Genomic DNA, 88,378 nt, shown 5'->3' with positions numbered 1-88,378 from the left:
GCGATTACTAGCGATTCCGGCTTCATGCAGGCGAGTTGCAGCCTGCAATCCGAACTGAGAATGGATTTATGGGATTGGCTCGACCTCGCGGCTTCGCGACCCTTTGTTCCATCCATTGTAGCACGTGTGTAGCCCAGGTCATAAGGGGCATGATGATTTGACGTCATCCCCACCTTCCTCCGGTTTGTCACCGGCAGTCACCTTAGAGTGCCCAACTGAATGCTGGCAACTAAGATCAAGGGTTGCGCTCGTTGCGGGACTTAACCCAACATCTCACGACACGAGCTGACGACAACCATGCACCACCTGTCACTCTGTCCCCCGAAGGGGAACGCCCTATCTCTAGGGTTGTCAGAGGATGTCAAGACCTGGTAAGGTTCTTCGCGTTGCTTCGAATTAAACCACATGCTCCACCGCTTGTGCGGGCCCCCGTCAATTCCTTTGAGTTTCAGCCTTGCGGCCGTACTCCCCAGGCGGAGTGCTTAATGCGTTTGCTGCAGCACTAAAGGGCGGAAACCCTCTAACACTTAGCACTCATCGTTTACGGCGTGGACTACCAGGGTATCTAATCCTGTTCGCTCCCCACGCTTTCGCGCCTCAGCGTCAGTTACAGACCAGAGAGCCGCCTTCGCCACTGGTGTTCCTCCACATCTCTACGCATTTCACCGCTACACGTGGAATTCCGCTCTCCTCTTCTGCACTCAAGTTCCCCAGTTTCCAATGACCCTCCCCGGTTGAGCCGGGGGCTTTCACATCAGACTTAAGGAACCGCCTGCGCGCGCTTTACGCCCAATAATTCCGGACAACGCTTGCCACCTACGTATTACCGCGGCTGCTGGCACGTAGTTAGCCGTGGCTTTCTGGTCAGGTACCGTCAAGGTACCGGCAGTTACTCCGGTACTTGTTCTTCCCTGACAACAGAACTTTACGACCCGAAGGCCTTCATCGTTCACGCGGCGTTGCTCCGTCAGACTTTCGTCCATTGCGGAAGATTCCCTACTGCTGCCTCCCGTAGGAGTCTGGGCCGTGTCTCAGTCCCAGTGTGGCCGATCACCCTCTCAGGTCGGCTACGCATCGTCGCCTTGGTGAGCCGTTACCTCACCAACTAGCTAATGCGCCGCGGGCCCATCTGTAAGTGACAGCCGAAACCGTCTTTCAGCTTTCCCTCATGTGAGGGAAAGGATTATCCGGTATTAGCTCCGGTTTCCCGAAGTTATCCCAGTCTTACAGGCAGGTTGCCCACGTGTTACTCACCCGTCCGCCGCTGATCTTCAAAAGCAAGCTAATGAAGATCCGCTCGACTTGCATGTATTAGGCACGCCGCCAGCGTTCGTCCTGAGCCAGGATCAAACTCTCCAAGAAAGAGTTATGAGTTAGCTCATAAAGTTAAAACGTTGGCTCATGATCTTCTATAATAGAAGCCATGAAAATATTGTTTGTTGACGCTTGTTTGTTTAGTTTTCAAAGAGCAAGTTAGTTAGCATGTCGCCCAGAAGCGACTTTACTAATATAACATCCGGTGTTTTTCTTGTCAATAACTTTTTTTAAAAAATGTTATCGGCAGTAAAACACTTTTAAGTTTTCAACCGTCTGCCGCGAAAGTGTTTTTGCTGTGTTCCGCAGCGACGGTTATTAATATACCAAGTATTTTTCAAATGGTCAATAGAGTTTCTTTATTTTTTTAAGATAATTTTTCAGCTGCTCTATAATAACGATGGAAAATCCCCTGTCCTTTAGTTTCAACCTTGACTACATCAAGGATTTTCTTTTCTATTAAATACTCCACTAGTATACCCAGGTCTACAGAGTATGGAGCCAACTCTGGATGAGCCATCAATTCATTGAAAGACCAGTGTTCTTTACTCTCCATAACCTCAAGCAAATGCTGGCTTCCAACCTTCGTTCTTTTATGGATCAAGAACTCACTGGCCAGGAATAAAAGCTCCAGACGCTTTTCAATGGACTCTTCACTGCAAATCAGCTCTTCATATAACTTATAGATTTCCGGTTCAATCTGTTTGACCTGATGCCATACTGTTACCTCTGGATGGAACCCGTTTTCGATGACCGCTAATCTTGCCAAATGATGAAGTGAATGGACAACATGATTATAGGCATCCAGATAATTAAAATTGTCAAAGAGTACTCTCCCGTCAGAATACCTCCTGATCAATTTAGCGAACTCGATTCCCATTTTGATTTTCCGGCCAAAGAAAGGGAACTCCCTGAGTTCATGCTTTAGGTTGGCAATCCGTTCATTCCTGTCGAAAACGATCTTGCCATTGTACAGCCAATCAAAGATTTTTTTGTTATTGCCGATCAGAAGCCAATCATTGATTTGCTTCTCCGTTACAATATGCATCGCTGCTTTTTTATCATCATAGGAATAATGTTTTACAAAGACGGGATCTTCGTTTTCTTTTACTATAATAAGCAGGATGACATCAAAAGTATCGGTGGCGGCGATGGCCTTTTGCCTCTTCTCGACCACCACTACTCCTACAGTATTAGGATGGCTTGCGCGTTCTTGATAAATCGAACGAAGGATATCCTCCATTATAAACTCCTCCATTTGTTTGTTAGCATATATGTTCGACAATTATATAAAATCTCCTGCATTTTCTCTAGACAATTTTCGACATTCGTTTAGACTTTTTATGATTATCTTGCCTCAGATGATATGATATAGTTAGATTTTAGGGAGGGAAATTCCAATGGCAAAGTATTCGAATAAAATAAATAAAATCCGCACATTTGCGTTGAGCCTGATTTTCATCGGATTCATCGTTATGTATGCAGGTATTTTCTTTCGCAGCTCCCCATTGGTCATGACAATCTTCATGATCCTTGGATTGCTATTCATCATCGCCAGCACAGTTGTTTACTTTTGGATTGGTATGTTATCGACTAAAACAGTCCAGGTCGTCTGCCCTAGTTGCGGCAAACAGACCAAAATGCTCGGCCGTGTGGATATTTGCATGTATTGCAATGAACCGTTAACTCTGGATCCATCACTTGAGGGCAAAGAGTTTGACGAACAATACAACCGAAAACAAAAAAAATAGAACTCGGCGGAAAGCCGAGTTCTTTTTATTTGGCTCATTTCCTATTTACTCAATCAAAAGAAAAAAGGTATTAATGCATACCTAATTAGCCTGCCAAGAATTCAATAAAAGAAACTGATAGCTAATGCCATCAGCAGCTGGTTTAATGAACTTCCTTTGCAGAACAATCCGGACAAGTACCGTAAATCTCCATCCTATGGTTGCCGACTTTAAAACCCGTTACATGGGAAGCCAGGTGTTCAACTTCATCAAGGCCTGGGTAATGGAAGTCAACGATCTTCCCGCATTTGTCACAAATAACGTGATAATGGTGGGAAGTCACAAAGTCAAAACGACTTGAAGCATCTCCATATGTCAGTTCCTTTACCAATCCAACTTCACGGAATACTCTCAAATTGTTATAAACTGTCGCTACGCTCATATTAGGGAACTTCCCTTCAAGCGCTTTATATATCTCATCAGCTGTTGGGTGCGACATTGAGTTTATTAAAAATTCGAGTATCGCATGACGTTGCGGAGTAATACGGACTCCTGTATCCTTCAAAGTATCCAGGGCTTCTTTTAACTGACTCTGTACCACCGCCATGCACCTCACTTTACTTTAGAGTATAATTCTTATTTTATAATATTTATAAATAGTGTACTAATTTCATTCCACTTTTGTCAATATTGCCACATCACGAACATGTACAAATACGGCATTTCGATTAATCCTGATGCAATGTCTGTTCCTTCGATCCTAAATGCATATTCACATACCTCGCTGCAACAAACAGGAAGTCTGACAGCCGGTTCAAGTATGAAAGGACAAGGGGGTTGACTTCGTCGCCCAGTTCAACTGCCAGGCGTTCAGCCCTTCTTGCAACTGTCCTTGCTACATGCAGAGTGGCTCCTGCCTGATGTCCACCCGGGAGAATGAAGTTGGTCAATTGCGGCAATGCCGCATCCCAGGCATCGATCTTTCCCTCTAATTCTTCAATATCCTTTTCTTCAAGGGTCCACTTCACGTTTTTTCCAGAGGGGGTAGCGAGTTCTGCACCGACATGGAATAATGCCGTCTGGACTTTATGGAACATTTCCTGCATGTCTTCTTTGCCACTGAAGTACTCTCCATTCAAATAACTCAGGGCCAGCCCTATCATTGAATTCGTTTCATCACATGTTCCATAAGCTTCTACTCGTTTGTCATTCTTGGCTACTCTTGCTCCATAAATAAGCGACGTTGTCCCTTTATCACCAGTCTTCGTATAGATCTTCATATCCTAGTACCCCCTATCCATGTCAATAACATTGAGATAATCCGAACCTTTTTTTATATATGTATGCAGATTATGTTTGAAAATTTCAAAAGATCTTGGCAGATAGTTTTTCGTAAGGCTTGATATATGCGGAGTTACTGTTACATTCTCCATCAGCCAGAATGGGTGGCTCTCATTCAATGGTTCGGTATAAAACACATCCAAATAGGCATGGGCTATCTTTTTTTCCTGAAGTGCGGCCAGTAAAACCTCATCCTTTACCAAATCTCCACGGCCGATATTGATAAATACCGCAGTATCCTTCATCAAGTCAAAATCACTGCTACCGAGGAAATGCTTTGTTTCATCTGTGCTAGGCAATACTGAAACAACGAAATCCGCCTTTGGCAGGGCATCTTGATAGTTTTCCATCGTAAATATTTCATCAGCCCATTCAGAGTCACGGCCACTACGATTCACGCCGATTGTTTTCATATTAAAGGCTTTCGCCAGTCTTGCCAATTCTCCTCCAATTGCTCCTATACCTAGAATGAGCAATGTCTTGCCGTATAATTCTCCCATCGGCAATTTACGTTCCCATGCCTTAGTCTGCTCATTAGCCCAAAGGGACCTCATTTGCTTAACATGCTGCAGCATCATGCCGATTGTAAATTCAGCCATTGGTATTTTATGAATTCCCCTGACATTGGTAACGAGAATCCCCCGCTTCTTACAGGCCTCGAATGGCATTCTATCCAGTCCGGCTGACATGACCATGATCCACTTTAATTTATCAGATTTATATATAAGTTCTTCAGTTAAATCCTCACCGTAAGTAAGAAAAACTTCCGCATCCAAAAATAACTCTTCCTTGATTCCTTTATGGAATTCAAAGCTTATTTGCGGAAATACCTTTTTAGCATCTTCCTGCAAAGTCTCCGGAGGCAAAATAGAGGAGTAAATTTTCATTCAAACCAAACCCTTCGTTCTATAGTCATATTAATAATTGTATTAATTTTCACTCTTTTAAACAACTTACATGCCTTTATAACATAAAAAAAGGCGGGCTGTTGTAGCCCGCTAAATCGTTTGAGGAGGTATGCCCTAATACAATGATATTCAGTAACAGCTAAAATGAATGGACAGAAGCCTGTATTGATAAAAATAGGCGGCTCATCATTCTTTTACATGATAAAACTTTGCGATTGCCTCTCTGTAGGCATCAAGCGATGGTTCGCCCTTGAAGTTTGATAACATACCCTGGATTACCGCAATTCGCGGTGATTCCCTTTCTGTCTCACTCTCCAGCACATCCAGCGAAACGATCAAGTCCTCGTTATTATCCAGACTGAAAATTTCATGTTTCATCTTTTTGATGATTGATTTTATATCCTGTCCATTCGCCATGAAAAACGCTTTTGATTTTTTGATCAATTCATTAACTTTCTCTTCGGAAGCAACAGGGTTTTCTCCCTTCAGACCATCTACCAGCGAATCGACTCTTCTCAGAATATATCCCACTAGTTCATCGATCTTGAAGCCATCCGGATTGAACAGCAGAAGTTTCATATATGAATTAAAGAATCCCTCAAGCATGAGAGCCAAATCCCAGAGATGCGGTTCAGCTTTTTTTCCATAAATGGCACGCAGACTGTTTTGATAATACACTTGCGCTTCATAATACTTGCGGATCATCAATTCCTTTACCTCTTCATTAAGAGGTATTGCCTGTTCCCTTGATTGCATGATAATGAATTCCTTATGTTCAAGCATCGTCGTGAATAATGCAGTCAGCTGTAATGTGAACTTTTCTCTAGGAGGCAGCTGTTCTTGCTCATACGCTTCAAGCTTCTTTTCGATATAATCAAAGTAATATTCAAGGATCGCGATCAATAAAGCATCCTTGGATTTAAAGTATAAATAGAATGCTCCCTTGGAGATTCCGCTTTCAGAAACGATTTCCTGGATTGAGGTGGATGCAAATCCTTTCGTTGCATATAACTTGATCGCAGCTTCAATGATTGCTTTTTCTTTTTCCTTCACCCTTAAAGCCTCCCCAACTGTTTAAAATAAGTATGACTGACTGGTCATAGTATTAATATCATATCCTATTATAACTTATTGATATATCCGAATCAGCAAAAAGACAGCCATTCTCGGCTGTCCTGTTCCTTAAAGATTTTCTTTTATATACTCCAGGGCCTCTTCAACATGCCCTTTCACTTTCACTTTACGCCATTCTTTTGCAAGATTGCCATCCTTGTCAATGATAAAGGTTGATCGTTCAATCCCCATGTATTCCTTTCCGAAGTTCTTTTTTAGCTTCCAAACTCCGTAATCCTCTGCAGTTTTATGGTCTTCATCAGCCAGTAGCAGGAACGGCAGACCGTGCTTTTCAATGAATTTTTCATGGCGGTTGATTGGGTCAGGACTCACCCCAAGGACCACTGCATTCAATCCTTCAAAACTCTCATGATGATCTCTGAAGTCACAAGCTTCTGTTGAGCAGCCAGGAGTCATGTCCTTTGGGTAAAAATAAAGGACCACATTCTTGCCTGCAAAATCAGAAAGCTTAACAGCTTCTCCATTGCTCGCCGGCAGTTCAAATGCCGGTGCTTTTTCACCTATTGCCAGTGTCATTATGTATCCCTCCAAAATCAGATCTCTTTTCTTTAGCCTATCTAATTTTGGGTTAGAATACAAACCAAAGGAATTTGTCATGATCGTTTCTGGTCGAACATCGCCCTTGTCACAAATGCAGCAGGGATCGTGTAGCCAATAAGTGCTTCCAGGACCGCGATTGCCCTCCCAATTCCGACCGGTGCGATATCCCCATACCCGACAGAAAATAGCGTAATGGCACTGAAGTACAAACTCGTGGACATCCTTTCGTAAGAGGAAACGCTGGGACGCATACTTACGTCTGACAACACCCAGATCCCTTTCAGATCCAGCAAATAATACAATAACCCAAAGCCCGCCATCACCGTGGCATATATCAGTGCAAGCGTAACGAAGTTTTCAAAAGATACCTGTTTGCCTTTTATCTTATGCGGAATGAATAAGGTCCTCAAACTTAATAATATCGCTAAAATAATTAATATGATCGAAATGTAAAATTGCATATTCAAGCCTCATTTCCTGCGTCTCTCCCTTCACTATACGCTGGTGAAATCAGGAGTATGCAAGCAAGTCCATGCAGCGGGTAATGAGTTGGAAAAGTTAATACCCATCCGAAGTTGCCCGTTCTTCTGACAGCTTTTCTCCTTCCACGCCTGAACCTGTCCGAAGTTGCACCTTCTTCTGACAGCTTTTCTCCTTACACAGCCAAACCTGTCCGAAGTTGTCCCTTCTTCGGACAGCTTTTCCTCTATCACAGCCAAACCTGTCCGATGTTGCCCGTTCTTCGGACAGCTTTTCCACTTTCACACTCAAACCTGTCTGAAGTTGCCCCTTCTTCTGACAGCTTTTCCACTTCTACACCCAAACCTGTCTGAAGTAGCCGGTTCTTCTGACAGCTTTTCGACTTTCACACCCAAACCTGTCTGAAGTTGCCCGTTTTTCTGACAGCTTTTCTCCTTCCACGCCCGAACCTGTCTGAAGTTACCCCTTCTTCTGACAGCTTTTCCACTTCTACACCCAAACCTGTCTGAAGTTGCCCGTTCTTCTGACAGCTTTTCTCCTTCCACGCCCGAACCTGTCTGAAGTTACCCCTTCTTCCCCGACAGTTTTTCTCCTTCCATGCCCAAACCTGTCTGAACCTGAACCTACACAAAAAGACCACAGCAAGTTTATGGCTGCAGTCTTTTTGGTTATATATTCAGTTCCCGGCCCCACGGTACCTTTTCACTCCTTCATTCCAAATGAACACGGACAGACTGAAAAAGACTAGCCCGATTACTGGTGTTAAAAAAGAGTAACCATACCACTCGTCACGTCCAAGGAAGTAAGCTGCCGGATAGACTCCGACAAAGGCGAATGGCAAGATCCAAGTGAGTACAAACCGGATCGCCTTATTATAAATATCTACTGGATAGCGTCCGTAGTTTCCGATATTGTACATCATCGGCATGATCGAGGTCCGGGCATCGGCCCAGAAGCTGATGCAGGCAATCATCACGAATATGCCGGCGTACACAAGGACACCACCCAAAACGAATAAAACAAACAAGAAAGGATCTGACCAGCTCACCTCGAGTCCAAGCCGGCTTCCTGCATAAAACATGACGGCCAGCCCAGTTACCGCACCGAACAACGACTCCAGCTCCATCCGTTCGAGAATGATCTGGAACAGGCTATGAATCGGCCTTGTCAGGATCCTGTCAAGCTCTCCTTTTACAATATACCTTTCATTGAAATCCCAGATATTGAAGAATGACGAAAAGAGTGCATACGGCACGAGGAAAAAACCGTAAATAAAGATGATTTCATCACGGCTCCAGCCGTTCAGGAATTCGGTATGGTCAAAGACGACCAGGATAAAAATCAGATTGACAGCCTGGAACAATAAATCAGAAAAAATTTCAACAATCAAATCCGCCCGGTATTCGAGCCTTGTCTTCATATACTGGGCGACATATTGAAAAAACATGCTGATGTAAAACATTCGTCACCCTCCCTGTATAATCAGTTGTTTTTTAGCGATGACCCAAAGAATCTGGATTGGGACCACCAGGATCAACACCCATACAGCCTGGAGCAGAAGCCCTTCAACTACCTGGCTCCCCGTGAATCCATTCGTAAAAATCATGCTTGGGATATAGCTGATTCCCTGGAAGGGAAGAAATCGCATGATTTCCTGCGCCCAGCCTGGAAAAAAGCTGATCGGCAGCAGCAATCCTGAAAACAAATCAATCAGGACGCGCTTGGCCCGGATGAGGCCTGTATTATTATATAGAAAGAAAGTGGTAATTCCCGTCAGCAGGTTCAATTGTGTATTGATGAAAAAGCTGAGCACAATTGAGATCGCGAACAGCCCCCAGGTTGCAGCATCCGCTGAAAACTCCATAGGGAAAATCAAGGCGACGATGACCATGCCTGGCACCGAGAAGAAGAACAGCCTGAATATCCCTTCGCCCAAACCCTGCATCGTTTTCATACCGAGATAGCTGTACGGCCTGATCAATTCCACGGCTACCTTGCCTTCCTTGATTTCCGTCGCCATTTCCCGGTCGATATTGTTAAAATAAAACGCCCTTGCCATCCAGGCAACTGCCACATATGTCGTCATTTGGACGGCACTCAAGCCTTCTATTTCACTTTTGCCGCCGTATATCGCATTCCAGAGAAAGTAGTAGGCCCCGATATTGATACTGTAAATCAGGATCCCCGTATAATAATTAGTCCTGTAAGCAAGCATCATTAAAAAACGAATACGGATCATTTCGATATATTTATCCATGCTGTGTCATCCCTTTATCATAGATATTGCGGATGATTTCTTCTGTGGACGGCTCATTGATTTTCACGTCCCTGACCTTATAAGCAGCAACCGTACGGGCAATCACCTGGGATACCGTTTCCTCATCATCCCCTGTCAATGCAGTATAAATCTGTTTCCTTTCATCCAGCTCCCATTTGATATCAAGATCACCTGTCAACATCTCTAGCCGGCTGAGGTCTGCTCTTTCAAGGAATTCGAAGCTGATTTCCTTTCCTTCTCCCCATTTTTCCTTCAAGCTTTTCAGCGCGCCATCATAGATGATATTTCCTTCATCCAGCATGATGACCCTCTCGCATAATGCTTCGATATCGGTCAGGTCATGGGTCGTAAGCAGGATTGTCGTATTGTACTTTTCATTTATTTCTTTTAAAAACTCCCTGATTTTCAATTTGACAAGCACATCCAGCCCGATAGTAGGCTCATCAAGGAAAAGCAGCGGCGGATTATGGATGAGCGCGGCCGCAAGCTCGCAACGCATTCGCTGACCGAGCGAGAGTTTCCTTACGGGTTTATCGAGCAATGGCTCTAGATCAAGCGTTCTGATGACATGGTCCATATGTTCGTTATACTGTGCGTCTGAAACTTTATAGACCTTTTTCAACAGACGGAACGATTCCTGGACAGCAATATCCCACCAGAGCTGTGAACGCTGGCCAAATACGACCCCGATTGTCTGGACGAATCTTTCCCTTTCCTTATGAGGATTCATGCCATTGACGATGACACTCCCTGAAGTCGGGGTAAGGATTCCGGTCAGCATTTTAATGGTTGTCGATTTACCAGCTCCATTTTCTCCGATGTAACCGACCATCTCTCCCTGTTTGACAGTAAAATTAATATCGTTCACTGCAGGAACGATTTTATAATTACGTGTAAAAAGATCACGGAAGGCTCCCGATAATCCGGAACGGCTAGAATAAGCCTTAAATTCCTTTCGCAATCCGTTCACTTCAATTGCGTTCATGTATATTTCCTCCTTTGGTCACTCAAACAGTTTAGCCAATCATCCTGGCTAAAACAAATGCTATGCCTGATTCCTTTTTACAAGATTGAGGATAGTTTAACCACAAAATGCAGGATTGTTGAATAACCAAGGAATTGAACCAAAACTAAGCTTCTTTTTTACTGAAAATGAACGAAAAGTGAAACAATCTGTAAAAATAAGAAATAATGTTAAAATAGAAAAGCAGTTACATATAGGAGGTTTTACGATGCAGAGAACGAATTCTGAGCGGATACATAGCGAAGCTCTTGAACATATCGTAGGCGGTGTCAATAGCCCATCCCGTTCTTACAAGGCGGTCGGCGGCGGTGCCCCTATCGTGATGGAGCGTGCCCAGGGCGCCTACTTCTGGGATGTGGATGGCAATCAATATATCGATTATTTAGCGGCATATGGCCCAATCATCACTGGCCATGCTCACCCGCATATAACAGAAGCGATCAAAAAGGCCGCTGAGACTGGTGTCCTATACGGAACACCTACACCACACGAGGTCAAATTCGCAAAAATGCTCAAGGAAGCCATGCCGGCGCTTGATAAGGTGCGCTTTGTCAACTCCGGGACAGAGGCAGTGATGACCACGATCCGTGTGGCTCGAGCTTATACAGGACGGGATAAAATCATCAAGTTTGCAGGCTGTTACCATGGCCACTCTGACCTGGTGCTGGTTGCTGCAGGGTCGGGGCCATCTACTCTTGGGACTCCTGACTCTGCTGGTGTACCTAAGAGCATTGCCCAGGAAGTCATCACAGTACCATTCAATGATATTGAACCTTTCAAGGAAGCTCTTGAAAAATGGGGAGATCAGATTGCAGCGGTACTCGTGGAGCCGATTGTCGGCAACTTCGGAATTGTCGAGCCGAAACCCGGCTTTTTAGAAGAAGTGAAGGAGCTGACCCATCAGGCTGGTTCTCTGATTATTTTCGATGAGGTCATCACGGCATTCCGTTTCATGTATGGTGGTGCACAGGACTTGCTGGGGATTACGCCAGACTTGACGGCAATGGGCAAGATCATCGGCGGCGGACTGCCAATTGGTGCTTATGGTGGACGTGCAGAGATCATGGAAAAGGTTGCACCGCTTGGTCCTGCATATCAGGCTGGCACGATGGCAGGAAATCCAGCTTCCATCCTTTCAGGCATCGCTTGCCTTGAGGTGCTGAAGCAGGATGGCGTCTATGAGTATCTCGACCAGCTTGGCGCGATGTTAGAGGAAGGAATCACTTCTTCCGCAAGCAAGCATGGCATCCCAATTACGATTAATCGATTGAAGGGTGCATTGACCATCTATTTTACAGATGAAAAAATCGAGAATTATGAGCAGGCAGAGAATACGGATGGTGAAATGTTCGCACGCTTCTTCAATCTGATGCTTGAGCAGGGAATCAACCTTGCGCCTTCCAAATATGAAGCATGGTTCGTGACCATCGCCCACTCCCAGGATGATATCGAGGCAACCCTCCATGCTGTTGATCAAGCATTTTATTCAATGGCTACTGAATAAATATACAAGTTTTTATACATAACAGGCGCCTTGATGGCGCCTGTTATTTTTATCACCTGAAATGAAACCGTTTACATTTCAAGGTGTATTTTATTGGCATCTTCATTTCCAGAATTATTCTCCATCCAAATTAATGCATAATTAATTGATTTCTGAAAATTCTTATGATATGATTGCTATTAATATTTTAAAATTGCCATTCAAGTGGCCGCTTAAAATCCCTGCTCTAAATTCCCGTCTAATGTTTTACCCTCATGTACCAAGCTATCAAACGACAAATCATAGATTATTTTTTCAGGAGGTGAACCGGCTTAAAGGAACCCTTTATAAGCCGATTTTTATGACAACACAATGGAACCCTTCCCAATTCAAGGACTTTTCAAGATTCGAACACGATGCCTGCGGAATCGTAGCCAGCATCGAGAAGAAGAAAATCCCGACACGCGAGAATATTTTCCACTGTATCAACGGTCTGGTCACGATGAACCATCGCGCTGGTTTTATCAATGGCGAGGGTGATGGCGTTGGTGTGCATATTGACATACCACGTGCACTCTGGAAGGAAAAGCTTACTGCTGCTGGCGACGATGTCAATGCAGTCGATCAAGAGAACTTTGTGGTCGGACATGTTTTTATTTCGAGGACTGAACAGGCGGAAACAATTCAGGGTGAGCTTGAGGCAAAGCTTGCAGAACAGAATATGAAACTCGTATTTTCATCAGTCGATGTGACTGATTCTGGGGCACTCGGACCAATAGCCATTCAGGAAAACCCTGTATTCTGGCAGTTCGCATGTCTTGCAGACGAAACAGGACAGGAACTTTCCAGCAAATTATTTAATATGATCGTAGATTTCGAGAAAAATGAACAGGTGCATGTAGCATCCCTTAGCCAATACCATGCTGTTTATAAGGTTATGGGCGCTGGTGACATTCTTCCTAAGTATTATCATGACCTGGCAAGCCCGCTCGTTGCATCGACAATGACACTTGGACATAACCGCTATTCAACTAATACCCTATCAAGCTTTTTCCGTGTCCAGCCGTTCAGCGTCCTTGGCCATAATGGTGAAATCAATACAATTGCAAGACTTCGAGATGAGGCTCGCATGGTCAATGTTCCGCTCGTTAAAGACGGCAGTGACTCACAGGACCTTAGCCGCACACTTGAAACATTTATTTGTCGTGACGGTTATTCATTGTTTGAGGCAATGGACATGATGTTCCCGCCAATCATCAATGAAATCAAAGCTTATCCCGAACATTTGCAAGATTTATATACTTATATACGCGAAGCATGGGGCCATTTTGCCCAGGGGCCAGCAGGCATCATTTCACGATTTGGAGATGAAGCCGTATTCAGTGTAGACGCACTTGGCCTGCGCCCGCTTTGGATGGTAGACACAGAAAGCTCTTACCTGTTTTCATCAGAACCGGGAATTATCCCGTCAACTGACTACAAAGGTGATCCGAAACCCCTCGCACCAGGCGAAAAGGTCGGCCTGAAGTGGAACTGCAACACAATTGAAGTGTTTGAAATGGAGCAATTCCAGGGTGAAGTCTACAAGCGTTTCTCCGAACGTCTTGCTTTCCAGGAAGCACGCCATCGCCTTGAGGGTCCGAAGCTTAGCAAAACGATCACAATGACATATCCGGAAAAAATCCATAACGGACAATATAAAGCATTCGGCTGGGAGCGGGACCATGTCCAGCTAGTGGAGCAAATGGCTGAAAAAGGAGCCGAACCAATCCGCTCACTGGGGCATGATGCTCCGCTTGCAGCAATGAATCCTGAACGTAAAAATATCGCTGATTTTATCAAAGAAAGCGTTGCTGTCGTTACGAATCCGGCAATTGACCGTGATCGTGAAGCCGAACATTTCTCAACCAGAACTGTACTCGGAAAACGCCCTTCCCTTTTTGGTAAAACAGTAACAGGGAAAGTAGTAGAATTGCTAACACCTTTGCTTGTTGAAGGAAAGGCCGGCTACGAAGTCTCCCAACAAACTGGGCAGCCAAGCATGGACCAGGTCATCCAATGCTATCAGGATGATAAACTCGCAGCCTATCTGGAAACGGTTTTCCGCAATGATGAAGGCGTGAAAGAAGCACTTGAAAGACTTGCTGCTGAGGCAATTGATGCTGTTAAGGATGGTAAGGCATTGCTTGTCCTTGATGACGCAATCTCCCACCAGGAAAATGCACTTTGGCTTGACCCGCATCTTGTTGTTTCGGCAATCGACCAGGCACTTGTTAAAGAAGGCTTGCGACGTGACTGCTCACTGCTGTTGCGCTCGGCATCTTTAAGATCGCTGCATGACATCATCGTCGCACTTGGCCTTGGTGCCGATGCAGTCAGCCCATACTATATGTTCATGACAGTATTAGATGAGTCCGTCAAGCCGCTCGTTAATCTATACAGCGCTTTGACGAAAGGCCTTGAAAAAGTCATTTCTACTATCGGTATCCATGAATTGCGCGGATACGGACGTCTATTCTCGTCAATCGGCTTGAATGATGAAGTAGCAGACTATTTAGTCATCGTGAACTTCTTTGGTTCCAATGAACTTGCCTATAATTTTGAAGCTATGAAAGAAGATGCAAAGAAAAGAGCAGAAGATTTCCAGAATGAAAAAGAGCGGATCGGCAAAACGTTCCACCTCTTCCCGCGTATCTGGAAGGCGATTGGCGAGGTTGCTTCTACAGGAGATTACAGCGTCTATCGTGAGAAAATTACCGAGCAGGAAGCTAGTAACCCGACAACGATCCGCCATTTGACTGGGTTGAAAAAGGCTGAGACTGGAGTTTTACCAGAAGAAGTTGAAATTGGAGTAGGCGATCACAGTCTGCCGTTTGTCATCGCCTCGATGTCTTTCGGATCACAGAACGAGATTGCGTTCCGCGCTTATGCAGAAGGTGCCGACCGCCTGAACATGATCAGCATGAACGGCGAGGGCGGCGAAATCAAGGATATGCTTGGCAAGTATCCGCGTACGCGCGGCCAGCAGGTTGCATCCGGCCGTTTCGGCGTGAATGCTGAGTTGCTGAACTCCTCCAATCTTCTGGAAATCAAGATTGGCCAGGGCGCGAAGCCTGGTGAAGGCGGACACCTCCCTGGTTCGAAGGTTACCGCAAAAATCGCGGAAGCAAGGAATGCGACGATTGGTTCGGATTTGATTTCACCATCAAACAACCATGATATCTATTCGATCGAAGACCTTGCACAAATGATCCATGAGCTCAAGACAGCCAATGACCAGGCTCGTGTTGCGGTAAAAGTCCCTGTCGTTCCGAATATCGGTACGATTGCAGTCGGTATCGCCAAAGCAGGTGCGGATATCATCACCTTGAGCGGTTTCGACGGCGGTACGGGTGCTGCCCGTATTCATGCTCTTCAATATGTTGGACTCCCGGCAGAAATCGGCATCAAGGCCGCACACAACGCCTTGCTTGAAGCTGGATTGCGCGACAATGTCGAGCTCTGGGCTGACGGCGGTGTGAAGAGTGCTCAGGACGTCATTAAATACATGCTTCTTGGTGCGAACCGAGTTGGATTCGGGACACTGTCGATGCTTGCCATCGGATGTACAACTTGCCGCGGCTGTCACCTCGACACATGCCATGTCGGTATCGCGACACAGATCGATTCTGAAGCTCAGGCAAAGGAACACGGATTGCGCCGTTTCGTACCACGCCAATTCGACCTTGCCGTCCAGGGCATCATGAATCTGTTCACCGCTTTTGGCAATGAGCTTAAGTCACTTGCCGCATCTGCAGGCATCAAGAATCTGCAGGAAGCAGTCGGCCGTTCCGACTTGCTGGAACAGATCAAAGGAAAAGATATGCTCGACCTGACCTATCTGTTGAAGCCGCTTGAAATCGGTCAGATCTCACATCAGAAAGAAGCTGCTGCTGCAATGGCCTCTGCCCAGCTCCAGGTCGCTGCAGGCGCTGAATACCTTGATGCTGTTGATGAAGAACTACATCAGTCACGAGAATTCAATGCGGTTACTGCCGAGCAGCGCGTGCTTGCCAGCAGGGTTTCCTGCCACCGTGTCCGCGGACGTCTGGATGGTTCCTACCGTAAACTGCAGCCAGTCTCACTCCGTTACAAGGGCTCGATCCTCGGAAACGGACTTGGTGCTTACAACACAGACGGCATCAATATTGAAATTGATGGCGGCGGCCAGGACGGAGTCGGCAAGACTTCATTTGGCGGCGCAATCTTGATCGCCAAATCACCTGGCAAGGACGGGGGATTCTACAATGGTTCTGTCGGCAAAGGATTTGGCTACGGAGCACAGAAAGGTCTGCTCGTAGCACAGGGCGATGCCGACGCCCGTGCGGGAATCCGTCTATCTGGAGCCGATATGATCATTGGCGGCCAGGTGAAAAAGCCTATTCCTGAAAAAGAATTTGGCAATATCGGAACAAACGCAAATATCAAAGGGTTTGCCTTTGAATATATGACCAATGGCCGCGGACTTGTCCTCGGTGATCCTGGACCTTGGATTTGCGCAGGCATGACAGGCGGTGTCGTTTACCTGAGACACCAGCCAGAGATGGGACTGACAAAAGAGGCCATCGCCCGCCGAATCGCCAAAGGTGCCAAGGTATCCATCGAGACGCTTTCTGAAAAAGGCATCAACGATGTAAAAGAATTACTGGCCAACTACATTGAGATGGTAAAAAATCATGGGCAGGACAACGAAGCCGCTGACCTCGCCCTTCTGCTGGAACATCCTGAAGACCACTTCATCCAGATCGTTCCTGTCAAAGAGCAGGCAGATCCAGCAGTATCAACTGAATGATATAAGAAAATGATAATGGCCCCGTTACTAAACGGGGCCATTTATATTGGTCAGAAATCGAGTATTATTCTGATTCAGGAATAAACGATGGATTTTCAGGAATACATTTTGATTTTAAGGAATATAATCCGTATTTAAGGAATATATCCGCTTGTTCAGGAGGATCTCTCACTATTTAAGGAACATCTCCAATAATTTTAGAAAAGTTTGTTCTAAGGAAATCCTCTCCAATAGATATGTAACCACTTACATTTAAAACGGGCTTATTTTTCGTTAAATTGTTGCTTGAACTTCTTGGTAATCCGTTGTATAGTACATAATTGTTTAGTTTTGAACAAAATGGTTTAAAGTATAAATTAATGAATGAGATTTTCTGTCTCTGTATGAAAGGAATTCACTTCCCATGAAACTTGGTGCCCGCATACTGAAAACGGGAATTGCCATCACACTTGCCTTATTTTTATCGCATATTTTCGATCTTCCATCACCGGTGTTTGCCGGGATTGCTGCGATATTTGCCCTGCAGCCGACTGTATACCGCTCTTATCAATCGATTATTGAACATATCCAGGGCAATCTGATCGGTGCCGCCACCGCTGTGTTATTCGTTATGGCGTTCGGTAACAGCATTTTCATTATCGGCCTTGCTGCGGTACTCGTTATTACTTTGAACCTTAAGCTGAAACTAGAAAACACCATTTCGCTTTCTCTTGTCACATTGATTGCGATCATGGAGACACCCGGTGATGATTTCATCCAGTTTGCTCTGATCCGCTTCTCGACCATCATGCTTGGGGTTGTATCGGCATTCATTGTAAACCTGGTGTTCCTGCCGCCCAAATATGAAAATAAGCTTTATTACAAGAGTTCTATTTTATCAGAGGAAATTACGAAGTGGATCAGGCTGAGCACACGTCATGCGTCTGAGCATCAGCTCCTGAAGGCTGATATCGAGAAACTGCGCGAGGGTATCATCAAGCTGGATCAGCTGTATATGATGTATAAGGAAGAACGTGATTATTTTAAAAATAATCCACTTGCGAAGTCGCGCAAACTTGTCATTTACAGGCAGATGATCACGACGGTAAAAAAATCGCTTGAGACGCTCAAAAGGCTTCACCGCTATGAAAATGAATTCAACCAGCTTCCTGTTGAATTCCAGGAAGTCATCCAGCATCAGCTGGATTGCCTGATCAACCACCATGAACAGGTGATGCTAAAGTACGTCGGCAAAGTCAGGCCTGAGGCATCCTATATTGAAGGTGACGTTTGCCTGAACAAGGAGCAGCTTTTTGAATTATTCTTAGCGCAGAGAAGTGAGCTGGCTCAAAACAACAGCCAGATGCTTTATCACGTCATGCAGCTCGTGTCGATCATCATGGAATACGGCGAGCAGGTGGAGCACCTGGATACGCTCGTAACCAGCTTCCAGTCCTACCATAAAGACGATAGCAATGTGACCATGGATCAAAATACAGAAATTTAAAAGCAGCTGGTTTATCAGCTGCTTTTTTTCTTATCCATATAATTCCCTAACTCTTCATTCTAGGATCCAATGCATCCCTTAAGCCATCACCCATCAGGTTGAAGCCGAGTACTGTCAGCATGATTGCAAGTCCTGGGAAAATCATGGTCCATGGTGCCTGGATCATATAGTCTTTCGCGTCTGCGAGCATCTTTCCCCATTCAGGATTTGGCGCGTCTGCCCCTAATCCGAGGAATCCCAGTGCAGCAGCTTCAATGATTGCCGTCGCAATCGCAAGCGTGCCCTGGACGATGATTGGCGCCATACTGTTTGGAAGGATGTGCTGGAACAAAATCCTGCTGTCCCTCATCCCTACAGCCTTGGCAGCCATGATGTATTCCTCTTCTTTTACGCTGAGTACCCTAGATCGAATCAGTCTCCCGAAATTCGGGATATTGATGATTGCAATGGCAATGAGGGCATTTCTAAGTGAAGGTCCCAGAACCGCAACAATGGCAATCGCCAACAGGATGCTAGGAAATGCCAGCATGATATCAAATGCCCTTGAGATGATCGTATCCACCCATCTCCCATAATAGCCGGCAAGGATTCCGAGCAGGCATCCTACGATGATAGAACCCATTACCGCAAAGGTTCCTACCCATAAAGAAATACGTGCACCGTAGATAACTCTTGAAAGAATATCGCGTCCAAAGTCATCGGTCCCGAACCAGTGATCAGCAGAAGGTGCCTGGAGACGGACCTCCATTTTCTGCTCATTGATTCCTTCCGGTGCAATTAACGGCGCAAAGATTGCCAGTAAAATAAAGAATAAAACGATGCCTGCTCCTACCAGAGCTAATTTGTTTTTCTTGAAACTATACCATGCTTCTGCCCAGGGAGACGCCACTTTTTCCTCTACCTGCACGGTTGGCGGCTGCATTTGCTTTTGAGTTAAAATCTCCACCTGCTCTCTCCCCTTCCATCAACGGTATTTGATCCGCGGATCAATTGCTGCGTACAGTAAGTCAACTACTAGGTTGATCATTACAAAAATTAAGGCAATGACCAGGATACCGGATTGTATTACCGGATAATCACGGTAGTTGATCGCCTCGTAAATATAACGTCCAATTCCCGGCCAGCTGAAGATTGTTTCTGTCAGGATCGCTCCTCCAAGCAGAAGCCCTGTCTGCAAACCAATGATTGTCAAAACAGGAATGACCGCATTTTTAAGGGAGTGCTTGTACACAACCCAGAACATGCTTAAACCCTTTGCCCTTGCAGTCCTGATAAAATCAGACCTCATGACCTCAAGCATGGTAGAACGAGTGATCCTGGCGATGATGGCCATCGGAATTGTTGCCAATGCCATCGCAGGCAGCACAAGGTGCTTCAAGACATCGACAAACTGGTCAGTCCGCCCCTGGATCAATGTATCAATAAGATAAAAATTCGTGATTGTATCAACCGGGTTCCGCACTTCTTCCCGCCCGGAGGTCGGCAGTATATCCAGATTGATGGCGAACAGCCACTGTTCCATTAAACCGAGCCAGAAAATCGGCATGGATACACCGATCAGCGCCAGGATCATCGCGCCGTAATCAAACCATGAATTCTGGAACCAAGCACTGATGATTCCTGCATTCACCCCGATGATAATGGCAATCATCATCGCAACAAATGATAGTTCCATTGTCGCTGCAAGATATGGCCAGATTTCACTGCTGATCTCCGACTTTGTTCTTAGTGATTGTCCCAAATCCCCGGTAAGCAGTCCGCCAAGATAATTAAAATATTGTACGTACCACGGCTGGTCTAGACCCAGTTCTCTCGTCAAATCCGCAATCGCTTCTTTAGTCGCCAGCTGCCCGAGAATGACTTGGGCGGGATCTCCAGGGATTGCTCGGATCATGAAAAATACAATAAGTGATAGTCCCAACAGGACAGGGATTAGTGAAAATATTCTTCTGACAGAATAGGCAAACACCTTCCCACCTCTTTTCTTGATGAAAAGCGCAAGCGCCTTGGTCAGTCCCGACATCGAAAAGCGGAGGCGACTGCCCAACTCCGACAAGCGCTGGAGGGCCTGACTGTGAAGTCATTCTTTGACTTCATGGCAGGACCGAAACCGAAATGTATAGCCGACTGTCCAGAAACGCAGAAACTGGAGACTCCGACAAAGAAGCGCTTTTTGCTTCTGCCGGCGGAGTTGAAGTTTCGGAGTTTCTAGGAGGCGAACTAGACAAGCGTCTCGAGGAGTTAGGAGCCGCAGCTAGACAAGCTATTCGAGCTGCAAAAAAGCTGACGCTTCCCGCAGGATACTCGAAGATGCACTGTCGAGGAAATACCGGCAAGGCACCGGAGCTAGACATTACTTAAATGGATTAATTTCATTTGTTCAAAAGAAAAGGGAGAATGCATATGCTCTCCCTTTTCCAGATGCATTATTTTTTGAATTCAACATTTGCCAGGTTATCAGACCCTGTTGGATGTGCTTTGAAGCCAGTAACGTCTGCTCTTCCTGCAAGGGCAGGTTCAGAGTGGACAAGTGGAATCCAAGGAGCATCTTCTTTAATTAGCAATTGAGCTTCTTTATATAGTTTTTCACGTTCGGCCTGGTCATTTGTAGACTGAGCCTTGATGAACAGGTCATGTACTTCCTGGCTAGCGTAGCGTGCATAGTTGTTGCTATCGATATTATCCTGATCCAGGAGCACATACAGGAAGTTATCAGCATCACCATTGTCACCTGTCCAGCCAAGCAAGAATGTATCCGCTTCACCTGTACGTGCTTTTTCAAGATATGTTGCCCACTCATAGGAAACAATCTTTGCTTTTACGCCTACTTCAGCGAAGTCCTTCTGGATCGCTTCAGCAACTTTCTTTCCATCTGGCATATAAGGTCTTGGAACCGGCATTGCCCAAAGTTCAATTTCAAAGCCATCTTCATATCCAGCTTCCTTCAAAAGCTCCTTTGCTTTCTCAGGATTGTAATCATATGGTTCCACATCATCGTTATAACCAGCTACTGATTTCGGCATCGGGTTCTTTGCAGGCTCCGCTGCTCCAGCGAAGAAAGCGTCGATCAATGCTTGCTTATTAACCGCGTGGTTCAATGCCTGTCGTACCTTCTTATCCTTAAGCGGTCCGCGTTCGTTGTTCAATCCCAGGTAAGCAACGTTCAATGAAGGACGATAGAAAACCTGAAGATCTGCATTGTTTTCAATAGATTCAACATCACTGAAGTTTACGCCGTCAATAATGTCAACTTCGCCTGTATTAAGGGCATTCAGACGAGCTGAATTTTCAGGGATGGCACGGAAGATGACTTCATCAAGCTTTGGAAGTCCTTCCTTCCAGTAATCTTCGTTTTTCACCAATGTTACTCTGTCATTGCGTTTCCATTCTTTGAATTTGAATGGTCCAGTACCTACTGGATTTTCAATGAACTTGTCACCATGCTTCTCGATTGCAGCAGGACTCGCGATTCCGAACGGAGACATGGCAAGGTTTTTGTAGAATGGAGCAAGAATACGGTTCAATGTGAATTCAACTGTATGCTCATCCACTGCTTTAACTTCCTTGATTACGTCACCAAATTGTGAGTTATAGTAGTAGAATTGTTCTTTATTGCCTGCCTTCCAGCGCTCGAAGTTGAAGACTACAGCTTCAGCGTTGAAATCAGTGCCGTCATGGAATTTAACACCTTTACGCAGTTTCAATGTGTGTTTCAGGCCATCAGGAGACTCTTCCCAGCTTTCCGCGAGGCCTGGTTGAATTTCTGTATCCTGCTCACCGAACTCGATAAGAGTTTCGTAGATGTTCTTAGTTACTTTGAAAGCTTCTCCTTCAGTTGTGACTGCAGGGTCAAGCGATGTTGAATCGCCACCGCGGCCAAATACTAGAGTTCCACCAGATGACGATCCACCATCTGAACCAGACTCACCGCCAGTTTTCTTCCCGCCGGATTCGTTGTTACATCCAGCCAGGCCTAAGCTTAGGATGAGGATAAAAGCAAAAAACATTAATCCAAAACGCCTTTTCATATTCTTCCCCCTTGTTTTTTCGGACCGGTTTATCTATCCAGTCCATAATATCTATCATCTATGCTGTTGTTCCTGCATACATTCCTTCCTGGAATAAAAATCTGTTATTCCAGGTTAATAAAGGTGGCAGGCAGCAAAATGACCAGGCTCAATTTCCTTCAATACAGGTCTGTCAGTCTTGCAGATTTCCATGCATTCTTTACATCTGGTATGGAATGCACATCCCTGCGGCGGATTCGCCGGGCTTGGGAGATCCCCTGTCAACAGCTCCTGTTCCCTTTTCACATCAGGATCCGGGATCGGTACCGCTGAAAGCAGTGCTTTCGTATACGGATGGAGCGGTTTATCGTACAGCTTATCGGCTTCCGTGATTTCTACGAGCCTGCCTAAGTACATGACTCCCACCCTGTCACTGATATGCCTTACAACTCCAAGATCATGGGCTATGAAAATATAAGTCAACTGGAATTCCTCTTGCAGGTCCTCCAGTAGATTAAGCACCTGTGATTGAATCGAAACATCGAGTGCGGATACAGGTTCATCAGCTATGATCAGCTTTGGCCTTGTCATCAACGCCCGGGCAATTCCGATTCGCTGGCGCTGTCCGCCGCTGAACTGGTGTGGATACCTCTTGGCATGGTAGCTGCTGAGACCGACAACTTCGAGCATTTCCTTTACCATCTGCTTGCGTTCCTTCTTCGTCCCGATTCCATGGACAATCAAAGGTTCCTCTAGTATTTTCTCGACTGTATGCCTTGGATTCAGTGAAGCAAATGGATCCTGGAAGACCATCTGCATATCCTTACGGGTCTTGCGCATATCGTTATCGGATAGTGTCACCAGATCCTTCCCTTCGAAAACGACTTGCCCTTCTGTCGGGTCGATCAGGCGCATCAGCATTCTTCCAGTAGTGGATTTCCCGCAGCCAGACTCGCCAACAAGACCCAGTGTTTCACCTTTATTCACCCAAAAGCTGATATCATCAACCGCTTTTACACTTCCAGTCTGCTTGCCAAGGATCCCTCCGGTAATAGGAAAATATTTTTTTAATCCATCAACTTTTAACAGTACTTCGGTCATTGGCTACTCCCTCCTTCTCATGCAGCAGGCAGCGAACAGTATGGCCGGGCTTGCCAGTTTCATAGAGTTCAGGATCTTCGCTCAAGCATCTGTCCATCACAAATTCGCATCTTGCCGCAAACCTGCAGCCCACCTTGATGGACCCTGGCTTTGGCACGTTACCAGGAATGGAGTATAACCTCTCCTGCTTATCCCTGATATCCGGAATCGATTTGAGCAGGCCGAGAGTATAAGGATGCTTTGGATTTTTAAAAATATCCTCCACAAGCCCTTCCTCCACGATTTTACCTGCATACATGACAACAACACGCTGACAAACCTCGGCAACAACACCAAGGTCATGAGTGATCATGATGATGGCTGTATCAAGCTTTTCATTTAAATCCTTCATTAGAGCCAGAATCTGCGCCTGGATGGTTACATCAAGTGCAGTTGTCGGTTCATCAGCGATCAGAACCCGCGGATGGCAGCTCAGTGCCATTGCAATCATGACCCTCTGCCTCATTCCTCCTGAAAGCTGATGGGGATATTCCTTAATGATTTGGTCTGCCCTTGGCAGTCCAACAAGTTTAAGCATCTCCACTGCTTGTTGATAGGCGGCCTTTTTGCCAAGTTTCTTATGTATCTTCAACGCCTCAACGAGCTGTTCGCCAATTGTGAATAAGGGATTTAAAGAAGTCATCGGTTCCTGGAAAATCATCGCGACCTCATTACCGCGGATTTCACGCATCCGCCTTTCGGAAGCGTGTACCAGGTCTTCTCCATTGAGAAGGATTGCTCCTCCAGCAATTTTTCCCGGAGGCTGGGGAATCAGCTTCATTATAGATAAGGAAGTTACGCTCTTCCCGCTGCCTGATTCTCCGACTATCCCAAGGATTTCTCCTTTGTTAACCGAAAAGCTGACATCATCTACTGCAGGAATCTCACCATCTTTGCTGACAAATGATGTCCTTAAGTTTTTTACATCTAAAACCGGAGCATGTACCACTTTTCTACTCCTTTCTATTACCGAAATATTATTGTTGAATAAAAAATCTTATGTCTGTGTTAAACATTTTATATTAAATGCACCAAGATAGTCCACTGATTTTTCTAAATTATTTAAATATAATAATAATTTAGAATTATTTTAGGCAATTGGTACTAATTGTATGCCAAAAGTTGATAAAATATGACACTAATGGAATGCGGAAGAAGTAACTTATCTAGTTCTCTCTCTCTACTAATAAAAAACCCGAACATTGTCCGCGAATAGATATTTTGCGATAAGCAAAAGAAAAACCGAAGCGAAAACGCTCCGGTTTTTAATAAAGTATAGTTAACTCTCCAACTGCTGGACCTGGAATAGCCTATGATAGCCGCCCTGCTTTGCCATCAGTTGTTCATGGCTGCCGTCTTCGACGATCTCTCCGTGTTCAATCAGGACAATCCTGTCGGCGTGGGTAATCGTGGATAAACGATGGGCTACAATGAATGTTGTCCTGTCTTTTGCCAGCTTTTCAATCGCTTCCTGAATAAGGTGTTCACTTTCAAGGTCAAGTGCTGATGTTGCTTCGTCCAGAATCAAGATCGGCGGATTCTTCAGGAACACGCGCGCAATGGCGACACGCTGCTTTTGGCCACCGGAAAGCTTGACTCCCCTTTCACCGACTTTCGTATCATAGCCTTCGGGCAGACTCATAATAAAGTCATGGGCATTTGCAGCCTTGGCAGCCTGGATCACTTCCTCGTCACTGGCTCCCGGCCTGCCTAAAAGGATATTGGATTTAACAGATTCGCTGAACAAAATATTATCTTGCGCAACCATACCGATTTTATCGCGCAGGGATCGAACCTTGAACGAACGGATATCCTTCCCGTCCAGGAGAATCTCTCCTTCGGTAACATCAAAAAATCTGGGAATCAGGCTGACAAACGAAGATTTTCCGCCTCCGCTCATCCCGACCAGGGCAATTGTTTCTCCCTTTTTGACCTCTATATTCAAATTCTTGAGTACCGACTCCCCGGCTTCCTCATAAGAGAAACTTACATTTCTAAAAGAAATATCTCCATGTACCTTTTTTAATTCGACCGCATCTGCAGAATCCTTGATATCATACTTTTCATCCATGAACTCGAAAACTCGGTCCATTGACGCAATCGCCTGTGTCAATGTAGTCGATGAATTCACGAGCCTTCGCAGAGGATTATAAAGGCGGTCGATATATGCGATGAAAGCGGCCATTTCCCCGATGGTCAGACTGCCTTGAAGTACCTGATAACCGGAAAAGCCAATGACGAGCAGCGGCGCGATATCAGTAATCGTATTGACTACTGCAAATGCTTTTGCGTTCCACCTTGTATGATCTAGTGCTTTCGTCAAAAAGTTTTTATTCTGCTGATCAAACTGTGTTTGCTCATAATCCTCGATTGCGAAACTTTTGATAACGGAGATCCCAGCTACCCTCTCATGCAAATAGCTTTGCACTCCCGCAAGTGCCTGGGACCGTTCCCTCGTAAGCTTCCGAAGATTCCCGAAGAAGTATTTTACCGAGAAAGCGTAAAAAGGGAAGAGAATCAGCGAAACAAACGTCAGCTGGACATCCATCGTGAACATGATAGCAGCCGCTATCATAATCGTAGCAACGTCTAGCCACAGATTCATCAGTCCAGTAACTACGAAGGTTTTTGTTTGCTCGACATCATTGATCATCCTTGAGATGACCTCTCCCGCTCTCGTATTGGAGTAATATTTGTAGCTTAGCCGCTGCATGTGAGTAAACAGTCTGTCCCTTATGTCATAAAGGATTTTGCTTGCAGTCCACTGGGCAAAATATTGTCGGTAATACTCAATAGGCGGTCTGAGCACGACAAAAACAACGATCATGATGCCCATTACCCAGAGGAGTTTATCTATTTTTTCATCCTTGGTCAGTGTTTCACTGCCGATGACATCATCAAGGACAAATTTAATTAAAAGTGGAATCAACAGTGGTATTGCAAATTTGAGAATACCGATGAAGATTGTTCCGATGATTTGCAGCCTATATGGTTTGACGAATTTTAAGTATCTGCGGATGCTGCCCAATTTATAGTTCCCCCTTATGGAGCCTTGCCTTGCTGTCCACGAAACAAAAACCTGTTGAATCAAATCAACAGGCTGATGCTTGTCTACCCTGTACAGTTAACGACGATATGTTAAATACCGTTCGTAGTAAATGTCGATAAAATCCGGCGCGAATGGACCCTTCCTCTGCCTGATCCAGCGTTTGAGCTTTTCAACATTGTATTTCAATATCTTATCGATCACATCAGGGTACTGCATTTCTTTACGATGTCGTTCATATTCATCTTCATCGAGCAGATTAAACGTCATATCTGGAAATACTTTAATATCGAGATCATAATCAATATATTTCAGTGCTTCTCCATCAAAGATGAATGGCGAACTAATATTGCAGTAATAATACACGCCATCCTCCCGAATCATTCCAATAACGTTGAACCATAACTGAGAGTGGAAGTAACAGATTGCAGGCTCTCTCGTAATCCAAGTTCTCCCGTCTGACTCAGTAACAACTGTCCGATCATTTCCGCCTATCACAAGATTTTGCGTTCCTTTCAAGACGGTAGTTTCTTCCCAGACTCGATGGATGTGCCCATTATGCTTATAACTATGGATTTGGATCGGTTCACCTTCTGTGGGTACGCCCATGTTCTTCTCCCCTACTTTCCTTTCCCGGAAACTTTGCGACCTATTACTGTATATGTATCTATTTCCTTTAAACGACAAAAGGCAACAAAGAACGATTCCTTTTTTTTATTATTATAACGGTTAACGTGAGAATTTAAAACAAAAGAGCCATCGATTTCCTCGATCGCCCAATAAATTTGCTTGAATTTTTATAAAAATTCACTTTTTATACCAATCAAATGAACAGAGAGGTCTTAACGAAAGGTAACGGCAAGCTCTTGATACGTATGGATGACTTCCTCCGTCTGCTTTTCAAACATCCGGTGGATTTCCTGCAGATCCTGTTTTTTTAGATCAATCTCCATGCGAAGTTCCTCTAACTCCGCACTTTGCTTTAGGGCATCGAGCTGTTTTTCAATCTCCTGGCATCTTTCCAATTCAGACTGCAGATAAAGAAGCTTTTCCATCGTTTGCATTTGTGTGAATACCAATTCGTTAAATTTATCCATGCTTTTCCACCGCCTGTAAAATTTATCTTCTAATTGTATTCTTGGGTTACGATGGAATTCCTTTGACTAGTTATGTAGAGGATTCGGAACCTTTGTCGAATGGTGGATATAAATTATTTACGAACTTTTGGCGGTTACTCCAGTCTTCTCCGATTTAGGTTCCAGTAAACATGGAAAAGGCACTCTACGAATTAGAGTGCCTTTCTTAAAGGTGATATTAGCGCTGTTGGCCAGAGTTACGGCCTTTGCGAGCTTCAGCTTGCTGGTTTTGCTGGCGTACTTCTTGAGCGTTAGTTTCGCTCGCGAATTCAGTACCGAATTGGCCCTGGCGACCAGCAGATTGAGCGTTTTGCTGTCTCACTTCTTGAATGTTAGTTCCAGCTTGAGATTGGTTAGGTTGTTTTGCCATCGTTTATCACCTCCACGAAATATAGATTAACCATCCGCAAGGTGTAATATCCGACTAATTTTTACCAAATCATCTTTTCTTAAACTAACAACGATATACCACCATCAACAATAATCGTCTGTCCGCGAATCATGCTGGATTCATCCTTCAGCAGGAACATGATGGCATTGATCATGTCGTCAATTTCAACCATTCTTCCTGCAGGTGTTTTTTCTCTGGCCTCAGCAAGGAGTTCCTCTCTATTCGGGAAGTGCGTCAGTGCTTCGGTATCGACAGCTCCGCCTGAAACGGCGTTGACAACGATATTTTTACGGGCCAGTTCCACAGCCAGATAGCGTGTCAATGCTTCCAGGGCAGCCTTTGAAACCCCTACAGTTGTATAGTTTTCCAAATATCTGATTGAACCCAGCGAACTAATGCTGACGATTTTACCTCCGCCATTCCTCTCCATCAGTTTCGCCGCTTCCTGGGCACAGAATAACAATGCTTTGCTATTGATGTTCATCGTCCAGTCCCAGTGTGATTCTTCAAGTTCCATCGCTGGTCGAAGCACCCCTGAAGCTGCATTATTCACGAACACATCGAGCCTGCCGAATTCTGCATCGATTTGTTCGAACATAGCTTTGATCTTGCTCACATCCCCAACATTCGCCTTAACGACAAGGACTTTCCTGCCAAGAGCTTCAATTTGCTCTGCTGTTTCCTGCGCTGCCTTTTTGCTGCGGGCATAGTTTACGACGATGTCGTATCCCTCTTTTGCGAGCGTGATGGCCGCCGCCTTACCGATTCCCCGGCTGCTTCCTGTAATAAGTGCAACTTTTTGTGTCATCTAAAAAACCCTTTCTATAGTTCTTGCTTAAAAAGCGGAACCTTAATTTTGTTTCATTTTAGCTTTTTCAGGTATATATGACAACAAGGATCTAATTTTAATGCTGTGATAAAAAACCCCTTTACTGAAAACACTATTCTGTAGACCAACACTTTTATGAAAGGATGATCCCGATGTATGTAGGCCGTGATATGACTGAATTATCGATGATGCCCAAGACAGATTGGAAGGATAGCGAGCTGGCCTTTTTCCATCATTCTCTCCAGCAGATGGTGCCTTACCTGAATGCGGAGGGCCAGTCGATTCACAGGGAGATCGTTGAAGAAATCGAAAGCCGAGGCGGTTTGAACCGCGGAGAAGCCGATTACACACATGGAACGAAAGTGAGCTACGATTGATCTAGAAAAGGCTGATAATTCAAAGTGATTATTCAGCCTTTTTTGATTCAAGATATTTTTTCAGCATTTTTTGGTATGGAACCGGGAAGGCGAATTCCTGAATTTCTTTTTCGGTCACCAGCCTCAACTGTGGAGTCTCGAGGATTTCACCCGTAAATTGGCCACTGAATACCTGTATGTTCCATACCAGATGAGAAAATACATGGTCGATTTCCCCTATGGATTCGTTTATTTTTGGTGATAAGCCATATACCTCTTCAAAATGCTCAGATAACTGGTCCCTCTGGCGCTGGAAGTCGAGATTCAATTCAACTGTCGGGAACTCCCATAAGTTTGCCAGCAAGCCTGTTCCAGGTCTTTTCCGGATTAGGATCCTTCCACCCTCATCTTTAAAAATCCCGGCAGCAAGCTGCACATTTTTCTGCTTTTTCTTTTTTGTTTTTACAGGAAGTTCATCCTGCACTCCTTCGTGGAATGCTTCGCAATGCTCCCTGACAGGACAGAGCAGGCAGGATGGAGATGTCGGAGTGCAGATAAGGGCTCCAAGCTCCATTAACGCCTGATTGAAATAGGAGGGATTTTCATGGGAGATCAATTCCCTCACTGCCGCTTCAAAAATTTTACGGGACGCAGGCCTGGCAATGTCCTCCCAAATCAATAAAATACGGGATAATACCCTCATGACATTTCCATCGACCGCTGGCTCGGGTTTTCCATAGGCAATACTAAGAATCGCCCCGGCCGTGTATGGACCAACACCTTTTAAGGCTGAAATCTCCTCCGGTGAATCCGGTACTTTTCCGCCATATCTCTCATTAACTTCTTGAACGGCGGATTGTAGATTTCGTACCCGGGAATAATAACCGAGTCCTTCCCAGGCCTTAAGGACTTTTTCTTCATCAGCGGCAGCAAGCGCCTCTATTGTTGGAAAGTTTTCCAAAAATCGATTAAAATAAGGGATGACAGTATCTACTCTAGTTTGCTGGAGCATGATTTCTGATACCCACACTTTATAAGGATCCTGATCCTTTCTCCATGGCAGTTCACGCTGCTCACTTACAAACCATCCTATCAAGTCATCCTGAAAGGATTTAATATCCATTTTATCTATACATTTCTTGATGTCAGTTGCCACTTTTGTTCCTCCAGGTGTTAAACTTTCCGGAAATTTGGGAATATAATATTAACGCTTCTGCTTAATCGCCAGGAAACCCATTCGTTCCAATCCGCCCGGTACAAAGTCTTCAAGGATTCCAAATACGGAATGATTCCGGGATAACCGCATTTTTTTCAAGGCGTGATAATGGGCTTCGGTCGGGACATAGAATGATTCAACAAAGATATTCCGTTCGTCCGACTGGCTGCATGAAAACATATCAGCTTCAAAGTCGGGAAGCATGGTCGAAATCTTATCGATTGTTTCATGGTATTGGCTAAGCAGATTCTGCTTTACTTCGTATTGGACGATCATCTGAATCAATTTATTCAGCTCCTTTGAAATTTCGTTAAAGGGACTGATTGATACAGCCCTTTAAAAGTAAACTATTATTCGCTTTGTGACAAGGACTTTCCACTGCCATACTCTGGTTAAGAGTAACTTGAATCTTTTAAAAAGGAGGCTGTTTCCATGGATACAGGAACTCATGTTGTGATGGGATTCGCTCTGGGCGGATTGGCTACGCTTGATCCTGCTGTCAGCGAAAGCACCGCCACTGCCTCAAGTGTTTTGATTGCCACACTTGTCGGCTCACAAATCCCTGATATAGATACTGTATTGAAATTAAGGAATAACGCTGTTTATATTCGGAACCACCGGGGAATTACCCATTCGATTCCAGCAGTCCTCCTATGGCCGCTGCTTATTTCTGGGACAATCTACTTTTTCTACCCTGAAGCAAATTTGCTGCATTTATGGATTTGGACATTTATAGCTGTTTTCCTTCATGTTTTTGTCGACATTTTCAACGCATATGGAACACAGGCATTGCGTCCTTTTTCGTCGAAATGGGTCGCTCTCGGGGTAATCAATACATTTGACCCGATTATTTTTGCGCTTCATGTCGTCGGTTTGTTCCTTTGGGCTTTTGGATATCACCCTGGATACACCTTTTTGACGATTTATGCCATCCTGGTGTTCTACTACATTTATCGCTTTATTATGAAATTCCGCATAAGAAGGGCAGTTGAAAACATTGTTCCGGATGCTACCGATATCATCATCGCCCCAACCATGAAGTTCAATCATTGGCGGGTCGCTGTAATGAACAAACACCAGTTCTTTGTCGGCCGGGGGCACAAGCACCACGTGAGGATCCTCGATCAGTTCAATCGTGTGCCGGTTCCCGAAACACCAGTGCTGGAAGCTGCAAAAAAAGACAAGAATCTATCAGCGTTCCTGTCCTTCTCTCCAGTTTACCGCTGGGAATGTGATGAATACGATGACTTTTACGAAGTAAGGTTCATCGACCTGCGCTACCGCAGCAACGGGCATTATCCTTTCGTCGCCGTCGTGAACCTAAGCAAGGACCTGGAAATCCTCAGCTCCTACACCGGCTGGATATATAGTGAGGAAAAACTAAGAAAGAAATTGGAATTCCTTCCTGGAGAAGGGTAAGTGACCGGGCGTGTTGCCCGGTTTTTTTATGTATGGATTATTTGAGGGCAGCTATCGAGGAAAACGAGACCCTTATGAGAGTGCAGAGCCATTCATAAGGGCATCTATCGGGGAGAACGGAACCCTTATGAGAGTGCAAAGCCATTCATAAGGGCATCTATCGGGACCAACGAGACCCTTATGAGAGTGCAGAGCCATTCATAAGGGCATCTATCGGGGAGAACGGGACCCTTATGAGAGTGCAAAGCCATTCATAAGGGCATCTATCGGGGCCAACGAGACCCTTATGGAGAGTACAAAGACATTCATAAGGGCATCTATCGGGACCAACGAGACCCTTATGAGAGTGTAGAGCCATTCATAAGGGCATCTATCGGGACCAACGAGACCCTTATGGAGAGTATAAAGACATACATAAGAGCATCTATCGGGAAGAACGAGACCCTTATGAGAGTGCCAAGCTATTCATAAGGGAATCTATCGGGGAGAACGGGACCTTTATGAGAATGCCAAGCCATATATAAGCATAAGAGCTGTCACACAAAATAAAAATCCCCATAAAAGGGGATTTTCACTTTAATGTGTATGACCAGAATCCTGCTGATTCAATAAATGCTTATACTTCGGATTCCTGGCAACGAATTCGTGGAGCTGTTCGCCGTAGTTGTCAATCCATTGGCGGACTACTTTTTCGGTCATTTCGCTTCCCATGTATTTGTGTCCTGCTTTTGCATAGGTTGACTCGAAGTCTCCCCATAAAAGCTCCACCCAGGTCAATGCCTGCTCGTACGTGATGCCTTTGTTTTTTTCCTGCAGCAGGCTTGCCAGTTTCTCAATAGTTTCCTGCATTGTGATCACCCTTTGCCAATATTTAATGTAGTCATGATTGAGTGTTTTTATCTAATACTATAAATGCGTGCAGCTTTTTTGGCATACACGTAATTTTACCCGTCACGGAGGGCAATATGCGAAATAAAGTAACCAACTTCCCGAATCAGAACAACAATAAGCTCGAGGGCGAACCCCGGGCAAAAGCGGAATACGCTTCTACAAGAGCTGATGGTACCATCAATACTCATCCACAGGAGCGCATGTACGCCTCATCTCACCGTGAAGATGATACCTCAGCGGTCATAAAAGACCATTAATAAGCTTTCGCTGAACATGTAATATCCAGCGAAACCTGAGAGCAAAACCAGATATTAGTTACTCTGGTTTTGCTCTAATTTCAACAACAGGGAAATCGGCAGTGCTTCTTCTCTTCCGTCACCATGGAGACGTGCACCCCATGCAAATACCCCATTCATATAATCTATTTTGAAATAAGAACCCGGGTCTCCATCGATCCCGTAGATTTCACCTGGTTTAAAATCTTCCGGATTCAGCATGTAAGATTTGGCCATGGCTATTTTACGTTCGTAAACGGCAAGTTCACTAACCATTCCCATCTGTTCCGATTTTCTAGCCTTGTCCCGTAGACTGGCGATTTCCTGGTTCAACTCGTATTCAGTCATCTCGCTGTATCGTTTTTCTCTGCCCATATCATTCACTCCTGGATTGTTCTCGCTTTTAACATTCAAGCATTTAAGATATAACTAAATTATAGCATGTTATCTTAAGGAGGCTATCATGAAAGCAATCATTGTGACTGGTGCCGGTACAGGCCTTGGGAAAGAGCTCTCACTGCTTTTGGCCAACCAGGGATTCCATATGATTTTAACAGGGAGAACAGAAGATAAGCTAAACGCTGTCAAGGTACAGATCGAACAGTCTGGAGGAAGTGCTACCGCGATTCAGCTTGATTTGCGCAACCTTGAGGATATTAAGGAAAAGGCGCTGTTGATCAGCAAGAAGCATGAAATTTACGGTCTTGTGAATAATGCAGGCCTCGGATATTTTGGCCCGTTCTCCGAAGTGTCAGATACTGAAATAGAAGAAATGTTCCAGACGAATGTCTTCGGAACCATCAATATGACGAAAGCACTCCTCCCCTATCTTGAACAGAATCATGAAGGGCTGGTCTTGAACATTGTTTCCACAGCCGGTCTGCGCGGTAAAAAGAATGAAGCAGTCTATTGCTCCACTAAATTCGCAGTCAGGGGATTCACCGAAAGCCTTCAGAAGGAGTATGAAGGAACTGGGATCACATTCGTCGCTGCTTATATGGGCGGCATGAATACGCCATTCTGGGATGATACCGAGCATGTGGAAGACCCAACAGGACTTAGGTCAGCTGCAGAGGTGGCCCAAATCATTGTGAACAATCTTGATCAAGCAGAAATTGTGATCGAATCTAAAAAATCATGACAAGTGTCATGATTTTTTAGTCCTCATTTTCTTTTTCCATGATGAATTCATCAATCAATTCCATAGGAAATCCTTTGCGATACAATGCCATCTTCAGCTTCTGTCGGTATTCACGCTCCGGAAGCTTACTGTATTTATTATGCAGTTTATCACCTTGAACCCTCAGTGCATCCATTTCAGCTCCGGCTTCTTTTTCGACTTCAGTCTCATCCAATGCAGCACGGATGATAGAAAAAGAATACCCTTTGCGCTTCAGCATCTGCTCTATTTTCTGCTTTAAAATCCTTGAAGAGTCCTTTTTATTTTTCAAAGCATATTTTTCACTCAGTTTAATCGCCTTTTCCAGCTGTTCATCGAATGAAACCTCTTCAATGGATTTTATAATTAAGTCTGGAGCAATTCCTTTTTCCTTTAATTCCAGTTTGATGACATCTGCACCTTTATCCGTCGTATTCAATTTTGTCTGGACAAATGCCTTTGCAAATTCCTCATCATCCAGGAATTTGAATTCATATAATTTATGGATTGCTTCTTTTATGACAGAATCCGATATTTCTTTCTTTTTCAGGTGTTCACGTACCTCTGATTCTGACCGCATGCGGTGTGAAAGATAATTGATTGCCGTATTATAGGCTTTCCGGATGTCGTCCTGGAACAGCATTTCCGTGACAGCGAAGTCATCCAGCTCCATCCCTTTTTTTAGGTTATATTTAATTAAAACATCTTCATCGACACTGAAGGCATACTCTTCTCCTCTTCCGCTGTCAGTAAAAATGCTGTATCTGTCCTTATTGTGTTTTTGAACGGAAATCTTTGTAATGACTGGCATCTTATTTCACCTCTACAGAAACTTTAACACATTCAAAGAAGGTTTATCATGTTAAAAGCAGTACTATATAGTCAAGAGAATAGTTAGGAGGATGACCATGAAAATAGCCATCACCGGAGGAACAGGACTTGTCGGCAGAGCATTATCCAGTGAGCTCGTCCGCAATGGACATGAAGTGTTCATTTTAACTCGGAAAGTCAATGAGCAGAGCATCAATAGTGTAAAGCTTGTTCAGTGGCTCAATCCCGGAGACCAGCCTGAAAGTCAGCTTGAGGGCATTGACGCGATCGTCAACCTGGCAGGTGCGACAATCAATGGACGATGGACGGAGGAATACAAACAGAAAATCATCGACAGCCGAATTAAAGCAACCACTGAAGTGAAAAGAATCATCATGGCACTCAATGATAAACCGCCTGTATTAATCAACGCCAGTGCCGTTGGATACTACGGGACATCTCTGGCAGGAGAATTCAATGAACAGTCTGGTCCTGGAATCGACTTCCTGTCTGACACTGTGCAGCGGTGGGAATCTTCTGCCAACGAGGTGAAGGAGTTTGGCACTCGTGTAGTGCTGTGCAGATTCGGCTTGATCCTTGATAAAAATGGCGGAGCCCTGCCAAGGATGGTCCTGCCATATAAATTTTTTGGTGGCGGCAAAGTCGGTACTGGTGACCAATGGCTCTCCTGGGTTCATATTAAAGATGTCATACGCGGCATCCTCTTTGCAATAGAATCTTCTAAATTGGATGGTCCAGTTAATTTCGTTGCTCCCTCTCCAGTGACAATGGATCAGTTTGGAAAAGTTTTGTCCCTAGTGTTGGATCGCCCACATTGGCTGCCGGTACCTGGTTTTGCACTTAAGATTGCACTTGGGGAAATGAGCATGCTAGTTCTGGAAGGGCAAAGAGTCATTCCGGAAAAACTGCTTAACGCAGGCTTCTCCTTCCAGTATCCTGAGCTCGAAAAAGCTCTAAGAGAAATTTTAAGTGAGTAATGCTGTTTAATCCCTTTCAACAAGGAAATACTTGTAAGGTACATCACATTGAAAGGGTGGATTTTTGATGGATAAGAAAAAAAGAGATAAGACAAAGAGTACATTATCTAGCATGCAGGAAGTTACATACAGCCGTGAATTCAAGAAAGCAGACCGAGCTGGCGGCTATGCAAATGGAAAGAGATTTTAGGCATTAAGCCACCTCTTTTGGAGGAACATAAAAGTACGGAAATGATCCATTTCCGTACTTTTTTAATTTGAAAGGGGTTTTTCGAATGGGAAGAGCACACGGACAAAAAACTCGTGATCGCAATAAAGCATCCCTTCCACAAGTGCCGAAAAACATGAAATCAGATGGGCTGGACGTGGAATTCAATCGCGAGTTAGCTGACCACGACGACTTGGAAGCAATGGCAAGATCCAAGGCTGCGGACGAGCGTGCAAAAAGCAGGAGAAAATAACCCTAACAAAGGAAAAGGCAGAATCCAATGATTCTGCCTTTTCCCATTAAGGGAAGGGGGATATCTCCGGTTAGTTATTTTGTGAATGTTTTCACTAACTTTTGATAACTCTACTTTACTACCAGCTTAATCTTTTAACAAGTGATTTCACAAATTCTTAATAATATATTTATCCACACCAATGTGAATAATGTTGATGAATTTCTCAAAAGCTTATAATAACAGGTTTTACAACTTCTCCCATATTACTCGTAGTTTTCTGTGGATAATGTGGATAAACCTGTGGAGTACTTTATTTTATTAGCTTTTACCTGTTAATAAATATGAGGATAATTTAGTTAGGCATTATATTTACCCCTTATAGGAATAAGTAAAACCCTATGCCGTTATTAAAATAATATGTCTGCTCTTAACCAATAATAAGAAAAAGAATCTGTGGAGGGACCATCAATGGCCAGAAGAAATAAAATTTTAGTACCTGAAGCCAGAAAAGCACTGGATGATCTAAAAGCTCAGGTAGCTGGTACGATGAAAGCTGAGGAGGCAAAATTCGAAACAGCAAGAGAAGTTGGCGTTCCCCTGAACAAGGGCTATAACGGCAATCTCTCTACTCGGGAAGCAGGAAAGGTTGGAGGCCGACTAGGAGGAAGCATGGTAAGGGAACTTGTAAGAATGGCAAAGGAAAATTTACGCAAACAGTAAGGACTTCAAAGATTTGTAAATTATTATTGACATCTGCTGGAAAACATCATATAATGATAAAGCTTCGCCAAAAAGAAGTAACTTGAATCACAACAATTATTATGTAAACAATTAATGGCGTTCTGCTTTTATTTTTAGGTAACAACTTATTCACACTGGATCGGCTTCGGAGCCGTAAGGATGCAAGAGAGGTAGGGCTTGCGTCGTTTAGGTTAAAAATGGTCAAGTGGAATTTTGTACCGCGGCAAAAGTTTATAATGGATGATTTTTATACATCTTGTGAAGTAGCAAGTTACTAAAAAGCGAACCGGATCCGGTTCGCTTTTTCTAATTCTGGAGTAGTTTTTTCCGGTTCTGTTTTACATCACATCTCCTATTTTTGCTGGTTCAGTAATGTCAGGTTCTCCTTTTTGTATGCCGGCAGCATGATTGTCACTTCTGTCCCGACTCCTTTTTCACTCTTGAATGAAATCGAACCGCCCATTGCCTCTATTATCTTTATTGAAACAGAAGTACCAAGCCCCGTACCTTTATCTTTGGTTGTATAAAATAATGTGCCAAGTCTGGCAATTTGAGCACTATCCATTCCTTTTCCATTATCAGAAACAACTATAAACGACTCATGGCCTACTGTATTCTGGCTTATGTGAACTTCCCCGCCTTCATCGGTGGCCTCAATCGCATTCTTTATAATATTCACCAGGGCTTGTTTAAGCTGGTTTCGGTCCGTTTCGACATATACTCCCCACTCCAGCTGTACATTTACCTGTACACCTTCCTTTGCAGCAAATGCCTCTAATAGGAGTGTCACCTCAGAAATGATTTCTGCCAGCTCGGCATCCTCCAGTTTTTCAAACTGAGGCTTGGCAAAATTCAGATAATCATTAATGATGGATTCCGCCCTGCCTAATTCTGTCAGTACAAGACTCAAATAATAATGATTATTCCCTTTTTCTTGTTTGTGCATCATTTGCAGGAACCCTTTTACAACTGTTAATGGATTCCTGATCTCGTGTGCAATTGAAGCGGCTAGTTCACCCAGTGTATTCAGTTTTTCAGCTCTCAGAATTTCTTTTCTCATTAAATCCTTCTCAATCATGGACTCATTCAAAATCGATGCAATCCACACGGCAAACACTTGGATGGCACCAAAAATCGCAACATTCATCATGAGTTGATTCGTATCTTCGGCTGTTGCATCATTGATGAAGATATTAGCCACTAGAATCACCAGCATTGAAAGCGAAGGCCATAAACCAACAAGAGTGGCTATCCTGATTCTCTTCTTTGCGTCAAAAGTCCAAAACTTCTTCAAGAACAACAATGGAACAAGTGCTGCCAGAAAACCGCTTGCATAACCTAGCAGAAGGTCCCCTCCCATAAAAGTCCTGGTTGCCAGATAAGTGACCAGCACCATTCCACCCGCTATCGGACCGCCGTATAGAAAAGCCAGCACCAATGGTACGTAGCGAAGATCCCAGTACAACCCACCTTCCTCATATGCAAATACTAGCGAGAGTACCACCGCAATACTTTGAAGTACTCCACATAAATACGGAGATTTTCCGACGTTTTTATTATCAAAAAGAACACTATGAATGAAGATTGGCAGCAAGATTATAAGAACGTTTAAAAGAAGTTTCTCAGCAAGCATTTCATCTTCTCCATTCGAAGTGGGTTGGTTTATATAAAGACGGACGGATGCTGTCATGCTAATTAAAGTCTTATAATAGGAATACGACAAAATTTTCATGAATCCTCTATTGCCCGGGAAATTTGTCATATTTTATGGGAAGATAGCCTCCATTTTTTGATTCACTTTCCACAGAATAAAAAAAAGGAAGCTCGAGAGCTCCCTAATAATTCATCAACATTCTCTTTTCCAGCTGGCTTGTATAGAGGTCATGGTAAAAGCCCTTTTGTGCCAGCAGTTCGTCATGATTTCCTTTTTCAATGATCTGCCCGCTTTCTATGACAATGATCTGTTCAGCATTTTTAATTGTATTCAAGCGATGGGCAATGATAAAACTTGTTCTTCCCTTCAACAAATGCTGGAGGGCCTCCTGAATTTTGAGTTCTGTAATGGTATCGATACTGCTCGTCGCTTCATCCAGTATCAAGATGGATGGATCAGCAAGGATGGCTCTGGCAATGGACAATAATTGTTTTTGCCCCTGGCTGATACCGGCATCATCCTGGCTTAACACAGTGTCATATCCTTCAGGCAATCTCTGTATGAAGGAATGGGCATTTGCTGCTTTGGCCGCCTTCTCCACTTCCTCGTCTGTTGCATCCAATCTTCCGTAGCGGATATTCTCCCTGATGGTTCCCTGGAACAGGAATGAATCCTGGAGGACGAACCCCATTTGTTTGCGCAGGCTCTCACGGGTGATTTTTGTACTGTCGTGCCCATCTATTAAGATCATCCCTTGATTTGGTTCATAAAATCGGGAGATCAAGTTTATGATGGTCGACTTTCCCGCTCCTGTAGGGCCAACAAGCGCAATAGTTTGCCCGGGTTCTGCAATGAAATTCAAATCAGATACAGTATCTCCGCCCCTTTCATATGAGAAAGATACATCCTTGAACTCAACCTTCCCATTAATGTTCGGAAGTGGTTTAGCTCCTTTTTCATCGACAGCCTCTTCTTCAGTATCAATGATGTCGAAAACACGATCGGCTCCTGCCACCGCCGAGAGCAGGGTATTGAATTGATTCGACAAATCGTTCAGCGGCCTTGTGAACTGACGGGAGTATTCGGAAAAGATGACAATTGTCCCTATCGTCACATATCCTTTCAGGGCGAAGAATCCGCCAACAGCTGCCACTATGGTGAAACTGAGATTATTGAGCATATTCATCAATTTCGGGATGAAGCCGGTAAAAGTCTGAGCCCAGTAACCTGATTCCTTTAACTGCTGATTCTTGATACGGAACTCTTCTATCACCTTTGGCTCCTGTGAAAAGGATTTGATGATTTTCTGGCCAGAGATTGTTTCTTCAATATAACCATTCATTTCTCCAAGCCGGCGCTGCTGTTCTTTATATAGCCTCCCTGTTCGGCTGGTAATCCACTTCATTCCCATGAACATCAGCGGCACGATGATCATCGTGACAAGCGTAAGCAATGGGCTTAGCCAAATCATGACCGCAAGCGTTCCAACCAGGGTTAGTACACTCGAAAAAATCTGGATGACGGAGGAATTCAAAGTCGCGCTGACATTTTCGATATCGTTGGTGACCCTGCTCATCAATTCCCCATGCTGGCGTTTGTTGAAGAAATCAATCGAGAGTTTATGAAAATGGTTGAATAATTGTCTTCTCATTGTATAGACCGTTTTCTGCGCAATCCCGATCATCCAGTAACTTTGGAGCCACAATGTTAAGGAATGCATGACATAGACCGCGGCAAGGCCACTTAATAACCAGATGAAACCATCGGCAGATTCTGTCGCAAAATACTCATCGATTCCCCAGCCGATAAGGAATGGTCCCATCAATCCGAGTGCTGAACTGGCCACCACCATTAAAAGGACAAGGATCATCAGGCTTCGCTGATCTGCAAGGTAGGACCAGATTCTTTTGATTGTCGGTCCAATACCTCTAACCACACTTCTTTTTTCTTCCGTTCTGTTTTCTTTATGTTTTTTTAACATCCTGCCTTCACCTCCCCGAACTGGGAGTTGTAGATTGCCTGATAGAGCGAGGATTGCTTGAGCAAGGTTTCATGGTCTCCGTAACCAATAATGGATCCATTCTCAAGCAGCAGAATTTTATCTGCTTCCTTCGCGGTGCTGATTTTTTGGGTGATGATGACGGTCGTACATTTATATTTACTGATTGCATCGAGCAGCCTTGCTTCCGTTTTCAAATCAAGCGCACTGGTGCTGTCATCGAGCAAAAGGATTTTAGGGTTCTTGATCAAAGCACGGGCAATGGATAACCTCTGCTTCTGGCCACCTGAAAGGTTGACACCTTTTTGCCCCAGGAGCGTATCATATTGTTTCGGCAGTTTCTGGACGGTTTCATGGATTTGGGCATCTGCTGCTGCCTTCACCAATTCCTCCTCTGTAGCATCCTGTTTGCCCCAGGCCAGGTTTTCTTTAATCGAACCGGTAAAAAGCATTGCCTCCTGTGGTACGTAGCCGATGCCCTCTCTGAGACTTTTCAGTTTCAACTCCTTTATGTTCCGGCCGTCGATACGGATTTCCCCGCTTGTGACATCATACAATCGCGGGATAAGCTGGAACATCGCCGTTTTACCTGCACCGGTCGCTCCCAGCACCGCAACGGTTTCCCCCTGTTCAATCTTGAAGGACAAATCCTGAAGTATCGGAATATTGGTGTCCGGGAACTGGAATGACACCTGATCAAACTCAATTTCACCTTTAGAGATCTCGTAAGCATCCTGGCTTTTAATGGTATCTTCAAGGTCAATCTCCTCATTCAGGACATCGGTTACACGCTCAGAAGATGCTCTGGCACGAGAGAATACCATGATGATCCACGAAAACATCGAAAAGGCAGCGGTGATCCTGGCAGCATAGTTCACAATCGCTACTACTTCACCAACTGATACACTGCCAGATTGAACATCGATTTTTCCGAACCAGAGAACAGCAATTACACTGAGGTTCATGAAAAGCAGCAGAACGGGAATCGTCACCTCGGTAACCCTTAAAGCAAATACGGTTCGTTCCTGTAATTTATTGTTCGCTTTTTCAAACCGGGTTCCTTCATATTTCCCTCTGGCAAAAGCCTTGATCAATCTCATACCCACAAGGTTTTCTCTCATGACCCCGTTCACTCTATCAAGGCGCTTCTGGACACTTTTAAATAAGCCTCCAGCCTTTGTCATGATCCAAATGAGGAAGATCAAAAGAGGCGGGATGATGATAACAAACGGCAGTGCCAACTTTGCATGAACCATCATCGCCATGATGATTCCCCCAATGACCAGTAAAGGTGCACGCATCGCTATCCTCAGACTCATGAAAAAAGTATTCTGCAGCTGGGTCACATCATTCGTGATCCTCGTGATCAAAGAAGATGAAGGAAAATGACTGAAGTTCGTGAAAGAAAAATCCTGAACCTTGGCAAAAAGCTTTTCCCGGAGGTCAAACCCAAAGCTTTGGCCTGCGTGGGCCGCTATGAATGAGTTTGTTATCCCGGATGCAAAGGCAAGGAAAGAGATTCCAAGCATGACTCCGCCCCATTTGATGACTGTGTCGAGGTCCCTCGCAATAATTCCTTCATCAATGATTTTGGCAATCAAGAGTGGCTGGACAAGTTCAACAGCCAATTCGACAAGCATTAAGCTAAGCGCAATCGCAATTGGGATGCGATATGGTTTGACAAATGAAAATATACTCATGAAGATGAGACCCCCTGTTGAACATTACGTTATTTCGTCTTCCGAATTTATATCTACTATCATACCTCTTTTGGTAAATTTTTTGAATTGAAAGATAAAAAAACAACGGTCCAATGCTGCCAATAGGAACATCATACCCCATTGCATTTTCCAACAAAAGGATATTGTTCGCAAAAAGGACACCAATAAATAAAAACCGGCTGCACTTTGACAGCCGGCTGAGTTAATAAGGGATACAGGTTACTCACTATATTTGCATTTAGGAGCTAAATGTACCTTTATGCAAGAGTTTTCTTCTCATAAGAGTACATTTAGGAGCTAATTGTATCCTTATGCAAGAGCTTTACTTCTCATAAGGGTACCTTTAGGAGCTAATCGTACCCTAATGCAGGAGTTTTACTTTCCATTAGGGTACCTTTAAGAGCTAATCTTAATCTTATGCAAGAGCTTTACTTCTCATAAGGGTACCTTTTTAGACCTAATTGTATCCCCATACAGTTTTTATTACGAATTCTGCACGAGGTGGTCTTTCAACTGATCCCTTAGTGCGCGCTTCAGGAATTTTCCGACGGAGGTTTTTGGAATTTCTTCCATAAATACAACATCGTCTGGAAGCCACCATTTTGCGAACTGCGGTGAGATGAAGTCTAGCAGCTCTTGCTTGTCGACCTGACCTTTGTATGGTTCTTTCAGGACGACACAGGCAATCGGTCGTTCTTGCCACTGTTCATGCGGGACAGCGACGACACTTGCTTCGAATACTGCTTCGTGGGCCATCAGTGCATTTTCAAGATCTACGGATGAGATCCATTCCCCTCCACTCTTGATTAAATCCTTTGTCCTGTCAACAAGCTTGATGACACCTTCTTCATCAACTGTGGCTACATCGCCAGTGTATAGCCAGCCATCGCGGAAAGCGTCAGCAGACCGGTCATCCTTGTAGTATTCATCCGCAATCCATGGTCCGCGAAGCAGCAGCTCTCCCATTTCCTCGCCATCCCACTTCACTTCCCCATTGCCGCCGATCACTTTCATTTCAAGGCCCGGCACAAGGAGTCCCTGTTTGGAGCGGATATCTAAAATTTCATCTTCATCCAATCCGACCTGGTAGCTTTTGAGGCGGGAAACCGTTGCCAGCGGGGTGGTTTCAGTCATGCCGTATGCGTGCAGGAATGGAATTTTGTATTTCGTTTCAAACGCTTTGATCATACCGCGCGGTGCTGCAGATCCGCCGCAGACAATCGACCTTAGCGAAGTGGTATCATAGCTTCCCTTTTCAAGCTCATTCAGCAGACCGAGCCAAATCGTCGGCACTCCCGCAGTGAAGGTGACTTTTTCCTGTTCAATCAGATCTGCAAGCAACTTAGGAGTGAACAGCGGTCCTGGCAGCACCTGGGTTGATCCGAACCATGTCGCTGCAAATGGCAGGCCCCAGGCATTGGCATGGAACATCGGCACTACCGGCAGGACGACATCTGTTTCGGATAATGCGGCCGTGTCTGCCAAACCGAATGCGAAGCTGTGGAGGACGATGCCTCGATGGGAGTAAACAACACCTTTTGGATTGCCAGTTGTAGCCGATGTATAGCACATCCCTGCCGGGTCATTTTCATCGATATCTTTCACGAATTCGAAATCCGGACTGGCATCGCGGAGAAGTTCCTCATAAGAGTAAACTGGCTCCAGTGTAGTTTCTGGCAATTCGTCCTTGTCGGTCATGATGATGTAGGCTTCTACCGTTTTGAATTGATCCTTGCTCCGCTCTATCAGCGGCACCAGATCTTCATCAACAAGCAATACCTTATCTTCTGCGTGATTGATAATGTACGAGACATGTTCAGGAGACAGGCGGATGTTGATTGTATGGAGCACCGCCCCCATACCAGGAGCAGCAAAATAGACCTCAAGATGGCGATGGTGATTCCAGGCGAAGGTGCCAACTCTGTCCCCTTTTTCAACTCCTAGCTTTTCAAGCGCGCTGGCCAGCCTGCGGGTCCGTTCGCCAACCTCTTTGTAAGTGAATCGGTGAATACCTGATAGTGTCCGTGATACCACCTGTTTTTTCGGGAAAAATTTTTCTGCTCTTTCCAATAGCGACCCTACTGTCAATGGAACATTCATCATACCTACATTTCCCCTTCCACTCTTAAAAAATAGATTTTGTCAGCCTACTAATTGCTGCTTTTTAGACTAAGCCAATCTTGCAAAATTTCTTCTGTCTGTTCTCCTTTTTTAGGCGAAGCTGCTTGCGGTTGCGACGGCAAATCTGCATGCATTTTAATCTGGCCTTCTGGCATTACAAATTTCTTCGCGCTCCAATATGGATATTGAGCAAGCTCTCCCGCTTCAAGTACAGGTGTAAGGCAGCAATCGACCCTCATGCCAAAATCCGCCCATTCTGAGAGCAACTTGCTTTTAAATAAATCAACAAGCTCAAGATAAACAGGATTGGAGTTTTCCGGTCTGGAATAATGCGCAGGTAACCAATCCTCCCGGCCGACTGCTCGGCAAAAATTGTTCCAGAACTTTGGCTCCAGCGCTCCGAGGCTGACATAACGGCCATCCTTTGTTTCATACAGCCCATACCCAATGACTGTACCGTTCAGAACAGAAACACCATTTTGATAGCCTGTTTCTTTTTCAATCAGGACATGGTTTGCCATCAATGATGCCATACTGTCTGCAATGGAAATACAGTGATAGCTGCCCTCTCCGGTTCCACCCCTGGCAACAAGAGCAGCAAGGATACGTTCACTGGCCGCCAGCCCGCCGATATAATCAGAAAAAGTATGGGATGGGTGTACCGGCCTTCCCGAGCTGTCTTTCATCTGGGCAAGAGCACCGCTCAAGCTCATATAATTCAGGTCATGACTTCCAAGTTTGCTCATCTCTCCATTTATTCCGTATCCAGTGACCGAGCAATAGACGATACCGGGGTTTATTTTTTTCACAGCTTCATATCCAAGTCCCAGCTTATCCATCACTCCTGGCCTGAAGCTCTCAACCACCACATCCGCCCTTGCCAGCAGGTCAAGGGCCAGCATCTTTCCTTCTGACTGCTTCAGGTTGATGACAAGACTCTTTTTTCCGCGATTATGCGCGTTGAATACATAACCGTTCCCTGTGTTCCTTGCCGGGTCTCCCTCCGGCGCTTCGATTTTAATCACCTCAGCACCAAGCTCAGCCAGCCTGAGAGTTGCGAAAGGACCAGGGATATAATTGGTGAAATCCACTATTTTAATTCTGTCTAACATGATAAATGACCCTTTCCATTACGTCGGCTGCCCTTTTGAAAACAATTCTTCCATTTGCTTGCGCAGCATGAACTTCTGAATCTTTCCGCTCGCATTCCTAGGGAGTGCATCTACAAAGATATATTTACGCGGCCGCTTGTAATTTGCCAGGCTGTCGCTGTTCTTGCACCATTCATCCAGCTCCTCTTCGCTGACCAGAGAATCTTTTTTCACGACAAAAGCAGTTACGGATTCGCCCCAGCGGTCATCAGGCTGGCCGACAATCGCGACATCAAGGACACCTTCATGGGCATGGAGAACATCCTCGACCTCACGAGGATAGATGTTTTCACCGCCGCTGATGATCATGTCATCCAGCCTGTCTTTCACCCATAAATAACCCTCTTCATCGAGGTAGCCAATATCGCCTGAATGGTACCAGCCTTTATACATCGCTTTTTCAGAAGCCTCTTCACGATTGAAGTAGCCTGTCATCATGCATGGGCCCTGGACGATGATTTCCCCGCTTTCGCCTGGAGGCAGGATATCATCTGGGTCGGATGGGCCATCCTCGTTCGGGCGGACAATCCTGATTTCGTGGTTTAGGCAAGCCTGGCCAGCTGCTCCTGCTTTTGTCAGCTGGTCATATTCAGAAAGGAAGGTAATCGCCGGTCCCATCTCCGTCATTCCATATGCCTGGACTAGTTTGATGCCCAGCTGGTCATGGCAGGCGTGTACGAGCGAAGGCGCCATCGGGGCAGCTCCGTACAATCCCAGTTTCAGGCTCTCGATATTATAGTCTGCTAGATTCTCCTGCAAAATCATATTTCACATCGTTGGCGCAGCGAAGAACTTAGTGATTTTTTCCGAGTCAATCAGCTCCAGTACTTTCTTTGGAGCGAATTGATGGAGGATGACATTGCTGCCTCCCACATGGATTCTCGGCAGGAATGCACAGTGCAGCTCAGCACAATGGAACATCGGCGCCGTTACCAGTCCTTTATCACTCGAATCCAGCCTCGTGGATCCAACGACGATCAAGCTTTGCTCGACCACATTGCGATGCTTGTGCATAACGCCTTTGGGCCTGCCAGTCGTCCCGCTTGTGTACATGATCGCATAAAGGTCGTTTTCGTCTACTTCCACCTCAATTGGGCTCGTTTCCGCACCCCTCACTTTTTCATGATAGCTCTGGGCATATTCAGGAGCATCTTCATCGATGTACCAGAAAGAGATATGCGGGAACCTGTTTTCGATGGATGCAATCACTGGTTCGACCGCTTTTTCAAAAAGAACAACCTTAGGAGCGGCGTCTCCGAGAATGAACGCAACTTCTTCACCCATCAGCCTGAAATTGATAGGATTGAAGACTGCCCCGATCTTCGCACAGGCGAAAAACGCTGTACCCAGCTCCTCTGTATTAAAAGTGAATGTAGAAACACGATCGCCCTTCTTCACTCCTTCAGCAAGAAGCGCATTGGCGAGCCTATTCACCTCATCGTTCCATTCACTATAAGTAAAGCGGACATTTTTGCGAACATCATAGAGGGCTTCCTTGTTCGGGAACTTCATTACCGTCAGGTCAAAAATTTTGCCGATCGTCGTGCTCATTTGCATTCCTCCTAATAAAATGTCATTTTATGCTTTACAGAGTAGCAGTATATAGCAATCTCATTGGTGACCTCTTTTTCCTTTTTCTGCTGTTTTCGGGCGCCAATAACCCTCATTGGTGACCTCTTTTTCCTTTTTAAGCTGCTTTCGGGCGCCAATAGCCTTCATTGGTGACCTATTTTTCCTTTTTTGCTGTTTTAGGGCGCGAATAGCACTAATTGGTGACCTCTTTTTCCTCTTTTTGCTGTTTTTGGGCGCCAATAGCACTAATTGGTGACCTTTTCTTCCTTTTTTTGCTGTTTTTGGGCGCCAATAAAGGTTAGCGCCTATTAATCTAACCGCTCAATAATAGTTGCGTTAGCCATGCCATGGCCCTCGCACATTGTCTGCAAGCCGTAGCGTCCTCCGGTCCGTTCGAGTTCGTGCATCATCGAAATCATCAAGCGGGCGCCGCTCGCTCCAAGAGGGTGGCCAAGCGCAATGGCGCCGCCATTTGGATTGAGTTTTGCAGGGTCTGCTCCTGTTTCCTTCAGCCATGCCATCGGTACCGGGGCGAATGCTTCGTTCACCTCGAATACATCTATATCCTCCAGCTTCAGGCCGGCTTTTTTGAGGACTTTTTCCGTTGCCGGGATTGGCCCTGTCAGCATCAATGTCGGATCGGATCCTACCACTACCCTGGTGTGAACCTTGAAGCGCGGTTTCAAGCCTAATTCCTCCGCTTTTTCACGGCTCATCAGAAGCAAGGCACCAGCTCCGTCACTGATTTGGCTCGCGTTACCGGCATGGATGACACCATCCTCTTTGAAGACCGTTTTCAATCCTGCGAGAACTTCTGGGGTCGTTCCTTCACGTGGCCCTGAATCCTCGGTCATCAAAGTTGTTTCACCATTTTCGAGGGTGACCTCAAGCGGCATGATTTCTTTTTCAAAATAACCCTCTGCCTGTGCCTTTAAAGCACGGCGGTGGCTTTCTGCAGAGAACTCATCAAGTTCTTGGCGGGTAAAACCGTATTTCTCCGCGATCCTTTCAGCGGAAAGTCCCTGATGGATCATCTCGTATTGTTTTCTTAATTTAGGGCTGAATGGGTTGGCATCCTGATAATTGGAACCCATTGGAACACGTGTCATATTCTCAACTCCGCCGGCAATGACAACATCCATGTCCCCAGCAAGGATCGCCTGGGCAGCAAAATGGACAGCCTGCTGGCTGGATCCACATTGACGGTCAATCGTTGTTCCTGGTACTTCAATTGGGAAACCTGCTGTCAAAGCGGCCACTCTGGCAATATCGCCGGCCTGTTCTCCTGCTTGAGTCACACAGCCGAGGATGACATCTTCAACAAGCCCGGCATCGATTCCAGCACGGTTCACCACTTCTTTTAGAACCAGGGCAGCCAGCTCATCCGGCCTGATATCTTTTAATAACCCTTTCCTTCTGCCGACAGGTGTCCTGACAGCTTCGACGATTACAACTTCACGCATTCTTCATCTTCCTTTCTGTTTAACGGCCTCTGTTTAAAGAATTCTACTCTGCCAATCTATAAGCCAAGGTTTTTAGCGATGATGGTTTTCATGATTTCATTTGTTCCGGCGTAAATGCTGGCAACCGGGATGTCACGGAATCTTCTCGCAATCTCGTATTCTTCCATATATCCATAACCGCCATGGAGCTGCATGCATTCAGCGGCGATTTTTTTCGCGCTGTCTGTCAGCTTCCACTTGGCCATCGATACCTTTGTTACAACATCCTTGCCTTCAATATGCTCAGCAATCAGCTGGTCAAGAAAAGCCCTGCTCATCTCTATTTCTGTTGCCATCTCGACAATCTTGAATTGCGTATTCTGGAATTTGCTGACCGGCTTGCCAAACGCTTCACGGCTTTTCACATATTCGATCGTCTGCTTTAGCATGACTTCAGATGCTGTCTGTGCGGCGATCGCGACAAGCAGGCGTTCCTGCTGGAGCTTTTCCATTAGATAAAGGAATCCCTTCCCTTCTTCTCCAAGCAGGTTTTCCTTTGGTACCCGGCAGTCCTCAAAAATGAGCTCTGCGGTATCCTGGCAGTGCAGTCCTACCTTATTCAGCTTCCTTCCACGTGAAAACCCAGGTGTGTCACGCTCAACAACAAGCAAGCTTACCCCTTTATGCTTCGGATTCGCCTTTGGATCGGTTTTACAGGCAACGACAATCAAATCGGACTGTATGCCGTTTGTAATGAAGGTTTTCTGCCCATTTAAAACATAGTGATCTCCATCAAGGATGGCTGTTGTCTGGATGTTCGCCAGGTCCGAACCTGTTCCCGGCTCCGTCATCGCAATCGCGGTGATGATTTCACCTGTCGTACATTTCGGCAGCCAGCGTTTTTTCTGCTCCTCTGTACCGTAGGCAGTGATATATGGAACCACGATGTCATTATGCAAACCTACACCAACCAGGCCTGAACCCACACGCTCGAGTTCTTCATTGATGACAACCGCGAATCCCCAGTCAACCTCACTGCCGCCGTATTCCTCATCGATATCCGGACAAAGATAGCCTTGCTCGCCCATCTTCTCCCAGAAGGAGCGCGGAATCATCCGCTCCTCCTCCCACTGGTCATAGAAGGGATAGGCTTCCTTTTCTAAAAACTTCCTTAGTGACCTGCGAAAAATTTCGTGGTCATCCGTTAAATAAGGGTGCTTCATTTTATCTCCTCATTTCTCTTAAACTATCCTAGCTTCACTTCATTCAATTTCTGGCGAAGCTGGTATTTCAGGATTTTACCAGAAGCATTCCTCGGCAATGCTTCCTCGATAAAAATCTTCCTCGGAACTTTATAGCCTGCAAGTTTTTGGCGGCAGAAGATCTTAAGCTCCTGCTCATCCACGATTGCATCCTGTTTCGGCACGATGACTGCACATACTGCTTCTCCCCAGACTTCATCAGGCAGTCCGATGATCACTGCCTCCATTACAGCAGGGTGTTCATAAAGAACCTCTTCTACTTCAATGGAATACACATTCTCCCCACCGGAGATGATCATGTCTTTTTTACGGTCAACAAGAGTGATATTTCCTTCTTCGTCGATTGTTGCCAGGTCACCTGTATACAGCCACCCGTCTTTTATCGTTTTTGCTGTTTCTTCCGGCTTCTTATAATATTCCTTCATGATGGACTCGCCTTTGAGGACGAACTCGCCGACCGCACCTGGCTTGATATCCTTGCCTTCTTCGTCCACCACTCTGGCTTCAGTCAGGAATGCGGCTTTCCCGCCCTTCCCAAGGTGGTGCTTATGGCCTTCAGGCCCAAGCAGGATTCCGCCAGGACCAGCTTCTGTCAGGCCGCAAAGATTATAGAACTGGTCTGTCCTGAAAAGTTCCATGCTTTTCCGCACAAGTTCAGGCGCCATTGGTGCAGCACCATATCCGCATCTTTTTATCGAAGAGAGGTCGTATTCAGAAGCATTCGGCACCTGCAGCATGAAGTTGTACATAGCAGGCACGCCAAAGAAATGGGTTATTTTATGCTGTTGGATTGCCTGGAGCGTGGTGACTGGATGGAAATCTCGATGAATAATATGAGTTGCACCAAGGACGACTCCGGAAATCAGGAACAGATTAAGCTGGGCCGAATGAAATAACGGAGCGATGTGGAGAATCCTCTCCTCCTGGTTGATGCCCATGCTGATCATCATCGTCAGGCCAACATTGAATACTCGTTTATGGTCAAACAAGGCACCTTTAGGTCTGCCGGTCGTACCCGACGTATATAAAATTTCCAGGTCATCATCATCGCTTACTTGGATTTGTGGATTGGTGGCATTTTCAGAAAGGACATGACTGAATGAATGATGCCCGACTGTTTTAGGGGTTCCGGTCGTAATAACATGCGCTGTATTTGTCCCTTCAAGTGAAGATGTAATGATATCCTCAAATTCATCATCACAAATAATCAGGACCGTTCCGGACTGTTCAAGTATGTAATGGACTTCGGATGCTGTCAGACGGAAATTCACCGGCACAATCACCGCGCCGATTTTAGCTGCTGCAAAAAAAGCAAATACAAACTGATCAGAATTCTTCATCATCAGAGCGACTCTCTCGCCCTTGCGAATCCCCAGACACAGCAGGCCATGAGCCAATTTGTTCACTTCTTCATTAAACTGTTTGTAGGTATAACTCCTGCCTTCACAATCAATCGCAAGCTTCCCCGGTGTTTTCCTCGCATTTTGCGCTAAATATGATCCAATATCCATAAACAGCATCCCCTTGATTATATTTGAAAACGCATTCATCTTTATATATGCAATATTTATGCCAATTTTCCGAAAAAAGAAAAAGCAGTGAAACCAAGGAGTAAATGCTGTGTATGCCCTGCACAGTGTCCGAAAAATGGACACTGTGTTTGGACATTTGATAGAGTGATTGGCGACTGGAAAAATCACATGATTTTTTCAAGTCCGAATATGATCTCCTATACGCTCAGCTGGTACTTCTTTATTTTTTCATAAAGGCCGGAACGGCTGATGCCCAGCAGTCTTGCAGCTTTTGCTTTGTTGCCGTTCGCCTGGGTAAGGGCTTTTTTGATTGCGCCGAGCTCGGCATCTTGCGCAAGGCTGATTTGTTTGATGGCTGTACTGGATAGTTGAGAGAGCAAGTAGTCGGGCAGATCCTCAGACTGAATTTTTCCATGCTCGGCAAAGGTCATTGCGCGCTCAAGGACATTCCGCAATTCCCGGACATTGCCTGGCCAACTGTAGCGAAGCAGTGCTTCCTTCGCCTGTGATGAGATGCCGGTGATGCTTGTTCCCAGCATCGAATTCAATTCTTTCATTAAACCGGTGATCAAGTACTCGACATCCTGCACGCGTTCCCTTAGCGGCGGGATGTTCAGCGATATGACGTTCAGGCGATAGTAGAGATCCTCCCTGAACTCCCCCTGCTTCACCATCTCTTCCAGGTTCCGGTTTGTCGCGGCGATAATCCGGACATCGACCTTCACCCGGACATTTCCGCCTACCCGATAAAACTCCCGCTCCTGAAGGACTCTCAGCAGCTTTGCCTGGAGAGAGAGTGACATATCACCGATTTCATCGAGGAAAAGCGTCCCGCCATTCGCAAGGTCAAACTTCCCGATTTTCCCGCGCTGCTTCGCCCCCGTAAAGGCACCTTCTTCATATCCGAAAAACTCCGATTCGAGCAGATCCTCTGGTATTGCGGCACAATTGACGACGACAAACTTGCCATCGCTCCTTGCGCTGCTGTTGTGGATGGCATGCGCGAACAATTCTTTCCCTGTTCCGCTCTCTCCCCTGACCAGCACAGTAGACCTGCCTTTTGCTGCTTTGGCGGCACTTTTCTTTAATTTTTCCATATAAGGATCTTCACTGAAAATATGATCCCAGGTGAATCTGGCCGACTCTGATTTCTGCAGCTGCTGATGGTAAAAGCTTGCCTTGTTCTCCGCTTTCTGAAGTCTCTTGAACAACTCGCTGACCTCGTTCAACTGGCGGAACATCACTTTTCCAATCGCCCCAATCACCTTGCCATCCTTCTTGATCGGAATCCGGTGGACAATATATCTAATCCCGTTCATTTCGTTAAAATCGCTGACTTCCGCCATTTCAGACCTGAAGACATTGTCAAGCTTCAGCTGCGGAAGTACTAGCTCAACTGGCTTATATAAAACTTCTGATTTTTCAAGGTTGAACAGTTCGAGCATCGGCGGACTGACCATTGTGATCATGTTTTTTTCATCAGTCATCAGGATTCCATCATATGCATTTTCAAGCGTCGTCTCGATCGTCAGCTTCAGCTTTTTGACTGTCTCGAGCTCTTCCGCCATTTTTTCAAATTCGGAAATATCCTGGAATAACAGGATCTTCCCTTCCTCATGATTCACTGTTTCATAGGAAGAGATATGAAGAATTGACTTGAATTTTTCATAATGATGTGGTGAACTGTCTTCGTAAAGCAGGCCTGGGAAGATCTCGTCAAGTTCCCTGGACATGATTGAATCAACGGTCCGGCCGCTGATTTGGGCAAAAGCGTCATTCGCATAAACCACTTGCATCCTGCCATCAGTCATCAGCACTCCGATATTGGAATGCTTCAGGATTGTTTCCAGCTGATCCTTGAGTGTATTCGCTGATTTTAACAAAGCGACCACCATATCGGTCTTGGTCAGTAAACCGATGACCTTGTCCTCCTCATCAAGAACAACGCCCGTCCCAACCATGCTCGTTTTTACAATTTGTTCGATTTCCCGGTAAGGGGTGTCAATACGGATCGACCTTGCTTTCTTCTTTATGTATGGCTGGATTGATTTATCCAGCGGACTGCCCTCAAGAATCATTTGGTAAAGCCCGCTCCGGGTAAAAACTCCCTGCAAATTCCGTTCGGCATCTGTCACGGGCAGCAGATTCCATTTCTCCTTTTTAAAAATTCCAAGTGCCTCTCTTAAAGTTGTTTCTTCAGTAACCTGGCATTGGACAGGTGTCACAATATCCCGGAATTCAATCAAGCAACTCCCTCCTTCAATTGAGAGATTTCTGAATATTATAACTTCAATTATATATCAGTGATGCAGAAAGGTACACTTATTGGACGTTAAAAAACCTGTTCCAAATAGGAACAGGTTTCAAAATTAGCGTGGAATCGTAAGCTTCTGGCCAATATACAAGTATTTTGCCGGATCAAGATTATTCGCCTTCACGATCACATCGATCGTAGTGGAATATTTCACACTGATTTTCCACAGTGTGTCTCCACTTACCACTTCATGGACAACAGGCTCGACAGCCGGTGGTTCCTGATTCGGAGTTGAAGAGGGAATCGTAAGCTTTTGACCAATATACAAATATTTTGCCGGGTCAAGATTATTGGCTTTAACGATTGAATCTATGGTTGTCCCATATTTTTGGGCAATCTTCCAAAGAGTATCTCCTGATTGCACCGAGTGGATTACTGGCTGTGGAGCTGGTTCTGGTGAATCTGCAGCAGGAACCTTCAGCTTTTGCCCGATGAACAAATACTTATTGGGATCCAGATTGTTTAATTTTACGATTTCTGAAATGGTTGTATTAAACTTGGCTGCGATTTTCCACAGTGTATCACCGCTGACAACAGTGTAATCGATTGTGGTAGGAACTCCTGGTACATCCGAGTCAGCTACCAGCTCCACATCACTTACATTGATTGTTCCTGATACACCTTCCTTGACCAGCACCTCGTACCGGCCGTTTTCAATTGTTTCAGAAATCAATGGGAATGTATCGCCTTTAACAGCCGTATAACCCTGTCCTGCCGGATACACAGAAAGCTGAGTGTTATCAGCCACGACCCTGACACGCTTTTCAGGCTGAAGTGCTTTTACCTCATAGCCGCCTTCAAATCTCACAGAGTCTGTTAAAGTGATATAACCAGCGCTTGCTCCTTCAATCACCATAGCTCTAATATAATAGCTACCGTTAACGGCTTTCCCTCCGTAAAAGTCGGTTCCATCCCATGAAAAAGTATGTGTTCCTGCCTGGAATGACTGCTCGGCAAAGATATTTTTTACATGAGCGCCTGCCGCATTGGCGATGTAGATCGAAACTTTTGCAGGTTCAGCCAATGTGAATTGCCCTGAGACAGTGTCGTTGATCCCATCACCATCCGGGCTGATTACGTCAGAAGAGAAGAAACCGTCCGTAACCACTTGTTTCACTCTCCAGAGCGGAATATTATAGTCGCCATCCTTGATGGTAACCGTTCCCGCCTTTTGGCCAGACTGTCTCGTTGCCGGATAATTGTATGCTGTCTCAATAAATGCGAAATTAACATCATACGTTCCATCCGCTACAACTCGTCCCGCATTATCCTTTCCATTCCAGCTGACAGAATGGCTGCCTGGCAAAAGCTTTATTTTATCGCCTCCATAAACCTCGGCGCCATTTTGCCAGATGCTTAACTGTACTTCTGCTGGACGATTTAAATTGAAAGGAATCTGGATTGTTTCTGTTCCGCCGTATTTTGGGGCGAAAACGGAAGGATTAATGGAAACCTGGTCAATCAAGGGCTTCGGATTCGTCTCATTGACAACCGTCAGTTTGCCAAGCGGATAACCTTGCATCTGGTTGTAGCCTTGATCAGACAAATACGCCTTCAATTGGTATTCTCCAGCTGGCAACGGAACTTTCTTCGTATCGTCCCATGGTACCCATTCTACTTTATGAACCGTTTTAAAATCGGTTGTAGAAAGGTTGATTTTCGTTTGAACCCCGTTGCCTACTGCTAAGATATAACCTCGGGTGGGCTCACTGGTCTTCAGCTCAAACGTAACGTAACCAGGTACACTGTTCCCTTGGTACGCAACCGTTGCTGTGGATTGGCTGAAGAAGGTGACCTCCGCCATCGCAGAAGCGAATAGCGGGAAGGAAACACCCGCCACAAGAAGTAAAAGCATGAAAATTCTAAAAAATTTCGTTGTCACTCTAGTTGTCCCCTGCTCTCTCTTAAGATGTTATATTGCAAAAATATCATATTCGTTTTCTGGACTTTCCACAACGCGAAAATTTTTCCACAAAAGAGAGTCCTTCCCCCTTTGTCACCCCCCGCCACAAACGGGCAGCGCCAATCGCTCATGCCGGCTAATGCGTAAAGTGACAGTATGCTTCCGCCTATTGAAAAAACCCCTCTCCTGCTAGAGGATGAGGGCTGAATAATATTATTTCGGCTGCATTCTGATGGCTCCATCCAGCCGGATCGTTTCGCCATTCAGCATTGGGTTTGTCAGGATGCTTTCAGCAAGCTGTGCATACTCTTCTGGATAGCCAAGTCGCTGAGGGAATGGCATCATTTTTCCAAGAGAGTCCCTTGCTTCTTCTGGCAGAGAATCGAACATTGGCGTATGGAACAGTCCAGGAGCAATGGTCATCACCCTGATGCCGTATGAAGCAAGCTCCCTTGCAATTGGCAGCGTCATGCCGACTACTCCGCCTTTTGAAGCACTATAGGCCGCCTGCCCAATCTGGCCGTCAAATGCGGCAACGGATGCTGTATTGATGATGATGCCCCGCTCACCTAGTTCATTCGCTTCGTTTTTGGACATTCGCTCTGAGGCAAGCCTGATGACATTGAAGGTGCCAATCAAGTTGATGGAGATTACTTTTGAAAACATGTCCAGTGAATGGACACCTTTGCGCGAAAGCAGTTTGCCTGCAACCCCGATGCCGGCACAGTTCACAACTGTGTTGATAGACCCGAAGGATTCAATTGATTTGTGGATCGCATTCGAGACTTCTTCCTCGCTCGTTACATCTGTTTTGATAAAAACAGTCTGCTCTCCAAGTTCTTTAACGAGAGCTACGCCGCTTTCCACATTTAAATCAAGAATTGCAGCCTTCCCGCCCTGTTCAACAATTCTCCTGACCGTCGCTTCCCCCAAACCAGACGCCCCACCTGTAACAATTGCTATTGCTTCGCTCATTTTCATTTTTCCTGACCTCCACTTTAATAAAGTTGTTAGTTTTATATAAAGCAAGAATCATGCCAAGGTCTGATTTGCATAAAATATAGAGTTTATTAAATATTAGTGTCCAAAATCAGTACGTTTTTTGTAGGGTATGGACACTTTGAACTTTAAGCCGGGATTTTGAACTTCCAGCCAGCTTTATCTAGAGGTAATTATATTATGCATTCCTCGCGGGGATTGTTTTTTCCACGTAAAATCAATTTTAATCCTTGTTGGAATGAATATAATCCCCGTTGATTCAGTTTTAATCCCCGTTGATTCAGCTTTAATCCCCGTTTGGCACATTATCAGTTTTAATACAAGTAAGATTGATTTTAATACCAGTTGAGATAATTTAATACCGGTTGGTTGTTTTACACCGCAAAAAAGCAGAGCCGAAGCCCTGCTTAAACAATCATATTAAGCTGCATTTCGTTTCATCTTGTTTCTCAGCATCAGTTCCTCAAGCGCTCCCGAACCGAATATAACTCCGGATACGATGAATATCAGGCCCAGCAGATGAGCGGATGTGATATGCTCGCCAAGGAAGATGGCTGCGAACAAGATGGACAGGAATGTATTCAAGTTCAGGAATATGGATGCTTCTGCCGGTCCTGCCTGGCCGATTGCGTAGTTGTATAGCATATGCCCAACTGCGGTGGCAAAGATCGCTGATGCGAAGAAGATGCTCCAAACTCCGGCTGAACCATTTCCGAGGCTTGCCAATCCACCTGGCTCCTTCCATAAACCAATCAGGAACAACATAAACGAACCAATGACGAGCATATACCCGGTCAACAGTCGGGGGTCCAATGTTTTTGCTGCTTTGGATATGATGATGAAGCTGATCGCTTGTGAAAGAATGGAGAGAAACACATAGAAATCCCCAATCGACATGCCAGATAAACCTGAACTTCCTGCCAGCACAGTCAATGAAACGCCTATTCCTCCGAAAATAAAGCCAAGTGTCCGGACGAATGTCAGCTTCCTTCCCAGGAATAAGATGGCCATCGAAGCAGTCAGCAAGGGCCCCAGACCGAGAATCAAACCACCGTTAACCGCCGAAGTTACCTTTAAACCAAGACCAAGAAACATATGGTGCCCAGTTACATTCAGGATGCTGCCTCCGATAATATAGGTCCACTCTTTTCTGGATGGCAGCCGGACTTTTTTCATAAAAAAGAGAATGATAAAGACCGAGACTCCTGCGGTGAATACGCGCAGAGAGGTGATCGTAATTGGCGGGAAGTTCCCCACTATTACCTTAAGCGCCGTGACATTCAATCCCCACAAGAACATGACACCGGTAAGAATCAAATAGATTTTAAGATTGTTCATGATGTATCCTTCTTTCATTTAAACGGTTAAAGCATAATTCCCATTCTACTCCTTTTTTATAAAAGAGCAAGAGAAAGGAATACCAATTATTTACCACTCAGAATAATAAGTACCAAAAAGAGGGGAAATTTGAATCAGTTTTTCCACTTCTATTTGAATAGCTTGATAGGTTAAAAGAACGGTTTCTATTAAAATCCTCCAAAAACCGACAAAAACAGGTTTAAAATCCTGAATGCTATCCCAGAGAGAATCTTATTTTGAAAGGAGGTGAAAGAATGCACTTCCGACAATTACTCATAACTGGCTTTATTGCTGGTGCGGCAATGCTGGTCCCAGATATGGCTTTCGCTGAAAAAGGGGAAACCCCCGGAAAGGGTCCAAAGCCTGTGGCGGCTGAACAGGCTAACGTTCCAGACAAAGCAAATAATGTCAGGATTTCTGAAAAATCTCCTGCACAACCCGCCGTTCAAAACCGGCCTGTGCAGAAACAAGCCGTTCAGAAAACCGTCCAGCCCAAGCCTAAAGAAACACCGGCCGATGCAGTGAAAGTAAATGGGAATGCCTCATCATCCAAAAAGGATCAGAAGGCAGCACAGCCCAAAAAGACTAAGGCATCGAACAACGACAAGCCAAATCAGGTAAACCCTAAACAAAAACACAGCAATGACCAAAATAAAAAAGGTGCGTTAAAATCCATACATATTAAAGATCAATACGCAAAAGAAACAGAGCGAAGATCTCCTGGTCTGGAGGAGAAGGTTGAGCCATCCAAGGAGTCTAATGAAACACCGTCCATTGTCAAAAAGGCAGCAAAGACGGAAATCAGAAAAATGCCTCCTGCAAAAAAGGATGAAAATGATCCATCACAAAACGAGAGGTATCCTAAAGGAGACAACCTGCCTAATCCTCCTTCACGCACGAAGGCTTCTGGGGGGCCTTCAGGCGACAGGACAAGTTATGGAAACACGAACACCCTTTTTAGCGATAAATGGTTTGTTTGGGATGAAACATTTCAATTAAATCTCTTGCAGCCATTTACATCGCGGGTCGCTGTTTTTCAAAGCCAGTGGGTTAATGCCCCACCTTCCCCACCACCGCTAAAAGCTCCTGCTTTTTTACCGTATACCGGCGCAATAGTCACGGATCACGTTAATTAAAAGGGAGCGAATGATGAAAATGAAAAATAATATCAATGGAACTAAAGTTGTGAAATCTTTTATGCTAGCTGGAGTATTGTCAATCGGAGTACTGACGGGAGGCCATTTCACTCAAGCTGCAGGACCGGAAAAAGTGAAGGTTGAACAATCTCACAAAGCGAAACCAGCAAAGGTTCAGGTTGTTAATAAAAAGGCTAATGTAAAAGCAACTCCTGCTAAGCCTGCAGTCAAGGTTCAGCCAAAAGCTGCAGCAAAGGGAGAAGCTCAGGAAAAAGCATCAAAGTCACAGGCCGGCATTCATGCAAGCGAAACTGCCAAAAAGCACGCGGCACCAAATGCAGCCGTACACACAACAAATCAGCAACCGCCTGTCAAAGAGGTGCCAACTGAGGAAGTTCCAACAGAAGAAACAGTCACTCAGGAACCTGTAGTGGAAGAAACTGTAGAAGTTGTAGAACTTGAGCCAATTGTTACTGATGAAACAGATGTTGACTCTGAATCAGAGGAAGTTGCAGAAACTGATGCAGCCAAAGAAGAAGAGGATACTAAGCCTGAGGCTGACACTGAAATGAAAAAGGAAGATGAAGAAGCCACTGAAGAGGACTCTGAAGAGGAATCAGAAGACATCGACCTAGATACAGAAGCAACTGTAAAAACAGAAGAAGAGGAAGAAAATGACTCAGATTCTGAAGATATCGATCTTGATACTGATGCAACTGTAAAGACTGAAGAAGACGAAGATGACGAAGATGAAGAAGATACTGAAGATAAGGAATCTCCTTCTATCGCTAACAAAATGAAGTCCAGTGCATTCAATGCAAGCGATGTTGCTAAAGAGAAAGCTAACGAAAATTCAGCTGTTGCTTTATCTGTTGAAGTAACTGAAGAAGATGTCACTGAAGAAGACGTTACTGAAGAAGACGCTACTGAAGAAGACGTTACTGAAGAAGACGCTACTGAAGAAGACGTTACTGAAGAAGACGCTACTGAAGAAGACGTTACTGAAGAAGACGCTACTGAAGAAGACGTTACTGAAGAAGACGTTACTGAAGAAGACGCTACTGAAGAAGACGTTACTGAAGAAGACGTTACTGAAGAAGACGTTACTGAAGAAGACGTTACTGAAGAAGACGTTACTGAAGAAGACGTTACTGAAGAAGACGTTACTGAAGAAGACGTTACTGAAGAAGACGTTACTGAAGAAGACGTTACTGAAGAAGACGTTACTGAAGAAGACGTTACTGAAGAAGACGTTACTGAAGAAGACGTTACTGAAGAAGACGCAAAAGTATCTCCTTCTATTGCCAACAAAATGAACTCTAAGGCTTTTAACGCAAGCGATGTCGCTAAAGAGAAAGCTAACGAAAATTCAGCTGTTGCTTTGTCTGTTGAAGTGACTGAAGAGGTTGTTACTGAAGACGCTGCTGAAGAAACTGTTACTGAAGAAGTGACTGAAGAAGCTGTAACTGAGGAAACTACTACTGAAGAAGCTGCTGAAGAAGCTGTTGCTGAAGAAACTGCTACTGAAGAAGTAACTGAAGAAGTAACTGAAGAAGACGCAAAAGTATCTCCCTCTGTTGCCAACAAAATGAACTCTAAGGCTTTCAATGCTAGCGATGTTGCTAAAGAGAAAGCTAACAAAAATTCAGCTGTTGCTTTGTCTGTTGAAGTGACTGAAGAGGTTGTTACTGAAGACGCTGCTGAAGAAACTGCTACTGAAGAAGTGACTGAAGAAGCTGTAACTGAGGAAACTACTACTGAAGAAGCTGCTGAAGAAGTTGTTGCTAAAGAAACTGCTACTGAAGCTGTTGCTGAAGAAACTGCTACTGAAGAGGTTACTGAAGAAGCTGCTGCTGAGGAAGCAAAAGTAAATCCTTCTGCTGACAATAAAGCTGAGTCTAAGGCTAGCTTACATGCAAGTGAAATTGCACAGAAATTTGCTGCTTTGATTTCTGCTGTACTTGCTGTATTTGAAAAGTCTGCTGAAACTGTGACTGAGGAAGTCATCGTTGAGGAAGAAACTAAATAATCGTAACACAGAAAAGGGACTTCCAGTTTTGCTGGACGTCCCTTTTTTTCCTTAGTGAATCAGATTTCCGGTCGTCTGCGGACTGTTAATTGCCAATTATTCTCTCCGCTGGCAACGATAGTTCGTTGATTTCATATGTATTGTAATATCATTTCCAGTATATGCTGTTGAAACTGTTATCTTCTTTCGCTAAAACAGACACCGGTTGAGTTCAAGAACGCGCTGGTTGTAAAACCACACTTTGAGCTTAAACGCAAAAAAAAGGAAAGTAATAGTGCGCATTCTTGCACTTTACCTTCCCTCCTCACTGATTGCTTCTTCCAGCAGCCTTGCAAACCTTTGTTTTCGATCTGGATCTTTCATGAAACTCTCGTCTGCTATTGTTCTAAGAAGCCTTCTTTTTATTGCCTCATCTTTGACAGAGACTTTGATTTCTTTCCGGCTTGCTGCCAGGAACTCCAGATAGCTCTCATATTGTTCATCAAACATCTGCTCCATCTGGGTGCAAATCTTTTTAGCGAGCACCGGGCTTGCTCCCGATGTTGAAACAGCAATGGTCAGTTTCCCTCTTTTGATGACTGATGGAACCTGGAAGTCCGATTCTTCCGGATTGTCTGCAAGATTGACCAATTGATGTGGTAAAGCATCCTTCTTAACTTGCAGATTCGTCTCGCTGTCATTGGTCGCGGCAATCACAAGAAATGCTCCTTCAAGAACTTTTTTCGTGTATTGCTCAGGCTGCCAGGAAATCTCGCCTGCTTCAGCAAGACCCATCAATTCGCTTGTTAAATCAGGACTGACTACCTTCACTTTTGCTCCAGCATCCAGCAACCCCAGTACTTTACGGTGAGCGACCTTGCCTCCGCCAATCACCACTGCATTACGATCAGATATTCGAAGGTTCATAGAGTATAGCATTCTTCCACTCTCCATTTACGTTGCGGATTCTAATATATTGACGTTGTTCACAAATTTGTTGCGAACATCTATTTTTATTGGCAGTGTTCACAATTTAACAAGCGATTTTCGCCTCTTCCTGGCTTCTCCTGCTCTCTGCAGAAGCAGGTCACCAAGACGGTCATCAAATCCAATTGGTTCGCACAGAACGATTTCTTTCTCTGGGTATTGAACCAGTATGTTAGTGATTGTTTCTTCCATTTTAACAGTAAAACCGCCTGTATAAAGCAAGAATGGCAGTACGTACACCTTCTTGGATTCATGGCTTGCCATTAGATTTTCTCCGTAAAAAGGCTGCGTTGTTATATAGCCTGTTTCAACTTTTGTATGAACTTTCCCCTGAACTCTTCCTGCTAATTTCTCGAATTCCGTCGCAGCCAGTGGATCTCTGCTGCCATGTCCGACAAGCAGGACGCCTTCCGACTCGCTGCCCGAGAAGCCTTGTTCCTTCAAGCGGTCCAGGACGACTTCCAGTATCGTATCATTCACACCAAGCGGCTCACCATAGCAAATCGTAACCTCCGGGTACTTAAGGCTGACTTTTTCCAATTCTTCAGGTATATCCACATTTGCATGGATTCCCGGAAGCAGAAGCACCGGAACGACGGTTACCGAGGTTGCCCCTTTGAGAATGGATGATTCAACACTTTCAAAAATGGTCGGGCGGGCATTCTCAAGGAAGCCATAGGCCGCCATCGCACTCTGCCCAGCTGAAATCACCTTCTCGATGAATGACACAAACACCTTGTTTCCTTGCTCGCTTCTGCTTCCGTGGCTGATGAATACTGTTGCTTCCATATCTATCTCTCCTTTTAAAAGCTGCCCATTACACGAATGCCAGTTCAGATTCTTTTCTGGCTAAACAATTCACCACAGCAGTTTTATCTGGTGATTCTAACACCTTATCCGGGACAATTCCATATTCTATTGCAGCCTCTCCCGTCCTGACTCCCATGCAGACAATCTTTGATGTTTTCAAAAGCTGCTGGGGAATGATTTCCTTCATGATTCCTTCTTCTATAATTGTTTTGACAGCCCTGCTGCTTGGCAAAACGACAGTATTGACAGAAGCTTCCTCAAGAATCCTATTAAAAATCGGCGTGAATTGCTCGTCGACGACCTTTATTGAGGTTAGGAACATTTCTGCATGGTTATATTTCTGCGCGAAATCACTGTTCCCTACGATTAACATCTTTCCAGCAGGAGGCATCTTCCCTTCTACTTCTGCAAAAAATCCCTTTTCATTCAATGCCTTGACAGACTTTGTGGAACAGCCGTAAAAGTCTGCTTTCACCTTCCTGATATCGACTCCAGCATCAAAAATGATCTGAAAGAATTCTTTTACACTTTCAGGAGATGTAAAAAGAATCTGTTCATACTCTGGGATTCTGCTGATCACCGCCTGGTCTGCAGGGACGGAAATCTTTTTCCATTTAGGGAATTCAATCACGTCTGCGCCATGCTCCATCAGTTCTCTTGCCAATTCACTTTCCTCTGTTCCAGTTCTGGCCAGCAATATTTGCTTCCCAAACAAGGGTTTCTTTTCAAACCAATTCAATTTTTCACGAAGCGATACGATGTCACCGACAAGGGTGATCGCCGGATTGGTAAAATTCACTTCCTTCGCCTTTGCGGCAATATTGGACAGAGTTCCTTCAAGAGTCTGCTGCCGGGAGAAGGTTCCCCATTGGATGAGGATGACCGGCGTATCCGGTGACTTACCATTCTTGATCAGATTTTCGCTGATATAAGGAAGATTTGAAATCCCCATGTAAAAAGCAATGGTGTCAATGCCGGTCGCTAGCCCCTTCCAGTCCAGATTTGGCTGGCCATTTTCAGACTTGTCATGGGCAGTCACCACCGCGAAGGATTCACCAAATTCTCGATGTGTAACGGGAATTCCTGCATATAGCGGTGCTGATAAACCTGAAGTGATTCCCGGTACAATTTCAAAGGAAAGACCATTTTCAGCCAAAGCAGCTGCTTCCTCTCCTACACGCCCAAACACGCCTGGATCGCCGCCCTTGAGGCGGACAACGATTTTTCCTTCAAGCACTTTTGCTACCAGAAGGTCATTGATCATTTCCTGGCGAAGGACGTGCCGGTCAGGAAGCTTGCCACAGTAAATCAGCTCGCAATCTGAAGGAGCATAATCCAGCAGTTTCGGATTGGCAAGCCTGTCATATAAAATGACCTCTGCCTTTTTGATCGCTTCCAACCCTTTTACTGTAATCAACTGTACGTCTCCAGGTCCTGCTCCGACTAAAAATGCTTTGCCTTTTTCCATTGTGTTCCCGCCCTTTCAATGATTGAGAGGCAGGTTCCTCTCATGTTTTATATCTGTAAGTACACTTCGTTTTCTATGACTTCCACTTTAAAAGTTTTTACTTCGCCTGTATCCGGTGCCTGAACTTTCCCGTCTTCCAGGGATATCTTCAGGTCGTAGACCGGACAGTAGATAAACTTCCCGCTTACAAGCGCATCAGCAAGGGTCCCGCCTTTTCTGTGGGGACTGCGATTTTCAACCGCTTTGACCTCTCCATTGTATATCCGGAACAAGACGATGTTCTCGCCATTCACTGTAACTGCCTGCCCTGCCCCCACAGGCAGGGAATCAAAATCCGTCAGTTTGATTCTCACCATTGTTTCCTTCATCATCATCCATCCTCCTATTCAACCGTAACTTTGCGTACTTGATAGTACTTTTCTTTTATTCCGTTGTCTGTGATTGCCTCCTGCCATGGCTCTTTATAGCGCTCCAATGTCATATCCAGTCTTTCGTTCAACTGCTTCCTCATGTTCTCATCGGCGAGGACTTCCTTTACATGATCAAGTCCCATTCTTTCAAGCCAAGGTGCTGTCCTTTCAAGATATGCAGCTGTTTCACGGTAGTATTGAAGGTATGCTCCTGTAATTTCCAATGCCTCTTCTTTTGTCTTAACGGTTTCAAGCAGATCGGCAGCACGCAGGTCTGTCCCGCCATTTCCGCCGATATAAATTTCCCAGCCGCCATCGACACCGACAAAGCCAATATCCTTGATTCCTGATTCAGCGCAGTTCCTTGGGCAAGCAGAAACTCCCATTTTCACCTTATGTGGTGTATCAAGGCGCTCAAACTTTTTCTCGAGCTCGATTCCAAGTCCCATTGAATCCTGGGTTCCAAAACGGCAGAACTTTTCGCCAACACAGGTTTTTACGGTACGCAACGTTTTTCCGTATGCATAGCCTGATGGCATCCCCAGGTCTTCCCACATTGCAGGAAGATCTTCTTTGTTGACACCGAATAGGCCAATTCTCTGTCCGCCCGTCAGTTTTACCAAAGGCACATCGTACTTCTCGGCAACTTCTGCAATTTTCTTCAAGTCTGCAGCAGTCGTCACGCCGCCATACATTCTTGGCACAACAGAATATGTACCATCCTTCTGGATGTTGGCATGCATCTTCTCGTTAACCAGTCTTGAATCGCGTTCATCCTTATAGCCGTCAAAATTGACCATACCAAGATAATAGTTGATGGCCGGACGGCATTTCGAACATCCTTCCTCCTGGGACCAGCCTAGAACATTCATGACTTCCCTGACATTCGTCAGGCCTTTTGCCCTGATTTCAGCGACAATTTCGTCTTTGCTTAAAGTTGTGCATCCGCAGATGCCTGCTTTTTTTGCCGAAGTATCATACTGATCGCCAAGCGTGTATGCAAGGATATCGGATATGAGTGATTTACATCTTCCGCATGAACGGCCAGCGTTTGTGCAGCCGCCAACTTCGTCAACAGTAGTCAACTCATTTGTGCGGATCGCGTCGACAATCGTTCCTTTTGTCACACCATTACAGCCGCAGACCAGCTCGTCATCGGCCATCGCCGCTACATCGCCTGCTTCTCCACCGCCACAGCAGCCGCTTGCTTCTAGAATCGAGACACTTGTCATCCCGCTGATGTCTTCTCTTTTTGTCAGCATCCTGAACAGTCGGTTGCTGTCCTTTGTGTCACCATAAAGCACAATCCCGGCAATTCTGTTATCACGAATGACAACTTTCTTGTAGATTCCATCAAACTCATTGTGGACCTTGATTGACTTCGTTCCTTCGTCATCTCCGATTTCACCTGCTGAGAACAAATCACAGCCGGATACCTTCAGCTGAGTGCCGCATATTGTTCCTTCATAAGGGTTAGCTGAAACTCCCGCAAGGTTAGCTGCAAGTACTTTTCCCTGTTCATACAGCGGTGCTACAAGGCCATAGACGATTTCTCTATGTTCCGCACATTCCCCGACGGCATATATATTCGGCACATCAGTCTCCATATAATCATTGACAACAATCCCTCTGTTGACATAAATCCCGCTATCCTTTGCGAGCTGGACATTCGGGCGGATTCCGACAGCCATGACGACAAGGTCTGCCTGGATTTCAGTACCATCAGAGAAGCGAAGTCCGGTTACTCTTTCCTCTCCTAAAATCTCCTGGGTCTGCTTTTCAAGCAAGAAATTCATGCCCTGGTTTTCCAATTCTTTTTTCAGCATTCCAGAAGCTGTTTCATCAAGCTGCCTTTCCATCAGATGCGGCATCAAATGGACAATATCGACTTCCATGCCCAAATTCAGCAGGCCTCTTGCTGCTTCAAGGCCTAACAGCCCACCGCCAATTACAGCAGCCTTTTTATACTTCCTGGAATCTTTGATCATCATTTCACAATCATGGATATCACGGAACCCGACTACTCCCTTTTTATCGGATCCAGGTACCGGCAGGATAAACGAGCTGGAGCCTGTAGCGATTATTAACTCGTCATAGTCCACCTTGCGTCCTTGTTCGGAAATGACTTGCTTCTTTTCCTTGTCAATCTCGACAACTTCTTCTCCTGCAAAAAGTTGTATATCATTACTCTTATACCAATCCCAATCATTCATGATGATATCATCGATCGACTTATCTCCCTGAAGGACTGTCGATAACATGATTCTATTGTAGTTTGGATGAGGTTCATTACCAAAAATAGTGATCTCATATCCATCTGGCTGAAGTTTAAGCAATTCTTCGATCGTCCTTACTCCTGCCATTCCGTTTCCTATCATGACTAATTTCTTTTTCATCTCGTTTGTCCTCCTATAATTTCAAATGCGGAGTTTTCATTAATGATATTTCCTCTATGTATAAATTGTATTGTGATTTATCTCTCTTGTTTGTGAAGTTCGTCACATTTCGCATGTTCATTGTTCACTGTTTCACAAATCATTCAAATTTAGCAATTTTAGGCTTCCATAAAAAATTTGTTATTCTTTGGCTGAAATAGGGTAATCAATATGTAAATGATCTATACGTTCAATCGAAAGGAGGCTCACTTTATGATCATTGTTTATTTAAGCATCGCTGTCATCGTGGCTGCCCTCGGTTATCTTGGATACGTTGCATATAAAACATTTAAAGACGCCAAGCCGACGATCGATAGTCTTCAGGAGACAGCAACACGTGTTCAAAATAAGACAAATGCAATCAAAGAAGAAACAGATTCACTAAAGTTTAAACAGCAGAAGCTGATGACTGATTTCGAAAAGAAAAAGAAAGCTGTCAATACTGTTGTTTTTTCAGTAAAACAGACACCTGTAGAATTCAAGAACGCACTGGTCACAAAACCAGTTGCAGAACTTGAACAAAAGTACAAGGCAAGACAGTGGAACCGCAAGCGTCGCAACCGAACGATGCAGCCACAATAAAACAGGGCAACCAGCCCTGTTTTTTATTTTGCTTATGCCTGGTGACTTTCTACCTAGATGATCATTCTGATTAATTTCCCAACCAGTCATTTATCAAGAAACATCAACACTTATGCTGCCTAAACGGATAAATAGGAATATCGTACGATTTACGAAATAATATTTAGTAACTATTATGTATAAATATACAAATATTATTTCGGAGGAATACATAAATGAAGCATAAAAAAATTATTTCTGGTGTAGTGGCTGCAAGCTTGCTGGCATCCTCACCTTGGACTCCCGCACTCGCTGAATCATTAAAGTGGAATTATGTAAATGCATACGAAGAAAAGGACGGGAGCTTGTTCAACAGCGAAAACTATGATTTCATGAAGTTCTCGGAAATCGGCGACAAGCTTTCGCAAATTGAAAAGCAGTCCAATCGTGTGAAGGTAGAAGTAAAAGGAAAATCGTCAACTGGCCAGCCCCTTTATGTCGTTACGATTGCCGCCCCTGACTCTAAAGGTAAGTTTGGCAAGATCCAGGCTTTGAGAAAACAAATGTTCAAAAATCCTGGAAAAGCACAGGAATGGATCGAGAACAATCCTGACTTCAAGGTGCCTATCATGATCAATGGCTCCATTCATGGCACGGAGTTTATCGGAAGCGACGCGGTCATGCAGCTGATTGAACGTTTTGCTCTTGAGAATGATGACACAACAAAGGAAATCCTCGAAAATAACATCCTGATTTTCAATGTTGTCCAAAATCCTGATGGCCGCATTGATGCTACGCGTTTCAACGGAGAAGGGATCGATTTGAACCGTGACTTCATCACCCAGTCACAACCGGAAACCCAGGAAACTGTCGCTCTCATCAAGGAATGGAATCCGATGGTCTTCCTTGATACTCATGGCTATGTAAAAGGTTACGCTCCGAACAAGCAGGGTCTTATTGAGCCTTGTACGGTACCGCATAACCCTAATTACGAATATGATTTGTATGAAAAATGGGCAATGGACCAGGCAGAAGCAATGGAAAATGAAATCATGTCCGATAAGGAAAGCTTTACCGGCAGCCTCTATCAGTCGATGGTTGGCACCTATATTCCTCAGCGCGATGATGCGGAAGGCTGGGATGATTATCCGCCAATCTTCACTCCAATGTATGCTATGTACCATGGAGCATATGGCCATACACTTGAAGCGCCAACCAATGATGAAGACGGGGTTCGCTGGATGTATGACGCCATAATGGGTGCACTGAAAAATGCAACCGAGAACAAGCAGGAAATGATCAAGGATCAAATCGAGATGTTCAAGCGCGGCATCAATTTTGATCATCCTTTCCATGATGAAGGCTTTTTCCCGACTGCCTATGTGCTGCCTGTTGATTCCGAAGATCCAACCGTGACACATAAGGCAATCAATCATCTGCAGAAAAATGACATCGAAGTCGTCCAGGCTTCGAAAGCATTTACAGCAGACGGAAAGTCTTACCCTAAAGGCACATATATCGTAAAAATGGATCAGGCAAAAGCCGGTCTTGCCAATACGATGCTCTGGGATGGCGAGGACATCACTGAAGATGTTGATGCCATGTATGACATCTCGGCGTGGAGCCTGCCGGAACTCTGGGGCTTCGAGGCAATTGCGGTCCAAAGCGAGTTTGATGTATCAGCGACTCTAGTGAACCAGGTCCAGGAGCAGGGTTCTGTCAGCGGTAAAGGGCCATTTTTGATCCCGAACAGCTCCGTCAAAGCTGTTAACCTTGTGAATACTCTTCTTCAGCAAGGCGTTTCTGTAAAACGCGATTCAGAAGGCAATTTTTATACAGAAGCAGCAGCGAATGCCATTTCTTCAGCAGTAAAAGAATCTGGACTGCACATTGAGTCAGCTAAAGTTCCTGCTGAAGCGGTTGAGGTTGGGGATTTGAAGGTCGCAATCTTGAAGGATGGCGGCATGAATAAGGCTCAATCTCATTCAGGAACCAAACTGGCGCTGAAACGACTGGGATTCAACGTGACGGAAGTGACTCCTTCTGAAGTTGCAGAACAAGGTCTTTCCAGCTTTGACGTGTTTGTTTACAGCGGAACGGAAGGCCTGATTGCCAAAACCCAGACCCGCGCAGGCAATAAAGAGTTCGGGTTCGCGACTCCTGATCAGTTTGACACCTTCAAAGCTAATGTAGAAGAATTTTTAAATAATGGCGGAAAATATATCGCAGTCGGTGCTGGTGCATCCAATGCAACAAAGACATTAGGTCTTACAGATAACACGGTTGTGGTTGGAGACTACAACAGCAACGGCATCGCAAAGGTTGATTACAGCGGTGAAGGTGTGACGGGAGGATATGGCGAGGACGACCTTGGCTTTGTATACCGCCCTGTCTGGTATGAAAACACCGATAATGATGAGGTATCTGCAACATTTGATGACAACGCCGACTTCTTTGTAGCCGGCCACTGGAAAAACAATGGTGATGCACAGGGCAAAGCAGTCATCGTGAAAGAGCAGGATAAGGATGTTACGTTGATTGGCCTTGAAGCTGGTTTCCGTGACCATACAGATTATCTGTTCCGCCTTCTTTCCAACAGCATTTTTGAAAAATAAGTAAGATAAAAGCATCGGGCCCTTGTCCGATGCTTTTGTTAGTTATGAGAATAGTATTTTTCCAGCAGCAGATAATCCCGCGTCTTTTGAACCTCGATATGATTAACACGGGCGAATTCTTCAAGCTCCCGGATGAGCTGTTCACTGGAAAAATAGGCAACTCCGAAATTGAAGCCTCCTCTTACCTTCACCACTGCATTCTTCGTCGACCACCCAATCCGGCCAAACTTAATTTTTTTGATATTCTCAGATGTAAGTATTTTTCGGTAGATTGTAATCCTAAAGAATTTAATTTTATATTCAAGGTGATCGGAAGTAATCGTTAATTGGATTTGATGTAAAGTAATGACCATCAAGGCAAGAAGTATTGAAATCCGGATCGTATAGCTTAAACTTGGCAGGATAAGTACGCTCATGGCTATAATCACATGAAAAATATCTTTAGACCCTTTTCCTGAATAAGTCAACTAACCTCCTCCTCTCATACTCTTTCGATTTTACCATATAAATACAATTTAAAAGACCACCTTTTTAGGTGATCTGCTTTTTAAGGATGGTAGTTTTCATGTAGGTATGACTGACAGAAGCGTAGGTTTTCCGCCTATTGTAAAAAGAGGACGGTTATGAAGCAGGAATAAGTGGAGTTATTCCGGTTAACTGTAATAACTACCGGAAAATCCAAGGATTTTATCTAAATAAACGGAAAAACGACCCTTATTTATGAAAAAATATGGGCCATTTTCAATTTAAGCGGAATTTTTCCGTTTATTTTTCAAACCCAGCGAAATCGACATTGAGTAAAAACAGAGAGCCTATAGATAAAGTCCTGCAAGGAAGATTCCCAGGGCCTCTTCGTAAATCTCATCGAATTGGGACAGCGGCAGCGGGTTTATGCCGAAGCCAAGCTCGACGGTGAAACCTGGCCGGCGCCAATCCTGGATGAACCAGTCTTTATAGCCGGCATAGCTCTCAATCGTTTTGACCGGCTGGTAACCGCTCACCCGGGCAAATTCATTGACCATTGCTTCTGATTCAGGCGGCTCAAGATTTTCAAAGCCCCAGTAAATGACTTCTCCCTGAGTATGGAAAGCGAGAACCCGGGCAAAATCGCGTCTTCTCGTCATTTCTGCCATCGCAATCGCTTCCGGCTCGGATAATGGATTTGGCCCAACATAATCCCTTGGGCCCGGCTGGCTTGGGTTGCGTTCTTTTTCAAGCTCCCATTTTGCCGGGAATTGGTCGTTCAGGTCCACGCCTCTGATATTCGCCTTCCAACCGGTGAAATCGAGGCTTCCTCTATTCAATTCTACTACTCTTTCATTCCATGGCTCTGCTTCAGGCGGCCCATTGAGCACGAGATCGACTCCATCAGGATTGACCATCGGCACAATCGATAAAGTCGTCTGCCCATAGTAGTTCTGCATGGACAAGCCGCGTATGGAGGTCTGATTCGTCAATGCCAGGAGGTAGTCGTTCATGAATGTCATGATAATGGGAGTGGTGATCCATTCATTCGCATGGAAAGACCCATTGTAATGGACCCGCTTATTGCCATTCCCAATCAGTGTTTCTGGTATGCTCTTACCTAAAACAGAATTGCCAATCGAAGGCACCCTCATGAACGGATAAACATTTTCCAATCTTCTCAAATCACTCATCAATGAGGCATAATCATAATTCTTCTTCCCCTGGACAATCCGCCAGGTTATTCTCAGCGGGACCTTGACCATCTGTCCGACGTACATCCCGTTTGGATTTATATTGCGGTTCGCCAGCAGAAGGGCATCCACTTGCAGATTCCTGCTTTGGGCAATTTTCCAAAGAGTATCACCTGCACGGATTCGATAATCCACAGCCGCAAAACCGGGAATCCTCACCGTCTGCCCCACATCCAGTTCATTTGGGTCAATATCACGGTTGGAATCTATGATCAACTGGAGAGGGATGTTGAAAATATTGCTGAAATACCAAAAGGAATCTCCTCTTCTCACATATATATCCATAGTGCGCCTCCTGTTCTTCCAAAGTTGCATCTATACATATGTATATGAGTACCTTTTGAATCTATTTCAGAAGATGAAAATTAGCTGGATTTTTTCAAGCCTCGAATAAGAGCTGTGACTGCAAGCTTGTAACTCTCATCCAAGTCAAACGGCATCCCGAAACCACCTTTATGCTCCAGCGATGCAAACCCATGCATGAGGCTTCTTAGGCCGCGGACAGCATGGATTGCATCCTCTTCTGAAAGTTTAAAAGGTCCGATAGCAGATACGACAAGTTCAACGATTTTTTTGCCGGCGGCATGAACTTGCTCATCTGCGGGATCTGGTGCTGATAATGCGAACTCGTACAGTCCCGGATTTGTTCTTGCGAAGGATAAATACGCCCGGCTTAATGCCAAAACTGCTTCGTCACCGTGTGCTTTGCCCTCCGCTTCTTCTGCCAGGCTAATGTAAAGTTTTTGTAGTGAAAAAATGGCCATTTCCCTTTTGATTCCCGGCAGGCCGTCAAAGTGGTTGTATAATGAAGGAGGTTTAATATTGAGCTTCTTGGCCAGCATTGCCAAAGTGATATATTCACTTCCATGCTCATTCGCCAGCTCAGCTGCTGCAATCATGATCGTATTTTTATCAAGCGCCACTTTTGGTCTTGGTGACATGTTTACGCACTCCTTTATTTTGTAAAAGCTGCTTCTGCTTTTTGAATGGCTTTTTCGATATGTGCTACAGGATTCTGCAACAGTTCCCCGTGCCCTACAGCCAGCAGGCTTGGTTCAAGCCCATGGATTTTCCGAGCGCTCTGAAGGGCTGTGTCTTTATGCCAGGTCGCCATTGCCGGAAAAGGAAACCATGGGATTGTTACCCCAGAGACAGCAGTTCCTCCCCTGGTCTGGAAGGCGTCACCAGCTATCAGCAAATTTGTTCTCTTGTCAAGGAATGACATCGATCCCGGGGTGTGCCCCGGAGTTGTGATTGCCAGCAAAGAACCGATTTCATCCCCTTCCTTCAAGAGAATATCGGGTCTTGTTTTGATGTTTTTGGGTATGCCGCCTCGAATTGGTGTCTGGGGTTCATTCGAATCAAGAGAGGTATCACCAGCTAAAAGACGGGAATCGCGAACAGAAATATAAACTGGAACATCAAGTTTCGCTTTCAGTTCATCAAGCGCACCTATATGGTCGCCATGAGCATGAGTCAAAACAATCCGCTTGATTCCTTTTCCGATTTTTTCAGCTGCCTGCAGGATTGCCTTCGCGCTATTCGGAAGCGCCGCATCAATTAAAGTCAGCCCATCCTCCTCTTCGATAAAATAACAATTCACAGGAAAAAGCCTTGGCATGAACGTCAGCTGATATAAATACCCCTCTTTGATCACTCTCATTTTAGTGAACCTCCTATTAAAACTAATATCGTTAGTTTTATTTTAACTAACACCATTAGTTTTAGCAAGCAGTAATTGGATAAATTATGAAAAACGGGCGAAAAGTTGGCCAGTTTCTCCGATTATCTCAGGATAATACTGGGAATCAGACTGCTTTGGTTTGCTATTTTGGGTGTGATGGGCAGCGACTTTCCAGTTTTCCGATGATCATTTCTGGATTGGCGAAGTGTATTTACGGTTGGAATCAATATATTTCCGGTGGTACAACTTTTATTTACGGTTGCATATCTTTTATTTACGGTTACACAATTTTTATTTACCGTTGCACAACTCTAATTTATGGTTATACAACTTTATCTCCAGTTGCGTCAGATTTATCTCCAGTTGCCCAGCTTTTATCTCCAGTTGCGACAGATTTATCTCCAGTCGCATAACTTTTATCTCCGGTTACACCCGTTTTATTTACGATTGACCAAAAAAAGAAGCACCGACTCCAAAATCGGGCTTCCTTCATCAAACTATAACACCTTGCTCAAAAATGCTTTCGTCCGCTCATGCTGCGGATTTTCGAAAATGTCACCTGGCTTGTTTTCTTCCACGATCAATCCTCCGTCCATGAAAATGACGCGGTCACCGACTTCGCGGGCAAAGCCCATTTCATGAGTGACGACTACCATCGTCATCCCTTCGCGGGCAAGCTGTTTGATTACCTCTAAAACCTCGCCGACCATTTCCGGATCGAGGGCTGAGGTTGGTTCATCGAACAGCATGATTTTAGGCTCCATCGCAAGGGCGCGGGCGATGGCTACCCGCTGCTTTTGGCCGCCGGAAAGGGAGTCTGGGTAGGCTTCTGCTTTGTCTTCGAGTCCTACCTTTTTCAGCAGCTCCATTCCTTTCTCCCTTGCCTGCTGTTCGGAAACACCTCGTACCTTCAGCGGCGCCAGCATGATGTTTTCAATCACTCTCTTATGCGGGAACAGGTTGAAGTGCTGGAAAACCATCCCTACCTCTTCTCGCACTTTGTTGATATCTGAACCCTTATCTGTGATGTCAATATCTTTGATCAGCACATGCCCGTCCGTAATCGTTTCGAGCAGGTTTATGCAGCGGAGAAAGGTGGATTTGCCGGAACCAGATGGACCGATCACTACTACAACCTCTTGTGACTGGACCTCAACATTTATTCCGTTCAACACCTTGTGGCTGCCAAATGATTTTTGCAGATTAGCGACTTTGATCATTCTGTTTTCAGCCTTCTTTCGAGGAGATTTAGTAAAAAGCTAAGGGACAGCGTAAGTATGAGGTAAATGACTGCCGCGGTGAGGTACGGCTCCCATACTCGGTAGTACTGTCCTGCCATTGCCCGGCCCCAGTACATGATTTCCGGAGTCGCGACGATCGCTGCAAGGGATGATTCCTTGATCAGTACAATGAACTCATTCCCCAGAGGCGGGATCATCCGTTTGAAGGCCTGCGGTAAAATCACATACCTCATCGCCTGCACATGGGTCATGCCCAGCGATCGGGCGGCTTCCATCTGGCCGCGATCAATCGACTGGATTCCGGCCCTGAAAATTTCAGCGATATATGCTGCAGCATTAAGGGACAGCGCGATAATCGTCGCGACAATCCCGTTCGTTTCCCCAATGAGCATCGGAACGACACCAAAATGAATCAGCAGGATTTGCACAAATAACGGGGTTCCCCGAAAGAAAGTGATATACCAGACAAATGGCCATGTCAGCAGTTTCCGCCGCTGGATCTTGCCGAGACCAATGAAAAGCCCGAGGATTGTCCCGATTAAAATCCCGGCCAATGACAGCCCGATTGTCAGCAGCGTCCCTTTAATTAAATAGGGAGTATATTCCACGATAATATCAAAACGAAAATCCATAGCTTGCCCTCCAAAGCCCCGAGGCCTGGGACCATATTTTGATGAAGTTTACAAAAAAATGCGTAACGCTATTTTTCAAGAGTTACGCATCATCGAAGATTCATAGTTTATCAGCGGTTATTCTGATGCTTCTTGTTCAGCTTTCAGCATTTCCAGGTTAGGCTCCTGCCCGAACCATTCTTGATAGATTTTTTCATATGTGCCATTCTCGACGATTTTCTTGATTGCTTTATCAAAGTCCGCTTTCAAATCTGTGCCTTTAGGGAAAAGGATTCCATAGTATTCCGCGTCGAAGCTGCTGCTATCTTCAATGACCTTCAGTTTTTCATTCGGATTGTTCTTGGCATACACTTCGACCACGCCATTATCAGCAACGACTGCATCTGCCCCTCCAGACAGCATTTCCATGATTGCCAGGTTGTTGTTATCGAATTTCTTGATATCCTTGTTGTTCTTGCCGAGAAGATTATCCATTGCTTCCTGCCCGGTTGTTCCGTTTTGGACAGCCACTACCTTACCTTTTAGATCAGCCGCACTTTTGATGTCGCTATCTTCGCGGACAAGAATTTTATTGGTGGACAAGAAATACGGCAGCGAAAAGTCATAAGTCTGCTTCCTCTCATCATTGATGGAAATCGAGGATACAGCCATGTCAGCCCGCTTACTTTTGATTTCCACAAAAATCGGATCCCAGCCGACATTCTCGAATTTCAATTCATACCCTGCTTCTTTCGCGGCTGCCTTCAGGAAATCGATATCGAAACCAACAATTTTGTCGCCTTCCATGTACTCAAATGGTGCATATGCTGCGTCCGTGACGACTCTTAATTCCTTCTTTTCAGCTTCGGATCCCCCTCCGCTTGAGCTTGTACCGCATGCCGAAATTACAAGCGCCATGATTGCCATCATCACAATAGCAAGAAATCTTTTTTTCATTTTTGATAGCCCCCTCTTTTAAAAACGTACAAAACTTTACTAATTTATATGTAATCAGGAGGGCCTGTATTACTTTTTACAATGATAAGAAAAACTTATATTTATAGATTCATACCTTGTCATTTCCTTATCTTTCCTTTTAGATTAAAATTTTATTAGGGAGGGATTGAATAATGACATTCAAATTCAAAGCGATCGATCATGTCCAGCTAGCAGCACCTAAGGGCTCAGAAGATCAGGCAAGGAAATTTTTCATAGAAATATTGGGCTTTGAAGAGATTGAAAAGCCAGAAGAGTTGAAAAAACGTGGCGGGGCATGGTTTCAATTCGGGAATTGCCAAATCCATGTTGGCATTGAGGAACCTTTTGTCCCTGCACGCAAAGCACATCCAGCTTTTGAAATGGAGAATATCGAAGGATTGAAACAGCATTTATCCTCTTCAGGGGTCAATTTTATTGAAGATGATAAGCTTCCAGGTGCGAACAGGATTTATGTTCACGACCCATTTGGCAATAGAATAGAACTGCTTGAATGGATAACTGGTTAAAATAGTCCCTGCTTGCTCGATTGGTTTTCAATCGGGCAAAAATTTGATATAATATTTAGAAAAGCGAAATATTCGTTCTGAGAAAGAAGTGTTGATGGAATGACCCAGCAGCAAAAGGCGAAACGCAACTTGATGATCATGTGGTTCGCGAATTTCTTCATCGCCGGCAGCATGACAATGGTCATGCCATTTCTCTCATTGTACATCGAAACTTTTGGTGATTTTTCAGAAAAGTATGTCCAGAACTGGTCAGGGATTACGTTCAGTATTACCTTCGTAACTGCCTTTTTATTCTCTCCTGTAATCGGAAGATTGGGTGACCGCTTTGGACGCAAGAGAATCTTGATCTTCATGGGGATCGGGATGGGAATAGCCGTCTTTTTGCTTGGATTTGCAACTTCGGTTTGGGAGTTATTCTTACTGAGAATGTTCATGGGATTATTCTCAGGCTTCATACCTGTATCCCAGGCACTTATTTCAACGCAGACATCGAAGGAAGAAGCAGGAAAAGTGTTGGGGACACTGCAGACAGGAAGCATTACAGGCTCGTTGCTTGGCCCAATGCTCGGCGGCGTTCTTGCCGACTCCTTGGGTTATGCGACAACCTTCCAATCAACCTCTGCCTTCATCGTCCTTTCTGGTCTGCTCGTATTCTTTGTCATGGAGTACAGAGTCGACATCAAAAAAGGAACAAAGACAAATTACAGCCGCAAAGAAGTTCTTCAGCATATTTTTAAAAATCCAATCATGCTGAATGTCCTGCTCATGTCGATGCTTGTGCAGATTGCCCATTTCAGTATCCAGCCAATCCTTTCACTATATGTAGGCGAACTGCATGGCCCGGAAAACCTGGCATTCTTTTCTGGAATCGCCTTTTCGGCTGCAGGGCTAGGCAATTTGTTAATGGCAAGAAAGTGGGGACAAATTGCCGACCGGGTTGGCTATATCAAAATCCTGGTCGTGCTCCTGTTTTTATCAGCGATCATCTATCTGCCAGGGGGTTTCGTCGGCAACATCTGGCAGCTCGTCCTGATCCGGTTCCTGCTTGGAATCACCATTGGCGGTATCATCCCGGTCAGGGTGGCCTATATCAGGCAGGAAGCACCGGTGGCCATGCAGGGAGAGGTACTTGGCTACAACACAAGTCTCCGTTTCTTTGGAAATATCATCGGGCCAGTACTTGGTGGATTCCTTGCAGGCTACTTCGGCTTCACCTCGGTATTCGTCCTGACAAGCGGACTTCTGCTCGTAAGCGGCATTGTCCTGTTTGCCTCGATGCAGCGCAATCCCCAATTTATCAGGGATACATTTTAAGCATGCCTCCAAAGACTGGATCTTCGCGGATTCAGTCTTTTTTCATTTGCCATGATTTCTTGCTTCACAGGCCGTTTGCATTCAGTTGGAATATTACTGTTTTTTACTCGCAGTCTGGGGAATCATTTACATATGCATGAAATTAAAAATTCATATCAAGAGGAAAATCGGGTGATTTCATATGGAAGTACAAGCTTTACAGGAAGTTGAGAAGCTGGCCTTAAAAAAGAACAAGATATTCAAGCAAAGCAAGACACGCTATTTAGCCAGGGCTGCCCTGGCTTCGATGTTCATTGGCTTTGGGGTGATCGTTGCGTTCAAGACGGGGAATCCTTTTTATGTGGAACACTCTCCCTTTGCCTACCCAATAGCTGCCATTACCTTCGGTGCCGCAATTATCCTGATTGCCTATGGTGGTGGGGACCTGTTCACTGGCAACACCTTTTACTACACGTTTGCAGCTCTTAGGAAAAAAATGGCCTGGGTGCAGGTGGCCAGGATGTGGGTTTACAGCTATATCGGCAATATCATTGGCGCAGCTGCGTTTGCTTTTTTGATTTACACAACAGGATTGTTTGATGACCATTCCGTAAATGGATTCTTGTTAAGTGTTGCTGAAAAAAAGACACTTGCACCAACTTCAGAACTTTTTTTCCGGGGGATTCTCTGTAACTGGCTCGTCTGTCTCGCGTTCTTCCTGCCGATGTCAATGAAGGGCGACGGAGCAAAGATGTTCGCAATGGTCTTCTTCGTTTACTGCTTCTTCATTTCGGGTTATGAGCACAGCATCGCCAATATGTGCACCTTCGCGATCAGCATGGTCCTCGATGACCCTCAATCTGTTACTTTTGCCGGAGTAATTCATAATCTGATTCCCGTGACGATCGGCAATCTCATTGGCGGAGGGATTATGATGGGCTGGATGTATTATTATGCCAACAAACCATTTTTTGAAGAATAAGAGTACTAAAAAAGGAAAGCCGGATTTAGGTCACAACCAAATCCGGCTTTTACTTCTCATCAATGTTTCTGCTTGTAGTAAGTAATTCCCAGTGCAAATGCCAGCACGGTCCCTTTCACGATATCCATCGCATAATACGGTACTGACATCATCACAAGCCCATTTTGCAAAATGCCGATCAGCACCGCTCCGACAAAGGTACCGAATGCGTTTGGCTTGCCTGCTCCCAGGACGGAAAAGCCAATGAAAGCAGCGGCGACCGAATCCATTAAATAAGGTGAGCCTGCATTGATTTCCGCCGTCATGACGCGGGAAGCCAACACAATTCCGCCAATCGCTGCGAATAAAGCGGAAAGCAGATACGCTGCTGTTTTATAGCGGTTGACCGGTATACCAGAAAGCCTGGCCGCCTCTTTATTTCCGCCAATCACATACATATAGCGGCCGTGTTTTGTATATGTCAGGAATACATGGACAATAATGACGGCGATGGCCATGATCAAGATGATCCACGGAACCTGCCCTATTTTAGCGAAGAACGGACTGATTGCTCCTGTAGAAAAACTTCCATCAGGCAGGATCATATTTTCCGAAACCGTCGCGCCCTTCGTATAAGTCAGCGCTGTTCCCTGGATGATGAACATCATTGCCAGTGTCATCAGCATATCCGGGATCTTCAGCTTGACGATCATCAATGAATTGAGCGCTCCTACAATCAAGGCAGCCGCAATCGCTGATAGTACCGCAAGTAGGGTGTTCTGCGAGAACCAGACAAACATCGAAATGACAATGGCATTCGATAGGGATGCCACAGAGCCGACAGATAAATCAAAACCATCAACCGTCAAGGAAATGGTGATGCCAATCGCGATGATTGTCACGATGGAAATGGATCTTAAGATATTGATGACGTTATCGCCATTGATAAAAGCAGGATTGGCTGCCGCAAAGACTGCGACCAGGACAAAGATCGTCAAAATCGTCCCATACTTATATAAGAACTGGAACAGTTCGAATGTCTTTTTCGGTGCTGGTTCTTGCTGAAATGGGAGTTTCGCTTCCATCCTATCTTCCTCCTGTTGAATAAAATAAAAGTTCTTCTTCTGTTGTAGCGGCCGTTTCGAGCTCCTTCACAGGCTCACCGTCATAGAGCACGTAAACCCGATCCGTAATGCCAACAATTTCTGACAGCTCGGAGGATGCATAAATGACACCCTTTCCTTGAGCTGCAAGCTGGGCAATCAACTCAAAAATATCACGTTTAGCGCCTACATCCACGCCTTTTGTTGGCTCATCAAAGATATACACATCCGCATCGGCGATCAGCCATCTGCCAATCGCCACCTTCTGCTGGTTCCCTCCTGAAAGATTCTCGACCCTGGCATGTTCCGACGATGTCTTGATGCCGAGAGCCTTTATGTACTCCTGTGCTGTTTTCTTTTCAGCACGCCGGTCGATAAAGCTTAAAAAACTGGAGAATCTCTTGAGGTTGACCGCTGTTAGATTGGAGGTGACAGATTCTGCGACAAGCACTCCTTCCTTGCGCCGCTCTTCTGGCACAAGGGCCAAACCGCTTTTTACAGCTGCATGAGGACTGGTCAGCTTAAGGGTTTCTCCTTTTAACTTAACGGTTCCGCTCTTTGCCGGTGCAGCACCAAACAAGACCTTGCACAGCTCGGTTTTTCCCGCTCCAACGAGGCCGGCCAGTCCGACAATCTCCCCGGCTTTTACATGAATGGAGGTATTTTTCACCTTGTCTCCATCTGTTAAATCTTCGACTTCCAGTAGGGTGTCTCCGAACATGCTGACCCTTGCCGGGAATTGGTCTTCCAGCTTCCTGCCAAGCATGTATTCAATCACCTGTTGGCTGTCGGTTTCAGGAATAGCCTTTTTCACGACCAGTTCGCCATTACGCATGATCGTAAGCTCATCACACAACTCAAATATCTCAGGCATTCGATGGGAGATGAAAATGATGCCTACATTCCTTTCCGCCAATTCCCGGGTGATCCGGAACAGTTCAGATGTTTCGGTATGGCTGAGAGGAGCAGTTGGTTCATCGAGGATGAGGAATGAGCAATTGCTTGAAGTCGCCCTCGCGATCAGGACAAGCTGCTTCTCGGCAAGCGTCAGCTCCCCGGCAAGTTTTTTCACAGGAATGTTAAGGTTCATGCTAAAAAGAATCTCCTCTGCCTGTTTGAAAAGCTGCTTCCAATTCACCCAGTGTTTGTTTTCTTTTGCCTGCACTGTTTGATTCAGCATGATATTTTCAGCAACAGTCAGCGATGGAATGATGGCTGTATCAACCTCCTGGTAAACCGTCTGGATTCCAAGTTTTTGCGCATCTGCAGGCGTCCGTATTTCCACACTCTCACCATTGAGCTGAATTTCCCCTGTATAGTGATCATGCGCCCCGGAAAGCACCTTCATCAATGTCGATTTGCCCGCGCCATTCGCGCCAATCAACGCATGGATCCTGCCCGTTTCTGTGCTGAAATCCACATCGTTCAGCGCACGCACTCCCGGAAACTCAATACTGATGTTTTTCATTTGAAGTTTCATCCCATTGCCTCCTCTCTATCATTCTGCAAAGCAGACACTCTCATAAGTTTGAGAGTGCCTGCTTTGTTTGAGTCTGAACTGGAAAAATTCGAGCAGAATTCCCAATTCGCTATAAAAATGAAATTTCCGCTATATAACCGGGAAAGTCGCCATATTATTGGTAGTGTCGCTATATAATCGAGAAAGTCGCTATAATAATTTTTTTCAGCTATAAAAACATCTCAACTAACCATTTCTATCGTTATTTCTTATAGTGATCCTTCAATTTTTCCATCCAATCTTCCAAAAATGCATCAGATTTTCCCCAGCCTTCGATGATTTCAGCCAAATTCGCCATGTTCACCGGATTTTTTGACTGCTGAAGCTCTTCCTGTGAAATCAGTGAGGCTTCAAGGTCATATGTCGCCGGTGTTTCTTCGCCGGCAAGCTTTTTCGCTAGCAATCTCATATTCACTTCCCCAATCAGCTTCGGATCAACAGCGGCTGTGTATTTCCATGGGCTGCCTTCTCCCTGGATTTCCTGCAGGTCAGCATTGGAAACATCAATTCCGTAAATCTTGATTTCATCGCGGCCAGCTTCCTTGATCGCACGAGCAGCGCCAATTGCGAATGCGTCCCAAGTCGCGAAAATCGCGTCAATTTCCCCTTTTGGATGCTTGTTCAGCATCGCTGCCACAGCGTTCTGCGTCTGTACGCTTGTATCGGCTGCCGCCACTCCGAATCTCTCAATCTCTTTGATTCCTGGGTTTGCCTTCAAGGTTTCCTGGTAAACTTTATTTCTTCTGACCATTGGCGGGAAGCCATCCACCCATAAGTAAACAATATTGGCTTCTCCATTTTGGTCCTTCACAAGCTGATCCAGCGCCTGGGTCGCGAGGGCTTCATCGTCCTGGGAAGTAAGCGTGACACCTTCTACCTGAGCAAGGTCCGGATTCGAATCGAATGTCACGACACTTTTGCCCTCATCCACCAACTTTTTCACATCATCCACTGTTGCTGCATCGTCACCATGCGAGATGATGAATCCATCATAGTCCTGCTGAAGCCCCTGATTGATCGCGTCATGGAATTTCGCTGTATCTCCATTCGCTGTAAAAACGTCTACCTTGAAGCCGAGCGCTTCTCCTTCTGTTTTCGCTCCGGCTAAAAATTGAGCAGTATGATCGTCGCCGCCAATCTTGCGGATGACTTTGATCTTGACTTCTTCACCTTTGGCAAATCGCTCCGGCACCCCTTCTACAGGACCGCTGGCCGTTTTTGTCTCTCCGCCGCCGCATCCTGTCAGCAGCAATGCAGAAGCAACTGCACCTAAAAATACTTTTTTAATCCCTTTTTTCATCTAAATTTCCCCCTTTGATTGATCTGCCTAACAAACATATGAAATGTGCAAGCGCCTTGGTCAGCCCCGAAAAGCGCTGGAGGGCCGACCAGTGAAGTCGCTCTTTGACTTCATTGGGCGGACCGAAGCGACTCGAGGGGCTAGGCGCTGGAACAAGACAATAAAAAAACCTCTCCAGAAAAGAGAGGTTTCAAACGCAGTAAATTTCAAAGGTCGGATTCCTCTCTTATCTTTCAAAACAAAAAATTGTTTTGCAGGATTTAGCACCAATTCCAATTGGAACGGTTGCTGGGCGTCATAGGGCCAGTCCCTCTGCCACTCTTGATAAGAGAATTTCTTTATTGAGTTAATGTTGCAAATCGATAAATTTTACTTTAAACTCCTATACTCATATTGTCAATATTATTATGAAAATTTAATTTTATTCTTTTTTCACTACCAAGCAAAAAAGAAGACCCCAAACTCGGAGTCTTCCTTTTTCGCTTAACCTCTGCCTGCCGCTGTCATCCATTCAAACTGGCGAAGCTTCACTTCGTACAGTGTCAGTGGGTCACGGTACAATTCTGGATTTATTCTCATTTTTTCAAGTTCGTTCTTGCCATAGTCGATTTCGGAATTGGCCTCTTCTACTGCTTTTTCTAGTACAATGAATGGGTTTTTGAAGAACAGGTTTACATCTCGTTCAATCGATTTTTCGAAAATCTCGAATTGCTGCAGGAATCTTTTCGCAGTGGTTACCCCGATTTCATAATAGTCTTCTGTCTCCAGATAGGTTTTGTATCGGTTATATAGCATCGCATTGTTCTGCGGCAGCACGCCTAGCAGTTTGCCTGCACTCTTCAGGAAGAACTGCTGCGGTGTCGACCGGTTCATGATGTTGACCTTTTCATAGTGAACGCCATTCGTCATCCGGCTTGCATCGCGGCGCCAATCATCAAGCACCCTGAAATCGCAGTCAAGGCTGATTCGTTCATCTCCATACATCGAATTAAAGCCATCGGCCATCTCATTCAAATAGTTTTGGCTGTGGTCGAATTCGTCCTTCGAATGCTGAATCCAGCCTTGTAGATCATCATGGAATTTCGGCAGCACGGTTTCATCAAGATATTCCCTTATCTTCTTGTTCATTGCCTCATCCATTTCAGTATGGATTTTTCCGAAATCACTATCCTCTGTCACCAATTCAGAACAGCTCCGCAGTATTTCCGGAATCTTTTCTATGATTTCCGTGCGGGTTTCGTCCTTGATTTTACGGTATGACTTCTGGATGGATTTCGATTTCTCTTCCTCGATGTCACCAAGCTGATTGATCGCACCATTCAGCTTGCTCACCATCTCTTCGTTCCAGCTGATTGTTTCCATATGGTCATTTTCGATTTCAATCCGTTTATCAAGCAAATACGTGATCGCCCTTCTGACAAAGAATTGCAGTTTTGCCGTACGCTCCTGCTCGAAGTCGACTGCGCTTCTGGTTGCTTTAATAAAATCAGAGAAATCTTTCAGCTGCTTGCCTTTGTCATAATTAGCAGAGAAAGCGAACATTTTTGCATCAGGATAATATTGGCTGATTTCCGCTGATGTTTGGTCAAATACTTCTATTGCCTCCTGCTGACTGTAGATATCATCTATTTTATTCAACAGGAAGTGAACCGGCAGCTGCGGGAAGAACTCGGAAATTTTCGCGAGGATTTCCCTTTCTTTTTCCGTAAAAGGATCATTTGCGTTAAGCACGAATAATAAGCTGTCAGCAAACCTCAAGTAATTGTACAACGGGTGATTGTCATAGTTATTGCGATTGATTCCTGGAGAGTCTATCAGCGCCATCTCATGGTCGTGCAGGAATGGGAACTGAGCTCTGAAGTCAATGATCGTTTCATTTTTATGGCTCTGGCGGCGAACTCCGGCAGATTCCTTGAAGTCCTCAATATTGGTAATCTGGCGGACTGCCGTATCGTTTATTTCCTGGATTCCCGGATTCTCATCGTTCATGAACCTGATGACTGCCCCAGTTGGAGATGTAATCAGCTCTTCGCCAACAATCGTATTGACGAAGGATGACTTTCCATTCCCAGATAAACCGGCAATCAGCAGATTATGGACATAAGTTTCCTGCAGCTCCCGAACCATCCATTTTATCCTGTTGCCCACTTCAATTTCATGATTCTCTGCCCATTTGGTGATGGTCTCAAATAGCTGCATGCTATCTTGGTAGCCATTATCGTACTGGCGCGAATTCAGCACAAGGTTCTCCGCATCGTGAATGGCCGACGTGGTAATGGTTCCTGGAAATACCTCATTCCATGCAATGATTGATGATGCCGAAACAAGGCTGTTAACTGGACTCGTGATTTTCAGCCAGTTCGTTAGCAACTCAGGAATCAGCGGGGAAATTTCCTTAATCAATCGATCTCCATTAATCAATTCGAAATAAGTATCCTGATAGACCGCTGACAGATGGGTCCAGCCATCTCTTCTATTGCCGTCCATCCCGCTGAACAATTGGTTGAATTCCCTCAGCCATTTCATATAGGAACTTTGATCCCTGTAACTTTCCCACAGGGATACCGACAGCTGTTCAAACCGGCTTCGGTCCACCTGGAATAGAACGGATAAAGCTTCGTTAAAATAGGACGATGAGAACTGGCGGGTATGCCCCTGTTCTACATACTGATTCAAGACGTCGAACCACTTAGGCGAACCGGTTCGGACCCCTTCATTGACTGCCAATTCAACGGCATTTTCCCAGTCCAGATGCTCTTCAAAGAAAGCGCGGGCAATTTCCGTTACTCCCGGATAATCCGGATCCAGCTGCACAGACTTCTTGATGACAGCAACCGCTTTGTCAAGCTTTCCCTGTTCTATGTAAAGCGTCAAAAGCTGCAGCCCGCTTTCAATCCTGAGAATATTGCTATCTGTATCAATCGAAAGGTACAGGTCCTCTGCAGATGTGTACAGACCAATCTCAAGGAACGCATCACCCATGTTCTTTTTCGCCCATGGCTCCAGTTCATTCGTGATATTTTCCCATTTAAAAATAGCCGCTTCGTAATCCTTGTTATGAAAATAGACCTCTCCCTGAGCAAAACGGATGTATGACAAATCCGGCATATCATTCTTCTGCTCGTCAAGGTAAAGCTCCCCGAGGACACGAACAGGGTGTGCCTGGTTTCCTTGTTGCATATACGTTTCAAAATACGACTTTTTGATTAATTGCTCTTCAAATGTCATGATCTTCCTCCGACCTCTTCATAATATCAATCCAAAAAAAGAGCCTTCAGACTCCTTCAGGCATAAAAAATGTTTATCTAACTGTACTTTTTCCCTTTGCCAGCTTACGCTCAAACCTTATCATTGTATTCTATCAAACAATTTTTCATGCAAGATTTCATCCAGCTTTCAGTTTTGCTACAAGCATTGCAAAATTTGTAACCTTTTTAATAAACCATCCAGTTTTTTGCCAGTTCTTGTCGAAAAACGCCTCTGCCTATATCTTTCGAACTAAAAACAGGTTTTATGGGGAAGTAATGAAGTTTGTCACACCGCAGATAGGGCAAAATCATTATAATGAAGGTAACATTAAGACCGAAAAGGAGATTGTTATGCTTACTCTGAAACTTATGGGCACTCCCCTGGAACATATGAAATCACAACATATAAAAAACAAATCTGTCATGATGAACAACAAAACGATTGCTTCGATGAAGGAAAATGGAAATGAGGTTGAATTCCACATTGACCCTTACCTTGACCTGGATGAGTTTCAATTTCTAAGGGATTTAATCATGGATCTTAGCTATGGAAACGAGGCTGCCATTGATGAACGAGGCTGCCAGTTAGGCTATTTGGAGAACGGCGAGAAGGCGTTTTTGATCAAGAATTGGGAAGAGTGGAAGGTATTCTTGATGAAAGCCAAGCTAAGGACATTAGAAGGACAGAATGTGCAGGCATTGAATCCAGAAGGCGAAGAACTTGGGTCCGGACTATTAGCTGAATATGAAATTGCTGAGAGCCCGTTTCGCATCAACAGTTGCACCTTGATCACCCTGTTCGGTGAAAGGAAGTTCGAGGCGGAGAATATAAAAATCGTGCCGACAAATCAGTTTAGCTAATTTTTTATTCTGAGACAGTAAGGAAGCAGCGGATCAACTCCGCTGCTTTCTTCATTTGCCTTTTTTCAATTCATCAAGCAGCTGCTTTGTCCGTTTCGCATTGCCTTCCGCGAAGTTTTCAAGGCGGTCTTTCAACTCAGGATCGTCATGGACTCGTTCAGCCGTGATTAAGTAAGTACGCATTAAATCTTCTTCAATTTCAAGGGAATTTTCAAGTACTTCCTCAATTGATTCTTTTTTGCTGTCGTGATGAAAAAAAGATTGGGATACCATGTACACTCCTCCCTTTCGAACTCTTTTTCATGCCATTCCAACTGCTGCTATGGATGCAGTTGGTATAAAAAGAGCTCTCCTTTTATCATCGCCCCCAGCTTACTTTTTATACTCTGCCTTCTTCCAGATGAAGAAGGCTGTTGTTGCCAGGATCGTCGAAATCAGCGCGACGATAACCGCGCCATATACACGTTCA

General features: G+C 44.9%; 76 protein-coding genes, 1 rRNA gene, 3 pseudogenes and 1 riboswitch (2 of these 81 cut by a window edge). Of the genes and pseudogenes, 20 read left to right on the top strand and 60 right to left on the bottom strand.

The annotated features are described in order from the left end of the window. Positions 1–1,362 (bottom strand): 16S ribosomal RNA (locus RH061_RS05175); it reaches 188 nt to the left of the window's first position. 319 nt (positions 1,363–1,681) lie between these two features. Beyond that, a complete protein-coding gene (locus tag RH061_RS05170; protein ID WP_311074431.1) occupies positions 1,682–2,557 on the bottom strand; it encodes a nucleotidyltransferase-like protein in 876 nt (291 codons plus the stop codon). Between the two features lie 157 nt (positions 2,558–2,714). Here RH061_RS05170 and RH061_RS05165 point away from each other — a divergent pair, with 157 nt between their 5' ends. Further along, the gene (locus RH061_RS05165; protein ID WP_311074429.1) at positions 2,715–3,065 is read left to right on the top strand and encodes a YgzB family protein; all 351 of its coding nucleotides are present in this window, start codon (positions 2,715–2,717) and stop codon (positions 3,063–3,065) included. A gap of 142 nt (positions 3,066–3,207) precedes the next feature. Here the strand turns inward: RH061_RS05165 and perR are convergent, their stop codons facing one another. The 10 genes from perR to RH061_RS05115 form a co-directional block, all read right to left on the bottom strand. Next, positions 3,208–3,651: a peroxide-responsive transcriptional repressor PerR gene (gene perR / locus RH061_RS05160; protein WP_041967611.1), complete on the bottom strand. Its 444-nt coding sequence runs from the start codon at positions 3,649–3,651 to the stop codon at positions 3,208–3,210. 121 nt (positions 3,652–3,772) lie between these two features. Beyond that, the gene (locus RH061_RS05155; RefSeq protein ID WP_311074427.1) at positions 3,773–4,324 is read right to left on the bottom strand and encodes a cob(I)yrinic acid a,c-diamide adenosyltransferase; all 552 of its coding nucleotides are present in this window, start codon (positions 4,322–4,324) and stop codon (positions 3,773–3,775) included. Between the two features lie 3 nt (positions 4,325–4,327). Beyond that, positions 4,328–5,272, bottom strand: coding sequence for a D-2-hydroxyacid dehydrogenase (locus RH061_RS05150; protein ID WP_311074426.1), 945 nt, complete (start codon positions 5,270–5,272; stop codon positions 4,328–4,330). 207 nt (positions 5,273–5,479) lie between these two features. Beyond that, positions 5,480–6,346, bottom strand: a complete 867-nt coding sequence (locus RH061_RS05145; protein WP_311074425.1) for a TetR/AcrR family transcriptional regulator — start codon at positions 6,344–6,346, stop codon at positions 5,480–5,482. Positions 6,347–6,475: 129 nt separating this feature from the next. Next, complete coding sequence (bcp, locus tag RH061_RS05140; protein WP_311074423.1) at positions 6,476–6,943, bottom strand: thioredoxin-dependent thiol peroxidase; 468 nt, start codon at positions 6,941–6,943, stop codon at positions 6,476–6,478. A gap of 77 nt (positions 6,944–7,020) precedes the next feature. Next, entirely contained in the window at positions 7,021–7,428 is a 408-nt protein-coding gene (locus tag RH061_RS05135; protein WP_311074421.1) for a potassium channel family protein, read from the bottom strand. A 97-nt stretch (positions 7,429–7,525) separates the two neighbouring features. Then, positions 7,526–7,738 carry a hypothetical protein gene (locus tag RH061_RS05130; RefSeq protein ID WP_311074420.1) on the bottom strand — a complete coding sequence of 71 codons (213 nt, stop codon included), beginning with the start codon at positions 7,736–7,738 and terminating at the stop codon, positions 7,526–7,528. A gap of 385 nt (positions 7,739–8,123) precedes the next feature. After that, positions 8,124–8,909 carry an ABC transporter permease gene (locus RH061_RS05125; protein ID WP_311074418.1) on the bottom strand — a complete coding sequence of 262 codons (786 nt, stop codon included), beginning with the start codon at positions 8,907–8,909 and terminating at the stop codon, positions 8,124–8,126. 3 nt (positions 8,910–8,912) lie between these two features. After that, positions 8,913–9,704 (bottom strand): ABC transporter permease, encoded by a 792-nt coding sequence (locus tag RH061_RS05120; RefSeq protein WP_311074416.1) that lies wholly within the window; start codon positions 9,702–9,704, stop codon positions 8,913–8,915. Beyond that, entirely contained in the window at positions 9,697–10,710 is a 1,014-nt protein-coding gene (locus RH061_RS05115; RefSeq protein WP_311074415.1) for an ABC transporter ATP-binding protein, read from the bottom strand. Before RH061_RS05115 ends, RH061_RS05120 begins: the two co-directional genes overlap by 8 nt. Positions 10,711–10,957: 247 nt before the next feature. Here RH061_RS05115 and RH061_RS05110 point away from each other — a divergent pair, with 247 nt between their 5' ends. The 3 genes from RH061_RS05110 (at position 10,958) to RH061_RS05100 (ending at position 18,549) form a co-directional block, all read left to right on the top strand. Beyond that, entirely contained in the window at positions 10,958–12,253 is a 1,296-nt protein-coding gene (locus RH061_RS05110) for a glutamate-1-semialdehyde 2,1-aminomutase (RefSeq protein ID WP_311074414.1), read from the top strand. Positions 12,254–12,593: 340 nt separating this feature from the next. Next, entirely contained in the window at positions 12,594–17,063 is a 4,470-nt protein-coding gene (locus tag RH061_RS05105) for a glutamate synthase-related protein (RefSeq protein WP_311074413.1), read from the top strand. Between the two features lie 403 nt (positions 17,064–17,466). Next, positions 17,467–18,549: an FUSC family protein gene (locus tag RH061_RS05100; protein ID WP_311074412.1), complete on the top strand. Its 1,083-nt coding sequence runs from the start codon at positions 17,467–17,469 to the stop codon at positions 18,547–18,549. Between the two features lie 46 nt (positions 18,550–18,595). Here RH061_RS05100 and RH061_RS05095 read toward each other — a convergent pair whose 3' ends face one another. The 10 genes from RH061_RS05095 to fabL all read right to left on the bottom strand — a co-directional run bounded on the left by RH061_RS05095 (position 18,596) and on the right by fabL (position 29,077). Continuing rightward, entirely contained in the window at positions 18,596–19,471 is an 876-nt protein-coding gene (locus RH061_RS05095; protein ID WP_311076278.1) for an ABC transporter permease, read from the bottom strand. A 42-nt stretch (positions 19,472–19,513) separates the two neighbouring features. Beyond that, the gene (locus RH061_RS05090) at positions 19,514–20,518 is read right to left on the bottom strand and encodes an ABC transporter permease (RefSeq protein WP_311074411.1); all 1,005 of its coding nucleotides are present in this window, start codon (positions 20,516–20,518) and stop codon (positions 19,514–19,516) included. 457 nt (positions 20,519–20,975) lie between these two features. Further along, entirely contained in the window at positions 20,976–22,577 is a 1,602-nt protein-coding gene (locus RH061_RS05085; RefSeq protein WP_311074410.1) for an ABC transporter substrate-binding protein, read from the bottom strand. Positions 22,578–22,691: 114 nt separating this feature from the next. Continuing rightward, entirely contained in the window at positions 22,692–23,657 is a 966-nt protein-coding gene (locus RH061_RS05080; protein ID WP_311074408.1) for an ABC transporter ATP-binding protein, read from the bottom strand. Beyond that, complete coding sequence (locus RH061_RS05075) at positions 23,632–24,645, bottom strand: ABC transporter ATP-binding protein (protein ID WP_311074406.1); 1,014 nt, start codon at positions 24,643–24,645, stop codon at positions 23,632–23,634. Before RH061_RS05075 ends, RH061_RS05080 begins: the two co-directional genes overlap by 26 nt. A 330-nt stretch (positions 24,646–24,975) precedes the next feature. After that, positions 24,976–26,724: an ABC transporter ATP-binding protein gene (locus RH061_RS05070; protein WP_311074405.1), complete on the bottom strand. Its 1,749-nt coding sequence runs from the start codon at positions 26,722–26,724 to the stop codon at positions 24,976–24,978. Positions 26,725–26,820: 96 nt separating this feature from the next. After that, positions 26,821–27,351, bottom strand: a complete 531-nt coding sequence (gene ntdP / locus RH061_RS05065) for a nucleoside tri-diphosphate phosphatase (protein WP_041967592.1) — start codon at positions 27,349–27,351, stop codon at positions 26,821–26,823. A 233-nt stretch (positions 27,352–27,584) separates the two neighbouring features. Continuing rightward, entirely contained in the window at positions 27,585–27,839 is a 255-nt protein-coding gene (locus tag RH061_RS05060) for a YgaB family protein (protein ID WP_311074402.1), read from the bottom strand. Between the two features lie 217 nt (positions 27,840–28,056). Beyond that, positions 28,057–28,248, bottom strand: a complete 192-nt coding sequence (locus RH061_RS05055; RefSeq protein WP_311074401.1) for a gamma-type small acid-soluble spore protein — start codon at positions 28,246–28,248, stop codon at positions 28,057–28,059. A 79-nt stretch (positions 28,249–28,327) separates the two neighbouring features. After that, entirely contained in the window at positions 28,328–29,077 is a 750-nt protein-coding gene (fabL, locus tag RH061_RS05050) for an enoyl-[acyl-carrier-protein] reductase FabL (RefSeq protein ID WP_311074399.1), read from the bottom strand. A gap of 173 nt (positions 29,078–29,250) precedes the next feature. On the opposite strand from fabL, the gene RH061_RS05045 reads away from it, so the two are divergent. Continuing rightward, positions 29,251–29,475, top strand: coding sequence for a hypothetical protein (locus RH061_RS05045; protein ID WP_311074398.1), 225 nt, complete (start codon positions 29,251–29,253; stop codon positions 29,473–29,475). A 28-nt stretch (positions 29,476–29,503) separates the two neighbouring features. Here the strand turns inward: RH061_RS05045 and mutY are convergent, their stop codons facing one another. Further along, positions 29,504–30,577, bottom strand: a complete 1,074-nt coding sequence (mutY, locus tag RH061_RS05040) for an A/G-specific adenine glycosylase (RefSeq protein WP_311076276.1) — start codon at positions 30,575–30,577, stop codon at positions 29,504–29,506. 81 nt (positions 30,578–30,658) lie between these two features. Then, the gene (locus tag RH061_RS05035) at positions 30,659–30,955 is read right to left on the bottom strand and encodes a hypothetical protein (RefSeq protein WP_311074396.1); all 297 of its coding nucleotides are present in this window, start codon (positions 30,953–30,955) and stop codon (positions 30,659–30,661) included. A 147-nt stretch (positions 30,956–31,102) separates the two neighbouring features. Here RH061_RS05035 and RH061_RS05030 point away from each other — a divergent pair, with 147 nt between their 5' ends. After that, positions 31,103–32,089 carry a metal-dependent hydrolase gene (locus RH061_RS05030; RefSeq protein ID WP_311074394.1) on the top strand — a complete coding sequence of 329 codons (987 nt, stop codon included), beginning with the start codon at positions 31,103–31,105 and terminating at the stop codon, positions 32,087–32,089. A gap of 576 nt (positions 32,090–32,665) precedes the next feature. Here RH061_RS05030 and RH061_RS05025 read toward each other — a convergent pair. After that, complete coding sequence (locus RH061_RS05025; RefSeq protein ID WP_311074393.1) at positions 32,666–32,938, bottom strand: YfhJ family protein; 273 nt, start codon at positions 32,936–32,938, stop codon at positions 32,666–32,668. 116 nt (positions 32,939–33,054) lie between these two features. Between RH061_RS05025 and RH061_RS05020 the strand changes: the two genes are divergently transcribed. Further along, positions 33,055–33,237, top strand: coding sequence for a small, acid-soluble spore protein K (locus RH061_RS05020; protein WP_079505761.1), 183 nt, complete (start codon positions 33,055–33,057; stop codon positions 33,235–33,237). Between the two features lie 54 nt (positions 33,238–33,291). Here RH061_RS05020 and RH061_RS05015 read toward each other — a convergent pair whose 3' ends face one another. Further along, positions 33,292–33,630: a YfhH family protein gene (locus RH061_RS05015; RefSeq protein WP_311074391.1), complete on the bottom strand. Its 339-nt coding sequence runs from the start codon at positions 33,628–33,630 to the stop codon at positions 33,292–33,294. An 88-nt stretch (positions 33,631–33,718) separates the two neighbouring features. Here RH061_RS05015 and RH061_RS05010 point away from each other — a divergent pair, with 88 nt between their 5' ends. Continuing rightward, positions 33,719–34,396, top strand: coding sequence for an SDR family NAD(P)-dependent oxidoreductase (locus RH061_RS05010; protein WP_311074389.1), 678 nt, complete (start codon positions 33,719–33,721; stop codon positions 34,394–34,396). Positions 34,397–34,412: 16 nt separating this feature from the next. Here RH061_RS05010 and recX read toward each other — a convergent pair whose 3' ends face one another. Continuing rightward, complete coding sequence (recX, locus tag RH061_RS05005; RefSeq protein ID WP_311074388.1) at positions 34,413–35,225, bottom strand: recombination regulator RecX; 813 nt, start codon at positions 35,223–35,225, stop codon at positions 34,413–34,415. Positions 35,226–35,322: 97 nt separating this feature from the next. Here recX and RH061_RS05000 point away from each other — a divergent pair, with 97 nt between their 5' ends. The 4 genes from RH061_RS05000 (at position 35,323) to RH061_RS04985 (ending at position 37,385) form a co-directional block, all read left to right on the top strand. Beyond that, complete coding sequence (locus tag RH061_RS05000; RefSeq protein WP_311074386.1) at positions 35,323–36,222, top strand: TIGR01777 family oxidoreductase; 900 nt, start codon at positions 35,323–35,325, stop codon at positions 36,220–36,222. 67 nt (positions 36,223–36,289) lie between these two features. Next, a complete protein-coding gene (locus RH061_RS04995) occupies positions 36,290–36,412 on the top strand; it encodes a YfhE family protein (protein ID WP_209438014.1) in 123 nt (40 codons plus the stop codon). Between the two features lie 85 nt (positions 36,413–36,497). Then, positions 36,498–36,683, top strand: coding sequence for a YfhD family protein (locus tag RH061_RS04990; protein WP_311074383.1), 186 nt, complete (start codon positions 36,498–36,500; stop codon positions 36,681–36,683). Between the two features lie 450 nt (positions 36,684–37,133). Further along, positions 37,134–37,385 (top strand): alpha/beta-type small acid-soluble spore protein, encoded by a 252-nt coding sequence (locus tag RH061_RS04985; RefSeq protein ID WP_311074382.1) that lies wholly within the window; start codon positions 37,134–37,136, stop codon positions 37,383–37,385. Between the two features lie 373 nt (positions 37,386–37,758). Here the strand turns inward: RH061_RS04985 and RH061_RS04980 are convergent, their stop codons facing one another. From RH061_RS04980 to RH061_RS04920, 13 genes and pseudogenes are all read right to left on the bottom strand, one after another. Next, a complete protein-coding gene (locus RH061_RS04980) occupies positions 37,759–39,039 on the bottom strand; it encodes an ATP-binding protein (RefSeq protein WP_311074381.1) in 1,281 nt (426 codons plus the stop codon). A gap of 202 nt (positions 39,040–39,241) precedes the next feature. Continuing rightward, positions 39,242–41,041, bottom strand: coding sequence for an ABC transporter ATP-binding protein (locus RH061_RS04975; RefSeq protein WP_311074380.1), 1,800 nt, complete (start codon positions 41,039–41,041; stop codon positions 39,242–39,244). Continuing rightward, positions 41,035–42,759: an ABC transporter ATP-binding protein gene (locus tag RH061_RS04970; RefSeq protein WP_311074378.1), complete on the bottom strand. Its 1,725-nt coding sequence runs from the start codon at positions 42,757–42,759 to the stop codon at positions 41,035–41,037. The genes RH061_RS04975 and RH061_RS04970 overlap by 7 nt, the downstream gene beginning before the upstream one ends. Before the next feature lie 504 nt (positions 42,760–43,263). Beyond that, entirely contained in the window at positions 43,264–44,883 is a 1,620-nt protein-coding gene (locus tag RH061_RS04965; protein WP_311074377.1) for a long-chain fatty acid--CoA ligase, read from the bottom strand. A gap of 47 nt (positions 44,884–44,930) precedes the next feature. After that, positions 44,931–46,013: a CaiB/BaiF CoA transferase family protein gene (locus tag RH061_RS04960; RefSeq protein ID WP_311074375.1), complete on the bottom strand. Its 1,083-nt coding sequence runs from the start codon at positions 46,011–46,013 to the stop codon at positions 44,931–44,933. 18 nt (positions 46,014–46,031) lie between these two features. Then, positions 46,032–47,603 (bottom strand): annotated as a pseudogene (locus tag RH061_RS04955) (fatty acid--CoA ligase). A gap of 329 nt (positions 47,604–47,932) precedes the next feature. Continuing rightward, complete coding sequence (locus tag RH061_RS04950) at positions 47,933–49,087, bottom strand: thiolase family protein (RefSeq protein ID WP_311074373.1); 1,155 nt, start codon at positions 49,085–49,087, stop codon at positions 47,933–47,935. 56 nt (positions 49,088–49,143) lie between these two features. Beyond that, a complete protein-coding gene (locus RH061_RS04945; RefSeq protein WP_311074372.1) occupies positions 49,144–50,289 on the bottom strand; it encodes an acyl-CoA dehydrogenase family protein in 1,146 nt (381 codons plus the stop codon). 23 nt (positions 50,290–50,312) lie between these two features. Further along, complete coding sequence (locus RH061_RS04940) at positions 50,313–51,839, bottom strand: acyl-CoA synthetase (protein WP_311074370.1); 1,527 nt, start codon at positions 51,837–51,839, stop codon at positions 50,313–50,315. Between the two features lie 218 nt (positions 51,840–52,057). Beyond that, positions 52,058–54,106, bottom strand: a complete 2,049-nt coding sequence (locus RH061_RS04935; protein ID WP_311074369.1) for a sigma 54-interacting transcriptional regulator — start codon at positions 54,104–54,106, stop codon at positions 52,058–52,060. Between the two features lie 123 nt (positions 54,107–54,229). After that, complete coding sequence (locus RH061_RS04930; protein ID WP_311074368.1) at positions 54,230–56,056, bottom strand: LysM peptidoglycan-binding domain-containing protein; 1,827 nt, start codon at positions 56,054–56,056, stop codon at positions 54,230–54,232. Between the two features lie 234 nt (positions 56,057–56,290). Continuing rightward, positions 56,291–57,058, bottom strand: coding sequence for a 3-hydroxyacyl-CoA dehydrogenase (locus tag RH061_RS04925; RefSeq protein WP_311074367.1), 768 nt, complete (start codon positions 57,056–57,058; stop codon positions 56,291–56,293). A gap of 438 nt (positions 57,059–57,496) precedes the next feature. Beyond that, positions 57,497–58,414 carry a DMT family transporter gene (locus RH061_RS04920; protein ID WP_311074366.1) on the bottom strand — a complete coding sequence of 306 codons (918 nt, stop codon included), beginning with the start codon at positions 58,412–58,414 and terminating at the stop codon, positions 57,497–57,499. 275 nt (positions 58,415–58,689) lie between these two features. Here RH061_RS04920 and RH061_RS04915 point away from each other — a divergent pair, with 275 nt between their 5' ends. Then, positions 58,690–59,571, top strand: coding sequence for a hypothetical protein (locus tag RH061_RS04915; protein ID WP_311074364.1), 882 nt, complete (start codon positions 58,690–58,692; stop codon positions 59,569–59,571). 19 nt (positions 59,572–59,590) lie between these two features. Then, on the top strand, positions 59,591–61,600 hold the full coding sequence (locus RH061_RS23135; RefSeq protein WP_311074363.1) for a hypothetical protein: 2,010 nt from the start codon (positions 59,591–59,593) through the stop codon (positions 61,598–61,600). A 291-nt stretch (positions 61,601–61,891) separates the two neighbouring features. Here RH061_RS23135 and RH061_RS04905 read toward each other — a convergent pair whose 3' ends face one another. From RH061_RS04905 to nirB, 5 genes are all read right to left on the bottom strand, one after another. After that, positions 61,892–62,518 (bottom strand): NAD(P)-binding protein, encoded by a 627-nt coding sequence (locus RH061_RS04905; protein WP_311074361.1) that lies wholly within the window; start codon positions 62,516–62,518, stop codon positions 61,892–61,894. A gap of 87 nt (positions 62,519–62,605) precedes the next feature. Next, a complete protein-coding gene (locus RH061_RS04900) occupies positions 62,606–63,355 on the bottom strand; it encodes a sirohydrochlorin chelatase (protein ID WP_311074360.1) in 750 nt (249 codons plus the stop codon). Positions 63,356–63,383: 28 nt separating this feature from the next. Next, on the bottom strand, positions 63,384–64,844 hold the full coding sequence (gene cobA, locus RH061_RS04895) for a uroporphyrinogen-III C-methyltransferase (RefSeq protein ID WP_311074359.1): 1,461 nt from the start codon (positions 64,842–64,844) through the stop codon (positions 63,384–63,386). Positions 64,845–64,891: 47 nt separating this feature from the next. Beyond that, positions 64,892–65,218, bottom strand: coding sequence for a nitrite reductase (NAD(P)H) small subunit (locus RH061_RS04890; protein WP_311074358.1), 327 nt, complete (start codon positions 65,216–65,218; stop codon positions 64,892–64,894). Between the two features lie 8 nt (positions 65,219–65,226). Further along, positions 65,227–67,650 (bottom strand): nitrite reductase large subunit NirB, encoded by a 2,424-nt coding sequence (nirB, locus tag RH061_RS04885; RefSeq protein ID WP_311074357.1) that lies wholly within the window; start codon positions 67,648–67,650, stop codon positions 65,227–65,229. A gap of 252 nt (positions 67,651–67,902) precedes the next feature. Between nirB and RH061_RS04880 the strand changes: the two genes are divergently transcribed. Both RH061_RS04880 and RH061_RS04875 read left to right on the top strand, forming a co-directional pair. Beyond that, positions 67,903–68,271, top strand: coding sequence for a DUF948 domain-containing protein (locus tag RH061_RS04880; protein ID WP_311074356.1), 369 nt, complete (start codon positions 67,903–67,905; stop codon positions 68,269–68,271). Between the two features lie 215 nt (positions 68,272–68,486). Then, the gene (locus RH061_RS04875) at positions 68,487–70,865 is read left to right on the top strand and encodes a M14 family zinc carboxypeptidase (RefSeq protein WP_311074354.1); all 2,379 of its coding nucleotides are present in this window, start codon (positions 68,487–68,489) and stop codon (positions 70,863–70,865) included. Positions 70,866–70,903: 38 nt separating this feature from the next. Here the strand turns inward: RH061_RS04875 and RH061_RS04870 are convergent, their stop codons facing one another. The 8 genes from RH061_RS04870 to RH061_RS04835 all read right to left on the bottom strand — a co-directional run bounded on the left by RH061_RS04870 (position 70,904) and on the right by RH061_RS04835 (position 77,076). After that, positions 70,904–71,332 (bottom strand): hypothetical protein, encoded by a 429-nt coding sequence (locus RH061_RS04870; RefSeq protein ID WP_311074352.1) that lies wholly within the window; start codon positions 71,330–71,332, stop codon positions 70,904–70,906. 345 nt (positions 71,333–71,677) lie between these two features. Beyond that, positions 71,678–72,868, bottom strand: a complete 1,191-nt coding sequence (locus tag RH061_RS04865; protein ID WP_311074350.1) for a M14 family metallopeptidase — start codon at positions 72,866–72,868, stop codon at positions 71,678–71,680. Between the two features lie 80 nt (positions 72,869–72,948). Further along, the gene (locus RH061_RS04860) at positions 72,949–73,524 is read right to left on the bottom strand and encodes a TetR/AcrR family transcriptional regulator (RefSeq protein ID WP_311074348.1); all 576 of its coding nucleotides are present in this window, start codon (positions 73,522–73,524) and stop codon (positions 72,949–72,951) included. 14 nt (positions 73,525–73,538) lie between these two features. Then, the gene (locus RH061_RS04855; RefSeq protein WP_311074347.1) at positions 73,539–74,246 is read right to left on the bottom strand and encodes an MBL fold metallo-hydrolase; all 708 of its coding nucleotides are present in this window, start codon (positions 74,244–74,246) and stop codon (positions 73,539–73,541) included. Between the two features lie 343 nt (positions 74,247–74,589). Further along, positions 74,590–74,760 carry a hypothetical protein gene (locus RH061_RS04850; RefSeq protein WP_311074346.1) on the bottom strand — a complete coding sequence of 57 codons (171 nt, stop codon included), beginning with the start codon at positions 74,758–74,760 and terminating at the stop codon, positions 74,590–74,592. A gap of 4 nt (positions 74,761–74,764) precedes the next feature. Further along, entirely contained in the window at positions 74,765–75,487 is a 723-nt protein-coding gene (locus RH061_RS04845; protein WP_311074345.1) for an amino acid ABC transporter ATP-binding protein, read from the bottom strand. Next, complete coding sequence (locus RH061_RS04840) at positions 75,484–76,140, bottom strand: amino acid ABC transporter permease (protein ID WP_311074344.1); 657 nt, start codon at positions 76,138–76,140, stop codon at positions 75,484–75,486. The genes RH061_RS04845 and RH061_RS04840 overlap by 4 nt, the downstream gene beginning before the upstream one ends. Positions 76,141–76,257: 117 nt before the next feature. Then, positions 76,258–77,076: a basic amino acid ABC transporter substrate-binding protein gene (locus RH061_RS04835; protein WP_311074343.1), complete on the bottom strand. Its 819-nt coding sequence runs from the start codon at positions 77,074–77,076 to the stop codon at positions 76,258–76,260. 173 nt (positions 77,077–77,249) lie between these two features. Here RH061_RS04835 and RH061_RS04830 point away from each other — a divergent pair, with 173 nt between their 5' ends. The 3 genes from RH061_RS04830 (at position 77,250) to RH061_RS04820 (ending at position 79,899) form a co-directional block, all read left to right on the top strand. Then, positions 77,250–77,624, top strand: coding sequence for a VOC family protein (locus RH061_RS04830; protein ID WP_311074341.1), 375 nt, complete (start codon positions 77,250–77,252; stop codon positions 77,622–77,624). 99 nt (positions 77,625–77,723) lie between these two features. Beyond that, positions 77,724–78,938, top strand: coding sequence for an MFS transporter (locus RH061_RS04825; RefSeq protein ID WP_311074340.1), 1,215 nt, complete (start codon positions 77,724–77,726; stop codon positions 78,936–78,938). 181 nt (positions 78,939–79,119) lie between these two features. Further along, a complete protein-coding gene (locus tag RH061_RS04820; protein WP_311074339.1) occupies positions 79,120–79,899 on the top strand; it encodes a formate/nitrite transporter family protein in 780 nt (259 codons plus the stop codon). A gap of 59 nt (positions 79,900–79,958) precedes the next feature. Here the strand turns inward: RH061_RS04820 and RH061_RS04815 are convergent, their stop codons facing one another. From RH061_RS04815 to RH061_RS04800, 5 genes and pseudogenes are all read right to left on the bottom strand, one after another. Further along, entirely contained in the window at positions 79,959–80,963 is a 1,005-nt protein-coding gene (locus RH061_RS04815; protein ID WP_311074338.1) for an ABC transporter permease, read from the bottom strand. 1 nt (position 80,964) lies between these two features. Further along, positions 80,965–81,639, bottom strand: a pseudogene (locus RH061_RS23130) (ATP-binding cassette domain-containing protein); the annotation flags it as partial. Positions 81,640–81,957: 318 nt separating this feature from the next. Next, positions 81,958–82,449: pseudogene (locus RH061_RS23125) on the bottom strand (ATP-binding cassette domain-containing protein); the annotation flags it as partial. A 253-nt stretch (positions 82,450–82,702) separates the two neighbouring features. After that, a complete protein-coding gene (locus tag RH061_RS04805; RefSeq protein WP_311074335.1) occupies positions 82,703–83,800 on the bottom strand; it encodes a sugar ABC transporter substrate-binding protein in 1,098 nt (365 codons plus the stop codon). Between the two features lie 223 nt (positions 83,801–84,023). Then, positions 84,024–84,131, bottom strand: a riboswitch (SAM riboswitch). A gap of 152 nt (positions 84,132–84,283) precedes the next feature. Then, positions 84,284–87,028 (bottom strand): dynamin family protein, encoded by a 2,745-nt coding sequence (locus tag RH061_RS04800; protein WP_311074334.1) that lies wholly within the window; start codon positions 87,026–87,028, stop codon positions 84,284–84,286. A 371-nt stretch (positions 87,029–87,399) separates the two neighbouring features. Between RH061_RS04800 and RH061_RS04795 the strand changes: the two genes are divergently transcribed. Then, complete coding sequence (locus RH061_RS04795) at positions 87,400–87,909, top strand: hypothetical protein (protein ID WP_311074333.1); 510 nt, start codon at positions 87,400–87,402, stop codon at positions 87,907–87,909. Between the two features lie 51 nt (positions 87,910–87,960). Here the strand turns inward: RH061_RS04795 and RH061_RS04790 are convergent, their stop codons facing one another. Both RH061_RS04790 and RH061_RS04785 read right to left on the bottom strand, forming a co-directional pair. Beyond that, complete coding sequence (locus tag RH061_RS04790) at positions 87,961–88,182, bottom strand: hypothetical protein (RefSeq protein WP_311074332.1); 222 nt, start codon at positions 88,180–88,182, stop codon at positions 87,961–87,963. 99 nt (positions 88,183–88,281) lie between these two features. Beyond that, positions 88,282–88,378, bottom strand: the 3' portion of a protein-coding gene (locus tag RH061_RS04785; RefSeq protein ID WP_311074331.1) for a hypothetical protein. Its footprint extends 101 nt past the window's final position; only the last 97 of its 198 coding nucleotides appear in the window; the start codon falls outside the window, past its right edge — the gene reads right to left on this strand; its stop codon occupies positions 88,282–88,284.

The organism is Mesobacillus jeotgali, from assembly GCF_031759225.1.
Classification (GTDB): domain Bacteria; phylum Bacillota; class Bacilli; order Bacillales; family Cytobacillaceae; genus Mesobacillus; species Mesobacillus jeotgali_B.
The sequence above is the reverse complement of the archived record's forward strand: the minus strand, read 5'-3'. Positions and strand labels throughout refer to the sequence as shown.

What these genes read in the sequence shown, in the direction of transcription:
- RH061_RS05170 (WP_311074431.1), bottom strand. Translation starts at nt 2,557, where the DNA reads ATGGAGGATATCCTTCGTTCGATTTATCAAGAACGCGCAAGCCATCCT.
- RH061_RS05165 (WP_311074429.1), top strand. Translation starts at nt 2,715, where the DNA reads ATGGCAAAGTATTCGAATAAAATAAATAAAATCCGCACATTTGCGTTG.
- perR (WP_041967611.1), bottom strand. Translation starts at nt 3,651, where the DNA reads ATGGCGGTGGTACAGAGTCAGTTAAAAGAAGCCCTGGATACTTTGAAG.
- RH061_RS05155 (WP_311074427.1), bottom strand. Translation starts at nt 4,324, where the DNA reads ATGAAGATCTATACGAAGACTGGTGATAAAGGGACAACGTCGCTTATT.
- RH061_RS05150 (WP_311074426.1), bottom strand. Translation starts at nt 5,272, where the DNA reads ATGAAAATTTACTCCTCTATTTTGCCTCCGGAGACTTTGCAGGAAGAT.
- bcp (WP_311074423.1), bottom strand. Translation starts at nt 6,943, where the DNA reads ATGACACTGGCAATAGGTGAAAAAGCACCGGCATTTGAACTGCCGGCG.
- RH061_RS05135 (WP_311074421.1), bottom strand. Translation starts at nt 7,428, where the DNA reads ATGCAATTTTACATTTCGATCATATTAATTATTTTAGCGATATTATTA.
- RH061_RS05125 (WP_311074418.1), bottom strand. Translation starts at nt 8,909, where the DNA reads ATGTTTTACATCAGCATGTTTTTTCAATATGTCGCCCAGTATATGAAG.
- RH061_RS05120 (WP_311074416.1), bottom strand. Translation starts at nt 9,704, where the DNA reads ATGGATAAATATATCGAAATGATCCGTATTCGTTTTTTAATGATGCTT.
- RH061_RS05115 (WP_311074415.1), bottom strand. Translation starts at nt 10,710, where the DNA reads ATGAACGCAATTGAAGTGAACGGATTGCGAAAGGAATTTAAGGCTTAT.
- RH061_RS05110 (WP_311074414.1), top strand. Translation starts at nt 10,958, where the DNA reads ATGCAGAGAACGAATTCTGAGCGGATACATAGCGAAGCTCTTGAACAT.
- RH061_RS05105 (WP_311074413.1), top strand. Translation starts at nt 12,594, where the DNA reads ATGACAACACAATGGAACCCTTCCCAATTCAAGGACTTTTCAAGATTC.
- RH061_RS05100 (WP_311074412.1), top strand. Translation starts at nt 17,467, where the DNA reads ATGAAACTTGGTGCCCGCATACTGAAAACGGGAATTGCCATCACACTT.
- RH061_RS05095 (WP_311076278.1), bottom strand. Translation starts at nt 19,471, where the DNA reads ATGCAGCCGCCAACCGTGCAGGTAGAGGAAAAAGTGGCGTCTCCCTGG.
- RH061_RS05085 (WP_311074410.1), bottom strand. Translation starts at nt 22,577, where the DNA reads ATGAAAAGGCGTTTTGGATTAATGTTTTTTGCTTTTATCCTCATCCTA.
- RH061_RS05080 (WP_311074408.1), bottom strand. Translation starts at nt 23,657, where the DNA reads ATGACCGAAGTACTGTTAAAAGTTGATGGATTAAAAAAATATTTTCCT.
- ntdP (WP_041967592.1), bottom strand. Translation starts at nt 27,351, where the DNA reads ATGGGCGTACCCACAGAAGGTGAACCGATCCAAATCCATAGTTATAAG.
- RH061_RS05060 (WP_311074402.1), bottom strand. Translation starts at nt 27,839, where the DNA reads ATGGATAAATTTAACGAATTGGTATTCACACAAATGCAAACGATGGAA.
- RH061_RS05055 (WP_311074401.1), bottom strand. Translation starts at nt 28,248, where the DNA reads ATGGCAAAACAACCTAACCAATCTCAAGCTGGAACTAACATTCAAGAA.
- fabL (WP_311074399.1), bottom strand. Translation starts at nt 29,077, where the DNA reads ATGACACAAAAAGTTGCACTTATTACAGGAAGCAGCCGGGGAATCGGT.
- RH061_RS05045 (WP_311074398.1), top strand. Translation starts at nt 29,251, where the DNA reads ATGTATGTAGGCCGTGATATGACTGAATTATCGATGATGCCCAAGACA.
- mutY (WP_311076276.1), bottom strand. Translation starts at nt 30,577, where the DNA reads ATGGATATTAAATCCTTTCAGGATGACTTGATAGGATGGTTTGTAAGT.
- RH061_RS05030 (WP_311074394.1), top strand. Translation starts at nt 31,103, where the DNA reads ATGGATACAGGAACTCATGTTGTGATGGGATTCGCTCTGGGCGGATTG.
- RH061_RS05025 (WP_311074393.1), bottom strand. Translation starts at nt 32,938, where the DNA reads ATGCAGGAAACTATTGAGAAACTGGCAAGCCTGCTGCAGGAAAAAAAC.
- RH061_RS05020 (WP_079505761.1), top strand. Translation starts at nt 33,055, where the DNA reads ATGCGAAATAAAGTAACCAACTTCCCGAATCAGAACAACAATAAGCTC.
- RH061_RS05015 (WP_311074391.1), bottom strand. Translation starts at nt 33,630, where the DNA reads ATGGGCAGAGAAAAACGATACAGCGAGATGACTGAATACGAGTTGAAC.
- RH061_RS05010 (WP_311074389.1), top strand. Translation starts at nt 33,719, where the DNA reads ATGAAAGCAATCATTGTGACTGGTGCCGGTACAGGCCTTGGGAAAGAG.
- recX (WP_311074388.1), bottom strand. Translation starts at nt 35,225, where the DNA reads ATGCCAGTCATTACAAAGATTTCCGTTCAAAAACACAATAAGGACAGA.
- RH061_RS05000 (WP_311074386.1), top strand. Translation starts at nt 35,323, where the DNA reads ATGAAAATAGCCATCACCGGAGGAACAGGACTTGTCGGCAGAGCATTA.
- RH061_RS04995 (WP_209438014.1), top strand. Translation starts at nt 36,290, where the DNA reads ATGGATAAGAAAAAAAGAGATAAGACAAAGAGTACATTATCTAGCATG.
- RH061_RS04990 (WP_311074383.1), top strand. Translation starts at nt 36,498, where the DNA reads ATGGGAAGAGCACACGGACAAAAAACTCGTGATCGCAATAAAGCATCC.
- RH061_RS04985 (WP_311074382.1), top strand. Translation starts at nt 37,134, where the DNA reads ATGGCCAGAAGAAATAAAATTTTAGTACCTGAAGCCAGAAAAGCACTG.
- RH061_RS04980 (WP_311074381.1), bottom strand. Translation starts at nt 39,039, where the DNA reads ATGCTTGCTGAGAAACTTCTTTTAAACGTTCTTATAATCTTGCTGCCA.
- RH061_RS04975 (WP_311074380.1), bottom strand. Translation starts at nt 41,041, where the DNA reads ATGTTAAAAAAACATAAAGAAAACAGAACGGAAGAAAAAAGAAGTGTG.
- RH061_RS04970 (WP_311074378.1), bottom strand. Translation starts at nt 42,759, where the DNA reads ATGAGTATATTTTCATTTGTCAAACCATATCGCATCCCAATTGCGATT.
- RH061_RS04965 (WP_311074377.1), bottom strand. Translation starts at nt 44,883, where the DNA reads ATGATGAATGTTCCATTGACAGTAGGGTCGCTATTGGAAAGAGCAGAA.
- RH061_RS04960 (WP_311074375.1), bottom strand. Translation starts at nt 46,013, where the DNA reads ATGTTAGACAGAATTAAAATAGTGGATTTCACCAATTATATCCCTGGT.
- RH061_RS04950 (WP_311074373.1), bottom strand. Translation starts at nt 49,087, where the DNA reads ATGCGTGAAGTTGTAATCGTCGAAGCTGTCAGGACACCTGTCGGCAGA.
- RH061_RS04945 (WP_311074372.1), bottom strand. Translation starts at nt 50,289, where the DNA reads ATGAAGCACCCTTATTTAACGGATGACCACGAAATTTTTCGCAGGTCA.
- RH061_RS04940 (WP_311074370.1), bottom strand. Translation starts at nt 51,839, where the DNA reads ATGGATATTGGATCATATTTAGCGCAAAATGCGAGGAAAACACCGGGG.
- RH061_RS04925 (WP_311074367.1), bottom strand. Translation starts at nt 57,058, where the DNA reads ATGAAAATGAGCGAAGCAATAGCAATTGTTACAGGTGGGGCGTCTGGT.
- RH061_RS04920 (WP_311074366.1), bottom strand. Translation starts at nt 58,414, where the DNA reads ATGAACAATCTTAAAATCTATTTGATTCTTACCGGTGTCATGTTCTTG.
- RH061_RS04915 (WP_311074364.1), top strand. Translation starts at nt 58,690, where the DNA reads ATGCACTTCCGACAATTACTCATAACTGGCTTTATTGCTGGTGCGGCA.
- RH061_RS23135 (WP_311074363.1), top strand. Translation starts at nt 59,591, where the DNA reads ATGAAAAATAATATCAATGGAACTAAAGTTGTGAAATCTTTTATGCTA.
- RH061_RS04905 (WP_311074361.1), bottom strand. Translation starts at nt 62,518, where the DNA reads ATGCTATACTCTATGAACCTTCGAATATCTGATCGTAATGCAGTGGTG.
- RH061_RS04900 (WP_311074360.1), bottom strand. Translation starts at nt 63,355, where the DNA reads ATGGAAGCAACAGTATTCATCAGCCACGGAAGCAGAAGCGAGCAAGGA.
- cobA (WP_311074359.1), bottom strand. Translation starts at nt 64,844, where the DNA reads ATGGAAAAAGGCAAAGCATTTTTAGTCGGAGCAGGACCTGGAGACGTA.
- RH061_RS04890 (WP_311074358.1), bottom strand. Translation starts at nt 65,218, where the DNA reads ATGATGATGAAGGAAACAATGGTGAGAATCAAACTGACGGATTTTGAT.
- nirB (WP_311074357.1), bottom strand. Translation starts at nt 67,650, where the DNA reads ATGAAAAAGAAATTAGTCATGATAGGAAACGGAATGGCAGGAGTAAGG.
- RH061_RS04880 (WP_311074356.1), top strand. Translation starts at nt 67,903, where the DNA reads ATGATCATTGTTTATTTAAGCATCGCTGTCATCGTGGCTGCCCTCGGT.
- RH061_RS04875 (WP_311074354.1), top strand. Translation starts at nt 68,487, where the DNA reads ATGAAGCATAAAAAAATTATTTCTGGTGTAGTGGCTGCAAGCTTGCTG.
- RH061_RS04865 (WP_311074350.1), bottom strand. Translation starts at nt 72,868, where the DNA reads ATGGATATATATGTGAGAAGAGGAGATTCCTTTTGGTATTTCAGCAAT.
- RH061_RS04860 (WP_311074348.1), bottom strand. Translation starts at nt 73,524, where the DNA reads ATGTCACCAAGACCAAAAGTGGCGCTTGATAAAAATACGATCATGATT.
- RH061_RS04855 (WP_311074347.1), bottom strand. Translation starts at nt 74,246, where the DNA reads ATGAGAGTGATCAAAGAGGGGTATTTATATCAGCTGACGTTCATGCCA.
- RH061_RS04850 (WP_311074346.1), bottom strand. Translation starts at nt 74,760, where the DNA reads ATGAAGGAAGCCCGATTTTGGAGTCGGTGCTTCTTTTTTTGGTCAATC.
- RH061_RS04845 (WP_311074345.1), bottom strand. Translation starts at nt 75,487, where the DNA reads ATGATCAAAGTCGCTAATCTGCAAAAATCATTTGGCAGCCACAAGGTG.
- RH061_RS04840 (WP_311074344.1), bottom strand. Translation starts at nt 76,140, where the DNA reads ATGGATTTTCGTTTTGATATTATCGTGGAATATACTCCCTATTTAATT.
- RH061_RS04835 (WP_311074343.1), bottom strand. Translation starts at nt 77,076, where the DNA reads ATGAAAAAAAGATTTCTTGCTATTGTGATGATGGCAATCATGGCGCTT.
- RH061_RS04830 (WP_311074341.1), top strand. Translation starts at nt 77,250, where the DNA reads ATGACATTCAAATTCAAAGCGATCGATCATGTCCAGCTAGCAGCACCT.
- RH061_RS04825 (WP_311074340.1), top strand. Translation starts at nt 77,724, where the DNA reads ATGACCCAGCAGCAAAAGGCGAAACGCAACTTGATGATCATGTGGTTC.
- RH061_RS04820 (WP_311074339.1), top strand. Translation starts at nt 79,120, where the DNA reads ATGGAAGTACAAGCTTTACAGGAAGTTGAGAAGCTGGCCTTAAAAAAG.
- RH061_RS04815 (WP_311074338.1), bottom strand. Translation starts at nt 80,963, where the DNA reads ATGGAAGCGAAACTCCCATTTCAGCAAGAACCAGCACCGAAAAAGACA.
- RH061_RS04805 (WP_311074335.1), bottom strand. Translation starts at nt 83,800, where the DNA reads ATGAAAAAAGGGATTAAAAAAGTATTTTTAGGTGCAGTTGCTTCTGCA.
- RH061_RS04800 (WP_311074334.1), bottom strand. Translation starts at nt 87,028, where the DNA reads ATGACATTTGAAGAGCAATTAATCAAAAAGTCGTATTTTGAAACGTAT.
- RH061_RS04795 (WP_311074333.1), top strand. Translation starts at nt 87,400, where the DNA reads ATGCTTACTCTGAAACTTATGGGCACTCCCCTGGAACATATGAAATCA.
- RH061_RS04790 (WP_311074332.1), bottom strand. Translation starts at nt 88,182, where the DNA reads ATGGTATCCCAATCTTTTTTTCATCACGACAGCAAAAAAGAATCAATT.